Genomic DNA, 115343 nt, shown 5'->3' with positions numbered 1-115343 from the left:
CATAGTTCAACCCGAGCTGGGATTGAAGAGCGGTGATCCGATCGGGACTGGCGCCGAGAAGGAGTTCCATCCAGTCGAGGTAAGAAAGCAGATGCAGCGTCGCAAATCTTGCGAGAGCGCTACCCTTGTCCGACGAAAACCGCAGCAACATCTTGTCGAAGATTCCGGAATCAAAGGCCACAAACGCGGCGCCCGCGAGCAATGAGACAAGGCACATGGCCGCGATGATACCGAGCAGTGACATCTGCTCCCCAAAGCCGAAGCGAAGGCCTTTCCAGCCGACAAGGCATGCCATTACGACGAGCGTCGTCATCAAGGCCGTCCTGCCGCCGAATACCATCAACGACACGAAACAGAACGCCATGATCGGCAATCTAAGAATCGCAGGAAGGATCGCAGGCCGCACCACCAGCGCCATGACGTAAGCAGCGATCAAGCCGGACGCAGTCAGAGGATGACCGAGCAGGGCGGATGAACGCCATTCACCGAGCACCAGGATATTGCCGACCGTCAGCGGAAACAGCCGATGACCGGAAAAATATTCATAATATCCGAGCGCGACATTGAGCAGAATGCCGGCATGAAACACCCAGGCTAGCACGCGCCGCTGTGAACTCGTCAGTTGCCAGACGACGAGACAGATCATCGGCGGCAACAGGAAGGAATCGATAATTGTCGTAAAGGGCCGCTTCAGAATGACGATCTGAAAGAACAGCGCAATCCAGCATAGAAACAGAACGATCGTCAGACGGGCATTCGCAAGGCTCGACAACAGGTTACTGATCGGATTGCCGTGGCGGATCAGACAGAGAAAGAAAGCCGCAAAAACACAATAGCTCGCGACATGGACCTTCTCCAGAAAAATGCCGCCGCTGGTGACATAGTGCACCTTCAGGTTGGTCAGCATGGATGACGAAAGACAAAGCAGCGCCACCACAGCCAGCAGCATCAGTCCAACGATCGCGACCTCGATCAACGCGTGGACCGTGGACGACTGATCGACTCCCGGCCTGCTTAATCCGGGATGCGCAGAGCGAGGAAGGGCGACTGCACTCACTTGATCACATTGCGCAAATACTGTGGGACGCGGCTTCAATGCGCGGCCCCACCTGCCGCGGCCACAGAAGCTACATAGGGCTTCAAATAAGCCGAACTGCGATAGTAGTCGTAAAAGCGCAGGCGGCTGAGATCGACCTGCGTGAGAACCGTGCCGAGGATCCGGTCCGATACCGGCTCGAGCAGTTCCATCATATGAAGCAGGACTTCCTTCGGCGTCTGGTCCCACGCCAGTGCGAGCACGATACGATCAGCCAACTCCGCAAGCGCGCGTCCATCCACGAGCGGGATCAGCGGTGGCGAATCGATGATGATGAGTTCGTAGTGAACACGCAACCGATCAAGAACGGTTGCGATCTCTTCGGAAAACATCAGCTCGGTGATGGTGTTGTCATTGTCGCAAACAGTAGCCGGCAAAATCGACAGGCCCGAACTGCGGTCGAACAGAATCGCCCGCTCAAGCGGAATCTCTCCGGTCGCGACTTGCATCAGGCCGGCACTTGCGCGTGGGCTAACCGCGCGCGTCAGCCCCGGATTGCGCAAGTCACCATCGATCAGAAGCGTTTTGACACCAAGTGAGGCGAACGACAGCGCCAGGTTGGAGGCGAACGTCGTTTTTCCCTCGCTGTCGAGCGCGGATGTCACGAGCACGACTTTCGCGGATTGTGTCCGCAGCACGCGCTGAATGGACAGCCGCGCCGCACGGACTGCTTCGGCAAAAAAGGTGCCGGGCTCCTCGAGGGCATAGCGCATCAAGGGCGGCTGCAGGGATGGCGGCAGCAGCCGCATGATGGCGGGATCATAGCCCTTGAGATCGAAACGCCCGCGCTTCGCACGGCTGGCAAGTTCACGCGCGCCGATCCGGGGAATGGCGGCAAGCGCCGGCACGCCGGAAATCGCTTCGGCCTGTTCCAGCGTCTTGATGCGGCTGTCGAGATAATCGAGCAGCAATGCCAGAACCACCCCGCCTCCGCCACCGAGAACGATGGCAAGCCCCAGGATCAGCAGCGTCTTGGGGGAGGAGGGCTTGAGAGGAATGGAGGCCTTCGTGACGATGCGCGAATCCGGCATCTCCAGGCTTTCCTGCGAAGACGTCTCCTTGGCACGCGCCAGGTAGGATTCATAAAGCGTGCGATTGGCTTCAGCCTCACGCTGCAATTCATGGAGGCGGACCTGAGCTTGCCCGGATTCGCTCGAAACGTTCTGCAACTGGTCCAGACTGTCCTGCAGCGATTTCTCGCGCGATTTCGCCACGTCGTAATCGTGTGCCGTGCTTTGCAGGATTCGCTTGATCTCCTGATCAATCAACCGCTGCGTATCCTTGAGCTGCGCGTGCACGCTGGCCACCAGCGGATGACGGGGGCCATATTTGCTCGTCAGGTCCGCCTCATTCTTGGCGATGTCCGCATATTGTGTCCGCAGCTTGGTGATGATGTCGGAAGAAATAGCCGCATTGATGCCGCCGGGATCGTTGCCGGATTTGGAGAGTTGCTGCACCTGCTCGAACTTGGCGCGCGCTTCGGCCGTTTCGGAGCGTGCCGAGATCAGCTTGTTGTTCAGATCGGTGATCTGCTGGTCATTAAGGGTAACGCCCTGGGAGACGGCAAGGTTGTTGGCCGCGCGGAAATCCTCGACCGCTTTTTCGGAAGCCACAACGCGGGCTTTCAATGAATCCAGTTGCCCGTTCAGCCATTTTGCAGCGGTGCGCGTCACGTCGAACTTCGCGCGAACCTGCTCTTCCAGATAGGCATCCGCAATCGCATTCGCGATCAGTGCGGCCTTGCGGGGCGACTTTGAGCTGACATTGATATCTACCAGAAAGGTCGTTCCCTGACGGACGACCTTGAGCCGCTTTTGCAGCAAATCAACGGAACGGGTCTGCGCGGCATTGTCCGGCGCCGCCTCATTGCTTTCGCTGCTGAACAGGCTGCCAATAACGCGCTTGATCGGATCAAGAAACCCGGGCTCGGGAGAGAATTCTTCATCTTCAGTCAGTTTAAGTTTGTCGACCACGCGCTGAAGCGTGGCAACCGACTGGATAAGCAGGGCCTGACTCTCGATGGTCGCATCATCGGTTCCGTAACTCGAAAGAACAGGCTGCGTTGTATCAGTGACATTCGCATGCCGCGGATCGATAACGACCGTCGATGTTGCGGTATAACGCGTGGTGGCCAGCAATACGTAGAGCAGGGCGATACCGACAAGCGAGGCCGCCAGATAGGCGATGACTCCCCCGCGCCGGCGAAGAATGCGCCCGATCTCGCGAAGATCAACGGCCGGACCCGCCGCGTCTTCGACACCCATGCCGATTTGTTCCACCCGGGGAGCGGCGAGTTCATCAGAATTGCGCTGTAACATTGATCCCCACCAGATGTTTTTCGTAGCTGAATGCCGGAATGTCGCTCTTACGGTCGGTGTAGCGGTGATAGACCGAGACCGAGGCGAAGCGATTAAGCATGTATTTGATGCGCGCGTCGGTCGACGTGACCGTGTCTTTTCTTGTCTGCCCGAAGAACTTATCGTTCTCATATCCGCCGCTCAGCGAAATCACGACGTTGCGCAGCAACTCGTAATCTGCCCCCACCTGAAACGCGTTGGCGAGCACACCGCTGGAACTAGTGTCGGATGTTTCCGTCACAAGCTGCTCAGCCTTGGCGTGAATGTCGAGCAAGCGGGTCGGACGCCACAACAGGCTTGCATGATATGATGGACCCGAGATCGTGCCGATGGTGGGATCGTCAAAGCGCTGGCTGACATAGCCGCCGCCGATTTCGCCGCTCAGCAAATTCGCGCGTCCGAGCGTTATGCCGGAGAGAGCACGGTAACCGTCGGAATCTAGCGTATGACCCGGCGTGCCGCGAATCTGTCGCTCGTTGCCCTCAAGCGCCGCAAACCAGCCAAGAAATGGAGAGAAGGCATAATCGAGCCGGCCGTGAACGGTATAGATCTGGCCGTCGCGCCCATCCTGATTGATGGTGCTGCCGTCCTGTGCGCGCGTCGACTGATAGTCGTAGGATTTGACACCCATACCGACGGAAGCTGCCAGCCGATTGAATTCCTTGCGAACGGCGACATCGCTCGAATACAAATTATACGGCGTCGGCGCGACTGCATTGACCGGCGAACTGAGCGTTCCGACACCCTCATTCAGATGGGCAACCTGAAAGCTTCCCAGCACCTTGAGGTCGCGGGCAACGTCATACCAGCCACTCCCTTTCAGGCTGATGTTGTTCTGATTCAGGCTCGAGAACTGGCCGTAGATCATCGATTGCGCATCGAGCTTCAGATCGATGCCATGCCGTTCCCACAGCGTGTGTGCTCGTAGCGTCGGCTCAACGACGGCCGCAAAATCCGAATTCTTTGTCGTGTTCGAGGAAAAGACATTGCTGTCGAAGAACCCGCCGCTGGTGAGCGCGGGATTGATCATCCATGAACCATAACGAATGCCGACAGGCTCGTAGCCGGGCTGCTGTCTCTTTTTCACCGGCATATCCTCCGGCGGAATCGGATCGGTGCTGTTCGGATCGCGAAAATCCGGAAGCGGTGACGCCTCGAACACCTGAAGGGCGTTCCAAGGTGGCGCCACCGTGTCAAAGTTGAGCGGGACGGCCTGAGCATGAACATGCGAAACGAACAGCAGGAAGAATGTTGCTGTCGTCGCAACGAAGCAGACAGTGCAATCTTCCGAGATCGCCAACAATGCGCGGATAACAGGAGCATTGGAAACCGAACCTGCTCGAATACATTTCATTACTCAGCCCTTGCGGGGAACACGCTACACATCGCCGTCCACGTTTATGGACGGCGTTACGCCATCATGCAGTAACTGGTGAAGCGCTTGTGTCAGACGTCTCATTTGCCATGAGATGATTCCTCGCTGACAAATCTCGTTCTTAACGCACCACGCCAGAGAAAGTTTTCGCGGTGCGGAAGAAGATTACGGCAAAGGGACGAGAGTATGGCCACACGAGGAAACTCGCGTGACAATGTAAGATGCGCGCACGCGCATTAGAAATATCGCTCCGGGATACGAATATTATCGCCGGGATAAACAAGAACAGGCGCGTTAAGCGTATATTCTTCCTCTCTGCCGACGCCTGCGCGGCGCAAATATACTTTGTGTTCGTTGGCGCGATAGGTGAAACCACCTGCAGCGGCAACAGCGTCCATGATGGTGAGGCCTACCTTGTAGGGATACTCGCCGCTGTTCTTCACTTCGCCCAATATGTAGTAGGGACGATAGGTCGCGACATCGACATTGACACGAGGGTCGCGCACGATGCCTTTCGCAAGAGCGGCACGTATAGCGCCTTCAAGTTGTTTGGTGGTTTTTCCGACAGCTTGAACACGCCCTGCCAACGGAATTGACACGCTGCCGTTGCTATCAACTTCGTATTCGCCGGTGATGTCCGGCTCGCCATACACCTTGACGCGGACTTTATCGTTGGGACCCAGAAGGTAAGGGCCGGAAGGCGAGAAGGATTTTTCCGCTTGCACGGCATTCAACGCAAAAAGAGAAAGAACAAATGCCGCGAAAACGAACAACGTCATTCGGGGCAAAGAGATGCGGAACTTCATCATTTGTCTCCGAGCATTGGGAAATGAACGGCGACAGTTACCGGGCAAATTTTGGCAAAACCATGTGAAGCACGGTTCCCCGCTACAACACCACGATCTTCGATCCCTCGATGGCAATGCAGGTAAGAATACCGGACATCCACGCGCCGGTATCGATATTTATTCTGTTCGGCAACAACTCGGGATGACGAACCGGTGTGTGCCCATGCACGACAAGCGGCCCATGGCTTTGTTTGAAGCTCAGGAATTCATCACGAATCCAGAGAAGGTCATGCAGGGATTGCTGCGCTAGCGGAACGCCGGGACGAAGTCCCGCATGAACAAACAGGAAATCTCCGCAAGAAAAACTGCTGTGGAGACAATCGAGGAAGAGGCGATGAGCTTTTGGGAAAAGGCCAAGGAGACGGCGGCGGATTTGGAACTCTGAGGCACTCATGTCTGTTTGCGACAACCCGTAGGATTCCAGTGTCTGCCAGCCCCCAACATGCAGCCATGCATGAAGCCCGGCGGGATCCGCGAGAAATGTTTCCAGTAGCGCCTCATGATTACCGCGCAGGCATATTGCACGCCTTTGAACAACTCGCCATGCAAGCGCTTCGATCACGTCCTTCGATTGAGGTCCGCGATCGATATAATCGCCAACATAAACCTCAAACACATGAGCGATAGGACGGCGGGCAATATCTTCCTCGATCCGCCCGATAACGTCATTCAGGAGGTCTGCGCGGCCGTGAATATCGCCAACGGCATAAATCCGTGTGTCAGGCGGAAGAGCGGGATTCGAAAACCTTGGCTCGACCAGTTCGTGCTGACGAATCACTGACGAGTTCCAATGCGCACAAGGAATGGGCAGATCGTCTGCCGACGATAAACGGCAGCTAGAAAAAGAAATAGCGAACCGCAAAAGCAATCACAATCCAGGCCACGATGTTCGCCAAGATTAGTTGATTTCGTAATTTTCGGTCGCGCCCTTCACTCAAAGGCGGCCCATCCATCTCATGAGAAAGCATCACAGGCTCTCGTACTGTCGATGGAAACGAAAGCGACTCGTCCGCTTCTTTCTCTCTTGGAAGTCCTGTCATCGCTTTTGCCGCCGCTTTCAAGGCTTGACACTCACATTCTATAATAAACAGCGCTCATTAGCTTTCAGTGAACGAGAATTATCGACGTCGAGCCTTTCGGCTCGAACATAAGATGCTGCATGAGGCGCCACTCCCTTAAAATGCTTCCAGCATCACGCTGAGCGCATGACCGGTGCTGCAATTTCGCAACGGAACGATTCTGTGTTTCGCGTAACGCGCTCTCCTCAAACCAAAATTTTCGCAGTGCACGATATCGCCCATGTCGCGACGCAACGATGTCACGATCAATTACATCGCTCGCCGTAATTTACTCAAGAAGTTACGAAAACTTTTAATCCAAGTTGATGTTTCGAATTGATCGCGCCGCCTTCACTTCGCAGTTGCGAGCATCTCACAGAGAATCACGGAGATCCTGAGCGATGGTTTCGACCGCTACGGCCCGTTTTGACGATCAGGACAGCAACGTCGCCTCCTTATGGAAGAACAGGCGTTACATCTCCGCGCGCCCCGTCGAATATGTCGGCCACGGCACTTACAGAGCAAAACACTCAAGAAGGCTGTCCCGGCGAGAACCTGCCGCAGCGCTGTCCAAGCGCGCCTTCGACATCACAGTGGCAAGCCTGACGCTGTTGTTCTTCGCGCCGATGCTGATCGTCATTTCGATCGCCATCAAGGTGAGCTCGCCGGGGCCAATCCTGTTTCATCAATATCGCTACGGATACCGGAACCGGCGCTTCAGGATTTACAAATTCCGCTCGATGCGCACGGATTTGGGCGACCGCACAGGCGTGAGGCAAACCGTGCAGGGTGATCCGCGTATCACGCGGGTAGGGCGAATCCTGCGAAAGACCAGCCTCGATGAAATCCCGCAACTCATTAATGTTATCCGGGGCGATATGTCGCTTGTCGGTCCGCGCCCGCATGTACCGGGCATGCTGGCTGCCGACGTCCTCTATGAGGATCTGGTGCCTTATTACTTCCAGCGGCATATCGCGCGTCCCGGCATCACCGGTTTGGCGCAAGTGAGTGGCTGCCGCGGCAGCACGGCGGAAGCCAACAACGCGATTTCGCGGATCGATTACGACCTCGAATACATCGAAAAATGGTCCTTACGCATGGATGTCGCCATCATCCTGCGCACGGTGCGCCGCGAGTTCATCTCCGGCAGCGGCTACTGATCGAACCTTTCACATTCTCGGTTGCAGCAAAGAGGGGGCGGATGATGACGCCAACAGACAAACTTATCGTGCCTGTACTTCTGTCCGGGGGCACCGGCTCACGGTTGTGGCCACTTTCCCGGGAGGCCTATCCCAAGCAGCTTCTGTCCCTTCTCGGCGAGAAGACGCTGCTTCAACAGACGGCGATGCGAACTGCCGATAAAACCATGTTCGCAAGCCCGATGGTGGTAGCCAATGCCGAGCACCGCTTTGTCATTGGCGAGCAGTTGCGTGAAGCGGGCATCGACGATGCCAAAATCATTCTTGAGCCGCTGGGACGGAATACCGCTCCAGCCGTGGCTGTCGCGGCGTTGATCGCGATGGAAAGCAGCCCTGACGCCATCATCCTGGCGACGCCGGTCGATCACTGGATTGGCAATCGCGCAGCATTCCTCCAAGCGATCGAGCAGGGATTGCAAGCCGCGCAATCCGGCAAATTGGTGCTGTTCGGCATGCGCCCGACCCATCCGGCGACCGGGTTCGGATACATCCGCGCAGGCGAGGAGTTCACAAAGGACTCTCACATCCATGCAGTCTCGGGATTTGTCGAAAAGCCTGACGCGGCGACGGCCGAGGCCTATCTGTCGGATGGCAGATATCTGTGGAACAGCGGCATCTTCCTCCTGCCAGCGCGGCAATTAATTGAAGAATTGCAGGCGTATGCGCCGGAGGTTCTGGATGCCGCCCGCAGCGCGATCGCCGATGCAACAACGGATCTCGATTTTCTTCGCCTCGACGAGACGTCATTTGCCCGCGCGCCATCGATCTCGATAGATTATGCGGTGATGGAACACACGAAACACGGTGCCGTCGTCGCCGCGGATTTCGAGTGGAACGACATCGGAAGCTGGTCGGCGCTCTGGAGCGTCGCCGCCAAAAATCCTGCCGAGAATGTCGAGATCGGCGATGTCGTCGCGGAGGATTCCACGGGATGTTATCTGCGCGGGGAGGGGCCGCTCGTGGCCGCGCTCGGCGTTGAGAACCTCGTTGTCACCGCAACGCCGGATGTCGTGCTGGTCACCACGCGCGGCCGCGATCAGGATGTCGGCAAGCTCGTCCAGCGCCTCAAGGCGAATGGGCATCAATCCGCAACACAGACGCCGAACGTCCATCGCCCATGGGGTTATTATCAATCGATCCACGCTGGCGAGCGTTTTCAGGTAAAACGCATCACCGTCAATCCGGGCGCCAAACTCTCGTTGCAGAAACACTATCATCGCGCCGAGCACTGGGTCGTCGTCAATGGCACGGCAATCGTAACCCGCGACGACGAGGAAATTCTGTTGCGGGAAAACGAATCGATCTTCGTTCCGCTCGGTTGCATGCACCGGCTCGAAAATCCGGGAAAGGTTCCCCTTAATCTCATCGAGGTGCAGTCCGGCGCCTATCTCGGCGAGGACGACATCGTACGTGTTCAGGACATCTACGCCCGCGTCTGAGGCAGCGAAGAGAATTGAATATGCAACTCACTCAAGCAACCAAGCGGGCCGTCAAGGAAACATTCCCTGAACTGTGGCTGCGCTGGCATTTCTCGCGGCGGCCGAAATCGGCCGAACGCGAGCTTCTTTATTTGCACAAGATGATTGCTCCGGGCTCGATCACAGTCGATGTCGGCGCAAATTGCGGGCTTTACACGCGCGAACTCACCAAGCTCTCTAACCGAGTCCATGCCTTCGAGCCTTCTCATGAAATGGCTTCGCTGCTGCGGCGGACTTCGGCGCCAAATACGGTCGTGCACGAAATGGCATGCTCGGACCGGGCAGGGCATACGGCGCTCTTCATTCCAAATGGAAATGATGGGCCGGTCTACGGCCTTGCCTCGCTCGAGCGGCATGACGATACGGACTCGCAGAAGGCCTCGTTTCATTCGATGCCTGTCAGAACCGCGCGCCTCGATTCCGTGGTCGAGGACAATATAGCGTTCGTGAAGGTCGATGTCGAAGGCCATGAGTTGCATGTACTTTATGGCGCATCGGGGCTGATCGACCGCTGCCAGCCAATCTTCCTTGTCGAAGCGGAAGACCGGCATCGCGATCGAGCCACCAGTTCCGTCTTCGCGTTCTTCAAGGAGCGCGCGTATCACGGCTTCTATCTCGAAGATGATCGCGTGCATCCCGTCGAAGAATTCGATCCCGTCCTGCTTCAGAACCCTTCGGCGCTGCAGTCCGATGGAGGCCGGAAGGCAGGGCGCTCCTACATCAATAACTTCTTCTTCTTTCCCTCCTGCATGAACGGCCAGGCCGTCCTGCAAAACGCCATCCGTTAACCCAGCACTAGAGCCGCCGCTCATGCGGCGGCAACCACATCGGGGCAATTCTCAATGCGTATAGCAATGATCGGAGCCGGCTATGTCGGCTTGGTATCCGGCGCGTGTTTTTCCGACTTCGGCCATCAGGTTGTATGCGTCGATACCGATACGGCCAAGGTCGATGCACTTAATAACGGTGAAATTCCTATTTTTGAGCCGGGCCTCGATGAACTTGTCGAGCAGAACAGGAAGCAGGGCCGTCTGAGGTTCGTCAGCGATATTGCGCTGGCCGCGAAGGATGCGGATGTCATCTTCATCGCCGTCGGCACACCTTCGCGCCGCGGTGACGGCCATGCGGACCTGAGCTACGTCTATGCGGCAGCCAAGGACATCGCGGCGGCGCTCACCAAGTTCACCGTGATCGTGACGAAATCGACGGTGCCGGTTGGGACCGGCGACGAGGTCGAGACGATCATCCGCGAGGCACGACCCGACGCGGAATTCGCCGTGGTCTCCAACCCGGAATTCCTGCGGGAAGGGGCTGCCATCCGCGATTTCAAGCACCCGGACCGCATCGTCATCGGTACCAGCGATGAGCGCGCCCGGAAGACCATGGGCGAGGTCTATCGCCCGCTTCACCTCAATGCCTCGCCGATCCTTTATACCGACCGGCGCACCGCCGAACTGACCAAATATGCGGCCAATTCCTTCCTCGCCACCAAGGTCACTTTCATTAATGAAATCGCTGACCTGGCAGAGAAAGTTGGAGCCAATGTTCAAGACGTCGCGCGCGGAATAGGGCTCGACAACCGCATCGGCATGAAATTCCTGCACGCCGGTCCGGGTTTCGGTGGGTCGTGCTTTCCGAAGGACACCATGGCGCTGATCAAGACCGCGCAGGACAACGAGGCGCCGGTCCGCATCATCGAGACGGTCGTGGCCGTTAACGATCAGCGCAAGCGCGCAATGGCCCGCAAGGTCGCCAATGCGTTCGGCGGTAATCTGCGCGGCAAGGCCGTCGCCGTGCTTGGCGTTACGTTCAAGCCGAACACCGACGACATGCGCGACGCGCCGTCGATTCCCTTGATCACGGCCTTGCAGGACATGGGCGCCGAGATTCGCGTCTACGATCCGGTCGGCATGGATCAGGCCCGGAAGGTGTTCGAGAACGTCACGTTCTGTGACAGCCCATATGAGTGCGCGAAGGCATCACATGCGCTCGTCATCGTGACGGAATGGGAGCAGTTCCGGGCGCTCGATCTGAAAGCGCTGTCCGCCACGATGGCGACGCCAATCGTGGTCGATCTGCGCAACATCTATTCGCCGGACGAAGTGACCAAGAATGGGCTTTTGTACTGTGGCGTCGGGCGGCCGCAGCCGGTGGCGTATTAGGAACACAGAGGCAGCAAGGCCGGCGGAGAACCTCGACAAGGCAGCGGAACGGGTGGCCTTGGCTCGATCTGCTGCCCCATATCCATAATTCGCATAAGGTATATTATGGAATATATTTATATGATCGGATTTGCAGCTAATTCAAAGGATTGGACCAAATAGCTCACACCAACCGAAAGCTACGGCGCCAGTTGGAGCCGCATTCCGTCATAGCCCGGCACCACACCGGCGGGCAGCTTGCTGCGCAGTTCTTCGTAATCGAGATCCGCGTGCATGTTGGTGATGATAGCGCGGCGCGGCTTGAAACGATCGATCCAAGCTAGCGCTTCATCAACGCAGAAATGGCTCGGATGTGGCGTGTAGCGTAGCCCGTCGATGACCCACAGATCGAGGTTTTCGAGCGTCGAAAAGCTCTCTGGCGGAATGCCGTTCAGGTCGGGCGTGTAGGCGGCATTGCCGATGCGATAGCCGAGAGCCGGGATGCTGCCATGCTCGACCCAGAAAGCGGTCAGGGTGACCGGACCGCCCTTCCCGTCGATCATCTCGCTTTCGCCGGCCTCGATGGAGCGACGCTCCAGGATCGGCGGATAGCTGCTGCCGGGCGGCGACTCGAAGCAATAAGAGAAACGCTGGTTGATATCGTTGGCGGTGGATTGGTTAAGGTAGGTCGGAATCCGCCGTTTCTGGTGCATCACCACGGAGCGCAGATCGTCCATGCCATGGGTCTGGTCGGCATGCTCATGAGTCAGGAACACCGCATCGATGTGATCGACATTGGCGTCAATGAGCTGCTCGCGCAGGTCTGGCGAGGTATCGATCACCACGCGCGTGATTCCATTGGCGCCAATGCGCTCGACCATCGCCGAACAGCGGCGACGGCGGTTCTTCGGGTTCAAGGGATTGCACGCACCCCACCCAAGCGCAGGACGCGGCACACCGGCCGACGATCCGCAGCCGAGAATGGTTAGAACAAGGCTCATGCGATGGCGCTGTCCGGACGCGGAACCTTGTCGAAAAACCGGAAGAAATTTTCCGTGGTCTGGCGGGAGATTTCCTCGAACGACACGCCGCGCAACTCTGCCAGCGCCTTTGCCGTCTCGGTGACGAAGGACGGCTCGTTGCGCTTGCCGCGATATTTGCCGGGGGCAAGGAAGGGCGCGTCGGTCTCCACCATGATGCGGTCGAGCGGAATCTCGGCCGCGACATCGCGCACGTTCTGAGAATTTTTGAAGGTCAGAATGCCGGTGAACGACACATAGAGGCCGTGCGCGACGGCTTTCATCGCAAGCTCACGGCCACCGGTGTAGCAATGCAGAACGGCGCGGAAGGGCCCCTTCTCCATTTCTTCGTCGAGAATACGCCCACAATCGTCATCCGCCTCGCGAGTGTGGATCACGAGCGGCAGTCCGGTTTCACGTGCCGCCGCGATATGGGCACGGAAACCGCGCGCCTGCGCCTCAGGCGAGGAGTTCTTGTAAAAATAATCGAGGCCTGCTTCGCCGAATGCCACAGCCTTTGGATGGTGCGACAACGAGATCAACTCTTCGGCCGGAATCCCGTCTTCCTCGTCAGCTTGATGCGGATGCGTGCCGACCGAGAAATAGACATTCGGGAAACGCTCGGCGATATCGCGTAATCCAGCGACGCGCCTTACGCGGGTCGAGATCGTGATGATGCGTCCAACCCCCGCCGCCTCGGCGCGCGCAACGATGCCGTCGAGATCGTCGGCAAAGTCCGGAAAGTCGAGATGGCAGTGGCTGTCGACAAGCATCAGCTTTTGGCCGCAGGATCGGTGGGATCAACGTAACGTGGGAAAACCGGCGTGGGCGGAGGAAGTTGCGTTCCGGGCGCAATCCGGTTAGCGAGCGCTGCAAAATCGCGTGCCTCCGCCGGAACGGCCAGAATATCGAGCATCTTCGTCATCGCTTCCGGCATCGCCGGTTGCGCCAGAATAGCGATCTGACGAACCACTTCGGCGGTAACGTAAAGTACCGTCTTCTGTCGCGCGGGATCGGTCTTCGCCAGCGCCCATGGCGCTTCGCCTGCAAAATAACGGTTGGCTTCGGCCACCACGGCCCAGATCGCGTTCAGCGCGACATGAATCTGCTGTGTCGCCATCGCGTCACGGGCCTGCGCCAGCATGGCGTCGGCCTGCGCCAGGATCGCCTTGTCGTTATCGCTGAAAGTCCCCGGCTCCGGCACGATGCCGCCATGCTGCTTGCCGATCATCGACAATGAGCGCTGCGCAAGATTGCCGAGATCGTTGGCGAGATCGGCATTGGTGCGCGCGACGATAGCCTCGTGATTGTAGTTGCCATCCTGCCCGAACGGTACCTCGCGCAGGAAAAAATAGCGCATCTGGTCGACGCCGTATTGATCCGCCAATACAAACGGATCGACCACGTTGCCGACGGACTTGGACATCTTCTCGCCGCGATTGAACAGGAAGCCGTGCGCATAAACACGCTTTGGCACCGGAATGCCCGCCGCCATCAGGAACGCCGGCCAGTACACAGCGTGGAAGCGGATGATGTCCTTGCCGATGATGTGCACGTCGGCGGGCCAATACTTCCAGTTGGCGGCCTTCTCGTCGGGAAAGCCGATGCCGGTGATGTAATTGGTCAGCGCATCGACCCACACATACATGACGTGCTCGGGATCGTTAGGCACCTTCACGCCCCAATCGAAGGTGGTGCGCGAGATTGACAGATCCTTGAGGCCACCGTTGACAAAGCTGACAATCTCGTTGCGCCGCGAATCCGGCCCGATAAAATCCGGTTGGCTCTCGTAAAGCTTCAGCAGCTTGTCCTGATAGGCGGAGAGCTTGAAGAAATAGCTTTTCTCCTCCACCCACTCCACCGGCGTGCCCTGCGGACCGCGACGCACCTTGTCTTCACCGACGATGGTTTCGTCTTCGGCGTAATAGGCCTCGTCGCGCACCGAGTACCAGCCCGCATAGCTGTCGAGATAGATATCGCCGCTCGCCGCCATCCGCCGCCAGATTTCCTGTGTTGAGGCGTGATGCGCGGGCTCGGACGTGCGAATGAATCGGTCAAAGGAAATCTTCAGCCGCTGGTCCATCTCCTTGAACCGCCCCGCATTACGCGTGGCGAGTTCGTGCGGTGTCATGTTCTCCTTCTGCGCGGTTTGAATCATCTTCAGCCCGTGCTCGTCGGTGCCGGTCAGGAAGAACACATCCTTGCCATCGAGCCGCTGGAATCGTGCAAGCGCGTCGGTCGCAATCGCCTCATAGGCATGGCCGATGTGCGGAGCGCCATTCGGATAGGCAATCGCGGTCGTGATGTAGAAGCGAGAGCGGGATGAAGTCTCTGCATTCGCCATGCGTGCGAAGGCCTTTCATTGATATCGGTCGGGTGATCCGGCGGGCTCAGGCGGACGCTTCGGCGAGCCATCCAAATACCGAAAACACCAGCGGTTTTCGTTCCAGATTGAATGATTCCGTTTCGCGGGCGGCCTTACCGATCTTTTCCCATACCTCGGCAAACCGTGCAAGACGCGGCAAATTCGACTGCAATTCGTCGGCGCGGAGCCGCGCGGAGAGCCAGCGCTCGACCGTTTCCACGAAAGTCCGCAGTGCGACCCGATCATTAAGCGGCAATGCGTCCCCGAGCGCGTGCAGCGCGCGATGGTCGAGCCGCGGCAGCATGTCGAGCAGGGCCGCCGTGCGCTGTTGCAGGCCAAGCGCCTCGCCGCCTATCAGCATCAACGCATGTGCCACGCTGCCGTCGGCTGCTTCCGCCGCCTCGCGCAATTGCGGATCGGCCGCATCGGACTGCATGGCCTCTGCCCCCGCAGCTATAACCTCATCAACGGACAACGGCCGCAGCGACAGTTTGCGGCAGCGCGACTGGATCGTTGCGAGCACCCGCGACGGCATGTTGCTGACGAGCAGGAACAGCGAGCGTGACGGCGGCTCCTCCAGAATCTTGAGAAGCGCATTGGAGGCGTTGGCGTTCAGCTCATCGACCGTATCGACAATACACACCCGCCATCCCGCAACCGCGGCCGTAGAGCCAAAGAACGAAATGGTCTCGCGTGATTCATCGACGGTGATGACGCTGCGCATCACGCCCTTGTCATTCGCGCTGCGCTCCAGCGTCAGCAGCCCGCCATGGCTTCCTGCCGCTATCTGCCGCGCCACCGGATGCGGAGCATCGACTTGCAAGGTCCCGGCCTGCTGCACATCCTGTGACGAAGGATCGGGATGCGCGAGCACGAAGCGGGCCATGCGATAGGCCAACGTCGCCTTGCCGATGCCCTGCCCGCCGCCAATCAGCCAGGCATGCGGAATCTGCCCGCTCTTGTAGGCGGTCAGCAGGGAGGCTTCCGCCGCTGCGTGACCATGCAGGGAAGTCGTCTCGCGCGGATGCGGGACAGAAGGCATATCTGCCTGCGTGCTTCGCGCACTCATGCGCCAGCTCCCACCGATGAGGGAGCCGGAAGACGGCTTTGCAGCGCTTCGCGGATACGTTCCGCCACCTTCGCCGGTTCGGCATTTGCATCGATCACGACACAACGCGCGGGATTATCCGCTGCGATCCGGCGGTAGGCTTCGCGAAGGCTCTCATGGAACGCGAGACTCTCTCCTTCGAACCTGTCAGCCGCCGTCCTACCGCGCCGCTTGATTGCCCGCTGCAGGCCGACGGCAACAGGCACGTCGAGAATGAACGTCAGATCCGGCTCGAGCCTGCCGATGGTCGCATGCGTCAACGCCTGGATGAATGCCGGATCAACCTTCCCCGCCGCCCCCTGATAGGCTGCCGTGGAATCGGTGAAGCGGTCGCACAGCACCCATGTTCCTTTGTCCAGCGCAGGTCTGATGACCTGATGAACATGATCGTCGCGCGCGGCAGCGAACAGCAGGGTTTCGGCATCCGCTCCCAGCAGCTTGCCGACGCCCGACAGCAAAAGGTGGCGAACGATCTCCGCGCCTGGCGAACCGCCCGGCTCGCGCGTCACCAGAGTCTCGATGCCCTGGGACTTCAAGTGATCCGACAGCATCTGAATCTGCGTGGACTTGCCTGACCCTTCACCACCTTCAAAGGTGATGAAGCGGCCTATGGCGTGATCTTGGCAAGGCGTGGATTTCTCGGCGCGTTTCGCCATGCGTCACAGCTTCTGGATGCCGGAGCGGAACAGACCGATCGCAAGCTCGCTGACGCCATCAAGCGCGCGGCTTGTCATCGAGCCGATACCAATAGATTGGCCGGCATGCACCGGCACCTCCAATGCGAGATTTCCATTGCGCCAGAGCCTCAGCATGCCGACCTGCTGGCCGCTTTGCACCGGCGCATGAATAGGGCCGGTATAGACAATCCGTGCAAGCAGCTTGTCGTTGCCGTTCTTCTGAACCATCACGCTCACGGGTTCGTCGGCATGAAGCTCGACTGAACCGCTATCGCCGCCGAACACCTTGCCATAGGCAATCGTCTGGCCGGCATCAAACAGCGTACGGGATTCGAAATTCTTGAAGCCCCACTCCAGAAGCTTCTTGGCGGCTGCGGCGCGATCGCCGGAATCCTCAAGGCCATTGACGACGACAATGAGCCGCGTACCGTTCTGCACGGCCGAGCCGACCATGCCGTAGCCACCCTCTTTGGTGTAGCCGGTCTTCAATCCATCCGCGCCGTCGAGCGAACCCAGCAACGGATTGCGGTTCATCTGACGAATCTTGTTCCAGGTGAATTCACGCTCGCCGAACAGCTTGTAGAAATCCGGATAGGTCAAAATGATATGGCGCGCGAGATGAGCCAGTTCGCGCACGGACATCTTGTTGTCCGGGTTCGGCAAGCCGTTGGTGTTGCCGAAAGTGGAGCGCGTGAGGCCGAGCTCCTTCGCGCGCGCCTGCATCCTGTTGACGAAAGCATCCTCGCTGCCGGTATAACCTTCCGCTAACGCAATGCATGAATCGTTGCCGCTCTGAATCACAAGACCATGCAGAAGATCGTCGATGCTGACCTGGCTGTGGATCGCGGCGAACATGGTCGACGAGCCCGACGGCGCGCCGCCCTTGCGCCATGCGTTCTCACTAATACGATATTCATCGGTCAGCTTGATCTCGCCCTTTGCCAGTGCATGGAAAATGACTTCGGCGGTCATCAGCTTCATCATGCTCGACGGCGCACGCAGCTCGTCGGCATTCTTCTCGAACAGCACGCTGCCGGTCTTTGCGTCGATCAGGATCGCGGTCGGTGCATCGGTGTCGATGCCGCCCTCTTCTTTTTTCACTGCGCCCTGAACGCTGTGATTGGCGGCATGAACCGGGGCCACCACGAGTCCGGCAGCCAGCAGGAGCGCGCCCAAAACGCGCGTCCCCCAGGCCGCAAAACGGCCCATTTGTCCTGTGATTCCCACAATTTCGGATCGAGACGCCATGGCCCGGCTTGTATCAGGAGAGGCCCGGTCAAACAACGGAGGTCCGGGAACCGCCCCCAGCCAGCAACCTCAAAAGGCGATCAATAAAGGCCGCGGCCTGCCCCGGGATCGCTGTTCGAAGTTGCATAACCCGCCGCCTGATAGCTCGACCGCAGCTCGGCGCTGTCGGCGACATCGGTTGTCCCAAGGGTATAAGGCCGTTCGGCCGGCAGCGGCACGTCTGCCCGGACGACGCCTTGCGGGGAGGCTGGCATCTGCGGGACGAACGCCGCCGCCGAAGCCAGCCGGATGCTGGATGGCGCAGGAGCCGGTTCGTTGGTCCGCAGCGTCGCGACCAGCATCGCGTCGTCGGATCCCTCCAGCGGGGCCCGGCCGACATACTCCACCCTCACCCGCGCAACGCCATTGCCCTGAAAACCGAGCAGCGTCGCGGCCCGGTGCGAGACGTCGATGATCCGGTTGCCATGATAAGGGCCGCGGTCGTTGACGCGGACGATCAGGGACTTGCCGTTGGCGGTATTGGTGACGCGGACGTAACACGGCATCGGCAGGGTCGGATGAGCGGCAGTGATCGATGTCATGTCGAACACTTCGCCGTTGGCCGTAAGGCGTCCGTGGAAGTCATCGCCATACCAGGAGGCCAGCCCCTCGGCGCGATAATGGGTGTTTTCTTCGGGAACGTAGGTGCGGCCCGCGACCTGATAGGGCTTGCCGACGCGGTAGGTTCCCCCGCCCTTCGGCACTGGCTGGTCGAAATCGACCACGCGCGGGCTGGAGGAGACTCCGTATTTGGGATCGAATCGGTTGGCGAATTTGCCGGGCGCGCAATTGGCGAGCAGCAGGCACGCACCCGCACCCAGCAAAAGCTGGCATGCACGGCGTGCCGCGTGTTGATTGATCATCCCCATAGACGTCCGTAACTTTGTGGCGCCCCCGCCCGGCACCATCGGCTGCAACGCAGCATAAACCATAGCATGCTCAAGCGAAACGGGGGCTATTGCGTGTGGTAAATTGATCGTTGCCGCCCTTGACTCTGCGATCCCTGAATCTGCGCCTTTCCCGGCGACACTTGAGCTACCTCAAACCCGGGCGCATGCTGGGATATTAGCGTTACGAGCCATGACCATGTCCCCTCTCTCCGCGTCCATCGCCACCGTAATCGGCCCTGACAGCCAGGCGATCCAGTCGCTGTTTGAAGCGCAAGCTGAGGAGTGGCGCAGCAAGGGCGTGAAAGTCGTCGGCCTTGTCGCCGAAGCGCATGCCCTGCCCGATCGGAGCTGCGCGGCGGGTTTTCTGCGCGATCTCACAAGCGAGGCGCGGTTTGCGATGTATCTGGAGACGCCGCCCAGCAACACCTCATGCCACCTCGACGGCAGCGGCGTCGATGCCGCCTGTATGGCGCTGCTCGGCCAGATCGAGACGAGCGATGTCGTGGTGCTGAGCAAGTTTGGCAAGCTCGAAGGAATGGGCGGCGGGCTGCGCCCCGCCTTTGAAGCCGCAGCGGCCGCAGGCAAGCCGATCCTGACCACGGTGTCGGAGAAACACCGCGATGCGTGGGCGGAATTCACCGGGGGCACGACCATGATCCCCGACAACCTTGCTGCCATCCGCAACTGGTGGGCAGGCCTGAAGGCGGGCAAGTCCGTCGCGGTGTGAAAGGCCGGTCATTGGCGGAAGGGGTGGGATTCGAACCCACGGTACCCTTGCAGGCACGCCGGTTTTCAAGACCGGTTCCTTAAACCACTCGGACACCCTTCCTGTCTGGACCGCGTCTGTTTAGGGCACCTGCCAAGGCGGCGTCAACGCGCACGGGCCGCCCCAATCCACTCAAGCATATTTGTTTTCGTGTCCGGAACGCCATCTCTGGCCGGTTATTGGCTTGCCGCCTTCAACTGGAGACATGAATATGAAGAAGCTTTTGATTGCGGCCACCCTGTTATCATTGGCGCCGGCCAGCGCATTCGCCCAGGCCGGAACACCCCAGGGCGATACGATCGTTCCAAACCCGCCGCCCTCCGCATCGTCGAATGACATGTCACGGTCGCCGGGTGCGGGCATGCCAAATGCGAATACGGACAACAGAAGCATGACGACCGGCGCGGCGACCGGCAAGCACGCGAAGAAGCATAAAAAGAAAAGCAAGACGCCCGCGAAAGGCATGTGAGCGCTGCGTTTCAAGCTTTCCGCGGCTGGATCGATTTTACAATCGATCCAGCCGCGCATTAGCTCATGCAAGCCACAACAGCCGCTCGACCGGGACCGTCACATCGACCGCATCGCCGATCTCCATCAGCGACAAGCCGGAGCGGAACGGCGCATCGATCCAGATATGGCTCGACCCTGCCTTTACGCCGTAGCGGATCGTGCTGCCGAGGAATTCCCGCTCGACGATCTCGCCCGGCATCGACGGATTGCCCGCGCCGGATTGCCCCTTTGACGTCAGCGTTGTGTCCTGCGGACGAAAAACCGGTTTCGCATTCGGCCTCACATCCACACCGTTCGGCAACGGCAGCAGAATGCCGAGGTCCGATTCAAAACCCGCGCTCGTCATCCTGCCCTCGACGACATTCGCCGTGCCGAGAAACTGAGCGACAAACAGATTGGCCGGATGCTCGTACAATTCCGTCGGCGTGCCGACCTGCTGAACCTTGCCTTCATTCATGACCGCGACGCGATCACAGATCGTGTTGGCCTCCTCCTGATCGTGCGTCACGATCACGGTAGTCAGCCCCAGTGATTTCTGCAGCGCGCGCAATTCACGGCGCACCTGTACACGCAGCTTGGCATCGAGATTCGACAGCGGTTCGTCGAGCAAAAGGATTTTTGGCTCGATCGCGATCGTGCGCGCCAGAGCCACGCGCTGTTGCTGGCCGCCAGAGAGTTGCGACGGGCGACGGTCTATCTGGCTTGTCAGGCCCACAAAACTCAGCGCCGCTTCCACGCGCCGCTTGATCTCGGCCCGCGGCAGACGCCGCTCGCGAAGGCCGAACGCGACGTTATCGCCGACAGTCATATGCGGCCACAGCGCATAGGACTGGAACACCATGCCGACATCGCGCTTCCACGGCGGAAGATTCGAAATCTCCTTGCCACCGACCACAATCCGGCCATGCCGTGCATCGGCAAATCCCGCGATCAGCCGCAACAGCGTGGTCTTGCCGCAACCGGAGGGACCGAGAAGTGCGAACAATTCCCCCGGCTGAATATCGAGATTGATGCCGTCGAGAACAACGTTATCGCCATAGGCCGCGCTGATGTCGTCGATCTTCAGATCGAGTGCCTTGACCGCCAATCCGGGGTGCTGGGTGTTCGTATCTGTCAAAGGTGCCCCCCTATTCATTTAGCGTGCTGCCGGCCTTGGTGCGGCGCTCGCGCTCAATTACATACTGGGATGCGACGGTGCTAAGTGCGACAATCACCACGGCGATAACGCCGAGTGCCGCACCGGGTCCGCGGCCTGCAGCCGACTGCATGAAAACGTAAAGCCCATAGGCAAGAGGCGCATCCTGGTTGGCTTGAACCAGCATCAGCGTGGCGGACAATTCGACCGCTGCGGTCGCAAAGCTCGTGATAAAACCCGCGACGAGACCACCCGTCATCAGCGGCACCACGATGCGCCGCACGGTACTTGCCTTGGTGGCCCCCAGATTTTCCGCGGCCTCCTCAAGCGAAGCCGAAATCTGCTGGAGCGCCGCGTAGCAAGCACGAAGCGCATAAGGCAGACGCCGGATCGCCAGCGCGATCACGATAACGATCCAGAGCGACGCCAGCGGCGTTCCATCCCATAGGGGGATGCCATAGAACGCGCGCAGATAACCGATGCCAAGCACGACGCCGGGGATCGCCAGCGCGGCAGTCGCCAGAAGATCGAGGCCGCGTACCCCAATCAGTTTCGTCCGCAACACGAGATAGGAGATCGCCGTTCCGATCACGATATCGATCAGGCCAGCCAGCGAAGCATAGAGCAGCGTATTCTTGATGTAGATCGAGCTTTCGCCGAACACGCGCGCATAGTGCGCCACGGTGTAGCCATCCGGCAGCGGCGAGAACGACCAGATGGTCGCAAACGACAGCAGCAACAAACCGAAATGCGGCGCCAGCACCAGCAGGATGATGAGCGTGAGCACGACATAAACGAATGCCATCTCCCACGGCCGCAGCTTACGCTTGGCGATGCCGCCGCCGCCGCGCTGGGTCGTGGCATAATCGATGTTGCGCGTGGCGAGAGAGGAGACCCACATCGAGGCGACCGAGGCCACGATCAGAACCACGGAAATCACATACCCCATGGGATCGGCGATGCCGATCGAGGTGACGCGCAGGTAAGCCTGCGGCGCGAGCATGTCCTTGACGTTCAGCAGGAGTGGCGTCGCCAGATCGTCAAACACCTTGACGAAGACGAGAGAAGCGCCCGCGACATAGCCGGGCAGCGCGAGCGGAAACACGATACGCCGGAACAGGCGGAATCCGTACGATCCCAGATTTTGCGCCGCCTCCTCCATCGAGCGGTCGACGTTGCGCAACGCCGCAGACAGATTGATGAGGATGAAGGGAAAATAGTGGATCGACTGGACGAAGATGACCCCGTTCAGGCCCTCCATGAAACCCAGCTTGAAGCCGAACCAGTCGTCGAGCAGCAGATTGACCGTGCCGTTACGGCCGAAAAACAGTTGCAGCGCTACTGCACCGACAAACGGCGGCATGATGAGCGGAAGAAACCCCAGTATCTGGATCAGCCCCGTGCCGCGAAAGGCAAATCGTGATGTGAAGTAAGCCAGCGGCATCGCCAGGATCGAGGCACCGACCACGGCCATCGCCGAGACGTAGAACGAATTCCAGAACGACCGGATGAACAGGTCTGTTCTGAAGAAATCGATGAAGTTCGCGAACGTGAAAAGACCGCTGCCTTTTTCCGTGAAAGCCACCCAGACGACGGTCGCAACCGGCCAGACCAGGAAAGCAAGCAGAAAGGCCAGGATCAGCAAGGAAACGCTGACCTGACCCCATGTCGCGCCATTGAGGACGCGGGATACGAATGTCCCGCGCCGGTTGTTATGGAGGCCAATCGCCGTCATGCGTGTGCGACGATTACTTGGCGAGCTTCAGCGCTTCGTCGGCCTTGGCGCGAGCCTTCGCATTGTGGTCCTTCGCAAAGGACGCCCACTGCTGCTCGAGTTCGGCCTGGCGCGCACCCTTCTCCTTTTTCTTGCCGCCAGAGAAGGCACCGACGATCTCGGGAGACGACGCCTGCTCCTCGGTCAGCGGCACAGCCTCCATCAGGCCCCGTGCCTCCTTCAAAGCCGCCTCGGCCTTGGGATTCGGCTTTTTCGCCACAGCCGCTGCCGCCGTATCGATCGCCTTCTTGGTCTGCTTCAAATCCGCCAACTGGAAGGTCACGGTCTGGTCGTACAGCGCATCGACCACATCGTTACGTCCTTCCGACTTTTTGACGTCGAACTTCACCATCGAGTTCAGGCGCGGGTCCTTGAACGGATTCGGGTAGCCAGCCGGTGCCTTGTCGTACACCGAAGGGTTGACCGGCAGACGACGAATGCCCGGATCGAACAAAAGGTTCTGTCCGGCCGGTGACAACAGGAATTCGATGAAAGCCTGGGCACCTGCCTTGTTCGGCGCATTTGCCACGATAGCGATGTTCGCCGGCACGATCGCCGTTACGCTCGGATAGACGAACTTCACAGGAAAGCCCGTCGCCTGCGAGGAGAAAGCGAAGAAATCGATGACGATGCCGTAGCCGACCTGACCGGAGTTGACTGCATCCGGCACGCCGAACGAACGCTCGGTGACCTCGCGGAAATTGCCGGAAACGTCACGGAGGGTCGCCCAACCCTTGGCCCAGCCTTCGCCCTGCAAAATGGTTTCGATGGTCAGGTGCGTGGTGCCGGAGCGCGAGGGGGCCGCCATGGAGACGTGATCGTAATAGGCTGGCGCCGCGAGATCCTGCCACTCCTTCGGCTCAGGCAGCTTGTTTGCCTTCACGTAGCGTTCGTTCCACATGATGCCGTAGCCGGAAGCCGCGAAACCGAAGTAATAGCCATCCGGATCGTTGATCGGAAACTGCCCGATCTTTTCCGGAATGCCGGTGGCTTTCGGCTTGTATGCTTGCAGCAGCGACTTAGCCTTCAGCGCCTCAAAGGCATCCGGCGCGGACGCCCAGAACAGATCGACCTGATTGTTGGACTTGGTTTCTTCCAGGAATTTGACGCCAGCATGCGTGTTGCGGTTCTGCGCATCGAGCGTAACGCCCGGATTGGCCGCCTCGAAGGCCTTTTTGATCGGGTCAGTCAGATCCTTTGCATAGGACGTGACGACGCTCACCTTTCCCGAAACTGCTTGTGCACTGGAGGCCGCCGGCCATCCAAGCACCAAAGCAGCCGCGAGAACCTTAGCTAGCTGGATGCGTTTCACTCTCATTCCTCCCCTGAAAACATTGGCCTTCTAGGACCTTGTCACAAAACTGTAATATTAGCAGGATCGAATGAACAGTAGGCCTTTCTATTATTGCACCGCAATGAACAACCTATGGCCTCTGCCGAGAACCGACAGTTTTGTATCGTCTCACTGAAGAGGATTGCAGCACCTACTGATGAGGTTGAGGTGACGACATCGCGACAGGTTCGGATGCCTTCGCTTCATCCTGCGCATCGTCTGCGGACTTTGAAAACAATCCCTGAATGAAGACGAAGAAGACCGGCACCATCAACAGCGCAAGAATGGCCACGGCAATCATGCCACCCATCACGCCGGTCCCGAGCGCCTGCTGGCTGAGACTGCCCGCTCCTTGCGCCACCACCATCGGTAGCACGCCACACACAAAGGCGAAGCCGGTCATCAGGATCGGGCGGAAACGCAGGCTGCAGGCCTCCATCGTCGCGGCAAGCAAGGATCTGCCCTGCTCGCGAAGATCCTTGGCAAACTCGATGATCAGGATCGCGTCCTTTGCCGCAAGACCGATGATCGTGATGAGGCCGACAGTGAAGTACACGCCGTTCGGCAGCCCTCGCATCGACGAGGCGAGCACCGATCCGAATACGCCGAGCGGAATGGTGAGGAGCACCGCTACCGGAATGGTCCAGCTCTCATAGAGCGCAGCAAGACACAGGAAGACCACCAGGATCGACAACGCCAGCAGCAGCGGCGCCTGCGAGCCAGAGAGCTTTTCCTGAAGCGACTGGCCGCTCCACTCGTAACCAAAGCCGCGCGGAAGAAGCCCGGCCAGCCGCTCCATCTCGGCGATGGCATCGCCGCTGGTGTAGCCTGCGCGCGCCTCACCGCTGATACGGACTGACGGATAGTAATTGAAGCCGACGATCTGCGAAGGCCCCCTGCCCCATTCGATGGTGGCGAATGAGGACAGCGGCACCAGATCGCCGCGGCTGTTCTTCACGTTGTATTTGAGGATATCGGCAGGATTCATGCGATCCATCGCATCCGCCTGCACGATCACACGCTGCATCCGCCCCTTGTTGGGGAAGTTGTTGATGTAAGCTGAACCAAGATTGGTCGAAATCGTGTTGTTGACCTCGGCGAAGGAAACTCCGAAAGCGCTGGCTTTCTCGCGATCAACCACGAGATTGACGATCGGCCCCTCGGGCAAACCCTCAATATAGACCTTCTGCAGGATATGGCTTGCATTGGCGTCAGCGACAAGTTTCCGCGCTGCTGCCAACAGTCCGGCATATCCCTTCTGCCCGCGATCCTGCAGACGGAAACTGAAGCCGCTGGAATTGCCGAGATTGTCGATCGGTGGCGGTTGCTGCGCCGTGATCTTGGCGTCGCGTACACCCGCCATCGCCGCATTGATGTCGTTGACGATCGCCGCCGCGGAATCCCCCGCACCACGCTCCGACCAGTCCTTCAGCGTAATGAAGGCCTGCGCGGTGTTGATGCCCTGCCCCAGAAAGCTGAACCCGGTCAGGAATGTGACGTCCTGGATACCCGAGCGGGTCTCCAGATATTTCTCGACGCGCTCAACGGCAGCCTTGGTGCGGGCGAATGATGAGTCGGACGGCGTCTGCACGTCCACGGTGATGAAGCCCTGATCGTCGACGGGAAGAAAACCGCCCGGCATTCGCGTGAACGCAAACGCCACGCCGCCCACCAGAGCCAGATAGACCAACATCACGCGGCCCTTGCGCGCAAGTGACCAACTCACGGTCTTGACGTAGTGGCCGCGCGACGCATCGAGCGTGTTATTGAACCAGCGGAAGATGCCTTTCTTCGCAGCACCATGACCGCCCTTCGCGGGCTTCAGTAGCGTCGCGCACAGTGCGGGCGTCAGCGTCAGCGCCATTAGGGCGGAAAACCCGATTGCCGCGACCATCGTGATCGAGAACTGCCGGTAGATGATGCCGACCGATCCGGGGAAGAACGCCATCGGCACGAATACCGCCATCAGCACCAGCGTGATGCCGACGATAGCGCCGGTAATCTGCGTCATCGCCTTGCGGGTTGCTTCCTTCGGCGGAAGCCCCTCTTCAGTCATGATGCGCTCGACGTTCTCAACGACAACGATGGCATCATCCACCAGAATGCCGATCGCCATCACCATGGCAAACAGCGTCAGCATGTTGATCGAATAGCCAGCCAATAGAAGCGTGGCACAGGCCCCCAGCAGCGCGACGGGCACGACGATGGTCGGAATGAGCGTGTAGCGGATGTTCTGCAGGAACAGAAACATTACGAAGAACACCAGCACCACGGCCTCGACCAGCGTGTGCAACACCTTCTCTATGGCTGCCTTGACCACGGGCGTGATGTCATAGGGAATGTCGTAGGCGACGTTGGCCGGGAAAAACTTCGAGAGTTCTTCCATCTTCGATTTCACCGCCGCCGCCGTGGCCAGCGCGTTGCCGCTCGGCGCCAGCATCACGGACAGGCCCGCCGTCGGCTTGCCGTTCAGGCGGGTCGTAAACTGATAGCCCATACCGCCGATTTCGATGCGGGCAACGTCGCGCAGCCGCACGACCGAGCCATCGGCATTCGCGTGAAGAACAATGGAGCCGAACTCATCCGGTGTACTGAGCTGTCCCTTGACCAGAACAAGCGCCGATACTTTCTGGCCGGGTACGCTCGGCTCGGCGCCAAGGCTGCCGGAAGCCACCTGCGCATTTTGCGCTGTGATAGCCTTGGTGACATCCTCGGTCGTGAGATTGAAACCAATCAGTTTTTCCGGATCGACCCAGATGCGCAGCGACTGTTCGGTCGAATACAAGGTCGCGCGGCCGACGCCGGGAATGCGGCGGATTTCACCGACAATGTTGCGCACCATGAAGTCGCCGAGGCCAACCTCGTCGAGGCTGCCGTCCGTCGAACGCAATGTGATGATCTGAAGTACCGCGCTTGAGGCTTCCTCAACGAGGATGCCTTGCTGGATCACGGCCGGCGGCAACCGCGCCTCGACGCGCTTGATGCGGTTCTGAACGTCCACGGAGGCTGTCGTGGTGTCCGTACCCGGCTGGAAATTGGCGATGATCTCCACCTGCCCCAGTGAGTCGCTGGTGGATTCGAAATTCAGGATGCCGGATGCGCCGTTGAGTTCCTCCTCAATCGGTCGCGTGACACTGTTGTAAAGCTCCTCCGGCGAGGCGCCCGGATAGCTCGTGCTAATCGAAATGGATGGCGGCGCGATGATCGGGTACTGCGCGACCGCAAGCAAAGGAATGGAGATCGCGCCGATCAAGCAGATGAAAAGCGCGACCACCCATGCGAAGATCGGGCGTTCGATGAAAAAAGCTGGCATCGGGCGTTAATTCAAGGAGGGCTGCGCAGTCGCGTCCGCGCTCAGCTTCGTGCCGTCGACCGAAATCAGCGAAACGAGATCGCCAGCGACGAACTTCTGGAAGCCTTCGACCACGACATGGTCGCCCGGCTTCAGACCTTCGCTCACCAGCCACTTGCCGTCCTGAAGATCACTGGTGCGAATGGACTGCTTCGCAACGTGGCCATCAGGCTTCACAATATAGACTTCGCTGCTTCCGTTCGGGCCGCGCTGAACGGCCTGTTCGGGGATCGCAATCGCGTCCGTGTCGACGCCCTGTTCGATCATGACGCGCACATACATGCCCGGCAGCAATTCACCGTTTGGGTTGGGGAATTCACCGCGCAGCGTGACCTGCCCGGTGCTGGCATCCACCTTGGCTTCGGAGAACAGAAGCCGGCCATCGAGTGGATACTTCCGGCCATCGACGATCAGCCTGACCTTGGCGGCCCCCTTGCTCACCTCTTCGAGATCGCCGCGTTCGAGCGCGTCACGCAGCTTGATCAGATCGGCCGCCGACTGGGTGAAGTCCGCGTAGATCGGATCAAGCTGACGGATGGTCGCGAGATTGGTGGTGTCGTTCGCGGTGACGAGCGAACCTTCGCTCACCAGCGCAGCACCGATCCTGCCCTTGATCGGCGCGCGGATCGTTGCGTAATCAAGATTAAGTCTGGCGCGCGCGACCTCGGCCTTTCGTGCGGCAAGATCTGCTTCCGCCTGGCGCTTGGCTGCAGTCGCCTTTTCGTTCTCGGCTTCGGACGCGACATGCTGCGAGGTTAGCGTCGCAATGCGATGCGCCTGCTTGGTTGCCTGGTCCAGCACAGCCTCAGCCTTGGCCTGGGCAGCTTCCTGCGCCATGACCTCAACCTCGAACGGCCGAGGATCTATTTTATAAAGTACGTCGCCCGCTTCGACATCACTGCCCTGCTGGAACCATCGCTCCATAATGATTCCCGAAACGCGCGAGCGCACCTCCGCGACACGCACTGAAGCGATGCGGCCAGGAAGTTCGCGGACGACCGTGAACGGCTCCGATTTCACGCGCACAACAGAAACTTCGGGCGGAGCGGCTTTCGCTACGGCAGGCGCTGGATCATCGCAACCACCTAAGAAAGCACTTCCAACGATCAGACACGCGATTGCGACGATTCGATTCGTCATGGCTCCGGCAGGTCCCCAAGATTTCAAATTCACAAGTGGTGCGGTCAGGGGTGAAATTGCAATGCAGCATCTTTGTGGCAATGCGATAAAACGCCGCCTTATCCGCTGCGACATATGGAATCAGCCGCGGGTTAAGCGAAGATAAAGTGCCCGTGCGATCGCAGATTAAATACGCGACAGATTCCTTGCGTCTGATGCAGCGATTTGCCGATCATTGAAGACAAACCAAACATGCGAGAGCGATTCCGAATACAGCAAGGCCAGATCATTGCGCAGGAAACGGGTCTGCTTGCCGAATATTGTGTTCAAGCCTGCGAATGATTGGCGTCAGCAAACATCCGCGTTGATCGGTCGCAGTTGTTCCCGTAAGCACGCAAGAACAAATCCGCGTGGTTCCATGGGCACACCCCTCAAATTAGCAGCCAGCAGCATCGCAGTCGGCTGTCTCGTGCTGGCGTTGAAATACGTCGCCTATCTCCTCACCGGCAGCGTGGCGCTTTATTCTGACGCCTTAGAGAGCGTCATCAACGTGGCAACTGCGGTGGCGGCGTTCATCGCCGTGCGGGTCAGCGCGGCGCCGCCCGACGCCAATCATCCCTACGGTCACCAGAAGGCCGAATATTTTTCCGCCATTGTCGAAGGCGTGCTGATTCTCATCGCAGCAGTAGCAATTTTCTATGCAGCCTATCATGGAATCCTGAAGCCACGCCCGCTCGAAGCGCCTGCCAAGGGTTTGCTGATCAATGCGGCCGCGAGCGGCATCAACGCTGCATGGTATTTCGTTCTGCTCAAATCCGGACGGCGGCATCGCTCGCCGGCCCTGATCGCCGACGCCGAACATCTGTGGACCGACGTCGTCACCTCAATCGGTGTCCTGATCGGCGTCGCGCTGGTGTGGCTGACCGATCAACCGATACTCGACCCGGTCATCGCCGCACTGGTCGCGGTCAACATCCTCTGGACCGGTTGGAAACTGATGCGCTCCTCGATCGGAGGATTGATGGACGAAGTCGTGCCAGAGGAAACGCTCACCAAGATTCGCGAAATCATTTCCTCCCATGCCGAAGGCGCGCTAGAGGCGCATGATCTCCGCACGCGTCAGGCCGGCCGGGCGATCTTCATCGATTTTCATCTTGTCGTGTCCGGCAGCATGACGGTGTCTGAATCGCACGAATTGTGCGACCGGATCGAAACCGCGCTGCGGAAGGAGATTTACGACATCATGATTTCGATTCACGTCGAGCCCGAGGAGAAAGCCAAACACCCGGGCGGCGTGCCGGTCGTCGGGTAACCCGGCGCCTGTTATTCGAAATTCATGTCCACGCACTTGAGAACCGGCGAGGAAATCCCGGTCGCAAGTTCGATACAGGCCCTGACCTTGCGCGTCGAAACATCAGCCGCCCAGATCGCCGTGCCGCCGCTACCGAAGAACGCGTTTGTGTTTGGCGGCTCGGTTTCGACCGCATCGAAATCATAGTTGGAATTTTCGGAAAACACCTTCGTCCTGAGCCGGCAAGTGCCGCTTTCATCCGTTCCAATAATCTTCGAGATATCGCGCGTCACCGACACTTGTGCCTCACAGCGATAGAATTCCGAGGTCACCGTGTTGAACAGGTATGCGTAGGACTTGCATGCGATCACCTGCCGTTTTCCCGGCATCAAAATCTTGCTGCAGGAAATGCGATGATTGTGACTGAGTCTGAACGTGGCATCCGCATGTGCCGCCGCCGGTAGTGTCAGCGCGCCCGCGACGGCAGCGGCTGCAAGTATCCTCGCTCCATACGACATCATCGACGCTCCGGAATGGTGTGACATGGCGCTACGCCGTTTGGAGTTGCAAAGGTTGAGACGCTATCAGGCGATCAATCTGACCTTGCAGCACCATCGGCTCGGGACGATCAGCCGCAGCGTGTAAAACGACTCGCAATGCCGCCGCAAGATCGATCGGCGCAATGGCCCCGTCGCAGACTGGTTTGACGAGACAATCCACAATCACATTCCAGTTTGCGATACCTCGATGGTAGTCCGCTCCCGATCCGCTGATGATATCCGCGGTCTGCACCATCCCCATCACGGCTTCCGGCTGGGAAGCCCGAACGCGGTCAATCATGTGCAACCATCGTTCGACCCATGCGTTTTCAGTCTTCGCGCGGCGCGAATAGGTTCGCGCATATCGAAGCAACGCCCAGGCCTCGGTCCAGTGCCGTTTCCATCCGGCCTGAGATGAGAACTTCAATACAACCGCCCGCTGCGAAAGACGCAGATAGGCCATCACTTGAAGCGCCGTATCGGCAGCATTTGGCGGCAGCATTCCGGCAAAATCGCAAAGGCAGAATGACACGCGGCGGGTTGGGGATACACTACCTTCCCCGCCATCCGCCAAAGCTGCCTGCGCGATGCTGGGTGGATCGGCATAGCGCATCCGCTCCTCCATGCGGGAAGCGACAGATGCGAGAAATGCACACGGCGCCTTGTCCGATCCGGCATACCGGCCAACCCGGTTGAGATACACAAGCGCGTAGTCGGGATCCTGATAAGCCATCAGTGAAGTGACTGCGTGCCGGACTATCTCTTTGGTGTCCGGCGGCAAAAATGGAGCAAGCTCGGCCAAACGCTTTTCCGCAACCCATGGCTTGCGGGACGCTTCGCCGAGATAGCGTTCTTTCAGCAGCCTGAAATCGACAGGCAGTTTCATGACGCCGATTTTCCGCTCAATGCTGCGACCTGCGCCTCAAGCTTGCCGACATTCTGAAACAGTCGCGCGCTCACCAGCCGCAGGAAATAAAACCCGAATTCGGGATTCTGGACGTAAAGTTCTTCCACCTTTTGATAGGTGACACTGAGAACGAGGCCCTTCTCCACGCACTCCAGTGTCTGCGTGCGCTCGTTGTCCGGGGACAGCATCCCGAATTCGCCGACGATGGAGCCCACCGGCAATTCGATGCCGGATTCCACGAGCCGGAACCGGCCGCTGACGATGTAGAACATCTCCGTCGCCCGCTCGTGCTTGTAGAACAGCACCTCGCCCGGCTGGCAGTGCCGCTCCGTCATGAACGGTTTCAGCCAGTTCATCGACAGATTTCCACTCACCGAGCGCTTCACGTTGCGAACCAGCACCAGCATTTCGCGCAAACGATAGACATTCAACGGCAGCAAGATCATGTGCAGCGCAACGATCGGATAGTTTCGATGCGACATGGCATAGATAATGAACACCACGTTCGTGATGATCCCGACGACGCGCAGCGGGATCATCGTGCGCATGGTGTAACCGGCGACAACGAATGCCGATGCGATCAGGCCGCCTGCACCGGAGGCTAGTCCTGACATGTCTGAAGCGACACCTGATATATCCATGAGCCACCCAGCCCTTTGTCTTCGACAACGCGCGATCGGTTCGAAGCCGATCTCACCAAACTAAGCCAATTCCAATCCCGGCCGGATCAGACCTCACAGTCCGATCGACTGACCTTCCCGCACGACCACCGTTCCAGGCCGCACGCGCGACGCCTCGGCGGCGATCCGGTCGAGAGTATCGTCATCATGCTCGGGGGCGTGGTGAAACAGGCACAGCGTCTTCACCCCGGCGGCATCGGCGAATGCGGCGTTCTGCTGCCAGCTTGCATGACCCCAGCCCGCATATTTCGCCAGCTCGCTGTCGGTATAGGTGGCGTCCATGACAAGACAATCGGCGCCCTTCGCCAGCGCAAGCATCGCAGGCGCGACCTCGGCATCCATAGCCGTATCCGTCATGTAGCAGAACGAGCGCCCCCCAAACTCCAGCCGATAGCCGGTCGCGCCACCCGGATGATCGAGCGCGGCCGTGCGAAGAACGATGCCCGGACGGGGCGTCAGCACGTCGCCACGCGCGAAATCATGAAACCCTATCTCAGCCTGAAATTGATCGAGGCCGATCGGAAACAGCGGAAAGCTCATATACCTGTCGAGCGCGGCGCGAAGTCCACCCACCTCTTTCAAACCTGCCGCCCATAACCGAAGACGATTGCCTTTCTCGAACGCCGGCAGAAAAAACGGCAACCCGATCAGATGATCGATATGCAGATGACTGAAAAACAGGTCGCTCTCACCGGACTGCCCCAGGAGCGCCTCACCAAGCCCGCGAAGGCCGGAGCCGGCATCGAAGATCAACCGGTTCTCGCCGCAAAGGACTTCGACACACGACGTATTGCCGCCATAACGCACCGTGTCTGGCCCCGGGCAGGCGACGCTGCCGCGAACACCCCAGAATTTGATCGTGATTGAATCTGACATCATCAACAGGCTCGAACGAAAGAATGGATCATATCGAAACGGTGCCGCATGGGCTCGCGGTTTCTGGGTCTATTTCATTGTCATTGCATAAACGCCATTCCAATCGGGCGGCGGCGGTGCCGTCCTGAAAGCACCGATCCGCCCGGCATAGAGGGCGAACAACGTCTTTAAACGGTTGTCATCGTCAAGCGCCCGCGCCTTTTCCATCGCATTCAACGCGCCATCCCAGTCTCGGCTGCGATAGCGCCAGATCATATCGATGGTGTGATTGCGCAACCTCTGAAAGCGCTCCGAATTGGCGAGATCGGCCCGGCCGAGAATGGCGTAGATCACCTCCGGCTCCTGTTTACCCTTCACGGTGACAAGATCCATCTCGAGGATCGCCAGTCTCTCTTGCGCGGCCACCGCGGTCTTCGAGCCAACAATGATCGGCACGCCATAGGTCGCCGACTGGCTTTCCAGCCGCGAGGCAAGGTTCACGCTGTCGCCGAGCACCGAATAGTCAAACCGCAGGCTGGACCCCATATTACCGACCACGCAGAGGCCGGTATTGAGACCGATACCGACATTCAGCGGCATGAACGGCTTGCCCTGCTCAGCAGCCTCCTTCGCACGCCTTGCATTCAGATCGTCCACCTCGTTCAGCATGTCGAGCGCCGCCTCGCAGGCATTGATGGCATGCTCCCCATCGTCGAGCGGCGCGTTCCAGAACGCCATGATGGCATCGCCCATATACTTGTCGATGGTGCCCTTGCGCTCAATGATGGCATCGGTCAGCGGCGTCAGCAGGCGGTTCATCAGCGATGTCAGCCCTTGCGGATCGTGCCGAAAAGATTCCGAGATCGTCGTGAAGCCGCGCACATCGCTGAACATCACCGTCATCTCGCGCTCCTCGCCGCCGAGCACCAGCCGCTCCGGCGCCTGCGCCAATTGCTCCACCAGAGCCGGCGACAGATATTGCCCGAAGGCCGAGCGAATGCGGCGACGCTGCGCCTGTTCGCGCACGTAACCGTTGAACACCAGCGTCAGATAGACGGCCATGCTCGCAAGCAATGGGAAGGTGAAATCGACCAGCAGCCTCTCGCGCACGAACAGGTACCAGGACGTGCCCGCGAGCAAGGCCGCAACCGCGCCACCCAACAGCAGCAGCGAGACAGGGGTGAGCACCGGCGCCAGCCAGACGATCAGAAGCCCGAACAGAATGGCGGCAACGATTTCCGCGCCGAACGCATAGTTTGGCTGCGACAGGACGGAATCCGTCAATACGTTTTCCAGCACCTGCGCATGAATTTCGACACCGGGCATGACGCGATCCAGCGGCGTCGTCTTGGTATCGAGCAGCCCTATGGCTGAAGTGCCGATAATCACCAGCTTGCGCGAGAACACGTCGCTGCCCGCCTTGCCGTCGAGAACATCTGTCGCAGAGACATAACGGGCCGGATCGTGCCTGCCAAAATAGACCCAGAGCTGGCCGTTGCGGTCGGTCGGAATCTCAAATCCCGGTACGCCCACACTTTTCACACCAGCCTCGTCCGACTTCACGAGGAGCGTGTCCGCCTTCACCGCCACCCGCAACATGTCGAAGGTCAGCGAAGGCATCAGGTCACCCTGCGCCATCATAATAAGAGGGATGCGCCGGACGATGCCGTCGCGTTCGGTGCGAATTGTGAAAAGCCCGCGCCCCGGGGCCGCCTGCTCCAGAACCGGGATATTGCGCAACCGTCCCGGGAAGTTCAGCAGATAGGGCGAAGGATCGCCGCCGAGCGTGGCAAGACCGAGCGGCGGCGGATCGGCGGCGGGTACCGGTGTCAGGTACGGCAATCCGGATTCGCCAAGCACCACGGGCGAGCGGCGCAGCACTTCAGCAAAAATCTGATCATTATCCGGCAAGCTCTTGAGTTGTGTGCGTATCGCTTCGTCGAGACCGCGGAAGCTGTCCACCGCACGAGATGGCGACAGCCGGTCGGGCTCCGCGAATACGATATCGAAGGCGATCACGGCCGCGCCCGCCTCCGTCAGCCGCGACACCAGATCGGCCACGCGGGTGCGCGGCCATGGCCACTGGCCAAACCGCGCAAGGCTCGCCTCATCGAGATCGACGATCACGACAGGCCGCTCGACGGCCTTCCGTGGCTTAAGGATTTGGTAGAGGTCAAAAACTCTTAGCCGTAGTTCTTCAAGCGGCACGGGATCGATCGCGCGAAGGCCGACGAGAGCTGCCAGCAGACCGAGGCACAAAATCCGGGCGTAACCAAACCGGCGGGCGAGCCAAAAGGGACGCCGGAGGAGGCTTCTTGAAAGGGACATGGCGGCGAACGTCAGGTTCCCGGTTGCTGAAAGCCCGCCGGCTGGCGCGCAACCTGATATTGTCCGGTTCCCGCGACGAAATCCACCGGCCCGGTGCCACACGGCACGCCAAAACCTCGCTTCCAAGACCCGGAAGCCGGTCGATCACTCAAGGTCCAGACGCTACCTCAGGCCTTCGACATATTGCGGACCATTTCGATCGCGATAGCGATACCGGCGGCGATCAGAACCCAATGGGGGTTATCGCAAAGTATCGTGCCCTGCCGGCAGACCTCATATGACCAGGTCCAGCCCGAATTCTGCGTAGCGCCCGCGAAATAAAACAGGCCGCTTGCACCTAACAAACCGAGAATCAGCACAAACATCGGGAATCTCCGTGTTGTTGCCGGTAGTCTCAGTGCCGAGACGTAAATCAAGGCTTGCGGTGATCTCCGAAACAAAGGGGCATCCTGGATTTTAACGATCCCGGTTCCGGAACAGAACCCGCCCGGCCCCGTTCCCTTCCGGGGAGATGACCATGGCAACCCGTGCACAACGCTTGGCAGAATTCGGCGAGCAAGGCACGCCGCCTGCGGGCGCGCCGGTACAGGTCCTGTGCGAAGACAAAAGCGGGACTTACCAGCTTCCTTTCACCTGCCGCTGGATCGGAAGCGGCTGGGAAAACTGCGAATCCGGCGACCCGGTCGAGGCCCGCGTCGTGGGATGGCGCTGGCCGGCGGACACCGGCAAACGCCACAATTGAAGGCCGATTTTAGGGCTTACTTCTGCGTCTTCTTCCATGCCTCATAACGCGCCTTGGTATCCGCGTTCATCGGGTACAGCCCCGGCAGCGACGCACCCTGCTGGACCTCGTTCACGATCCACGCCTCGACCCGCTCCTGCTCCTCGCCCTGCTCCAGGATCAATGGAAGGAACGCTTGCGGAATCACCACCGCACCATCCTCATCGGCCACGATGATGTCGTCGGGGAACACCGCAACGCCGCCGCAGCCGATCGGTTCGCCCCAATTCACAAAGGTGAGACCAGCAACCGAAGGCGGCGCGGCCGCGCCGTCACACCAGACCGGAAGCCCGGTGCCCAGAACGCCCTCGACATCTCGCATCACGCCGTCGGTGACGAGCGCGGTGACGCCCCGCTTCGCCATGCGCATACACAGGATGTCGCCGAAGATACCGGCATCGGTGACGCCCATTGCATCGACCACCGCAATGCAGCCTTCCGGCATCGCCTCGATGGCGGTGCGGGTGGAAATCGGTTTCGACCACGATTCCGGCGTCGCAAGATCCTCCCGCGCAGGAACAAAGCGCAGAGTGAAGGCAGGGCCGACCAACCGCTTCTGCCCTGGCCGCAACGGGCGCGTGCCCCGCATCCAGACATTCCGCAGACCCTTCTTCAGGAGCACGGTGGTGATGGTGGCGGTGGAAATACGTTGCAACAGTTGAACGGTCTCGGCTGGCAGCGACATCGGCTGGAAATCCTTTGCAAGAAGAGGCGACATGTTGCGGAGCGATCCGCTTGCGTCAAGCAGGCCTCTCGACGAATGCTTGGGCGAATCTTCTCTCGCGAATAAAGCTCTGGACGCCATCAGCCCGTCCCGGCATCGTTTGTCCATGAACAGCCAGCCGTCCAAGCCATCAAAACCGCGTGTTCTCGCCTGTGGCGACACCGCACTCGCCGTGGAGTTCGGCACCAACATGGAGGCCGACAGCAACCGCCGGGTTTTTGCACTGGATCGCGCGCTGAAAAATATGCCGGTCGAGGGCATTACCGAAACGGTGCCGACCTATCGCTCGCTCCTCATTCATTACGACCCACTCAGGCTGGGCTTTTCCGAATTGAGCGACCGCCTTTTGGCTCTTCTCGACCGGCCGGACACGACGGAACGCCCATCCCGGCACTGGCGTGTGCCGGTGGCCTATGGCGGTGCATACGGCCTGGATCTTGATGCGGTGGCGAAAGCGCATGGCATGTCGCCTGACGAACTGATCCGGCGCCACAGCGCCCCGCGGTACGAGGTGGCGATGATCGGCTTCACACCGGGTTTCTCCTATCTCCGCGGTCTTGATTCCGCGATTGCCACGCCGCGCCGGCCACAGCCGCGTATGTCCACCCCTGCGGGCACGATCTCGATCGGCGGCGTTCAGGCGGCGTTGCAATGCCTTGCCGGGCCAAGCGGCTGGCATCTTCTCGGCCGCACGCCGGTGCGCACCTTCGATCCGCGCCGCGATCCGGTCTTCCTGATCGAGCCCGGCGACACCGTGACCTTCACGCAAATCGGTCCGGTCGAGTTCGAACGTCTTGAGCGTCTCGCGGAACGTGGCGAGGCGGTCGCGGAGTTGACGACGTGAGCGTGCTCGAAGTCATCGCTGCGGGGCCACTGACGTCCGTGCAGGATATCGGCCGCTTCGGCGCGCAGCGTTATGGCCTGACGCCGAGCGGCGCGATGGACCGTCTGTCGCTGACCGCAGCCAATGCGCTGGTGGGACATCCACTCTCCGCGCCAGCCATCGAGATCGGGCCAATAAAGGCTGTCTTTGTCGCCCGGGGTGGCCCGCTGTGCGCGGCGCTCACCGGCGCGTTGCGGTTTGCACGGATCGGTGACAAGCCCTGCCCGCTCTATCGCACATTCATGCTTCGCGACGGTGAGACGCTAACCCTCGATGCGGCGCGCAAGGGCATGTTCAGCTATCTTGCCATCGCAGGTGAGTTGAAAGGCGAAGCAATGTTCGGCAGCTTTTCGGTCAATGCCCGCGCCGGACTTGGGGGCCCCTATCCCCGGCCACTTCAAAGCGGCGACCGGCTGACATACGGAAACGTGGCATCGTTGCCAGACCGCACCATGCCTCCTCCCGTCTTCGGCGAAGGCGCGATCCGCGTTGTGCCGGGACCTCAATATGATGAATTCGGAAAATCCACCGAGCTGTTCTTCAATTCACCATGGCAGATTTCGCCCGCCAGCGACCGCATGGGCTATCGCCTCGAAGGGCCATCTCTCACCCATGCCGGAAATTTCAATATCGTCTCGGATGGCACCGTGGATGGCAGCATTCAGGTTGCGGGCGGCCAGCCGATTGTGCTGATGAAGGATCGCGGCACAACCGGCGGATACCCCAAGATCGCAACCATCATATCCGCCGATCTCGGCCGCTTTGCGCAAACCCGCCCACGGCATACACTCCGCTTTACGGAAATCGACGTGGCTGCCGCGCAGCAAGAGGCGCGCGCTTTCCACGCGTTGCTGCAATCCCTGCCCGGCAGGATACGGAATAACGCATAACCATGCAGGTCGACATCAACTCCGACATCGGCGAAAGCATCGGAAACGACGAGGCGATGCTGGCTGTCGCCACCAGCGTCAACATCGCCTGCGGGTTTCATGCGGGCGATCCAGATACCATGCGAAAGATCGCATTAGAGGCTCTGAAGCGCGGCGTCGGCATCGGCGCGCACCCCAGCTATCGCGATCTTGCAGGATTCGGGCGTCAGCCCATGCCCGGGCTCAGCGCCAGCGAGATCGAGAACCTTGTCGCCTACCAGACCGGGGCACTATGCGCGGTTGCTTCCCTCGCGGGCCACAAGGTCACGCATGTGAAGGCGCATGGCGCACTCTCGAACGCCGCCTGCGCCGACGCCATGATCGCTAACGCCATCGTAGCGGCCGTCAAGGCCGTCGATCCCGGCCTCGCCTTCATGGTGCTGCCGCATACCGAACTGGCTCGCGCGGCGGATCGCGCAGGCTTACGGCCGATCCACGAAATCTACGCCGACCGCGCCTATCAGGACGACGCGCAGCTTCTTCCCCGCAGCCAGAACGGTGCGGTGCTGCACGATGCCGGTGAGATCGCGCAGCGCGTTCTGCGGATGGTGCGGGGGCAATCCATCATTGCAGCCTCGGGAAAAACGATCGCGACGCCCGTCGATAGCGTCTGCGTTCATGGCGATACACCCGGCGCTGTTGACATCGCAAAAGCCGTTCGCTCCACGCTGGAGCAAGGCGGCGTGACAATCTCACCCTTCAGTTCTCGGCCATAACCATCTCACGGTGAGCGGCCTGTTCCGTATCAGGCATCGTTTCCGCAACCAAGCGGCGTAATTCCGGAATGCACGAGCCGCAATTGGTGCCTGCCTTGAGCTGCGCACCAAGGTCGAGATGCGAGCGCGCCGCGCCGGACTTCAACGCATCGCAGATCGTGTTGCGGCCAACACCGAAACAGGCACAGATAATGGGCCCGGTGTTCGCAGTTGCATCCGCTGCCTTTCCGGACAGCAGCAGCCTGCGCTGGTCGGCCGAAAGCGTTTCTTCCGCAAACAGGTCCTTTGTTGCATCCCACTCGGTCAGGCGACCTGCTGGTTCGACAAACAGACAGCTCATTAGCCTGTCGCCATCGAATGACGCCGCCCGATAAACACGCCCGACTGCATCGACATAATCCGCAACGTCCTGTCCTATGGAACGGTCATCAAACCAGGCCCGCCACGGCACGCCGTGCTTTGCGGCGAACAGATATTCATAGCCTCCAGTCACCGCGACCCGCGTCCACCATGCGCCCGCAGGGAACGACAGCCTTTCACGTGACAGGACAAAGCCCTGTTGCGGATAATCGCAGGGAAACAGATTGGCAGGCGTGGCCTTGTTTTCCGGCTGGCCCGAATAGGGATCGGCATGAGGTGCGACCAGCGCGCCCACTCGCGCAGAAGACGACGTCTCATCGCTCCAATGAATCGGCGCGAACAACATGCCCGGCTGCTGGCGATCCGTCACGGTCACCTTGAGCACGCATTGGCCGTGGTCTGTTTCCACTCTGGCAAATCCGCCGTCCGTGACACCCGCCATCTGTGCATCGCGTGGATGAATTTCAACAAACGGAAACCGCAGATGCTGTCCAAGGCGCGGGCTGAGGCCTGTCCGCGTCATGGTATGCCACTGGTCACGAATACGGCCGGTGTTCAGCAACATCGGGCGTGCTGCGGATTTCTCGCCGCGCAGCACCGGAATTTCGGTCACGACGAAACGCGCGCGCTTGTCGTTGGTGTAAAATCCGCCATCAGCAAAGAAGCGCTCCGACATGCTCGCATCCGCGCGCGCCGGCCACAGCGCTGGCGTAATTTGATCGAAGTCGCTTTCGGTGATCTCGGAAAACGCTCCAAGGTCGAAATCGCGAGTACCTTTATTCTCGAATGCAGAGAGGCGGCAGTGCTCGCGGAAAATCTCCGCCGAGGATTGATACGAGAATGCCCGCTCATAGCCGAGCCGCTTGGCGATTTCGCTGACGATCCACCAGTCCGGCTTGGCATCGCCTGCGGGAGCCATGAATGAACGCTGGCGCGATACCCGGCGCTCCGAATTAGTCACCGTGCCGGATCGCTCGCCCCATGCCTGCGCCGGCAGCAGCACATGCGCGCCCGAATTGACGCTATCGTTCGAGCGCACGTTATCCGAAATCACGAGCAGATCGAGCTTCTGCATCGCAAGCCGCACGGCATCGGCGTTCGGCAGCGACACCGCCGGGTTCGTACCCATCACCCATAGCGCCTTGATCTCACCGCGCCCGATGGCCTCGAACATCTGAACGGCCTTGAGCCCCTCATGGGTCGCAATGCGCGGCGCCTGCCAGAACCGCCTCACCCGGTCGATGTCCGGCGGCGTAAAGTTCATGTGCGCAGCCAACTGGTTTGCGAGCCCGCCCACCTCACGGCCACCCATCGCATTTGGCTGGCCCGTCAGCGAGAACGGGCCCATGCCGGGCTTGCCGATCCGTCCCATCGCAAGATGGCAGTTGATGATAGCGTTGACCTTATCGGTGCCTTGCGCCGACTGGTTGACGCCCTGGGAATACAACGTCACCACCTTTTCCGTCGAAGCGAACAGCCGAAAGAACTTCTCGACATCGGCTTCGCTCAGTCCAGTCGCAAGCGCGGTCGCCGCGATATTGGCGGCAATCCTGCGGGCCTGCGCCAACGCCTCCGCGAATCCCGAGGTATGATCTTCGATAAAACCATTATCGAGCGCGCTTTGTGCCGCAAGATAGACCAGCAGACCGCTGAACAGCGCAGTGTCCGTCCCCGGCTTCAACCCCAGAAAAAGATCGGCGTCGCTGGTGGTATCCGTTCGGCGCGGATCGATGACGACAATCTTCGCACCCCGTTTCTGCTTGTTCGCCAGCATGCGCTGATACAGGATTGGATGACACCACGCCGCGTTCGAGCCGACCAGAACGAGAAGGTCGGCCTCGTCGAGATCGCGATAATTCCCCGGTACGGTGTCCGAACCGAAGGCGCGCTTGTGGCCTGCGACGGCAGACGACATGCACAGCCGCGAATTGGTATCGACATTGGCGCTACCAATGAATCCCTTCATCAGCTTGTTGGCGACGTAATAATCCTCCGTCAGCAATTGCCCCGAGAGATAGAATGCAACCGAGTGGCGCCCATGCTTGGCGATGATGTGATGGAGCCGCTGCGCCACATGATCGAGCGCATCGTCCCATGCGACAGCCTCCATCTGGTTGTTCGAGCAGCGCACCATCGGATGCAGCAGCCGCTCGTGAATGCCTAGCGTCTCCCCAAGGGCCGAACCCTTGGAGCAGAGGCGGCCATAATTGGCGGGATGATCCGGGTCTCCCTTGATGATTGCTCCGCCCTTGCCGTCGGGCGTCGCCAGCACACCGCAACCGACACCGCAATAAGGACATGTGGTCCTTACGGTCGCCGGAGAAATTTCCATCGCACTCATCAACGGCCTTCGCTCAATAGACGTCCTGCTGGTAGCGACCCTTCTTCTTCAGGTCGGCTACGAATGCGACAGCTTCATCGGTCGAGCGCGCGCCGAACTGAGCCGCGATATCCACCAGCGCGCGTTCGACATCCTTGGCCATCCGCTTGGCATCGCCGCAGACATAGACGTGTGCGCCTTCCGCCAGCCACGACCACAGCTCGCGGCCGACCTCGCGCATGCGGTCCTGCACGTAGAATTTCTCCTCGCGATCCCGCGACCACGCCAGCGACAGCCGTGTGAGATGGCCGGATGACTTCATTGCGTTGAATTCGTCGGTATAGAAGAAGTCGCACTCGCTGCGCTGATGGCCGAAGAAAAGCCAGTTGCGACCCGGCGCGCCGGTCGCCTGCCGGTCGTGCAGGAAGGCACGGAATGGCGCCACGCCGGTGCCGGGACCGATCATGATAACCGGCGTGTTCGGGTCCTGCGGCAGCCCGAAACCATGCGCCTTCTGAACATAGACTTTTAGCGTATCGCCCGGATTGATCCGCTCGGCGAGGAATGTGGATGCAACACCTATACGCTTGCGCTTGCCGATTGTGTAACGGACGGTATCGACCGTCAGCGACAAGCGGCCCGGCGTCGCGTTGTGCGACGACGAGATGGAGTATAATCGCGGCTGCAACGGCTCCAGCGCCTCGATGAAGGCTTCCGGGTGCGGCCGGACGCCCGCGAACTTCTGCAGCGCCGCCATCACGTCGAGATGTGCGGCGTCACCATCCGGGTCATCGCCTGAAGCAAGCGCCCGCGCCTTTTCGCGGGCCGCGCCGCCGGTGATGAAGGAAATCAACTCGAACAACGAATCCGGCGCAGGCGACAGCGACACATCTTCGTGCAGCACGTCGCGCAGCTTCTTGCCATTGATCATCGTCTCGTGCGAAACGCCAAGCAGCGCGATGATCTGATCGACCATGCCAAGATCGTTGCTGGCGAACACGCCGAAGGAATCGCCGACGACATAATCGAGGCCAGGCCCCGATAGATCGAACTCGATGTGCCAGGTTTCCTTTTCCGATCCCGGCTTGTTTAAAAGGCGCCGCGACAGGAAGACCGCCTCAACTGGATTGTCGCGCGAGCGGCCCGACTCGCCGACGGTTTTGGCAACAGGCTCCGCCAGATTCGCCTCGGGCGCCGGCGATGGCGAGGATGACGGCGCGCTCTCCAATTCCTCATACAGCGTCTTCAGCATCCGGGCGGTTTCCTTGCCACCCGGTACGCACAGGTTCAGGCGCGCCTCCTTCTTGCCGGCAATTGCCTCGGAATAATCGTGGCAATTGTAACCGCACTGGCCGCAATCCTGCTGCGCCATCGCCGCCATCATCCGGCGGCGCAGTGGGCGGCCCTCAGCAAGCTTCATGCGCTCGGCAATCGGAAGCGTCTGGTCGTGCCACGGAGCCTCACCGTCATCGTTGTCCCCCGCACCCTTCATGACCGCCGCGCCCTGCTCGGGCGACAATGGCGTGACCGCATTATCGAGCGATACCAGCCCAGCGAAGAAGCCGTTCAGCCACGACCGCTGTTCATGCGAGAACGGTGCCGTTTCCGGAATGATCTCGAGCTGGCTCGGCGGTGTTCTCTGGTTCATCAGGCCGGCTCCATTTCAGTCATGCGCTTGAGAGCGTCGATCTCGGTCCGCTTGGCAAAATCGAGGAAGGTCTCGTCTTCCGATGCCCGGTTGGTGACGTAGGCTTTCAGCACGCGCTCCACGGTGCGCGGTGCATCCTCGGCTTTGACGTTCTGAAACAGTTCGCGCGCGATTGTGGCATCAGTTCCAAATCCGCCGCCGACCAGAAGGTGATAGCCATCGACCGTATCGCCATCGTCGTTGACCGGAACGCGCGCGCCGATCAAACCGATGTCGCCGATATAGTGCTGGGCACAGGAATGATGGCATCCAGTGAGGTGGATGTTCACCGGCGCATTGAGCGGCACGCGCTCGTCGCACCAAGCTGCGATCTCCTCGGCATTCTCCTTGGTATGCGCGGCGGCGAAACGACACCCCGTCGCGCCTGTGCAGGCGATCAACCCGGCGCGCAACGCGGAAGCCGTCACCGCAAGGCCGAGCGCCTGGATCGCGGCAGTCACGGTGGCTACATCGGTATCGGCAATGCCGGAGATCAGCAGATTCTGCCAGACGGTAAGGCGAATGTCGCCATCGCCATAATCCGCAGCGATCCTCGCAAGCCCGCGCATCTGGTCAGGCGACAGCCGGCCAAGCTTCAATGCGACACCGATCCAGTTCAGTCCAGACTGCTTCTGCGCATGAACCCCGATATGCGCGAGCCGATCATAGGCCGGGCGCGGCGCGATGGCATCCGCAGGCACGCGCACCAGCTTGCGGTTAAGCTTCTCCTCGACCGCTGCGAGAAACTTGTCGAACCCCCAGGCATCGAGCACGTACTTCAATCGCGCCTTGTTGCGGTTGGTTCGGTCGCCATTCTCGATGAAAACCCGCAGGATCGCGTCGGCAACACCAATGGCCTCCTGCGGCTGCAGGATCACGCCAGTATCGCGGGCAAAATCCTTGTGGCCGGTAATGCCGCCAAGGCCCAGCCGAAAGTAGATGCCGGGATCGACGCTAAAACCTTCGCGCACTTCGACAGCCTGAAATGCAATATCGTTGGTTTCTTCCAGCGTGGCAATGCGCCCTGCGCCGTCGAACGCGACGTTGAACTTGCGCGGCAGACCATACAGCGAGCGGTCGTTAAGAATGTGGAAGTGCCAGGCCTTCGCGTAAGGGCGGGTATCGAGCAATTCCTGCGAATCGATGCCGGCGGTCGAGGTCCCGGTGACGTTGCGAATATTGTCCGCACCGGAGCCGCGCGAGCACAGCCCCAGATCCTGCAATCCTTCGATGACGTTGATTGCGTTCTTCGGCTCGATCTCGCGAAGCTGGAGATTGGCACGCGTGGTCACGTGGGCATACGGACCACCGAAATTCTCCGCGAGATCGGCCACGCCGGCAAATTGCCAATGCTTGAGGATACCGTTCGGAATCCGCAGGCGACACATGTAGGACGACTGCGTGGGTGCGACATAGAAGATGCCGTAATAACGCCAGCGGAAATTATCTGGCGGCTTCGGCGCTTCGTTCAACTCGGCCTGCTTCACAAGACGCGGATAGGCATCGAACGGATGCTCTTCCCGCTTAAACTTCTCCTGATCGTTGAGCTTGCCGCCTGCCGCGACGACACGATCCTGCGCCTTGATGTGAATGGCATCGGGGCCGACCGGCTCGCTCTTTGCGGGCGCGTTGCTGCGCGCAACCCGCGATGCGCTGAGCCCCGAAACGAAGCCTTCGAGATAGCGCTTCTGGTCTGGAGAGAAATCGCTGGACATGACTTAAGCTGCCTTTAGTTGAGCAAGCGCGCGACCGAACATCATGTCGCCGCGAATTGTTTCGATGGGAGCCATTGTCCGGATAAGATCGAGATACCAAAGCGCGTCCTGGGTATCGCCCACGAGCACCGCGCCGGTAAGACGCCCCTCCGCGACAACCAGCTTCTTGTAGGTGCCGCGCCGCTCATCGTTGAACACCAGCGTTTCGCCGCCTTCGGCTGCGAGAAAATCACCGGCGGAAAAGACGCTCACGCCCGAAACTTTCAGATTAGTGGCAACAACACTGCCGACGTAATCCGTCGGATTACCGGCCAAATGAGCGGCCAGCACCTTTGCCTGCTCATAGGCTGGCTCCACGAGCCCGTAGCAGGTGCCGCGATGCTCCGCGCATTCACCGAGCGCGTAGACATTCTCGACGCCGGTGCAAATCCGATCGTCCACGACGATGCCGCGATTGACCGGCACGCCCGCCTCTTTCGCAAGCGCCACGTTGGGCCGGATGCCCGCCGCGAACACGACAGCGTCCGCCACGATGCTGCGGCCATTCGCCAGATCGACGCCTTCGACGTGATCGGTCCCGATGATCCGGCTTGTGTCGGCATCCAGCACAATCTCGATGCCCTTGCTCTCGACCAGCCGCTTCAGGAGCACTGCCGCCGGGGCATCAAGCTGCCGCTCCATCAGCTGATCCATGAGGTGCAAGAGCGTCACCTTCGATCCGGCCTTCGCCAATCCGTAGGCCGCTTCAAGGCCGAGCAAGCCGCCGCCGACCACGACGACACGCCGCTTGGCACCAGCAAGCGCGAGTAACTGATCTACGTCGCGGGTGTCGCGAAACGTATGCACGCCAGGGAGGTCCGCCCCCGGCACCGCGAGACGCAGTGGCGTCGAGCCTGTCGCAAATACCAGCTTCGAGAACGGAACGTCGGTGCCGTTGGCGAGATGCACCTTGCGCACGGCCAGATCGACCGAACTCGCAGCGCAGCCGTAGGTAACGGTAACGCCGCGATCCCGCCACCACACGGCTGACCTTAGCTCAATCTCCTGCGATGTAGCCTCACCTGCAAGCACCGAGGACAGCAGCACGCGGTTATAGGCCAAGCGCGGCTCGTCGCCGATCACGGCAATCGCGTAACGCCCCAATGCCCGCTTCGCCAATTCCTCGACGAGCCGAGCGGCGGCCATACCGTTTCCGACAATGACGAGAGGCTCGCTCATGCTCCGCTCCCTTATGCCGCCTCGACGAAGCGATGACGCTCGTACAGGAATTCAAGCACGCGCTGCCGGCACTTGAGGTAGACCGGGTTGGCCGCCAGCTCGAGCCGCTTGCGCGGATGTGGCAACGGCACGTCCAGAACCTCACCGATGCGCGCGCTCGGACCGTTCGTCATCATCACGATGCGATCGGAAAGCAATACGGCCTCATCGACATCGTGGGTGATCATCATCACCGTGTTGTCGAGCTTCTGGTGCAGGGCCATCACGGTATCCTGCAGATGAGCACGCGTCAGTGCGTCCAGCGCGCCGAACGGCTCATCCAGAAGCAGAACCTTCGGCTCCATCGCCAGCGCACGGGCAATGCCGACGCGCTGCTTCATGCCACCCGATATTTCAGACGGGCGTTTGTCCTTGGCATGGGCCATCTGCACAAGGTTGAGATTGTGCATCACCCATTCGTCGCGTTCGACACGGGTCTTGGTCTTGCCGAACACCTTGTCCACACCAAGCCGCACGTTATTGTAGACCGTGAGCCAAGGCAGCAGGCTGTGGTTCTGGAACACAACGGCGCGATCCGGTCCTGGCGCATTCACCTCGCGCCCCTCCAGTAGCACGCCGCCCTGCGTCGCGCCGGTCAGTCCCGCCACGATGTTGAGCAGCGTGGACTTGCCGCAACCGGAATGGCCGATGATGGAGACGTACTCGCCGCGCGCGACCGTCAGGTTGATGTCCTTCAGCACCTCCGTCGCAGCGCTGCCGCGCGTGAAGACCTTGTCCATATGATCGAGCTTCAGATAATCCTGCATGGCGATCTCCTTAGGCAACCGACGTGCCGCGCGTGAAAAACGCACCGATCGTCGCGATCATGCGATCGAGAATGAAGCCGACGATTCCGACGTAGACCAGCGCGAGAATGATTTCGCTGATGTGCGAGGAATTCCACGCATCCCAAATAAAGAAGCCGATGCCGACACCGCCGATCAGCATTTCGGCGGCGATAATTGCAAGCCACGACAAGCCGATGCCGATCCGCAGGCCCGTAAAGATATAGGGCGCGGCCGACGGGATCATAATCTTCCAGAAAAACTCGAATGGGTTGAGCCGGACCACCGCCGCCATGTTGCGATAGTCCTGCGGAATGTTGCGGATGCCGACAGCGGTGTTGATGATGATTGGCCAGATCGAGGTGATGAAGATCACGAAGATCGCCGAGGGTTGGCCGTCGCGAAACGCGGCAAGCGACAACGGCAGCCACGCCAGCGGTGGAATAGTCCGCAGCACCTGGAAGATCGGATCGAGGCCACGCATCGCCCAGATCGACTGTCCCACCAGTGTCCCGAGCGCGATGCCTGCAATCGCCGCGAGCGAATAACCCAGCGCAACGCGCTGCAAGCTTGCCGACAGATGCCAGAACAAACCCTTGTCGATGCCGCCATTGTCGAAGAACGGATCGAAGATGAGATCCTTGGTATCCCTGAACACCTTCAGCGGCGGCGGCAGCGTCGCGCCCGCCTTGCTGCACAGCAATTCCCAGACCACGAGAAACAGCGCGAGGACGATGAGAGGCGGCACAATCCGCGCAGCCGCAGATTGCGCAAGCTTCCATGCTTTATCGCTTCTTGGCCGACGCTTGATCTCCATCTTGAATACGGGCGCTGACTCAGAAGGTCCGGAGACCTTTACCGCAACTTCAGATTTAACCGCGGGCATATTCATTACGTGTCGTCTCCCGGAATATTAGATGAACCGCCTACGCACGGGCGGCTCGCGGTCATCACGCATCCACGCGCTTAATGCTTAGCGACTTGAGATACACGGCCGGATTTTCGGGATCGAAAACTTTGCCGTCGAAGAACGTCTCCCTGCCACGCGAGGTCGACGCCGGAATGTCAGCAGCCGCCACGCCAAGGGTTTTCGCTGCGTCCCGCCAGAGATCTTCTCGGTTCACCTTCGCGATCAGCGCCTTGGTGTCCGTGCTCGCCGGCATTTTTCCCCAGCGGATATTCTCAGTCAGAAACCAGAGATCGTGGCTCTGAAAAGGATAAGAGGCGTGATCGCGCCAGAACTTCATCAACAACGGACTGTTCCTCTCCACGCGGCCGGTGCCGTAATCGAAATTGCCCTTGATCCGCTCATCGATGTCGCCGACAGGTACATTCATCCACTGACGCTTGGCGCTAATCGCAGCCAGTTCGTCCTTGTTGGAATCCTTGTCGCACCACTGCAGGGCTTCCATCACCGCCATCAGCAGTGCCTTGGCGGCGCGCGGATTCTTCTCGACCCACGCCGCGCGCATGCCGAGAACCTTTTCCGGATGATCCTTCCAGATCTCGCCCGTCGTCAGTGCCGAGTATCCAGCCTTCTGGTGGATCAACTGCTCGTTCCATGGTTCGCCGACACACAAGCAATCCATGGTGCCGACCTTCATGTTCGCCACCATTTGCGGCGGCGGCACCACGATGGTCTCGACATCCTTGTCGGGATCGATGCCGCCCGCTGCCATCCAGTAACGAATCCACAGATCATGCGTGCCGCCGGGGAACGTCATCGCCGCCTTGATCGACTTGCCGGCAGCCCTCTTCTTCTCGAACGCCGCCGCCAGCGGCTTCGCATCGAGCCCGACTTTCAAATCGGCATATTCATTGGCGACTGAAATACCCTGACAGTTCAGATCGAGCCGCGCGAGAATGTGCATCGGCGTCGGCACGTTATTCTGTGTCACCGTTCCGGCCGATATCTGGTAGGGCATCGGCGTCAGGATGTGCGCACCGTCGATGCCGTTGCCTTCGGAGCCGAGCACGAGATTGTCGCGGGTGGTGCCCCATGAGGCCTGCTTCTCAACCGTGACGTCCGGCATTCCATGCTTGGCGAAGAAACCTTTTTCCTTGGCGACGAACAGCGGTGCAGCATCCGTCAGCGCGATGAAGCCGAGTCTGGCCTTGGTTGTCTCCGGACCGGCCGTTTGGGCGAACGCACCGCCTGGAAAATTCAGGCGGGCCGCCGCCATGAGCGCAACCGCCCCTGCTCCTGCTTTCAGGACCGCGCGGCGGCTTGTGGATTTTCCGATGACGTTAGTGCTGGATTTGCTCATGTCGCTGCCTTCTGAAATCGCTCTTCGTCAGGCATCGGTACGCTGGATGGGAGGCCCGGCCGTTCCTGACCACCTCTAATAATCAACTTCCATGCCAACCACTGGCACGATAAATTATCATTATATTTCAGTATTTTAATTCAGCTTTGGATGCGCCGTGCGACTTCCCGGAAAACGCAGCGCTGCTCATCATTTCAACGGAACTGCTCACAATTTGCGCACTGCACAAATGTTCAGCGAGTCGCATGCAGCATGGCCAGCAGCGTCACGACGGCGATCGCCAGAAGCGCCGACACGCACTGCCAGACCAGCACCGGATTTCGCTCCAGCAGTGGCACCGCAGATGCATCGCGGAAGGCAGGGTTGGGATGGCGAAGGTCGAACACGAAAGCCGACAGCGCGTCATATCGGGCCGCCGGATCGGGCTGGACAGCTTTTCGCAGCGCGCCGTCGACCCACAACGGAATGCCACGCTCCTCATTGACCGCAGATCGGTATCTGAGCTTGCGCTGCAAGGCGCGGGTCCGCGCCCGTCCCGCCGCCGGACCGAATGGCAATCGCCCTGTCAGCATCTGATAGGCGATCACACCCAGAGAATAGAGATCGGACTGTGGCGAGCCTGCCGCGCCGAGAAAATATTCGGGCGCGGTATATTGGACCGTTCCGAGGATTTCACCATCCAGTTCGGGCATCGTTTCGGCAACGCCAGCGACGCGGGTTGAACCGAAATCGATGATCCTGACCGTGCCGGCGGCATCGATCATGATGTTGTCGGGCCGCAGATCCTGATGCAGCATTTCCTTTTGGTGGAAAGCGCCAAGGCCTTTCGCAATCTGCTCAACGATCTTGCGGACGGTTTCAAGATCAGGCCGTGGGTTATCTATCATCCATTGCACAAGACTCCTCCCCTCAACAAACTCCATGACGACATAGAGATAGTTGCGGGCTCTTGTCTGCGCCTGCGGTTTCAAGACGTGCGGGCTGTCGATACGCCGGGCAATCCATTCTTCCATCGCAAAACGCCTGCGATAGCCCAGGTCTTCACCAAGATCGATCGAGGGCGTTTTTAAGGCGACGAGGCGATCTGCCGCTACATCCGTCGCAAGATAGATGTGGCTGCGGGCGCTGGCATGAATTTCGCGAATGATCCGATAACCGTCAAACTCCGCCCTCGCCTCCAGTAACGGCGGCAGCGGCAGTTCGGAGAAACCAAGAAACTCATCGGCCTGCATTTTCGGCAGCTGATCGACACGAATGATCTGTATCGTGAGATTGTCGGAGCTACCGCGATCGAATGCTGCTCGACCGATGATGCGCGCGGCAGCATCGAGATCATCGGCGTTGGCTGTAATGGTATCGACGACAAAGCGCGGCGGCACGTATTCGTAGATACCATCCGTCGCCAGTACAAAGACATCACCGACCGCGAGCGGGACGGTGCGGTAGTCGATTTCGATCTGCGGATTCACCCCAAGCGCTCGCCCGAGATAGCTTTCGACCGACGACAGTGTGACGCGGTGATCCTCCGTCAATTGCTCCAGTGTATTCCCGGCCACACGATAGATGCGGCAATCGCCGATATGAAACAAGTGCGCCGTAGCCGATTTGAACACGACTGCGCTGAATGTGCAGACGTACCCTTTGTCACTGTCGTAAGGATTCAGCCCCCGCCGCGTCTGCGCATGAAGCCAGGAATTTGTTGCGGCGATCACCCGCTGGGCGGATGTCTTCACCGACCAGGATTCGGACGTGCAGTAATAGTCGGTCAGAAAGCTCTTGACCGCGGACTCGCTGGCGATCCGGCTGACATCGCTGCTGCTGATTCCATCAGTCAGGACCGCCGCAATGCCCTTCATCGACAGCAGCGGCTCGTCCGGAATCAGGACACCATGAAAGTCCTGGTTGGAATCTTTGCGCCCCTTGTCGGAATACTGGCCGATGGACAGGCTGAGCGTGGACATGGACGGTCACATCAAAGGGGCCTCACCTTAAGCAGGTGAGGCTCCTTCGTCCAATCGCGATCAGGCGACAGCGCGCAGGTCACGCTTCGGCGCGGTCTTCACGTGGGTCGCATACAGCGTCAGGCCAGTGAAGGACAGGCCGCCCACGAGGTTGCCGAGCGCCGTCGGAATCTCGTTCCAGATCAGATAGTCCATGACCGAGAACGGGGCATGCAGCATTAGGCCTGCGGGAAACAGGAACATGTTCACAACCGAATGCTCGAACACCATGTAGAAGAACAGCATGATCGGCATCCACATCGCGATCACCTTGCCGCTGACGGTCGTCGAGACCATCGCGCCCACCACGCCGGTCGAGACCATCCAATTGCAGAGCATGCCGCGCATGAACAGCGTGATCATGCCCATCGCGCCGTGTGAAGCATAACCGAGCGTGCGCGCCTCGCCGACATTGCCGATCACCGCACCAACCTTGTCGGGCGCCTGGGTGAAGCCGTAAGTCGTGACGAACGCCATCATGAACGCAACCGTCAGCGCACCGCCGAAGTTACCGACGAACACCAAACCCCAGTTGCGCAACACACCGCCGAGCGTGCAGCCCGGCCGCTTGTTCAGCCACGCGAGCGGTGCCAGCACGAACACGCCCGTCAGCAAATCGAATCCGAGCAGGTAGAGCATGCAGAAGCCGACCGGAAACAGGATGGCGCCTGCGAGCGGCTGTCCGGTATTAACGTTGATGGTTACTGCGAACCACGCGGCAAGCGCGAGAATGGCTCCTGCCATGTAGGCACGGATCAAGGTATCCCGTGTCGACATGAAGATTTTGGATTCCCCTGCGTCCACCATCTTGGTGACGAATTCCGAAGGTGCGAGATAAGACATCGAAGCTCCTCTGTGGTTCATCGCTGGAACCGGCGCGGCCCAGCAGCAAGCCTCAGCCGAGGGGCATCGGCTCGCTGACAGGTCTCGATTGACCCATCCCTTGCAGAGCAATCACCGTGCCAAATGCTTCAAGACGGCGCAGATCGCGAAATTGTGGGCGTCGTATTGGTCAATGGCGCACGCTCATGGCCGTCTGACGTTTGGAGATGCACGATGTCGAAGCATTCGCCCATGCTTTGGGCACGACACTTCCGGAGCAGAGGGCTGAAATACGAAAAATGCCTATTTCGTAGGGAGATAGTGCCTTGAAATGACCCACGATCAAGGATAGCCATCCGCTTTCAACGGACCCCCTGATCATGACCACGGCCAGCGCGCCCAAAATCAGCTTCGTCTCTCTGGGATGCCCCAAGGCTTTGGTGGATTCCGAGCGCATCATCACCCGCCTCCGCGCGGAAGGCTACGAACTCGCCCGCAAGCACGACGGCGCGGACATCGTCATCGTCAACACCTGCGGCTTTCTCGACAGCGCCAAACAAGAATCGCTCGGCGCGATCGGTGAGGCCATGGCCGAGAATGGCAAGGTCATCGTCACCGGCTGCATGGGCGCTGAACCCGAGCAGATCGAAAAGGAATATCCCAACGTCCTGTCGATCACCGGCCCGCAGCAATATGAGAGCGTGCTCGACGCCGTGCACCGCGCCCTGCCGCCGCTGCACAACCCGCATCTCGACCTGCTGCCGCCGCAGGGCATCAAGCTGACGCCGCGGCACTACGCCTATCTGAAAATTTCCGAGGGCTGCAACAACCGCTGCACCTTCTGCATCATCCCGAAGCTGCGCGGCGATCTCGTCTCACGCCCGGCGAACGACGTGCTGCGTGAAGCCGAGAAGCTCGTCGCCGCCGGTGTCAAGGAATTGCTCGTCGTCTCGCAGGATACTTCAGCTTACGGCATCGACATTAAATACGAGTCGAGTCCGTGGAAGGATCGCGAGGTCCGCGCGCGCTTTCTCGATCTGACGCGTGAACTCGGTGAACTCGGCGCGTGGGTCCGTCTGCAATATGTCTACCCCTATCCGCATGTGGACGATGTCATTCCGCTGATGGGCGGCAACATCCTTCCCTATCTCGATATCCCCTTCCAGCACGCCAACCCAGAAGTGCTCAAGCGCATGCGCCGCCCGGCCGCGCAGGACAAGACGCTCGCGCGCATCCACAAGTGGCGCGAGCAATGTCCCGACCTCACTTTGCGCTCGACCTTCATCGTCGGTTTCCCGGGCGAGACTGAATCCGAATTCCAGGATCTACTCGACTGGCTGGACGAGGCGCAGATCGACCGCCTCGGTTGCTTCAAGTATGAGCCCGTCGCGGGCGCGACCTCGAACGCGCTGGACAATCCCGTGCCGGACGAGATCAAGACCGCGCGCTGGAACGCGTTGATGGCACGGCAGCAGAAGATTTCCGCGCAGCGGTTGAAGCGCAAGGTCGGCACGCGCCAGCAGGTCATCATTGATGAAATCGGGCCCAGCGTCGCGAAGGGCCGCTCGAAAGCCGACGCGCCGCAGATCGACGGCTCGGTTTACGTCTCAAGCCGCCGTCCACTGAAGGTCGGCGACATCGTCACCGCGAAGATCGAACGCGCAGACGAGTACGATCTCCACGGCACCGTGGCGGGATTCTGAAACAGTCTTACGGCTTGAGCACCGACGCACCGGTCGTGACACGGCTTTCAAGATCGATGTGCGCCTTGGCGGCATCCTTCAGCGCATAGGCGCGATTGATCGGCACATGAAGCGTACCGTCGATTACGGCGGCAAACAGCGCGTCCGCACCCTCGATCAATTCCTTGCGCGTGCCGATGTGGTCGGCAAGCTTGGGGCGCGTGATGAACAGCGACCCATGCGTGTTCAATTCATTGACCGAAAACGGCGGCACCGCGCCGGACGCATTGCCGAAGCTGACCATCAGGCCGCGCTTTTTCAGTGAACGCAAAGAACCCTGGAACGTATCCTTGCCGACGCCGTCATAGACCACGTCGCACAATTCTCCGCGGCTGATCTGCTTCACACGCTCGGCGAAATCCTCCTCCTTGTAGAGGATGACGTGGTCGCAGCCATTCGCCAGCGCGAGATCGGCCTTTTCCTTTGAACCGGCGGTGCCGATCACGGTCGCACCAAGCGCCTTGGCCCATTGGGACGCGAGAAGCCCGATACCGCCCGCCGCTGCGTGGATCAGCACACGGTTGCCGGGCTGAACATGAAACGTCTTATGCAAAAGATACCAGACCGTCAGACCTTTCAGCATCAGCACGGCGCCCTGCTCGTAGGTGATGTGATCGGGCAGTTTCACCAGCCGGTCGGCGGGCGCGTTGCGTTCCGTCGCATACGCGCCAAGGTTGAGGTAATAAGCCACCCTGTCGCCGGGATGGAAATTCGTCACCCCTGGCCCAACCGCCGTGATTTCACCCGCGCCTTCGTGGCCGACCGTGAACGGCAGGCTCGGCGCTTTGTACAGCCCGGTGCGGAAATAGCAGTCGATAAAATTGATACCGATCGCATGATGGCGAATTCGGACCTCACCCTGGCCGGGCGGAGGCAGTTCGACGTCCTCATAGGTCAGGACATCCGGTCCCCCGAGTTTGTGCACCCGCACAGCCTTGATCATCATTTTCTCCCTGCACTACTTGCGGAGACGGAAATGCATCGGGCGGCAAATGTCAACGTGGAGGATCGGCAGCCTGCCGGAACGGCTTATGCTTACGCCGGTTGCGCTTCGCCAGCACGTTGAATGTCTCCACGGCTCCGGAGAACACGATCGCAGTGTATATGTAGGCGCGCGGGATGTGGAAGCTCAGGCCGTCAGCGACGAGCGCGACGCCGATCAGTACCAGGAACGCCAGCGCCAACATCTTGGTCGTGGGATACTCCGCGACGAAGGCCGCGACCGGCCCCGATGACAGATACATCACCGCGCAGGCGATGATGACGGCGGCAATCATAATCCGTAGATCCTGCGCCATGCCGATCGCCGTAATGACGGAATCCAGCGAGAAAATGATATCGATCACAACGATCTGGACGATCACCCAGGCGAACGCGTTCGTCGAGCGCGACGCGACCACCTCGCCGTCAGTCGGCCCTTCGACCTCCGCATGAATTTCATGCGTGGCCTTGGCGATCAGGAACAGGCCGCCGCCAATCAGGATCAGGTCGCGCCACGACAGATCAATGCCCATCACGGTAAGCACCGGCGCGGTCAATCCGATCAGCCATACCAGCATCGACAGCAGCAGGATACGGAAGACCAGCGCCAGCGCGAGACCGATTCGGCGGGCACTTTTCGCCTGCGCCGCAGGAATTCGCGACACAATCACCGACAGGAAGATCACGTTGTCGATGCCAAGAACAATTTCGAGAGCAGTCAGCGTCAGCAGCGCGGCCCATGCTTCCGGGCTCGTCAACAAATCCATCATGGTCTGATCCGGGTGTAGGTTTGCACGACAAGATCGGAGAACAGGACGTATCCAGCGATTCCACACAGCGCGATCTTCACTAGGGTCGGCACGTTGAAGTCCACCACGACCGTGAAAATCGTCAGCACCGCCCAGATGCCGATCAGGGCCAATGTCAGCGGCCGCCAGCGCAACGTGCGCAGCGGATGTAGAGTGTGAAACGGCACGAATGTTAAACCTACGAAGACAGTCAACACGATGGTCCCAAGAACGGGAGATGGCTTGAGCAGTTGGAGATAGAACGCCGCCGCATTCCACAGCGCGGGAAAGCCGCGGAAGTGGTTGTCGTCGGTCTTCATGCGCCGGTCGGCGAAATAGAGCGCCCCCGAGATGACAATGGCGACCCCAATCAAGGGCGCCGCCACAGGCAACAGCAATTTGCTCGCCATAATCGCATAGGCCGGGACGAACACATAAGTCAGAAAATCGATCACGAGATCCAGCGTATCGCCCGACCAGTCAGGCAACACATCGGCAACGTTGAAGCGGCGCGCGATCGGTCCGTCGATGCCATCGACGAAAAGTGCCAGCCCAAGCCAGACGAACATCATCGACCAGTGTTCGCGAACGGCCTCCAGCAGGGCCAGCAAGGCCAGCGCCGCTCCAGAAGCTGTCAACAGATGAACCGCGAACGCGCGCGCCCGCGTGGACGCGTCAGGGCTCCGGGATGGGGCATGCGAGTCGGTCATCCACCCCCATGACTAACAGGATTGTGTTGAGCTTGCACTGCAACTCTTGCGCTCGGAAGCCGCCGTTCCCAACATCGACCCGTGCCGAAAAAGCTGTTATCGCACCCTCATGGACACTCCCGGTTCCCCTCATTTTGCCGTTGCCATCGTCGGTGGCGGCCCTGTCGGCCTCGCCGCCGCCATCGGACTTGCGCAGAACGGCGTTCCCACCACGCTGGTCGCCCGCAAGGTCGTCTATAGCGACAACCGCACCACTGCCCTGCTCGGCGGCTCGATCGATTTCCTGAGGTCGCTGGAGGTCTGGCCCCGCTGCGAACAGCAAGCGGCCGCGCTGCGGGTGATGCGGCTGATCGACGATACCGGACGGCTGGTGCGCGCGCCCGAGGTCCGGCTGTCGGCTCACGAGATCGGCGAGGAGGCGTTCGGCTACAACATCGAGAACCGAATCCTCGTTGCGGCACTTGAGGCGCGCGCCTCCGAATTGCCGGAGCTCGTTCGCTACGATGATGACGCCAGCGCGATCCATGGCGGCGACACCAGCGCAGACATCGAGACGAAGACCGGCACTCATCTCAGCGCCTCAATCGTCGGCGGCGCCGACGGGCGTAATTCGTTGGCGCGCCGGAGCGCGGGCATCGAACTGCGCACGCACGCCCTCGATCAGACCGCCGTCACCTTCAACACGGCGCACACCCGGCCTCACGACAACATCTCGACCGAATTTCATACGCCGCATGGCCCGCGCGTCTTTGTGCCGCTGCCGGGCCTACGATCGAGCATCGTCTGGGTCACGACGCCGGATGAGGCCGCGACCTTGCGATCGCTGTCCGACGATGAGCTCGGCTTGCGCGCCGAGCGTCAGGCGCATTCGATTCTCGGCAAGATGCGCGCGGAGGGAGAGCGTCACGTTTTCCCGCTGACGATGCGAAACCCTGCCATGCTTGCCACGCGCCGTATCGCCCTGCTTGGCGAAGCTGCCCATGTCTTTCCGCCAATCGGCGCGCAAGGGCTCAATCTCGGATTGCGCGATGCTGCCGATTTCGTGCAGGTCGTCACGGCTGCCCATCAGGCCGGCACAGACCCCGGCTCGGATGACGTGATGTCGCAATACTCACGGAGCCGCCGCGCCGATATCGCCAGCCGCACGGCAGTGATCGACGTCGCCAATCGCTCGCTGCTCAGCGATTTCCTGCCCGTGCAGATGATGCGGGCGGCAGGCCTTCATCTTCTCAATATCGCCGATCCGATACGCCGTTTCGCCATGCGCGAGGGGCTCGCCCCTTGGTGGCGACGCTCAGCCTGACCGGGGTCAGGCGCCCAGATTTGTGATATTTCTCCAAGCAACAGCCACAATTTCGATCTACCGCAGACTCACGATGAAAGCACGAACCGCTAAATTCCAGATCGGCCAGGTTGTCCGTCACCGCTCCTTTTCATTCCGGGGCGTGATCTTCGACATCGATCCTGAATTCAACAACACCGAAGAATGGTGGCTCTCGATTCCCGAGGAGATGCGTCCGCACAAGGACCAGCCGTTCTACCATCTGCTGGCCGAGAACTCGGACTCCGAATACATCGCCTATGTCTCGGAGCAGAACCTGCTGCCGGATGAGACTGGTGATCCGGTTCGCCACTCGCAGGTGTCGGAAATCTTCATCAAGGACAAGGCGGGCGGATATCGCCAGCGCAACCTGTCGCTGAACTAACCGACGCCCTGTTCTCATTGAGCCAATAAAAAAGCGCACATTCCTGCGCGCTTTTTCTTGATTGCCTTCGCGGCCGTTACTTGTTGGCCGGCGGGGCGTTGGTCTGGCTCTCGAGCCGCTGGCGGGCTTCCGCCGCGCGCTTCTGCAACTCGTCCTGAAGCTTCTTCTGGTTCTCCTCGAACACCTTCGGGTCGGTCGGAGGACCGTCATAGGCCTTGGCGAACTCGGCCAGCGGCAGCGGCAACGTCAGCGGCGCGCCGTTGGAGTTGATCGCCTGCACGACGAGGTTCTGGCCCTTCTTCATGTGGTTCAGAAGATCGGGGGTGACTTCGTAATCGGACATGCAGCCATTGGCGAAGCAGATCACATAGGGGCTCTGCAGCGGCGGGTTGCTGTCGACGACGATACGGGTGCCGTAGGCGAGTTGCATACCGAGCGGCAGCGTCACGCGCAGGATCTTCTTCGGCTCGCCTTCCGGCTCGATGATGACGGCTGCAATGACGGGCTGGCCGGACTCAATGCGGCCGTCCTTGCCGGTGAAGCAGACCTGCTTGGCGTTGGCATCCTGACCCTTGAGACAGAACTTGGTCCACTGGCCGTAAATAAGCTGAACCTGCTGCTCAGGCTGCTGCTGGCCCTGCGCGGGCTGCTGAGGCTGGGCGGGTGCCGCCTTCGGAGCCGCTTTCGGCGCAGCCTTGCCCTTGGCGGCTGGCTGGGCCTGAGCGCTCGCATCGGCCACCGGCAGGGCGATCATGGCCGCGGCGGCCAGAAATGCTGCGGCGAACCTCCGTCCACGCGGCGCGGCCTGCGCGGCCAAGTTCCGGAAATTCATAGTGAAAACCCTTTCTGACTAAGCGCTGCCACCCTTATGGAGAGCGTCGCCGATGAGGCGCTGTCTCGGAGCCAAATAAGGCGGATGCGTGACAACACACGCGACTGATCGGAATCGCCCGCCTTCATACAACGGCAGGCGGAAAGATCAATGCCAACAATGATTTTTTGGGTTTTTGTCCTCTTGCCGGAAACCGTCCGGATACCTCGTGATAGCGTTCTCCATTGCCCTGCGAATCGCAAGGAACACGGGACCGAATGAAAGCCCTCGCGCTCCGATGCCTCCTGCTGCCGCTTGTCGCCCTCCTCGGCGCAGCGCTTGTCGGCGCATGGGCGCAGGCTGAGCCGCTCCCCTCGATTGCCATGCATGGCAAACCGGCGCTGCCAAATGACTTTAAGAATTTCGCCTATACCAATCCAAACGCTCCGAAAGGTGGCCGCCTGACCTGGGGCCTGCTCGGCACGTTCGACAGCCTGAATCCCTTCATCGTGAGGGGCATCGCGGTGCAGCAAATCCGCGGCTACGTGGTCGAGAGTTTGATGGCTCGCAACAACGACGAGCCGTTTTCGCTCTACGGCCTGCTCGCCGACCGCATCGATACCGACGACGCCCGCAGCTATGTCGCCTTCCACATCAACCCGGCGGCACGGTTCTCGGACGGCACCCCCGTTACCGCGCAGGATGTGCTGTTCTCCTGGCAGTTGATGCGCGACCACGGCCGTCCCAACCACCGGCTCTACTATTCCAAGGTGAAAAACGCTCGCGCGCTCGACACGCAGACCGTCCGTTTTGATTTCGGCGGCGAGGCCGACCGCGAGCTGCCCCTGATCCTCGGCCTGATGCCGGTGTTCTCACAAAGAGCCGTCAATGTGGACACCTTCGAGGATACCTCGATGACCGCTCCACTCGGGTCGGGTCCCTACCGCGTCACGGACGTCCGGCCCGGCGCGAGCGTCACCCTGACGCGCAATCCGGACTATTGGGGCCGCGACCTGCCGGTGAACCGGGGCCTGTGGAATTTCGATGAGGTGCGGCTCGACTTCTATCGCGAGGCCAATGGCGCCTTCGAAGCGTTCAAGCGGGGACTGTACGATTTCCGCAATGAGAACGAGCCACTGCGCTGGCACGAGGGCTACGACTTCCCGGCCGCCCGCTCAGGTCAAGTGATCCGCGATACCATCAAGACCGGCACCCCGCGCCCATCGGAATTTCTGGTGTTCAATACCCGCCATCCGGTCTTTGCCGATATCCGGGTCCGGCAGGCTCTGACACTGCTGTTCGATTTCGAATGGATCAACCGTAATTACTTCTTCGGCCTGTACAGCCGCTCGCCAAGCTATTTCGCGGGGTCGGAGCTATCTGCCGAAGGCCGTTCCGCCTCCGCCCACGAAAGGCAGTTGCTCGCGCCCTATACCGCGAGCGTGCGGCCCGACGTCATGGACGGCAGCTACCGTTTGCCGGTAAGTGACGGCTCCGGCCGGGACCGGAAGGCATTGGGAACCGCGCTCACACTGCTCGAACAAGCCGGGTACGCGTTCAAGGGCACTCACCTACGCAATCGCAAAACCGGCGAACCGCTGAGTTTTGAAATTCTCGTCAAAACCCGCGATCAGGAGCGGATCGCACTGGCCTATTCGCGCGACCTCAAGCGCGCGGGCATCGAGGTATCCGTACGGGTGGTTGATGCAGTGCAGTTCGACCAGCGCCGCCTCGCCTACGATTTCGACATGATCCAGAACCGCTGGGACCAGTCGCTGTCCCCCGGCAACGAGCAGGCGTTCTACTGGGGCTCGCAGGCCGCCGAAACCCCCGGCACCCGCAACTACATGGGCGCCCACGACCCCGCGATCGACGCGGCGATCAACGCCATGCTGGAGGCAAGGGAACGGCCGGACTTCGTCGATGCGGTCCGCGCCCTCGACCGCGTCCTGATGTCCGGGGCCTACGCAATTCCCTTGTACAACCCGCCGGCGCAATGGATCGCGCGCTGGAATCGTATAAAATCTCCTTCCCGTGCTGCGCTTTCCGGCTATCTTCCGGAAACGTGGTGGTTCAACTCGCAGAAACAGACTCCGTGACCGACGCGACGGACACTCCCGACACCAGCGTATCGATGCCGGACAGGTCCCCGACGCTGTACGACCTGTTCTCGCGCACGGCTGAACGCACGCCTGATGCGCTCGCTTTGTCTGATCCGCCGAACAAGCGTCGCATCACTGGCGAAGAACCCGTCGAGCTGACCTACGCGCAGGCCGAAACCGCGGTCGCCTCGCTGTCCTCGCAATTCATCCGCGCGGGCCTTCCGGCGGGCTCCATCGTCGCGGTGCAACTGCCCAACACCGTCGAATTTCCGCTGACGCTGCTCGCGGCATGGCGCGCGGGCCTCGTGGTGGCGCTGCTGCCGCAGCTCTGGCGGCAGGCCGAACTGGCCGAGGCGCTCAACCGCGTCGGCGCACGCGCCATCATCACCTCCGGACGGATCGAGCTGATCGACCATGCCGACCTTGCCATGAATGCCGCCGCCGAGGCGTTCTCGATCCGGCATGTGATGGGCTTCGGCGAGGCGCTACCCGACGGCATGACGCCGCTCGACTGGCGGCAGCGGGAATCCTTTGCGCCCAATCTATCCATCAACGCACGCAAGGCCGCCGTCGCCTCGTTCGACATCACCCGGAACGGGATGGTCGCGGTGCCGCGCAGCCATGTGAACCTGATCGCGGGAGGGCTTGCCATCTACATGGAAAGCGCCCTTCCCTCCGCCGCACAGATCGTCTCAACGGCGCTGCTCTCCTCGTTTGCAGGACTCACGTCATCCATCGTGCTGTGGCTGTTGAGCGGCGGCTCGTTGCGGCTGCATCATCCGTTCGACCCGCAGGTGCTGGCCGACCAGATCCGCGCAGGCAATTGCGACACGCTGATCGCACCCGCCGAACTCGCATTGCGGATGTCGGAATCCGCCGCCATCGACGCACAGCCATCACTGCGTCATGTCATCGGGCTGTGGCGAACGCCGGAGCGTGTGTCGGCCAGCCCGGACTGGAAGGCGAAGTCGGCAGCACTCACCGATGTCTATCTGTTCGGAGAAATGGGCCTGTTCGCGCTCAACCGCCTCGACGACGGCGCGGCCGCGCCGGTGACGCTGACCCACCACGACGCAGCCCGCGCGGGTGAATTGTTGCTGACACCGAAAGGCACGCTGGGTCTGCGAGGGCCGATGGTGACGCTCGCGGCCTATCGCCCGCCGCCAAAGGCCGACACCTCCCTGATGAGAACTGAGCCCAGCGTCGACTATGTCGACACCGGCTATCCCGCCAAGCGCGCGGGCCAGGACGGTCACATCACACTGACCGGCACGCCAGCCGGCATCGCCAATGTCGGCGGCTACCGGTTCCGCGAAGACGATCTCGAGCAATGGGCGCGCCGGCTCTCGCCCGGCACGGTGATGATGGCCCTGCCCGATCCCATCAACGGCTTCCGTCTCGCCGGGCGTTCGAATGAGAATGCCCGGGCACGCGGCGCGCTCGCGGAACTGGGGCTCAATCCGCTGATGACGGAAGCTTTCCGTCAGCGTGAGCGTCAAGCGTAAGTATTCATTACATTTTCGGGATTCGTGGCAACTGGCGTTGACGGCGCATTAAGGCCGCATCCGGTAGGATGATGGCTGTTTTTGTGACCTGAGTAAAAGATGTCCCAGTCCGGCCCCATCGTCGTCGTCTCCAACGGAACATACGCCCCGCTCTACAAGGCGCTGTCGGCCGCGAAGATATTTCCCGCCGTGGACAGCACATGGCAGGAGGCGGAAGCCGCAATCGCGCGCGTGAAACCATGCGCAGTGATCGTTGCGGGAGCGCATGAGCCTGCCGCCATCGAAGACATCGCCCGCCGCGTCGAAACCTTAAGTCCCTACGTGCCGCTGATCGCACTCGATCCTGGAAGTATGCCTCTACCCCACAATGCGCTCCCGCTGACGGAGATCGGCGGCCGTGGCGCGCACCGGCTGGCCGCGCGCCTGAACGCCGCGCTGCGGCTGCGCGCCATGCACGCGACCGTCCTGCGGCGGGCACGCGATACCAGGCTCACCGAATTGCAGATGCCGGCCGATGATCCATTGCAGGACGCAACCGTGCTGCTCGCCGGACGCGGGGGCTCGTTTCCCGCGTTGTCCGTTGCGCTGGGTGAACGGATGGGTATCGTCGGCGCACTCAGCATCGAACAGGCGGCCAAGCATCTCAATGCACGCACGCTCGATGGCATCGTCATCGGCGGCGGATTCACGCAGCGCGTCGTCGAGGCATTCCTGCAAGTGCTGTCGGAGGACTCACGCCACCGCAATCTGCCGGTGATCGTCTCGGGCGTGCCGGTGTCGCTTCATCCTTATGACCTCCCCAACCTTGAATCCGGCGGCGCGGATGCTGCAGGCACAGTCGCCATCGCAGTTCCGCTGATCCGGCAAAAAGCTTTCGAGGCACGACTGGAGCGGGCTTCGCGCTCGATCGAAGCCGGCGGCCTGCTCGATCCGCGTACCGGACTTCTGACCGAAGCCGCCTTCAGCCGCGATCTTTCACGCTCGATCGAGGACGCTCACGCACAGGGCGCAGGCCTGTCGGTCGCAAGCTTTAGCCTCTCCACTCACAACGATCGTTCGCGCTTCGACGCCGCTCGCATCATCGGCCAACTGATGCGGCGGATGGACTTCGGAACATTGCAGAGCGATGGAACCATCGTTGTCGCGTTCGCCGGAACGAGCATCGTTGATGCACGTTCCATCGCACGGCGCCTATCCAGCGTTCTCAAGCAGACTGTCGTCGGACCGAAACCGAACGGCAAGCTCACATCCGATGTCGCAGTCACTTCGCTTCTGCCGAATGATTCCGAGGCATTGTTGCTTGCGCGCCTGCGTCTGGCCGACGCACAGGCCGCATCATAACGGCGCGGATTGGGCGCGGAACGAACACAACTCCTCTGCATTGGGCTCTCGTCAATCCAATTGAGGAGGTTGTCCATGAAGAAAACTGTATTGCTCGGTCTCACCGCCGCATTGATCGCCGCACCGGCTTTCGCCCAGTCGACGATGAGTCCATCGACGTCTTCGTCCGCACCCGCCGCGACGACCGGCAGCGCGCCATCCTCGGCGCCAACCTTCGCGCGCGTTTCCAGCGACGAGATGTTTACTTCCAAGCTGAAGGGCCTGAACGTCTACAACCAGAACAATGAATCGATCGGCGAGATTTCCGATATCGCCATCACCAAGGACAATCAGGTGCAGGCGCTGATCCTGTCGGTCGGCGGCTTTCTCGGCATGGGCGAGCACTATGTCGCCGTAGCACCTGCTTCAGTGCATGTGAGCTACGATCAGTCCAGCAAGAAGTGGAAGGCCACGATGAACACCACGAAGGAAGCGCTCAAGGCCGCGCCCGAGTTCAAGTACCCGACCACGGGCTAAACCAGTTCATCACATCGGGGCGGCTGTCGCGAGGCAGCCGCCCCTTCTTGTGAGTTTCACGCCGCCTTGCGCCCTTCCGCGAGATCGGCCAACTGACGAAGGATCTCGGTGACGCCTTCCATGCGATCCTCGGGTGTCGCCCATTCCTGCAAGAACACCACCTTCATGTCGGGCCGTACCTTCGCGGCCTGTCCATACTGCCGGATGAAATAAACCAGCCGTTCAGGTTCTGCGAAGCTGTTGTTGCGGAAGCTGATGGACGCGCCCTTCGGGCCTGCATCGAGCTTCTCGATATTGGCACGGCGGCAGTAGTTCTTGATCGAAGCGAGCTTGAACAGGAAACGCACCTCGTCCGGCAGCGGACCGAACCGGTCGCGCATTTCCGCGCCGAAGTCGGCGATCTCGTCGTCGGTCTCGAGATCGGCCAGACGCCGGTAGAGCGATAGCCGCACGGCGAGGTCCGCAACATAGTCTTCCGGAATGAGCACTGGCATGCCAAGCGTGATCTGCGGTGACCAGCGGTCTTCGACGGGCGCGGAAATACCGGCCTTGAGGTTGAGGATCTCCTCCTCCAGCATCTGCTGATAAAGCTCGAAGCCAACTTCCTTGATGTGACCGGACTGCTCCTCGCCAAGCAGATTGCCCGAGCCGCGAATGTCGAGATCGTGCGAAGCCAACTGGAATCCTGCGCCGAGATTTTCCAGCGACTGCAAAACCTTCAGCCGTCGTTCCGCTTGCGCGGTGATCTGACGTTGCGCGGGCAGCGTGAACAGCGCGTAGGCGCGCAGCTTCGAACGCCCGACCCGGCCACGCAACTGATAGAGCTGCGCAAGACCAAACATGTCGGCGCGATGGACAATGAGCGTATTGGCGTTCGGAATGTCGAGGCCGGATTCGACAATTGTCGTCGAAAGCAGGATATCGAACTTACCATCATAGAAGGCCGACATGATGTCCTCGATCGCGCTCGGCGGCATCTGGCCGTGCGCGACCGCGACCTTCATCTCCGGCACGTTCTTGTCGAGGAAGTCCTTGGCCTCCGCGAGATCCTCGATGCGCGGGCAGACATAGAACGCCTGTCCGCCGCGATAACGCTCGCGCAGCAGCGCCTCGCGGATCATCAAGGGATCGAAGGGCGCCACAAAGGTGCGTACTGCGAGACGATCCACCGGCGGCGAGGCGATGATCGACAGATCGCGCACGCCGGTCAGCGCCAGTTGCAACGTGCGCGGAATCGGCGTCGCCGACAGCGTCAGCACATGCACCTCGGCGCGCAACTGCTTCAGCCGCTCCTTGTGCGAAACGCCGAAATGCTGCTCCTCGTCCACGATGATGAGGCCGAGGTTCTTGAACTTGATGCTCTTGCCAAGCAGCGCATGGGTGCCGACGACAATATCGACGCTACCGTCCTCCATCCCCTTCTTGGTCTCGCGCAACTCCTTGGCGGTAACAAGCCGCGAAGCCTGCGCGACCTTGACCGGGAAGCCACGGAAGCGCTCGGTGAAATTTTTCGCATGCTGGCGCGCGAGCAGCGTGGTCGGCACCACCACAGCAACCTGCCGCCCTTCCAGCGCCACGGCGAATGCCGCGCGCAACGCCACCTCGGTCTTGCCGAAACCGACATCGCCGCAGACAAGGCGATCCATCGGCTTGCCCGCGTTAAGATCGTCGAGCGATGCATTGATCGCGCCGAGCTGGTCTTCCGTCTCATCATGCGGAAAGCGCGCGCAGAACTCGTCGTACAGCCCCTGATGCACCGGGAATTTCGGCGCCTCGTGCAACTGCCGCTCGGCCGCAACCTTGATGAGGTCGCCAGCGATCTCGCGGATGCGGTTCTTCAGCTTGGCCTTGCGGGCCTGCCATCCGCCGCCGCCAAGCCGGTCCAACTCAACGCCGCCCTGCTCGGAGCCGTAGCGAGACAATAGTTCAATGTTCTCGACCGGCAGATAGAGCTTGGCGTTGTTGGCGTAGTGCAACTCTAAACAGTCGTGCGGCGCGCCGGAGACTTCCAGCGTCTGCAACCCGATATAGCGACCGATGCCGTGCTCGACATGAACGACGAGATCGCCAGTCGCGAGCGACGTCACCTCGGAAATGAAGTTCTCGACCTTGCGGCTCGACTTGCGTGCGCGCACGAGGCGGTCGCCGAGGATGTCCTGCTCGGTGATGACCGCGATGCTTTCGGTCTCGAAACCGGAATCGAGGCCAACCACCGCGAGCATGGTCTCGTTGCGCGGCGTCGCCTGCACCATGCGCCAGGTGTTGACGTTGGTGAGTGCGACCAGCTTGTGGTCCTTGAGCATGCTCGCCATGCGCTCACGCGAGCCTTCGCTCCACAGCGCGACGACGACCTTCTTGCGCTCGACATGCAGGCTGTTGACGTGGGCGACCACGGACTCGAACACGTTGACGGTCGCATCCGCGCGCTCCGGCGCGAAATCCCGCCCCTGCCGCGCGCCGATGTCGATGACGGCCCCACCTTCCGGCATCGCGAACGGCGTCATGCGCGCCAGCGCCTGTGCGGCGAGCTTCTCGTTCCATTCGCTCTCGGCCAGATACAATTTATCGGGCGGCAGCGGCTTGTAGATCGCGCCGCCGCCGGGGTGCTCCATCGCCTCGCGCCGCGCCTCGTAATAATCGCCGATCTGCTTGTAGCGCTCGCGCACCGCATCCTCGGCCTGCGGCTCGACCGCGAACGGCGTGCCGTCGAGATAGTCGAACAGCGTGTCCATCTTCTCGACGAACAGCGGCTGCCAGTGCTCCATGCCGGGATGGCGGCGGCCTTCGCTCACCGCTTCATAGAGTTGATCGTCACGGTCGGGCGCGCCGAACTGCGCGACATAGCCCATGCGGAAGCGGCGGATGGTTTCCGTTGTCAACTGGAATTCTGATACCGGCACAAGATCGAGCGCGCGCATGTCGAGCAACGTGCGCTGTGTCTCCGCATCGAACGTGCGGATCGATTCCAGCGTGTCGCCGAAGAAGTCGAACCGCACGGGCTGGTCGAGGCCTGCCGGAAACAGATCAAGGATGCCGCCGCGCACGGCATATTCGCCGGGCTCGCGCACCGTCGAGGTGCGGCTGTATCCGTTATGTTCGAGCCAAGCCGTAATCGAATCCATCGGCACGCGATGGCCCGGCGCGACCGAGAGCGCCTGCGCCGCCATGGCATCGCGCGCGGGCACGCGCTGCACGACGGCGTTGACGCTGGTGAGTACGACGAGCGGTTTGTCGCCGCCACCCGCGAGACGCGACAGCCGCGCCAGCGTGGTCAGGCGCTGCGCCAGAATGCCGCCGTGCGGCGAGACGCGATCATATGGCTGGCAATCCCAACCGGGAAACTGCATCACATCGACATCGGGTGCGAAGAATTCGAGCGCGCGGGCCAGTTGTGCCATCCGCGCACCATCGCGGCACAGCACCGCGAGGCTGACGGCCGGCGCGTCCTTGCGCGCGGCCACAGCCCGCGCGAGGTCGGAGACGATCAGTCCTTCCGCGCCCTCGGCGGTATTGGCAAGAGTCAAAGCACGGCCGGGCGCAAGCAGCGCGGCCGGCGAGCGGACGGGCGACTTCATGCGGACGATCCAGCGTCGGTGAAGGCTTTGATGCGCCGGAAAATCCCCTCGGCATAGGCAGGCTCAAGCGGCGTCTTGTCGTTGAAGGCGTTGTAGAGGTCGGGATCTGGCAGATCGATCAGCCGCTCGAAATCGGCGACCTCCTCTTCGCTGAGATCGGCAATATGCGCGTCCGCAAAACGCCCAAAGATGTAATCCATCTCCTTGGTACCCCGGTGCCAGCAGCGGAACAGGAGCCGCTTGCGCCGATCGTCGAGGCCATCGCTGGACCGGGTGGAAGCGGACATTTTCTGCCTTTCGTGAACGCCAAAAGCCCGGACGTGCCGGGCGAGGTTGATATAGCGATTGGATTGGGCGCTGTCAGTAACTTCGCAGGGGTTGCTGTCATACCCGAACCTCATGGCATCACGCCAAAAAGACGTGGATGCTCGGCATAAAGCCGGGCATGACGGATCAAACAGCCATAGATTCGTGCCGTCATGCGCCCCAACGTTCTCAATCCTCTGTTCTCGCCGGTGACGAGCCTTGCTGGCGTCGGGCCGAAGCAGGACAAACTGTTCCGTTATCTGCTCGACCGCAGCGAGACGCCCCGCATCGTCGATCTGCTGCTGCATCTGCCGTCCAACGTGATCGACCGCCGCGCCCAGCCGGACATCCGCGACACCGTGCCGGGCACGGTGGTGACACTGAAAGTGACGGTGGACCGGCATCGTGCGCCGCCGCCCGGCCGCTCACGCGCGCCCTACACGGTGTTCGCCAGCGACGACACCGGCACCGTGATGCTGACCTACTTCCGTCCGCAGGGCGGCTATCTCGACAAGCTCTTGCCGGTTGGCGAGGTGCGTTATGTCTCTGGCACCGTCCAGATGTTCGACGGCACCCTGCAGATGGTGCACCCCGACCGCGTGGTCGATGAGGAAGGCTTTGCCAAACTTTCCGGCATCGATCCGGTCTATCCGCTGACCGAAGGGCTCGCGATCGGCTCGGTGCGGCGCGCGGTGGCGCAGGCGCTGACCAAGCTGCCGCAACTGCCGGAATGGATCAGCCCCGAGGTGGTGCGGCGCTGTTCCTTCCCCGATTTTTCCACAGCACTTCATCGCATCCACCAGCCGGAGGAAATTACCGACATTCTGCCGGACGGTCCGTTCTGGTCGCGGCTGGCATTCGATGAACTGCTCGCCAACCAGCTCGCGCTGGCTCTGGTGCGCGCGCAGTTGCGCCGTCCCGCAGGCACACGCCATGCCGGTGACGGGCACTTGCGCGCGAAAATCATCGATGCGCTGCCCTTCGCGCTCACGCCATCTCAGCGGGACGCCGCGCGCGCCATCGCTGAGGATCTCGGCAAGCCGCTCCGCATGTTGCGGCTGCTCCAGGGCGATGTCGGTTCGGGCAAGACGGTGGTGGCGCTGCTTGCCGCTGCCGCCGTCGTGGAAGAAGGCCGCCAGTCGGCGCTGATGGCACCCACCGAAATCCTCGCGCGCCAGCATATCGCGACCATCACGCCGCTCGCCGAGCGCGCGGGCCTGCGCGTCGCCATTCTCACCGGCCGCGACAAGGGCAAGGAACGCCGCGACATTCTCGAGCGGCTGGCGAACGGCGAGATCGACCTTCTGGTCGGCACCCATGCGCTGATTCAGGACGAGGTGATCTTCAAGTCGCTGGCGCTCGCCATCGTCGACGAACAACACCGCTTCGGGGTGCGCGAACGGCTGCTGCTCACCGGCAAGGGTGAAGCGGTCGACATGCTGGTGCTGAGCGCGACACCAATCCCGCGTACGCTGGTGATGACCTATTTCGGCGACATGGACATCTCCGAATTGCGCGAAAAACCGGCCGGGCGCCAGCCGATCGACACCCGTGTGGTGCCCAACAGCCGCCTCGGCGAGATCATCGACGCGCTCGGGCGCGCGCTCGATGCAGGCAAGCGCATCTACTGGATCTGTCCGCTGGTTGAGGAATCCGACGCCGAGACCGCCCTTCCCCTTGTCGATGCCACCCAGCGGTTCGAGAGCCTGCAGAAGAAATTCGGCGGCATGGTCGGGCTGGTCCACGGCCAGATGAAGCCGAAGGACAAGGATGCCGCGATGGCGCGCTTCGCGTCCGGCGAAACGCAACTGCTTGTTGCCACCACAGTGGTGGAAGTTGGTGTCGACGTGCCCGAGGCCACCATCATGGTGATCGAGAACGCCGAGCGGTTTGGCCTGTCGCAACTGCATCAGCTGCGCGGACGCATCGGGCGCGGCCATGAAGCCTCGACCTGTATCCTGCTCTATCATGAGCCTGCGGGAGAAATCGCCACCGCGCGGTTGCGCGTCATTCGCGAAACCACCGACGGCTTCCGCATCGCCGAGGAGGATTTACGCCTACGCGGCGAAGGCGACGTGCTCGGCACACGCCAAAGCGGCCTGCCCGGCTTCCGCATCGCTCGGCCGGAAATTCACGGCGGCCTCGTCGCACAGGCCCGCGACGAGGCGCTGCGCATCATGCAGGAGGATGCAAAGCTCGACGGCGAGCGCGGTGAAGCGCTGCGCTGCCTCCTTTATCTGTTCGAACGCGATGAGGCGATCCCGCTGATCGGCGCGGGATAGTGAGTCTTTTAAGTCGACAGGCGCGCGAGAAAAACCCGCCCCACCGTCCAGAGCGCGCTCGGAACGGTCGGCGCGCCGATGAATGACATGGTGATGACGCTCACCCCGACATTCGCGATCCACCACATCTGCTGCGGTGTCCGGAACCCCAGCCCCGAACATGCAATGTTCAGAAAGAATGCCGCGTAGGCCATGACGGTCGACAACCACAGGCTGCCATGGCCGGCAATCCGAAGTTCAGTCACAATCGTTACGGCAATGCTGACAAGGACAACCGTCCAGACAAGCTGCGGCGTGGTTGCAACTGTGCTTTGCTTCGGTTGTTCGCTGCGAGAAGTCGCCGCCTTTTTATCCTTGCGAGGCAATTACTCGACCTTCGCCGGGCTGGAGACGGGCGTCGAATTCGCAACATTCGCCGCCTTCATGACCTCGCCGAGCGCCGCGATTTTCTTCTGCGCCTCACTACCGCCCGGCTGCACCACGCCCGCTGACATGATAAGGGTAGCCGCATCTTCGGCGCTGATGTCGATTTCGAAGATCTTGCTCTTGGGCACGTAGAAGAAAAAGCCGGTGGTCGGGTTCGGCGCACATGGCAGGAACACCGCCACGTGCTCCTCCTCCCCGGGGAGCGCATTCGACATCTGCTCATTCGGCGCGTGTGAAATCAGCACCACCGACCACATGCCGGGCGAGGGAAACTCCACAAGCCCGACCTTGCGCAGGCCTGAGCCGTTGCTGGAAAAGATCGTCTCGAACACCTGCTTCAGGCCACGATAGATCGCGCGCACCACCGGCATATGACCAAGGATGGTTTCGCCGAGCGTGACAAGCTGACGCCCAATCAGGTTTGCGGCGAAAAAGCCGAGCAACGTCAGCGCGACCACGGCGACAATCAGGCCGGAGCCGGGAATTCCCCACGGCAGATAGGTTTCGGGGCGATAATCGACCGGCACGAAGGGGCGGACCATATTGTCCACCCAGGTGACGAACCACCACGTCAGGTAAAAGGTGATCGCGATCGGGCCGGCGACAATCAGACCGGTGAGGAAATAATTGCGCAGGCGCGCCATCAGACCGCGCGGAGCATCTGGCCCGGCCGTGAGGTCACCCGGAAGTTTCGGCGTATTCTCTGTCATAACCTATCCGTATCGCTCCGACCGCGCGGCATGCAAGGGCCAGCCTGAAAAAGGCGCCGAGACCATGGTTGCAGAAGACTTAAAATCCCCGCTCCGTCTGCGTCAGTTTGTCATTCGACTGTGACGGATTTTGCCAGGTTCCGTGGCTGATCGACGTCGGTGCCCATGATGACGGCCGTATGATAGGCTAGAAGTTGGACCGGCACCGCATAGACAAGCGGCGTCACGGTCGCGGGCATATCGGGTAATACGATGGTTTCGAGGGACTCCACCGTCGCCTCCCGTTGACCCTGCGCATCGGTCATCAGCACGATGCGTCCCCCACGCGCAGCAACCTCCTGCATGTTGGAGACGGTCTTCTCAAAAACACGGTCGTGAGGAGCGATCACCACCACCGGCATTTTCTCGTCGATCAGCGCGATCGGGCCATGCTTGAGTTCGCCCGCGGCATAGCCTTCGGCGTGAATGTAGGAAATCTCCTTCAGCTTCAGCGCGCCTTCCAGCGCCAGCGGATAGCTCGTGCCGCGCCCGAGATAGAGCACGTCCTGCGCCTTGGCGATGTCGCGTGCGAGCTTCTCGATTTGCGGTTCCAGCGAAAGCGCGGCGCTCATCAGGCGCGGCACTTCGACCAGCGCGTGAACGAGCCTGCCTTCATCCTCAGCGGTGAGCTCGCCCCGCGCCTTGCCGGCCGCAACCGCGAGCGCCGCGAGCACCATCAATTGGCAGGTGAACGCCTTGGTGGAGGCCACGCCGATCTCGGGGCCCGCCAATGTTGGCAGCACCGTTTCGCTTTCGCGCGCAATCGTCGAAGTGGTGACGTTGACGACGGAGATCGTATGCAGACCTTGCGCCTTGGCATAGCGCAGCGCCGCAAGTGTGTCGGCCGTCTCGCCCGACTGCGAAATGAAGATTGCCAGATCGCCCTTGCGCAGCGGCGCTTCGCGGTAGCGAAATTCCGACGCCACATCGAGTTCGACCGGCAGACGCGCAAACCGTTCGAACCAATATTTGGCGACAAATCCTGCATAGCTCGCGGTGCCGCAGGCGCTGATGGAGATGCGGCCGATTTTAGAGAAATCGAACGGGAGTTTCACCGGAAGCGAAACCTGATCCGTCGCCATGTCGACATAACGCGCCAGCGTATGGCCGACGACTTCCGGCTGTTCATGGATTTCCTTGGCCATGAAGTGGCGATAGTTGGCCTTGTCCACCATGAAGGTCGATGCGCCGGACTTGAGCACGTCGCGCTTCACCGGCTCATTTTTCTCGTTGAACACACTTGCGCCTTCGCGCGTCAGCACGGCCCAGTCGCCATCTTCGAGATAGCTGATGTCATCGGTGAACGGCGCCAGCGCGATCGCGTCGGAGCCGAGATACATTTCGCCATCGCCGTAGCCGATCGCGAGCGGCGAGCCCTTGCGCGCACCGATCATCAGATTGTCGTGGCCTTCAAACACGAAGCCGAGCGCAAATGCGCCGCGCAGTTTCGGCAGCGCCTCTTTCACCGCGTCCTGCGGTGAGAATCCCTTGGCGAGATACGAATTCACCAAGTGCGCGACGACCTCGGTGTCGGTTTCGCTGTCGAACTTGGCGCCGTCGCGCTCCAGTTCGGCGCGCAACTCGCGGAAATTCTCGATGATGCCGTTGTGAACCACCGCAACCTTGCCGCTGGCGTGCGGATGCGCGTTGTTCTCGGTCGGTTTGCCGTGCGTCGCCCAGCGGGTGTGCCCGATACCGACACGCCCGAGCAGTGGCGAGGATTTCAGCCGAGCTTCCAGATTCTTTAGCTTACCCTCAGCGCGGCGGCGCTCGATATGCGCGCCTTCCAGCGTGGCAACACCCGCGGAATCATAACCGCGATATTCGAGCCGCTTCAGCGCGTCCACCAGAAGATCTGCCACGGGCTGGCGGCCCAGAATTCCGACAATGCCGCACATGCGGTTTTAAGCCCTTTGACGATCGAAAAGAGGAAATCTCATAACCAAGTATCGCACGAACCGCGGCTCAAGAATTGTTGCGAATTCCCACATCCGATTCATGATTAACGCCCATCAGCCGGGCGTTTGATGAAAAAGCCGTCATGTCTTGGTCTTCCTGGCCTCCGCCTTGCGCTCGCGGTAGCGCTTGGCCCAGCCCGGCCGAGTCACCTGCTCGTTGCGCTCGACCACCAGCGCATCCTCCGGCACTTCGCGGGTGATGACGGAGCCAGAGCCGATATAGGAGCCTGCGCCGATCTTCACAGGTGCCACCAGCGAGGAATTCGAGCCGACGAATGCGCCAGCACCCACCTCGGTGCGGTGTTTGTCGAAGCCGTCGTAGTTGCACATGATCGTGCCCGCGCCGATGTTGGCATTGGTGCCGACATGCGCATCGCCGACATAGGACAGATGGTTGACCTTGACGCCGCTTTCCAGCACCGCCGCTTTCGTCTCGACGAAATTGCCGATCCGTACACCTTCGCCAAGCGACGTGCCGGGACGGATGCGCGCGTAAGGCCCGACCGAGACCTTCTTGCCGATCGAGGATTGCGTTACATGCGAGAACGAATGGATCACCGCGCCGTCAGCGATGCTGACGCCGGGGCCGATCACGACGAACGGCTCGATCACGACGTCGCGGCCGAAGGTGGTGTCGCTTGACAAAAACACCGTCTCCGGCGCGACCAGCGTGACCCCCGCCTCCATCGCCTCGCGCCGCAGTCGCTGCTGCATCACGTTTTCGGCTTCCGCCAATTGAGTCTTGGTGTTGATGCCGCGCACTTCGTCCTCATGGGTTTCGATCACGGTCGCGCGCAATCCCATCTCACGCGCGATACCGACCGCGTCTGTCAGATAGTATTCGCCCTTGCTGTTTGCATTGCCGATCCGGTCGAAAATCTGCAGCGCGGTCTTGCCCGCGAACGCCATCATCCCGGCATTGCAAAGATCGACCCTCCGCTCGGCCTCATTGGCGTCGGCCTGTTCGCGAATGGCAACCAACTGATCGCCTTCGACCAGCAGGCGGCCGTAGCCGGTCGGGTCCTTGGCGCGGAAACCGAGCACCGCCATCGCGACATTCCCCGCGAGCGCCGCACGCAGACGGGCAAACGTCTCGGCGGTCACAAGCGGCGTATCGCCGAACACGACCAGCAAATCGTCCGCGCCTTCCGCTATGGCCGTGCGCGCCGCCAGCACCGCATGCGCCGTGCCCTTGCGCTCGCTCTGGACGAACACCTGCGCCTGCGGCCGCAACTTGCGCGCCTCATCCGACACCGCCTGATGATCGGGACCGACGACGACCGCAAGACGATCCTGCTTGCCTGCGGGGGCCGCCAGCAGCACATTGGCCAGCAATGAGCGTCCCGCAACCTCGTGCAGCACCTTGGGCAGCGTGGAGCGCATCCGCGTTCCTTCGCCGGCTGCAAGGACAAGAGTGAGGCTGGAGCGGTCGGTCATGGGCGTCCTGGGATCACGATAAGGAGCCGCTCCCGGATTCGGAACGGCACAGTGCGGTTGTCATAGAGCCTTTCCGGGCGGGATGGAATTCACCGGCGGGGTACAAATCAGGCTGAATCAAGGAGTAGCGCGCATCCAGCAGATGTTCCTGTTAAAATTGTAAGGCTGATTCGTGGGGGAATCTCGGGGGCCGTTACCTGACCATGCGGAATGATCGCGCCAAGCTCGATCAGATCGACGATGACGCCGATTCCGGCGGCTGGCTGTCTCGTCTTTTCGCGGATGAGGAAGAGTTCGACCGCCGCGCGGCGTGGCGCCTCGGGTCATGGGGCGCGGCTTCCGTTTGCGCCGTCGCCGCCGCGATGATGGTGGTGCATTATTCCAGCGGCCGCGAGCACGAACGCATGGCCGAGGTCTCCCGCCAAAGCCAGCAATTGCAGGCGGTCGAACGGGAGACAAAAACCGAAAACCGCCGTCTTGCAGCCGCTATCGACACGCTCAACAACGATCGCGACCGCCTGTTCGCGCGCGTCACCGTGGTCGAACAGAGTCTCGATTCCGTCACCGGCGCGCTTGCAATGCCGTCATCCGCCTCCTCGTGGCCTAAATCGGGCGCGGCTCCGATCATCGGCACACCCGCAATCGTGGCGAGCGCCGCACCAATCCTCGCCGCACCTGCCTCAACCGCCCCGCCTGCGCTGCCCGAAGTCAAACTGCCGGTGACGGCAGCTGCCAAATTGCCGCCTCTGCCCACCACAAAAATCGAACCTGCGCCGGAGCCGGAAGCAAAGCCGAAAGCTCCCGACGCCCCTGCTCCGCTGCCGCACGAAGAAGGCGAGTTCGGCCCCCTCACGGTCGCCTCGCTCACACCGCCAAAGCCTGAGCCTGCCGAAGCGGCCCCAGAGAAGATCGTCCGTCCGGTCGAGTTCGGCGTCGATCTGGGGTCGGCCAACTCGGTCGAAGGATTGCGAGCGGTCTGGCGTAACGCCCTCAAAAAGGTCCCCGACCTCGTGGGATCGCTTCAGCCGTTGATCGTCGTCCGTGAGGGCCAGAACGGACTCGGCCTTCGCCTTCACCTCGTCGCCGGCCCATTGAACGACGCAGCCGCCGCAGCGAAACTCTGCGCCGGCCTGATTGCCAACCGGCACCGTTGCGAAACGGCCCTGTTCGACGGGCAGCGGCTTGCGCTGGAGTCCCCTCTGGGAGCCCGGGTTCCGCGTGAGAAACCGCGCCGCCAAGCTCGCAGTCACGTCGAAAAGCGGGTAGAAGAACCCCCACCACCGCAGCAGCAACCGCAGCCCCAGCCAGCCCCGGAACCGGCTGCGAGCCGCGGTTTCTCGTTCTTCAATGGTTGATCCGCAGGCCCAGCCCGCGATCCTGAGACCTTTCTTGAGAGACCTCATGGCCGATCCCCTTCCGCCCGGCGACCCGACCCAGCTTCGCGAGATCGAAAAGAAGCGCCCATTCCGCCCGAGCCCGGTGCAGGTGCAGTGGCTGCTGGTCGTCGGCTTTCTCAGCATCGGCTATGCGCTGTATCTGCGCTATTTGGCCATCGAGTACTCACCGGTGGCGCTTGCCTGCGATGGCGGCCTGCCGACCATGCTCTGCAAGACGCGGCTGATGATCACCTATCTGTTCAAGAACGACGTGTTCGGCCTTGCCGCGCTCATCATCGCGGTTCTGCACGTCATCCGGCCCTCGGTGGTCACACTGACGGCCGGCCTCGTCGCCGCCGGGTTCGGCATCGTGCTTTACAATATCGGATTATCGGGCGTCGCTATCGCGTTGATGATTTTGGGGTTCGCGCGACCCGCGCCAGCGACAGCGTGAACGCCAGCAGCGCATAGGCCCCGCAGGTCCACAGTGACTGCCAGTTCGCCGACCCTTCGTTGAAGCCGATGTAAACCACGCTCAACGCCAGCAGCACGGCAAAGGTCGTTTCCGCGATCGGCCGCCGGCCATTGAGCGGCGGACCATTGAGAAGCATCAGCAGCAATGCTGGCACGGCCGCGATCGTCAGCGCCACGAACGGGAAATCGCGGTAGCGCGGATCGAATACGAACCCCAGCGCCGTCTCCGTCGCGAGCACCACCACCACCGCCAGTGCAAAGCCCAGCGCACGCAGCGTCTTGGAATCCGTGCGTTCCTCACGCGGGCCGATCAACTCGATGAAGGTCGGCAGGCAGCGGCCCGTCACCATCGCCATCGCGGAAAGGATGGCCACCGCAAGAGCCCCGGCGAGCAACGCGCTGTTGGCGACCCAGCCACCGATGCCGAAACTCTCGACCTGGACCTTTTCCACGCCCCAGCCCGCAAAGACGCCGCCGATAGTGGCGCTCACCCCCACGAACAGCCACGAGGACAAACGGGGCGACCATGGCCTGCGCCGCAATGCCGCGAACGCCACGACATACATCAGGATGCAGAAGGCAAGCCCGCCGCCCATCTGATATTTCCACATCGGATGGTTGGTGATCGGCTGGCCCGGCACATATTTCGGCTGCCGGGTTTCGTTGCTGAACAAGCCCCAATAGCCGCCGACGGTGCCCTCGAGCTGGCGCTTCCAGGGCTGGTCATAGGCCTCGATCAGGTTGACGCGGAATTTCTCCGCTTTCGCCAGAGCGAGAATCTGCGACACCACGAATGCCTGATTGGCAAGCGAGGGGAGCGCGCCGTCGCGCATGCGGCCGGCGCTTGGCCAGCCGGTTTCGCCGATCAGGATTTCCTTGTTGGGAAACGCCACCGCCACGCGTTTGCGAATCTGGTCGACATGGCCCGCCGCGTATTTCGCGCGCACCGGAAAATCTTCCCAGTACGGCAGGATGTGAATGGTGACGAAATCGACCGCATTATAAATCTCGCGGTTGCGCAGCCAGAATTCCCACACGTCCGCGTAGGTGACCGGCATGTTTTCAACGCGGGATTTAACGTAGCGAATCGTCGCAACCAGATCGGCTGCGGTCATCTCGCCGCGCAGCAACACCTCGTTGCCGACCACCAGCGCCTCGATCGTTCCGGGATAACGCTTCGCCAGCGCCACGGCGGTGTCGATCTGCAGGCTGTTCCTGAAACGGTTGCTGCCGAGCCAGATGCCCTGAATGACCTTCAGCCCGACTTTCGCCGCCTCGCCCGGCACCTGGTCGAGGCCGCTGTCCACCGAATAGGTGCGGATGCAATTGGTGATCTTGGCGAGTTGGGCAAGATCCTGCGCGATCTGCTGAACCGGCACGTGCAGCGACGGATCGAGCGGGCTCTGCGCGCCACGGAACGGCGTGTAGGACACGCATTCCAGCTTCTGCGCGGGATCGAGCGGCGCGCGCGCGCGCGGCACCGGCTCGCCGAGCCAGATCCATGTCCCGGCAATCACGCAAAGCGAGAGGACCAGAAGCGCTAGCGGCGTTCGCAACGAAATGTGTTCACCCTCCGAAGCTGTCGATTAGCCGCTTGGACCTGCGCTGCCAAGAGCCACCGCCCCTTGCCCACCAACTTTGATGGTATTCCAGCCTTGCCGGGCAGGTTTTCCGCGACGCGCTGGACAAAATCGCGATTGTGTTTCATGGGAATCTGGGCCGGAAATGACCGCCGCATTGGGGGCTCATTTGCGCGTCAACAGGTGGTCTCGCCTTCGGCGGGGAGCCTCCTTCCAACACAAGGGCTCGCACGAACGGGTTCGATCGGGGAAATCATGGGTCATCACTTCGCTGTCCTCAAGACTATGCCGTTTCGTGGCGCGGCCATCTCGGCACTATTGCTTGCCGCAAGCCTTGGTCTCGCAAGCGCCGCCAGCGCCCAGACCAACGAAAAGGGTCAGGATCAGAGCAAAGCAGCCCCCGCCGCCACAGCCCAGGACAACCGCGAAGCACAGAAGCGCACCGACGAGTTCGCCGAGGCAGCCAAGGCCATCAACGGCCCCGCAGGCAACCCGGAATGCGTCTGGCTCGGCCGCCGCGTGGTCAACCTGATGTGGCGCGACGATCTCGACACCGCCTTCCGCCACCTCGACCTCTATGATCGCTTCGGCTGCCCCGGCGGGCATGTGCAGGCGACCTTCCGCTGCCTCGTTCGCTTCGGTGCGACCATCGACAACAAGATTCCTGATACGCTGAACACCCGCATCCAAGCGTGCTGGATCAACCCGTCCGCCCAACCGCAAAACAGCAACTTCCCGCCGCCAACGCCGCCCGCCGCGCCCCCCGCGAAACCCGCGGCACCGGCCAAGTAGTCCGCTGCGGCACGGAATCGCCTCATAGTGGTCCGCGCCCATAAAAACGCCACGACGCCATACCAGATGTTAAAGCGCGTCATGTAAAAGCGTGATTGTATAGGCGTCTGTCTTCGCCACGGCCGGACCTGGGACCGATCCGGTGTCTTGTCATGTCGGTTCAAGGGTTTGCGATGCGCGCGGTAATCGCCGTTCTGATTTGTGTGGCCGCGGCTCATGCCGCCCTCTGGGGTCTGCTCGAAAAGAAGGAAACGGCGCCCGACTTCCGCGGCATGCTGCCGAGCGTGTCCTATGCCCCGTTTGAGGGAAGCGCCCATCCCGGCGTCGATAACATCCCGAGCGTCGAGAAAATCCGCGACGACCTACGCAAGCTATCAAAGATCACCAAAGCGATCCGCCTTTACTCGTCCACCGGTGGCGTCGAATTGGTTCCACCGATTGCAGCCGAATTCGGACTGAAGGTCACGGTCGGCGCCTGGCTCGATAAGCATCTCGACCGCAACGAGCGCGAGATCGCCGCTGCCATTGACCTTGCCAAACACAACAGCAACGTCATCGCTGTCGTCGTCGGCAACGAAACGCTCTACCGCGCCGATTTGAAGGTTGACGAACTGATCGACTACATCCAGCGCGTGAAGCGTCAGGTCAATGTTCCCGTCACGACGGGCGAAATCTGGAGCATGTGGCGCGACGAGCCGAGACTCTCCTCGTCCGTAGATTTCATCGCCGCGCACATCCTGCCTTACTGGAACAATATTCCCGCAGGATCTGCCGTCGATTACGCCATGACGATCTCCAAGCTGCTGCGGGACAGCTTTCCCGGCAAGCGGGTGGTAGTCGCGGAGTTCGGCTGGCCGAGCCAGGGCTACAACCTGAAGAGCGCCGAACCCGGCCCGTTCGAACAGGCCTCGATCCTGCGCAATTTCGTCACCAGAGCCGAGTCGATCGGGCTCGACTACAACATCGTCGAAGCTATCGACCAGCCATGGAAGTTTTTCGAAGGCGGCGTCGGCCCTTACTGGGGCATTCTGAACGCATCGCGTGAACCTAAATTCCCATGGACCGGCCCGATCGTCGACCCGGATTACTGGAAGGTCGCGGCGATCGCGGTGCTGGTCGGCATCCTGATGTCGTTGCCGATCTTCCGCCTGGTGCATCCGACGATCCTGCAGGTCTTTGTCCTGACCGTCGCCGCCAATGGCGTCGGCGCCTGGATGGCCACCGTGTTCTCCTACTGGAACACGCATTACTTCGTGTTCGGCTCCGCTTTCGCGCTGACGCTCGGCATGATCCTGCTGGTGCCGCTCATTCTGATTGCGATGGCGCGCATCGAGGAGATTGCCACCGTCGCCTTCGGCCGCCGCCCGCAACGGCTGATCGACAGGCCCCTGCCCGCACCCGCCGACGGCAAATTCCCGAAAGTCTCGATTCATATCCCGGCCTATTTCGAGCCGCCGGAGATGCTCAAGCAGACGCTCGATGCCGTGGCCCGGCTCGACTACCCGAATTTTGAGTGCGTGGTCATCATCAACAACACGCCAGATCCGGCCTTCTGGCAACCGATCCAGGACCATTGCCGCACGCTCGGCGAGCGTTTCATCTTCATCAATGCAGAGAAGGTGATCGGCTTCAAGGCCGGCGCGCTGCGCATCGCGATGGAACGCACGGCTGCCGACGCGGAGATCATCGGCATCATTGACGCCGACTATGTGGTAACGCCGAACTGGCTCAAGGATCTCGTGCCCGCCTTCGCCGACCCGCATGTGGGCCTTGTGCAGGCCCCGCAGGATCATCGCGACGGCAACCAGTCGCTGATGCACTACGCCATGAACGGCGAATATGCCGGGTTCTTCGACATCGGCATGGTTCAGCGTAACGAACAAGACGCCATCATCGTCCACGGCACGATGTGCCTGATCCGCCGCGCCGCGATGGAAATGGCGGGCGGCTGGGCAGGCGACACCATCTGCGAGGACACAGACCTTGGCCTCGCCATCATCGAGCATGGCTGGAGCACGCATTACACCAATACGCGCTACGGCTTCGGCCTGCTCCCCGACACTTATGAGGCGTTCCGCAAGCAGCGCCACCGCTGGGCCTATGGCGGCTTCCAGATCGTCAAGAAGCATTGGCGGCGCTTCCTGCCCGGCGCGAGCCGCCTGTCTCCCGGCCAGAAACGCGAATTCACCCTTGGCTGGCTGAACTGGCTCGGCGCGGAAAGCCTCGGCGTCGTGGTCGCGATTCTCAATCTGATCTGGGTGCCGGTGGTCTCGTTCGCCGACATCGCCATCCCCGACAAAATCCTGACGCTGCCGATCATTGCCGCGTTCGTGGTCTCGCTCGTGCATTTCGTCGCGCTCTACCGGCTCCGCGTCAAAGTCACACTCGGCCAGTTGCTCGGCGCGATGATCGCGGCGATGTCGGTGCAATGGACCGTTTCGCGCGCCGTCGCCAACGGTCTGATCACCGAGCATTTGCCGTTCGCACGTACCTCCAAGGGCGGCCTCTCGCGGATGTCGGTAGAATTCCAGGCCTTCTGGGAAGCGGTGATCGGCGCGCTGCTGCTGGTGGGCGCAGTGGTGCTCGTTGCCTTCAACCAGAAAGACGTTCGTGAAATCTACATCTTCGCCGCGGTACTGGTCCTCGAAAGCCTGCCGTTCCTCTCGGCGGTTGGGATCGCGATTCTGGAGACCTCCCGCGCCAACCAGTTCGGCTTCTGGAAGCAATCGGCCATTCGCGCGGCTGAACTGATCGGTCTGCGCCGCGAGGCAATGCCGATGGTCGGCGCCCCGTCTTCTGTGCGCTCGGACCTGACGCCGAAGGGGTGATGAGTTAGACCCCATCACTCATATGCGGCGATCCGACACATACACTGCGACAATCAGTCATCACGACTTCTTGTAGATTTCCTGAATTTAATTTTTTGTCATAATTTCCATCAAACCTGATTTAGCTCAAAATCATCTCATAAGTTATTGCTTCATATAGCAATTATTATTCCGCCACGACGCAGCGGTTGCCGACACAATGTTGCGGCGCACTATTGAGAATTGGAATATTATATACCAGAGTTTTCGCCTGCGAACGGGGCTGCGAGCCCGACAACAGTTCACGGCAGGAGGAAACATGACAACGAATTCGGTGAAAGCTCAGTCAGAGGCTGAGGCGCAAGGCATCTATCGCTGGGTGCAGCTCGCGATGGGCCTCGGCTGCATGGCGATGGTCGCCAACCTTCAATATGGGTGGACACTCTTCGTCGACCCCATCGACCAGAAATATCATTGGGGCCGCGCGGCAATCCAGCTCGCCTTCACCTTCTTCGTCGTGACCGAAACCTGGCTTGTGCCGATTGAGGCCTGGTTCGTCGACCGCTTCGGACCGCGCATCGTCATCATGTTCGGCGGCTGCATGGCGGCGCTGGCGTGGGTCGTCAATTCCTACGCGAGTTCGGTGGAGATGCTGTACCTCGCAGCCGTCATGGGCGGCATCGGAGCAGGATCGGTTTACGGCACCTGCGTCGGCAACGCCCTGAAGTGGTTCCCCGATCATCGCGGCGTCGCTGCGGGCGCAACCGCTGCCGGCTTCGGCGCAGGCGCAGCGCTGACCGTTGTGCCGATCGCCCACATGATCGGCTCCAGCGGCTATCAGACCGCCTTCTTCGATTTCGGTCTCGGTCAGGGCCTCGTCGTCCTGATCCTCGGCTTCTTCATCACCAAGCCGACGTTCGACATTCCGATCACCAAGAAGAAGCTCAACCTGCCGCAGACGGTCTATGGCTTCAAGCCGAGCGAAACTCTGCGCAGCCCGATCTTCTGGGTGCTCTATGTGACCTTTGTGCTGGTCGCCTCGGGTGGCCTGATGGCGGCGGCGCAGATCGCACCGATCGCGCACGACTACAAGATCGCCGGTGAGCCGGTCAGCCTGTTCGGCTTCCAGATGGCGGCCCTAACGATGGCGATCTCGCTGGACCGTATCTTCGACGGCTTCGGACGCCCGATCTTCGGTTTTGTGTCCGACACCATTGGTCGTGAATACACGATGTTCATCGCCTTCGGCACCGGTGCACTGATGCTGCTGACACTGTCGCTCTACGGACACTCGGCGATCGTGTTCGTTCTGGCGACCGCGGTGTATTTCGGCGTATTCGGCGAAATCTACAGCCTGTTCCCGGCCACCGCCGGCGACACCTTCGGCGCGAAGTATGCCACCACCAACAACGGCATGCTGTACACCGCCAAGGGTACCGCCGCGTTGCTGGTGCCCTTCGGCAGTATTCTCGCCAAGAACTATGGCTGGCAGTCGGTGTTCATGGTGGCCGTGGCTTGCAACTCGATCGCCGCCCTGCTCGCGGTCTTCGTGATCAAGCCGATGCGCCGCGCGCACATCGAGCGCAGCAACGAATTGGCGGCTAGCGGCCTTAATGCATCGGCGCCCCTCTCGGTGCAGAACGCCAACGCATAATTATTCCCCCCAAGGGACCAACCTTGAGACCAGGCGGTTTCCGCCTGGTCTTTTTTTTAGGTGGGCGGCTGATCTGTGGCGCGCCGTCAAGGCGACAAATAGCCTCAAATTGCTTGTAGGTTTTATATCGCGTGGTAGCCTGTTACTTTCAGAGCGGGCGGGGTTCCATGCATCAACCGATCGACAGGCACCATAACAATACTTTCCGGCACTCAAGGAAGGGCCAGCTCACCGCCCTGTTTCTGGGGTGTATCGTTAGCATCAGCGCACTGGTCAATTTCATCAGCGCATTTCGGAGCAGGCAGGTCCTGTACGGCGGCCGGCTCACCCCGACCGGCTGGATCTCGTATCAGGCCCACCCGGCCTTGTTCATGTGGGTTCTGGCCATTGAGGCCTGTGCCGTGCTGATTTGCATCGGTGCCATCTACGCCGTCTTCTTCAAAGACATCGATCAGACTTAAGCTTCACGGCTCGACTGCAAGGCTCGCGGCCGCGCGACTCGACCGAGGCATGAACGCCGTGCTGTGTCCGGCCTGATCGCGATAGCTTGCCGCCAACATCGATGAGCGCGGATGGACTCCGCCGCGCATCACACCATTTCATCCGGGTCGGCTGCTTCTTCCGCTTCCTTCCGAAAAAGAACATACAAGGCGGGAAGCACGAGCAGCGTCAGGACAGTTGACGATATGATGCCGCCAATGACGACTGTCGCCAGTGGCCGCTGCACCTCGGCACCGGCTCCAGTCGCGATCGCCATCGGCACGAAGCCCAGCGAAGCCACGAGCGCCGTCATCAACACCGGACGCAATCTGGTCATTGCACCTTCGCGGACGGCATCCTGCACCGATCGTCCTTCCCGCCGAAGTCGCTCAATAAACGCAATAATGACGAGGCCATTGAGAACAGCGACGCCAGAGAGCGCGATAAATCCGACACCCGCGCTGATCGAGAGTGGAATCCCGCGCAACAGCAACGCCACGATGCCGCCGGTCAGAGCCAATGGCACGCCGCTGAAGACCAACAGCGCATCTGCAGCCGAACCGAGGCTCATGAACAAAAGCAGCAGCACCAACGCGAGCGCCACCGGCACCACGATTGTGAGCCGCTTTGCCGCGGAGACGAGTTGCTCAAATTGTCCGCCCCACCCGATCCAGTAACCGGCCGGAAGCTTTACCTTCTGGGCCACGGCTTCCTGCGCCTCCGCGACGAACGATCCGAGGTCACGTTCGCGGACATTGACGGTCACCACGATACGCCGCTTGCCATTCTCACGACTAATCTGGTTCGGACCCGGCGCTGCTTCGACAGTCGCGACGGACGATAGGGGCACGTAGCGAGGTTGCCCGGTTGCCGTACCCGACAAGGCCGTGCGCAGAACTGGAGGTGTCCCCGACTCTCCCGCAGGCAACGGTATCGGAATTGCTCGGATTGCCTCGATATTCTCCCTCAGCCGCTCCGGCAGCCGAACCACGATGTCGAAACGCCGGTCGCCTTCGAACAGTTTGCCGACGCTCTTGCCGCCTATGGCGATTTCAACGACATCCTGAACTTCGCTCACGCTTAAACCGTAGCGTGACAACGCCTGCCGATCGAGCCTGACCGTGAGAATCGGAAGACCTGCGACTTGCTCGATCTTCACGTCAGTCGCACCACGGATGCTTTTGACCACAGCCTCTACCCGGGACGCCTCTCCTTGCAGGATATCGAGATCGTCGCCAAAGATTTTAATGCCGACGTCGCTTCGGACGCCTGAGATCAGTTCATTGACGCGCAACTGGATCGGCTGGCTCACTTCGTAATTGCTGCCCGGCACGTCGTTGGCCGCTTTCTCGATTTCCTCGACCAATTGCGTTTTCGGCTTGGCCGGATCCGGCCAATCGCCGCGCGGCTTCAACATGATGTAGCCATCCGACATGGATGGGGCCATAGGATCGGTTGCAACTTCCGCCGTACCGGTTCGCGTGAAGAATTCTTTCACTTCCGGCAATTGCCCGATCCGTTTTTCGAGCGCTTTCTGCAAATCGAGCGATTGAGTGAGACTCGTTCCCGGAATCCGGGTCGCCGCCAAGGCAACATCGCCTTCATCGAGATTCGGGATGAATTCGCCTCCCATTCGCGTTGCTGCAAATCCGCTGATCACGACGATCACGGCCGCGGCAATGGCAACACCCCGGCGAGACATGATGGCGCGATCGAGCAACGGCATGTAAATGCGCTTGGCGCCGCGCATAAAAGCGTTCTCTTCCTCAGACACTTTGCCCGTTACGACAATGGCAACCGCAGCCGGAACAAAAGTGATGGAGAACAAAGCAGCCGCTGCGAGCGCCATCAGCACCGTGAGCGCCATCGGCGTGAACATCTTGCCTTCCACGCCCGTGAGCGTGAGTACCGGCAGATACACAACGCCGATGATCAGTGTTCCGAACAGACTCGGTTTGATCACTTCGGCTGAGCCACGAAGGATCGTATCCATTCTCTCCCGAAGGTTCAGCAAGCGCCCACGCCGATGCTGGGCTTCGGCGAGAAGTCGCAGACAGTTTTCCACGATGATAACCGCGCCATCGACGATAATGCCGAAATCGATGGCTCCCAAGCTCATCAGATTGGCGCTCACCTTGTTCTCGACCATGCCGGTGATCGTCATCGTCATGGAGAGCGGGATCACACAGGCCGTTACCAGAGCGGCCCGGATGTTGCCGAGGATCAAAAACAACACCACGATGACGAGGATTGCACCCTCGACCAGATTTTTCTGAACAGTCCTGATTGTGGCATCGACAAGGTCCGTTCGATCGTAAACGGTTCTGGCGACGACTCCATCCGGAAGTGATTTGGCGATCTCGCTTAGCTTTGCCGCGACACGCTGCGCAACCGCGCGGCTATTTTCCCCTATCAGCAGCAAGGCCGTGCCGAGCACGGTTTCCTGTCCGCCCAGCGTCGCGGCTCCGGTCCGAAGGTCTTTGCCTTCGATCACCTGTGCCACATCCTTCACCCGAACGGGTACGCCGCTTCGGGCGCCTATCACGATATCCTGGAGCTCGGCAATGTTGGCGACCTGCCCGGGAGTTCGAACCAGATACTGCTCGCCGTTGCGCTCAATATAACCCGCGCCGACGTTGGCATTGTTGGCAGCCAGCGCCGTCATCACATCGCGGAAGCTGATTTTATATGCCATCAGCTTGCCGGGGTCGGGCAGGACATGAAACTGGCGCTCGAAACCGCCGATAGTGTTCACTTCGACGACGCCGGGAACATTCCGTAACTGCGGTTTGATGATCCAGTCCTGAATCGCGCGAAGCTCGCTTGGCGTATAGTCGCTGCCACCCGGTGCCTTGGCGCCCTCTTTGGCTTCGACCGTGTACATGAAGATTTCGCCAAGGCCGGTTGCTACCGGGCCCATCGCGACTTCGATGCCCGCAGGAATCTGATCCTTCACCTGCTGGATACGCTCGTTGACCAATTGCCTCGCGAAATAGATGTCGGTGCCATCAAGGAAAACCACGGTCACCTGGCTCAACCCGTAGCGGGACAACGACCGCGTATAGTCAAGCTTAGGCAAACCGGCCATCGCCGTTTCAACCGGAAAGGTGATGCGCTGCTCGGTCTCAAGCGGCGAATAACCGGGCGCCCTGACGTTGATTTGCACCTGGACATTGGTGATGTCGGGAACGGCATCGATCGGAAGCCGCATAAAATTCCAGGTGCCGAAGGCTGCCAGCCCCCAGGCGAACAGCATGACGAACCATCGCTGACGGATTGAGAAACGGAGAATGGCCTCAATCATGTTCGGCATCTCCCTTGCCCATTTCCGCCTTCACGACGAAGGAGTTAGTGGCGACGTATTTCTCCCCCGGCATTATGCCCGCGCGAACCTCCACGAATTTTCCATCCGTGTCTCCGAGCTGGACAGGGCGCGCCTCAAGCTTGTCCTCCTCCTCTCGCACGAAAACGACGGTCTTGTTATCCAGGGTCTGTATCGCGCCGGCGTTCACAGCCACGGGCACATGCCGTTCCGCAAGAACCAGACGCGCGGTCACAAAGAGGCCGGGCCGAAGGCGACCAACAGGATTTTGGAGAACGACGCGCGCAAGCGCTGTTTGCGTATCGCTTGCTCCAACCGGCGCAAGGTAGGATATCGCACCCTTGATCTCGCCAATTCCGTCTTCCGGATCGATCAATATTTCATTGCCGATCTGAACCCGCCGCAGATCTTGCCGATAGATCGACAGGTCCACCCAGATCGTCGACAGATCAGCGATAACGAAGGATGGCTTTTGCTCGGATGCGTACTCGCCCAGAGATATTTGCCGGTCGATGACCGTCCCGCCGATTGGAGCTTTCAGGTCGTAGACAGTCAGACTTTGATTGCTCTCGATCGAAGCCAGTAGATCGTCCTTTACAACGATGTCGCCTATGCGCTTACGGATGGCTCGCGCAATCCCGGGAAACCTCGGCGTCACCTGAACGACTGTCTCCTGGTTCGCCCGCAGGATACCGTTGAAACTCAGCGTCTCGTTCAGAGTCGCAGGACCAGCCTCGGCGAAGGTCGCACCGGCCGCTGCCAGCTTTACATCGCCAATGCGGATGCGGTCGCCACCATGCTCATCATGCGCAACATGCTCGTTGCCTGATTTCTCTTGCTTGACGCCACGCTCACTATGTTGGTGCGGTGCTTTTGGCGTCAACGCCCGATAGCTTGTCGCGCCCGCAATGGCGGCAAGGATGGCGATGACAATGGTCGTAGAGGTTTTCATCGCGCATTCCCCCGCGCAAGAGCAAACGGATTCCCCACAAGGCCTTCAATCGTGGCTACGGCAATATGGAAATTTTGCAGCGCCTCCTGCTCGCGCAGGCGGGCTTGGGTCAGACTGGATTGCGCATCGAGCACCTCAAGCAGCGAGAACCGCCCTTGCCCGTAGCCGTCGGATATGGCGTCCGAGGCCTGTCGCGCTTTTGGAATTGCCGTCTCCCGCAACACAGCGAGTTCGCGGAGCGAGCCTTGCAGCGAGTCATAGGCCCGCCCCGCGACGACGATGAGCGTATTGCGGTTGGCTTCCCGCTCAGCCCGAACCTTGGCAAGATTCTCCTGCGCGGAAAGGATATTTCCCTGATTCTGATCGAACAGCGGGATCGGCACCGAGAGCGTGAGCCTCACCGCATCGTCCCTGGTGTCGTTAAAATGACGCCACCCCGCGGACAGCCGCACGTCGGGATACGGCTTTAACCTCGCAAGTAACAATTCGGCGTTGCGTTGCGCATAGAGAGCTGTCCAGCGCACGAGCTGTGGGTTGGCGTCGATGGCGGCAACGACCGACTGAAAGGTCGGCGGTCGGCCCGTGACATCGAGCTGCCCCGACACGGCAGAGAATTTCGGCGCGGTATCTCCCATCAGAACAGCAAGCTCGCGGCGCGCGCTCGCGAGCACCGCCTTGGCACGCTCGCGGTCGGCCTTCACAAGCGAGGATGCGACATCGGCCCGCCCCGTCTCTGCAACCGAGGATGCACCCGCCTCCACACGCCGTTGGAGAAGGGGCGTGATCTTGTCGATCGCCACGACTTGTTGATCGAGAATGTGAATGCGGCGTTGAAGACCGACAACGTTGACGAAAGCGATCGCGGTCTCTGAAAGAATCTCCAGCCGCGTCGCCTTGCGCTGGATGGTCGCGACATCGACACCTGCGAGGCCTGCCGAAATACGCGCCTCCCGCTTTCCGAAGAGTTCGAATAGCTGGCTTATTTGCAGCGTCGTCTCGGCAGATCGCGTTCCGCGATAAACACCTGAGCCAAACGAATTGTCCTGCTCATAGGACAGTTCGGGATTGGGGAGAGCACCAGCCTGGATATGCTGACCGGTTGCTATCCCGACGTCCCGTTCGGCCGCCGTAAGGCGCGGACTGGAAACGAGCGCGCGTTGCAGCGCTGCTCTCAGGGTGAGAGTCTGCGAATGCGACATCGCCATCAGCCATGGGCTGACCAGCAATGCCGCCGCGCACGCAAAGCGCGCGGCAATCTTGAAAAACATATGGAATGACCTGACGAGCGACATGGTGGGAACGCGAAGCGTTCCGGCGGCAGCGTTCAGGCAAAGAATTTTGGTGGAGGCGGGTCGAGGCCGAGCGGCAATCCCCGGAGAAGGATGCTGCTTGCTACGGAGACTTTATGCGTTGGGCTAACAACGAGCGAGGTAGTTATCGGCGCTGGAATCGTTACCGAGAAGCAGCCATGACAGTGGTGGTCGGAGATAACGCCTTTCTCGGATTGACCAAGGTCGTTCTTGATCGACGCGACGATCGATGTGCCGGAGTTATTGGCAACATCCAGATCGCAGAACCCGTGCAGCGCTCCCGCCAAAAGGTACATCGTCAACACAAATGCCGCGAAGAACCTGCGCGGAAGGCGCAGCAGCGGCAGGCGTTGAAGATGAAAGCATGAAATCACTGCGATGCCTTTCGGATCGGCCCAAGCCCCCGCTAACACGCGACCGGCTCAATGTCGACGCGCCGGGAAAAGAAAAAATGGCTGGTTTGTCGCAGTAACGGCTAATCGCTTGTCGGAATGGAAAATCCCACTTCCGCTAAGCCCTTGAAATATTGGTGAGCGCGGAGGGACTCGAACCCTCGACCCCATGATTAAAAGGCGCACTTTGGCATGGTGCAGGCTGTTTTAGCCTGTTCAAAACGACCAATTTTTCCCGCCCATAAGTTAAAATAGTTGATATAATACAGTAACTTACGTGGTGCGCGCTGTTGCGGCGTGGTGCAGCGTGAGGAAGCCGGGTGTTGCACCCATTTTGCACCTTTTGTGGGGCGCGTTGATGCCCGAAGCAGCCGAGCCCGCCGGGGGCAAATCCGAGCGAAAGCCGCCCAAGCCCGAAAAGCTGACCGAGCCGAAAGTCGCCGCCAAAAAGTTCGAGGGCAAGCGCTACGACGTTTACGACGCAGACGAGCGACGGCTGGTACTGCGCGTCGGCAAGTACACCAAGACCTGGCGCGTGCTTTATCGCGATGCCAAAGGCAAACGCTGCGGCACGCTGCTCGGCAACTGGCCTGCGGTCTCCGTCAAGGAAGCTCGCGAAAAGGCAGCCCGGGCAAAAATCGCCGCCAAAGACCGTGTTGAAAACCCGCCCGCCCCGCCGGAGCCGACATATCGCGAAATCGCGGAGAACTACTATCAGCGCGTTGCGCTTGCTGAGGGCTTGCGATCAGCGCCGCAAATCAAAAGCTACCTCGATAAAGTCATCCTGCCCGCATGGGGCGACAAGCCATTTGTCAGTGTCCGGCGCGGCGACGTGACAAAGCTGCTCGACCAGGTCGCGGACGAACGCGGCCCACGGGCAGCCGACATGGTGCTGGCCTTCGTGCGGCGTATCGGTAATTGGCATCAAAGCCGAACCGAGGACTACATATGCCCGGTCGTTAAGGGCATGGCTCGAACCCGCCCCGCGTCTCGCCGTCGAAAGCGCATCCTCAATGACGAGGAAATTCGCGTCATGTGGCATTGCTGCGAGAAGCTGGTGACAGCGGGCGCATTCATTCGCTGCTTGCTGCTGCTTTGCCAGCGGCGCACAGCCACAGCGACCATGCGCTGGTCGGAAATCAAGGACGGGGTTTGGAAGCCTTCGCGACCGCCACGTGCCAAGGGTGTGATTGAGCAGATCAAGCTGCCTCGACTGGCGCGCCAAATAATCGAGAACCAGCCCGTCATCGTCGGCAACGACTACGTGTTCACAGCATCGCGTGAGGGTCGACGCAACGGCCCGGGCGAAGCGTTTGGGTCTTTCAGTGCCTTCGGGCAAGCCAAAGCCGAACTGGATGCGCTTATGGGTGCCGAGCTACCCGACATCCCGCCATGGACGCTCCACGACTTGCGTCGAACTGGGCGCAGCTTGCTCGCCCGTGCGGGTGTGCCGGAAGAACGAGCCGAAAAGATATTGGCTCATTCACCACGCGACCCCCTTGTGGCCGTCTATAACGTTTTCGCCTACACCGACGAAATCAACGAAGACCTTGCCACGCTCGACGCGCTGATCACGCGGATCGTGTTTCCGCCAGCTCCGAATGTCGTGACGCTGCCCAAGCGTCGCAAACAGGGCCATCGCCAATCGGCCAAAAACGCGGATGGGGAGCGTTTCACGAAATTGCCAGCATCGCCCTAGGCGAATGCTCAAAGGCTCCCGTACCGGCTCGCTGGCAGTGTCGTCGCGTGTTGCATTCCCGGTGCGGCTTCGCTAAATTCCCAATCGGCCAAGCGCTGTTGATGAACGCTTGGTGGAAGTTGGGAAGGCGCTGGTGACCCAGAGAGCCCCAACCCCATGCCGATCCAGCACACGAATGCCCGCGCGGATCCTCATCGTGAAACGTTTGCCGAAAGGCGAGCGCGACCCGTGAGCATGGCATGTCAAACACCGAGTCTAAATCACCTACGACCTCTGTACGGACCGACGTTGCGCCGGTCTATTGCAGCCTTGCCTATGCGCAATCGCTGACAGTACCGCCGAAGTCCCGCCATTTCTGGTGGCGGCAGGAAAAGCGCGGCCACATCAAAGCAATCCGATTAAGCAACGCCCCCAACGGTCCGAAACACTATCGGCTTGCCGACGTGATGGCCGTTCTTGAGGGCGAGCGCAATGAAGCATGAAAAAAGCCCGTCCTCGGCAAAGGGCGGGCTTTTTTCATATGAGCAAGAACGAACGACCCAACGATCAAGAAAGGCGCGCCCGTTATGCGCAACATATCGCCATGTCCAACGTGGATCAATCTCGTCAGCTTTATCGTCCCCTACATCGACACCGCCGAAATGCATTTTAGACGCTTGCCACAGGGCATGATTGCGAAATTGCGTCAAACGCACGGGCGATGGGTATGGCGCGATAAATGCTTCGACAAGCATGGCCAGCGTCAAGGCTGGCGCATCTCTGTTCAGCAGCCCGCGCTCGCCGTCCTACGGCTGCTTGAAAGCTATGGCGGCGTGTGGTGCCGCTTCGATGTGGCATATGACATTTCGGCCAAGCCCGGTGTTGATCAGGCCGAGCTAGACCGCTTGATCCGCCAGCAGACGATGCTGCGATGGTGTCCACGCGGCCCGATACTCAATATCGACGATACGAGCTACGCCGTTGAGCAGCGAAGCCGCAACAAGCGATCAAACCGCGATTTGACGATCTACAACGACAAGCCGAGCAAAGTCACCGGCGAATGCGGCGTACCTCATATTGAACTTCGCATCATGAATGCCGGAAGCGTAAAGGCGCAGAACATCGCCAGCGTTGATGATCTGATCGAACTAGACCCCAAAGCATTGTTCGCAAAACACATCAAGGTCGTCGCCTACGACGCCGACAAAGCCCGTCAGCGATTTATCCGTAAAGGAATTGTACAGAACAGGCGAACACGTAGGCATGGCTCGAACCGATCAGCAATAGCGCAGGCATTCATTGACGCACATCAGGCACGACTGCCTCGGCAATTAGCGCAGCTATTCGACAGGGGCCAGCGCGATCGTGTGCAGATATTCAGCCAGTACTATCCAAAACGTGTTGAACGCATGAAGGCTGGCGACGTGCAGTCACTCGACATTGAGCAACGGCTATCGTGGGTAGCAATGAGCATGATTGAAATGACAAGGAAATTAAAACAAAGGGGGGCATGTTGATGTGTTGTCATGACGACGACGTAAAAGACCCGTATCACGACAAGATGGACTGGACTGCATGGCGCTACGGTCTCCGAGCAGTGCCCGAACCCGAACCCAAAAAGCCAACAAAGAAACGATGGCGAAAGCGAAGACCGCGAAATTACATCACACCGACCACGCGCAGATACCGTATCAAAGATATGATCTTCAATAATGCTGCAATCAGCGTCGATGAAATGATGACTGCACTAGGCGAAACGTCAAAGACGGCCAGGTTCAACATTTCGCAGCTTGCGTCCGAACATCGGCACACACTGAAATTTCTGGCACGACAAGGCGCGACGGGGTTGCACGCTAGCAAGGTTAGTAAGCGTATTCGCCGGGTCTGAATGCTGGAGAATGCTAAAACGGCGAGGCTTAAAAAGCCCGTCACGCAAGCAAACCCCTGCCCCTTTATTTTGTTCGTCAAGCAACGTGGCGGCCTCGAAAATGCCGAGTGAAGCAAGAAACGTGATCTTAGATCATGGGGTGACGGCCATCTAAGTGCTCTGCCAGTGGAAGCCAGTACCAATGGATTGACAGAGGGGTGCAAGGAATGTGCATTCAGCCCTCGAAAATATTGCCAAAGTATTCGAGGCGAATACATGCACGGCACAAGGTGGACTGAAACATCGATCAAGAAGGGCAGAAGCCGCGTCACGAATGGCCGCGTCATGCCCAAGGGCATCGACCAGCGTTCGGTGTGGGTACGCAGGTTCAAGGACATCGTAGCTTTACACACGGCAGATCGCGGCGGCGTTGATCGCATGTCGCAAGCCGAGCAATCGCTCGTGCGATGCATCGCCACGCTGACCGTCGAACTAGAGCAGATGGAAGTCCGCTTTGCCGAGTCTGAAACAGGCGCAACAGCAGACCAGCTTGATCGGTACCAGCGCGCCTCGAATACCCTGCGACGGCATTGCCAGACTATCGGGCTTAAGCGCAGCGCCCGTGACGTGACACCAGACTTGCAGACCTATCTGCGCAATCGATCAAGCCAACGCGTGACATTGGAGCATGACGGCTAGGCAACGCATACGCCTTTCACGCCCTCGCGTTCGCATAGCGCCTACCCCCTCCACACCCACACTACTAGACTGCATCGCCGATCCGCATCTGTTTGCGCCGTGGTTCAAAGACCCCGCCACATGGCAGGCGTGGTTTGCGTTCATTGCGGCCTTGTTCGCTTTGCCGATGACGGCAGACCAACTTGCGATCTATCGCGAACACACTGGCCGCGACGATCCCCCAGACACCGCCGCATCAGAGGCTTGGCTGATTTGTGGTCGTCGTGCGGGCAAGTCGTTCGTGCTGGCATTGATCGCTGTGTTCCTCGCCTGCTTCCACGAGTACCGGCAGTACCTGGCCCCCGGCGAACGCGGCACGGTCTTTATCATTGCCACCGACCGCAAGCAGGCACGCATCATTTTGCGATATGTGCGCGCGCTATTGACGAACGTGCCGATGCTGGCTCGCATGGTCGAGCGGGAATGGGCCGAAGGCTTCGATCTATCAAACTTCGTCACGATTGAAGTGGCCACGGCTTCGTTTCGTTCGGTCAGAGGCTTCACACTCGTTGCCGTGCTGCTCGACGAGATTGCGTTTTGGCCGACCGACGACACAGCCACACCCGATTACGAGGTCTTGAACGCCCTGCGGCCCGGCATGGCCACGATCCCCAATGCTCTGCTTTTGGCGGCTAGCTCGCCGTACGCCCGCAAGGGCGCGCTGTGGGATGCGTACAAACGGCACTATGCCAAGCCCGGCGATCCCATAACCGTCTGGCAGGCTCCCACAATAGCAATGAATGGCACCGTAGCGCAGGCCGTCATTGACGCTGCCTATGAGGCCGATCCTGCCAACGCTGCCGCCGAATACGGGGCGCAGTTCAGATCGGACATTGAGGCCTTTATTGCCCGCGAGGCTATTGAGGCTTGCGTTACGCCCGGTGTGCGCGAGCGTGAGCGCGTGCCCGGCCTGAAGTACTCAGCCTTCCTCGATCCGGCAGGCGGCAGCGGCAAGGACTCGTTCACGCTGGCTATAGGCCACAAGCAGGACGGCTTCGCAGTACTGGACGTCATTCGCGAGCGTAAACCGCCGTTCTCGCCCGAAGCCGTCGTGACAGACTACGCTGCCCTGCTGAAAAGCTATGGCATCAATCGCGTGCTCGGTGACCGCTTCGCTGGCGAATGGGTACGCGAGCCATTCAAGGCGCACGGCATCACATACGAACCGGCAGCTAAGCCCAAGTCCGACCTATATCGCGACTGCTTGCCGCTGATCAATTGCGCAAGTGCGAACTACTCGACGACGCCAAGCTGATGGCGCAGTTCGTCGGTCTCGAACGCAGAACAGCCCGCTCGGGCAGAGACTCCATTGACCATGCGCCAAACGGTCACGACGACCTATGCAACGTCGTCGCCGGTGTTCTCGTGAACACAAGTGGCAAACGCTACGCCTACGACAGCAGCCTAGCTTGGGTCGGTGATCCCACTCCGCAAGAAGCCCGAATGATCGGGCTTCGTAACTACGTCATGTCAGGAGGACTACTGCGATGAAAATTATTGATGGAAAGCAGGTCGCCGAAGATGGCGAGACAATCAAGGTGGCGCGCGACGACCACGCGGTGCGCGTGCCGCTGATGTTGATGGATCATCGGCCCGAGCCGATCGCCATTGCACACAAGCCCGGCTTTCTGCCGACAAATGCCGCCGACCGCGCCGCGCTCGACGTGGCTCAGGTCGTGCGTGAAAAGAAGCTGTCAGACGCTTGGCGTAACCCGCCGCCGCTCGATGTTCCTGCGGCACCTTCACCCCGAGCACCCATCACGCCGACCGCGCTGACAAGCGACCAGCGCTACGCCGCGCGCGATAAGCGGCTTGAAGACGCGTGGAGGCAAGCATGATCAACACAATGAACCTTCCCTTGGCCGCAAGAACGCGGCTGGCCGAGATTGAGGATGCGAGTGACCTTGCCGCGCAAACCTATCATTCGGCATCGGCTCGCATCAGCGAACTCAGAAAGGCACTGAGCAACAATCCGACCGGCGAACATGCCGAAGGGTTTGAGTTTGAAATATCGCGGATGCAGGGTGTTCATGCGCAGCAACGCGAAGCCATGATGAACGCAGCCAACCTCGCGCGCATCGTCAAGGAATGGCTGTCACGGCAGCCCGAAGATCGCGAGTTTGAGGAAGAACGACTGCCTCTGCCCAAGCTTCGCAAAGGCGAAACGCCCTTGCGAGCGGTTCAACGGCTTCGCGGCGAGATCGCAACCCGTGTGATCGAGCGCAAACTAATCGCAGAAGCCGCGCCCCCAATTTCTGAATTGAAAGCACAGGCCAGTGAGTTTGTGGCTGAACTCGTTAAAAGCGGCACGCCCACGCTCAAGACGGATGCTGGCGTTTTGACGGCAAGCATTGAGAGCAAGGCATGGGGTCCAAGCAGGTCGATGATTTTGGCCTGCGTGGCGTGGCTCGACCCGAAGAAGTTCACGGATCGATTGCATCGCCAGATCGATGAAATGGACAAGACGTGCGAGCTACGCCTGACGGCTCAACAGAAGGCCGAGAAGCTGCGCGACATCGCCGCCGATGTAAGGAAGCTCGGCTGCGAGGAAGAAGCCATCATTCGGGATGCGGCTTTGCAAGGCCAGTCAATCGCGCGCCGGTTCGACGTTGATGCACAGATCGTATTGGGGGTACGCAGAGCAAGGGCGAAGGCGGTTGCGTGAATTCCGACCCTTATCGCTGTAACTCCCAGCGATAAGCGTCCTTGGCTGTTCATGGGTGCAGCGCGAAGGGCATCGACCTCGACGGCCTTATCCTTTGGGTCGTCGGGTGCTCGCTGGCCGTCCTCCCGGCCATTGCCAGCGAGCGGTGCCGGTCTGTGTTGCCAACTAGCACAGACCGGCATTACTCTATGCACATGATTGGGTGGCTCAAGCGATTTTGGAAAGGTATCCCGCTCAACGCGCCCGAGCCGGTGACGCCGCTAGTTTTGCCCGGCTACGATAACGATCTGGACGAACTGCAGGCGCACCTAGAAAGCAATGATGCCGGTGTTGAGCGGTTAGCGCGGATGGCAGAGCTTTTTCAGAAGCCTTTGCGTTAACACGTGCGATGCTCCCGAGAAGGGCGACTAGCGCATAACCACGACGCTCGCTAGCTCTTTTCCAAACTGCCCATCTTCGGGAATTCCCATAATCGTGACATTGCATTCTGGGGTCTGAAGACCGTTTAGACATTCCTTCAGAAACCAACGATGCGTCTCGCTATCTATCCGTTTGAGCGTAAACAAGACATTCGCACTTTTAAACGCAACGCTCGTGTCCGACGGATTAAAGGCACGCCCACGAATTATCACCGGTCGACCGCGCCATTTCTTCCAGTCGATGACTAAGTCAGCCGTTGAGAGGACCACCGCGCCATCAACTATCATGCCAGCCTTGAAGTCTTTGACCAAGGGTTTGGCCGAAATCTGCGGAATGGTAGCGGCAGACTGCGTTCCTGCCGCTACGTGGGCCATTGCACGGCTTTCGTTCAACCGTACGAACAGCAGCGTCGCACACAGTACGAACGAAGCAGCCAATAACATCCACGGCCAATGCCTCGCCATAGTATTATCCTCATTGTTATTTTTGGGATGTTAAAGCGTACGCCTTGCGATCGGGTTACCGCGGAAGGTAACGGCGCAACTAGTGCATCGAATAAAATTTAAGCTATCAATCTGGATTGAACTATTCGCTAAAGCGCGGCGAGATCGTCCGGCACCTGACCGAACGCCCGTATTACATTTGCTTCATCAAAACGTCCTTCGGACAAATCGCCACTACGGCTGAATGCCAGCGCACCTACGTTACCCTCTTTGCGCGATAGGGCCTCTGCACGCATAACGGCGATATTAGCGCTCTGACATTCCTCAGCTTCGCCGGGCACCGGCCCTTCCTCGCTGTCCGTGAACGGCAAGGCAACAAACCACGTCACGTCACCCATAGCTGCCTCCTAGTCGTACCAGTCAGGGATGTTGTCGAGGTCGATATCCTCGGTCGATTCCTCTTTCGCCTCGGGCTTGGGCGGCTCTCGCCACACCTCGCCCCGCGTATAGCCTCGCGAAACTGCCGCATAGACCTCGCTCAATTCCATTTCGAGATATTCATTCGCCAAGATCAGCGACCGGATGGCGCTGCGCATGTCGCCGTCCGCCATGGCAATGGCTTGATCAGCAGCCACGTTTAAGCGGTCCGCATCCGTTTGTGGATCGGGCTTCGGTAATGCCGACACTGGGCTGTTCCACCTTGAATTCGTTCCTGTTATGTTCTTATGGTTCTGGGATGGAGTCAAGTGAGCAGAAGCGCCGTTTTCCCCCGCCATGGCAGGTCGAAAGACCTAACGCGGACCTGTACGTCGTGAAAGATGCCAACGGCATTCCGCTGGTCCAGGTGCCCTGCCGTGACGACCTCAAGGGCGTGCCGTTCTATCACTCGTCGTTGACATCGGACGAAGCCCGGCGCATTGCCAATGCTGTCGCGCGACTGCCTGAATTTTTAATGCAACGACATGGCTTTCATCCGCGCGGCGCATCACCGAAGCGCTACTCGCCGTTGCGGCCATATCACGTCGCGCTGAAAGACGATTACATCCGCGAGAATTGGGAATGGATCAACGCGACATGCAAGCTCAATCGCATTCCTTTCGACGACACAGGTGAACGCATCCAGCGCGACGGCACATGGGTCGTCCACGAGTTTGCAGTGCAACTTGAAGCTATTCAATTCTGGGATCAGTTCGAAGGACGCTGGTTACGTGCCGAGGAATTCGTCTATCCCGATCGACCAGCTAATTTGCCAATGATGAAGATGTCGTTAGGAAAACCCAGGTCTTCTCGATGAGAACCGGCGAGCAATAGCAATATGCGAGGCTTGTAGAAGATTGCACTCTTGACGATTGCACTGTTAGCGGATCGACTAAATAGATACGGGGGGATTCATGGCCGAAGTTATTAATAAAACCGGAGATGTGTTTGGCGTCAGCCGCGATATTCCGCTCACTTACATTTCTCGCGCACATGTCGATAGCAAGCTGATTGATAATCTGTCACGAGATAAGCACGTGATTATTTTTGGCAGTTCTAAGCAAGGTAAAACTTGCCTTCGACGCTATTGCCTATCCGACGATGACTACGTTTTGGTCCAGTGCCAAAATACTTGGGACCTATCCAAATTAGACGAAGCCATTTTGAAAGCTGCCGGCTGTGAGGTTGAGGTTTCGAATTCAAGGACGGTTGAAGGAAAAGCAAAGCTTCAAGTCAAAGCCACAAGTGGATTTAATCTATTCGGCCTTGGCAAAGTTGAGGGCGAAGCTGGTGGCGAAGGTGAGAAAACTAAAAAACAAGAACGAACGACTGAGCCATTTGACCTTGATCCCAACGATCCAAATGATTTAGTTCGCGCCTTGAAAGGCATCGAGTTCACCAAGTTTATCGTCTTAGAAGATTTTCACTATTTGCCACAGGAAACTCAGGAGCAATTTGCGTTTGCCTTAAAGACGGTCCACGAGACGTCCAAAATAACATTTATCATCGTGGCCGTCTGGCGCGAAGAAAATCGGTTGATTGTTTACAACGGAGATCTCGCCGGTCGTGTCGTTTCGATTGACGCCGATGAATGGCCACGGGATGACTTGCTCAAAGTCATTGAGGCAGGGGAAAACCTTTTAAACGTTAGCTTCCCTACGCAGTTTAAAGAAAGCCTCATAGTTCAAGCCTTGCATAGCGTCTATATCGTGCAAGATTGTTGCTATAAGGCATGCATGGAAAACGACATCGTCGAAACTCGAACTTCGCTGGCTACGCTTCCAACCACGATCGATGTCGGAAGGTTGGTTAAGTCGGTGATCGCCGAGCAAGGCGCGCGATACTCATCATTTCTTACAAATTTCGCTGCGGGCTTCGGCACGACGCAGCTCGAAATGTACAAGTGGCTTTTGTACCCGGTACTCACCGCGGAACTGGCGGAACTCGAAAAAGGACTGACTTATCGAACCATTCGGCAAAAAATCCAAAGCGCTCACCCGCAAGAGAATTTGAACCCCGGCAACCTAACCCAAGCACTAATTTCAGTCCCTGCGCTCCAAGCAAAGAAAAATGTCAAGCCGTTCATTCTCGACTATGATCGAAGCAATCTCAGATTGAGCGTTGTCGATAAAGGCTTCCTGATATGGCTCGCGGTTCAAGACCGTCACCAACTGCTCCAAACACTCGACCTGCCCTCATCAAGCTCCGAGAATTCGGAAACCACGCTGTTTTAAGACGTGGCTCCGAGATCGCATGAAGCCAACAAGCCATCATTGGCCTGTTGGCCCGTTGGGCAATTTCCACCACCATACATCGTCTGAGCGCTGGCTAGTGATGCCCAATTCCTTTTTTGCGGCTTTGAATGTATTCCACGAAATGTCCATCTGATCGGCGCGCAGCTCTATCTCGGTTGTTTGCATGGGCCCATCCATCAAGAGCTTGCGAAGCTCAAGGCAAGCAAGCTGCTGTTTCGTGATGTGCATGCTGCGACCGGACATCACCTCGTTGATGTCAACATCGGCGTACTCAGCTTCAAATTCGACGACGGGCTGTCCGTTATTAGACTTCACGGCAAATGCTACTGCCCGCTTCTCGCGCCACCAATTGGCCTTCTCCATCATGAGGTAGCGGCGCTGTTCGACTTTGCCCACCATCAAGACCGAGCGCGAAATGTTGACGAGTCCCACACTGCCGAGAATGCGCTGGCGCGGCGGTTTACGGGCGTCCTTGATGAGATGCAGCACGTTGATGAGGGCGAAGTCGTATTTTGCCGCAAGCTGGCTTAGCGGCGTTAGCAGCTTGCGCACCTGATCTTCACGATAGAGGTTGAGCTGGCCTGCGAAGTCCGTGATGGGGTCGATGATCACAGCCCGCACATCGCCAACGCGGGCGATCACGTCCGCAATTGACTGCAAGGTGTCGTCGAGCCTGTCGATCACCACATCGTCCTCATCGCGGTCTCGCGCACGACGCTTTCCCGCGACTACCATATGGACTTTCGATAGGTCGGCATCCGCTGCCTGAAGCCTTGGCTTCAAAAACCCCGGCTCGTCCTCTTTCGTCAAAAGGATGACGGAGCCCTGATCGGTAGGGGCCTGCTTGTCGTCGCCAATCTGCGGCATCCGCTGGCCGGTCGTTATGCGCGCAACGAGCAAATAAAGCAGCGTCGACTTTCCAGCCTCGCCCTCGCCTGCAAGCGTTGTAATGGTGCCGTACGGGATGAACGGCTTCCACAACCAATCGACTTTTTTGGCTTGAAAAGACTTCAGCGGCTTTGCCGCCCACCACTGATCGTTCATTGTATTGCCTCGTGTCTTACCTTGATGCACTTCGGCATGAACGCGCGGACAAGTCCAATGAGCGGCATGGTGCGCCGTGGTGCATGCTGGAGCACCGTGAGGCTCGACTAAAAATTTATTTTCGAGATCGTCGGTTTATAGCGCGCCTCACGGCTGCAAACGGGCATCGTTCCTTGCAAATTCGTTTGGGCAGCGGGCGGCTCTTGTCAAACAGCCTCACACATCCGTTGCAGGAGCTTTTGAGCGGTTTCGAGCAAGCCTGGGGCTGTGCGGGCTGGCGCATCGGGGGACTCCCTAATCGAGCGCCCCTTGAGGTGCGCCGACGATTTTAGGAGACCTCGCAGGCTGGTCACAGACCGAGGTGATCGTTCGCCGTCGGTGCACCCAACTTGCACCCATCAGCCCCTTGGCCGAGGCAAAACTTAGCTAAGCGCTTGAAATATTGGTGAGCGCGGAGGGACTCGAACCCTCGACCCCATGATTAAAAGTCACGTGCTCTACCACCTGAGCTACGCGCTCACTCGTCGCGGTGTGTAGGGGTCTCATTCCCACGGGTCAAGCCATGAGCGCCGAAAACCGACGCATTGGCGGCCTCCCTCAACGGCTTTTTTGCCAGTGAGTTCAATATTCTAGGCTCTACGGCCCCGATCAGGACTGACGGAAGCCGATCCGGAAGCATCCCCAGTGGCGGCCGCGAATGCGGATCGGCGCCGACGCATCCTTGAGCAGCACGAAATTGCCGTTGCCCATGTCGCGGCGATAGGTCTGCAGCAGGAATGGCGCCGTGCTGTTCGCCACCTTCTCGGCGGCGCGATCCCTGAAAATGCGCCGGTTCCGGCAATTGGCCGCGTTCCAGACCGGATCGTCGCCCTGCGGGTGCCGGTAATTCGGGTTATGGGTCGGAAGGTAGCCGTCGCGTGCCCACGCCACGCTGAACATCACGCGCGGGTCCATCTTCTGCACGGGATCCTGGATCGGCGGCAGTATCCGGTCGGTCAGTTCGACATAGCTCGACAGATATTGCTTGGGGTTGGTGCCCTCGATTTCCCGATAGTTTGGCTCGAAGAACTGCTGCTCCGTGATTTCGCCACGCTCGATCGCGGCCTCGAACGCCTTGCCGACCTTGGCGGCCATTTCGACCGCCGCCTGAATGAAAGGCGTATCCGATGTTTCGACACCGCTTTCGGCAATGGCCTTGATGAGCGTCTCGGAGGCGCCGAGCAGCCCCTCGACGCGATCATCGGCATGTTTCAGATCGCTGGACGACAGATCGACACCCTTGGCGAGATCGCCTAGTTCGGCGAGCACCACGTCGCAGTGTTCCATGTTGGTCGCGGCAGCGGCCGCAATCGCGCTGATGTCGCGCTCCACGGTGGCAAAACCTTCATGGACGCGATTGATCGTACCCTGGATATGATTGGCGCCCTCGCCCGCCTCTCTGGCGAAACGGGTCGCAACACCGCTATCCTCGATCAAATGCCCGATCTCGCCATCGAGATTCTGTACTGTCTGGCTGATCTGCAACGTCGCCTGTCGTGTCGCCTCCGCAAGACTCTTCACTTCGTTGGCGACGACCGCAAAGCCCCGCCCGGCATCACCGGCGCGCGCAGCTTCGATGGTGGCATTGAGCGCGAGAAGATTGGTCTGCTTGGCGATGGTTTCAATGGTGCCTGACACCTTGCCGACCTGCGACAGGACCTGGCTGATCGCCGCAAGTCTGTCCTCGATCCGGCTCACGGCGGTCACGAGCTCGGTAATGTTTCCGACTGCGCTGGTCACGACCTCGCGCGACTGCGTAATCTCGGCAGCCGCATTGGCTGTGAATGATTGGACCGTCCGCGCCGCGCCGTCGATGTTGCGATTGGCCGCAACCATCGTGTCCGCGGTTTCCTGCAAATGGCCGAACTGCTCGGATTGCCGCGAGACGCGACTTGCAACGTCGTGCAGATTGCCCAGCACATCTGCGAGCTCGACACCAAGATTGCCGAGGCCATTGCCCAATTCATCGACCAGTCTCTCCGAGACGGTCGGTATCTGTGCACTCTCCGGGGTGGTCAGGACTTGCGCATGAAGCAGCTGCGGATTTGTCATCTCGGATCAGATCCCATCAAGACATTCGACGGTCGTGAAAATACGAAGACACAGAAACGCAGACCCCGAATCTCTGACGACATCAGAGGCCTGTGGAACTGTATGCTAGACTGAAACGGTAAACATCTACTTGGCATGCATTTTAGCCCAATGGCCGATGCCCGCGGCCAACCGTCTGCTCAGGACCTCGCCTCACGGGCGGTCTCGCGGTGTTTAAGCACCGCGAGACCGCCAAAAGACGGTCAATGGAGCACAAGGGGGCCTTCGCTAAATCCCTTCGAACAGCACCGTCGAAAGATAGCGCTCCGCGAAAGAGGGAATCACGGTGAGAATCATCTTGCCTGCGTTTTCCGGCCGCTTGCCGAGTTCAAGCGCAGCCGCAACCGCCGCGCCCGAGGAGATTCCCCCCGCGATCCCTTCCATGCGCGCGAGCGAGCGCGACATTTCGATCGCCGCCGTGCTGTTCACGGTCACGACTTCATCGATCACCGAGCGGTCGAGGATGTCCGGCACGAAACCCGCACCGAGCCCTTGAATCTTGTGGGGCGAATGCTTGCCGCCCGACAGCACCGGGCTTTCCGCAGGCTCGACCGCGACGATCCGCAGCGATGGTTTGCGCGGCTTCAGCACCTGACCGACGCCGGTGATCGTGCCGCCGGTGCCGACACCGGCCACGAAAATATCGAGGTTACCCGCGGTGTCATTCCAGATTTCCTCTGCGGTCGTCTGACGATGCACGGCGGGGTTGGCAGGATTCTTGAACTGCTGCGGCATCACGGCGTTGGGCGTGGTGCGCACCAGTTCCTCGGCGGTCGCAATCGCACCGTTCATGCCCTGCGCCGCCGGGGTGAGCACAATCTCCGCGCCGAGAAAGGCCAGCATCTTGCGTCGCTCAATCGACATCGAATCCGGCATCACGAGCTTGAGGCGATAACCGCGCGAGGCCGCGACGAAGGCAAGCGCGATGCCGGTGTTGCCGGATGTCGGTTCGATCAGCACCGTGTCCTTGTTGATGGCCCCGGCCTCTTCCATGGCCTTCACCATCGCTGCGCCAATACGGTCCTTCACGCTGGCCGCCGGATTGAAATACTCAAGTTTGGCTAAAATCGTGGCTTTGACGCCGTGCTGCTCCGGCAGCCGCCGCAATCGCACGATCGGCGTGCAACCCGCTGCATCGACGATGCTGTCATAGATGCCGCCCCGCCCGATATGGCACTGGGAAGCGGTCTTGTCCGGCGGCGAATTCATGGCGCACTCCTAGCGAAATGAGTTTCAGAACAGGCGATCATTAAATCTGTCTTTTCGTGTTACGCAAAGAGCCTGAACACGTGGATGTGTGCGTTGCGACAGAAGAAATCGCAAAACCAACGCATTTGTGTTGTGCCTTCTTCAAAGTGCGGATGTAGGTTTTCCCGGTACCGCCAATTGACGACGCCAACCTGAGGGAGGTCACGATGACGGCAACCGCTGAAATCCGCCCGACGCTCGCGCCGTTCTTTCCGCGCGGAGCCGAGCGCATGATTTGCGCAATCTGCTCCGACACCATGGTGGCGGCTGAAGCCTCGGCCTTTTCCGACAACGTCGTGAGCTATCTGTGGACCTGCGATACCTGCGGCCACGGTTTCGTGACCAAGCACACGCTGAGGGATTGTCCGGACGCCCCACGGCAAGGCGACTTCTGAGCCAGGGTGATGTCTACCGCGGCGGCAGGTCGCCTGCCGCCCAGCCTGCTTTCGTTGCAGCGCGAAAATCCGCAAACGTGCCCGCCGCAATCGCTTCGCGAATGCCACTCATCAAGGTCTGAAAATAGGCAATGTTGATCTCGGACAGCAGCATCGCACCGAGAGCCTCGCCCGCCTTCACGAGATGATGCAGATAGGCGCGCGAATAGCTGCGCGCGGGCGGCCACGGGCTTTCCTCATCCAGCGGGCGCGGGTCGTCGGCATGGCGCGCATTACGCAGGTTGATGACGCCGCGTCGCGTGAACGCATGACCATGTCGGCCGTTGCGGGTTGGCAGCACACAGTCGAACATATCGATGCCGCGCGCCACCGCTTCGATCATGTCGTCCGGCGTGCCGACGCCCATAAGGTAACGCGGCCGGTCCTGCGGCAGTAGCGGCGCAGTCTCCTCGATCATCGCCAGCATCACCTCCTGCGGTTCGCCGACCGCAAGCCCGCCCACCGCGAAGCCGTGAAAATCGATCTGACCGAGCGCAACGGCGCTTTGCCGGCGAAGCTCCGCGATATCGCCGCCTTGCACGATTCCGAACAGCATGTGACCGGACGGCGCGCCTTCGAAAGCCCGCTTGGAACGTTCGGCCCAGCGCAGCGACAATTGCATCGCGCGCTCGACCTCTGCGCGCGTCGCCGGCAACCGCACGCACTCATCGAGTTGCATGGCGATGTCCGAGCCAAACAGCCGCTGCACTTCGATGGCGCGCTCCGGCGTCAGGTCCAGCACCGCACCGTCGATGTGTGACTTGAAGCGGACGCCCTGCTCCGTGACCTTGCGCAGTTTCGACAGCGACATCACCTGAAAACCGCCGGAATCCGTCAGCATCGGTCCGTTCCAGCCGGTAAACTTTTGCAGGCCGCCAAGCGCCGCGATGCGTTCCGCCGTCGGGCGCAGCATCAGATGGTAGGTGTTGCCAAGCACGATGTCGGCGCCGGTCTCGCGGATCTCGCGCCAGTGGATGCCCTTCATCGCGCCCGCGGTGCCGACCGGCATGAAGGCCGGCGTGCGCACCGCGCCATGCGGTGTCGTCAGCACCCCGGTGCGCGCTTCGCCGTCGCTGCCCAACAACCGGAAATGATTGGCCACGCTCATGCAGCGTGGCCCGTATCAGCGAACAGCAGGCAGGCATCGCCATAGGAATAGAAGCGATAGCCTTTCTCGATGGCATGTGCGTAGGCCGCCTGCATTGTCTCCAAACCGGAGAAAGCCGAGACCAGCATGAAAAGCGTCGAGCGCGGCAGATGAAAATTCGTCATCATCACGTCGACAGCACGAAAGCGATAGCCCGGCGTGATGAAGATTGCCGTCTCGCCCGTGAACGGCTGGATGGTGCCGTTCTCATCCGCGGCGCTTTCCAGAAGCCGCATCGCCGTCGAGCCGACCGCGACGATGCGCCCACCCTTGGCACGCGCCTCATTCAGCGTGCGTGCCGTCTCCGCCGAAATGGTGCCCCACTCCGCATGCATCTTGTGGTCGGCGGTGTCATCGGTCTTCACCGGCAGAAACGTGCCCGCACCGACATGGAGCGTCAGACGCTGCACGCCGATGCCGCGTGCTTGCAACGCAGCCTCGAGCGCGGGCGTGAAGTGCAAACCCGCCGTGGGGGCCGCGACTGCGCCTTCGTGTTTGGCGAACATGGTCTGGTAGTCGTCGACATCCTTTTCGTCGGGCGCGCGGCGCGAGGCGATATAGGGTGGCAGCGGCGGCGCGCCGAGATCGGCAATGGCCTGATCGAGCACCGGCCCATGAAACGCAAACGACAGTGTGATTTCCCCCGCCTCGCCCTTGGCCTCGACGGTGGCATCGAGATTGCCAAGCAGGCATACCCGTCCCTCGTTGCCGAAGCGCACGACATCGCCTTCTGCGAGCTTGCGCGCGGGCCGCACCAGCGCCTGCCAGCGCGAGCCATCGACACGCTTGATGAGCGTCACGTCGATACGAGGCTCCGTGGCCCCGCCGACCCTGCGTCCCGCCAGTTGCGCCGCGATCACCTTGGTGTCGTTGACGACAAGCTGGTCACCTGCGCGCAGCAAATCCGGCAGATCGCGCACCGTATAGTCATCAAGGCCGTCGCCGGGCCGCACCACCAGAAGCCGGGCGCTCTCGCGCGGCTCGACGGGCCGTAACGCAATGCTTTCAGGGGGAAGATCGAAATCGAATAGGTCGGTACGCATGGTGGCCCGTTATGGCCTCCCAGCCCCGGCCGGGCAACGGCTATGTTGGGGCGTTCCAGAAACAATCATGCCCGGCACAAGGCCGGGCACGAGGCACGCAAAATCGCTGAGCAGCGCCGTTATGCGGCGTCGGCCGCCATGTGCGCCTTGATGATCTTGTCCGGGTTCTGCACCGGCTCGCCGCGCTTGATTTTGTCGACGTTCTCCATGCCGGAGGTCACCTTGCCCCAGACGGTGTACTGATTGTCGAGGAAGCGAGCATCGTCGAAGCAGATGAAGAACTGGCTGTCGCCGGAATCCGGGTTGGCGGCGCGCGCCATCGACACCGTGCCGCGCACATGCGGTTCCGCATTGAATTCGGCCTTCAGCTTCTGGCCGGAGCCGCCGGTGCCGGTGCCGTGCGGACAGCCGGTCTGCGCCATGAAGCCATCGATCACGCGATGGAAAACGATGCCGTCGTAGAAGCCTTCACGCACCAATTCCTTGATGCGCGCGACATGGCCCGGCGCGAGGTCGGGGCGCATTTCGATGATCACCTCGCCCTGCGTGGTGTCGAGGATGAGAGTGTTGTCGTTGTCTGCCATGATTTTTCTTTCCTTTTGAATGGATGAAGGCGCAGCGCGCAATTCAGGGGGCGATTACTTGATGTCGGAGGCGACCTGCACCTTGAGCATCTTATCGGGGTTCTGCACCGGCTCGCCGCGCTTGAGCTTGTCCACGACATCCATGCCCGACACGACATTGCCGATCACGGTGTATTTGCCGTTCAGCGAAGGATAGTCGTTGAACATGATGAAGAACTGCGAGTTCGCCGAATTCGGATCGGACGCGCGCGCCATGCCGACGACACCGCGGGTAAATGGCACGTTGGAGAATTCGGCCTTCAGGTTCGGATATTTAGAACCGCCAGTACCATTGAAGTTCTTGCCATCGCCGGTCTGCGCCATGAAGCCGTCGATGACGCGGTGGAAGGGCACGTTGTTATAGTAGCCATCGCGCGCAAGCTGCTTGATGCGCTCGGCATGGTTCGGCGCAAGATCGGTGCGCAACTGCACCACGACGCGGCCCTTGGTGGTGTCGATGACGATAGCGTTGGCCTTGTCGAGGTTGGCGGGCAGCTTTTGGGCGAAGGCCGGCGCCGCCAGCATCAGGGCTCCGAGGACGGCAAGCAGTCTGATCATGAAAACTCCGTTGGCATTGGAAAGGTTGAATACGTCGCGCGAGGGTGCGCCGATGAAGGAAGCGGCAGCCGCGACGGGCTACTGTGAGAATTTTGCCTTGAGACGGGTTGCAACCGCTTTCGGTACGAAAGCCGAAACATCGCCGCCCATGCTGGCAATCTGGCGCACAAGCGTGGCGGTGATCGGGCGAACCGTGGGGGATGCCGGAATAAAGATGGTCTGCACGTCCGGCACCAGGGTCTGGTTCATGCCGGCGATCTGCATTTCATAATCCAGATCGGTGCCGTCACGCAGCCCGCGGATCAGGATCGAGGCACCGGCCTTCTGGGCCGCCGCAACAGTCAGATTGTCGAAAGTCACGCATTCGATGCCGCAGCCCGAGGCGGCAGCGAACGGCGCAAACACTTCCACGATCATGGCGCGGCGCTCATCAATCGAGAACAGCGGCGCCTTGCCGGGATGCACGCCAATGGCCACGATCAGCCGATCGACCAGGGTGCACGCCTGGCGCACCACGTCGACGTGGCCGTTGGTGACGGGATCGAACGACCCCGGATAAAGCGCGACACGAGCCATTCCTCCTCCTAACCTGCCCTGCGAGAGGCCGCAAGCGAGCCGGTTCCCTTACGGTTACCGATATTTTTCCGCCCTCCGCCCGGAATTCCGGCGAACCATTCCGGCCCAGCCGCGTCATTTCCGAAAGCGCTTGAGGGCGCCGGAGGCAAAACATGATGCTGGAAGCGAAATTGGCGGATCCGCCGAAGATTCTGGGCGCGGTGGCGGCCATAGCCGCGTTTGCCGGTGTTGCGCTGATCCTTCTGCCGAGTTTAGCGCCTCAGGTTGAGGCCAGTGAGCCTGGGGCTCTCGCCCGGGGCGATAAACTGGCCGTGGCGGGCGTCGATTGTGCCCAGCAGGACTGGCCGAACATTTCCGCCGTCTGCCTGCGACGAGGGGATGCAACCCCTCGCCCCGTGCTGACCCATATCCGGATGGTGACGCCGCGCTAGAGCCTAGCCTTCGCCAGATTGCTCGCCTTCGTCAGTGAGGTGCTCGACCGACACCACGCGCTCGTCATCAGAAGTGTTGAAGACAGTGACCCCCTGCGTCGAACGGCCAGCAATACGGATGTCCTCGACCGGGCAGCGGATGAGCTGGCCCTTGTCGGTCACCAGCATGATCTGGTCGCTGTCCTCGACCGGGAATGAGGCCACGAGCTTGCCGTTGCGGCCGTTGACCGACATCGCGACTATGCCCTTTCCGCCGCGTCCCGTAGTCCGGTACTCATAGGACGAGGTGCGCTTGCCATAGCCGTTCTCGCTGATGGTCAGCACGAACTGCTCATTTGCGGACATTTCGACATAGCGTTGCTCGCCGAGTTCGATCGCGCCCGTCGCCTCCTCGCTGTCGGTGCCTGCCTCGTCTTCGACGCCACCACGGCGCACCGCATTGGCGCGGCGCAGATAGGCGGCGCGTTCGTCGGCGTTGACGTCCATGTGACGCAGGATGGTGAGCGAGATCAGCTTGTCGCCGTCGCCGAGGTTGATGCCGCGCACGCCCATCGAGGTGCGCCCCTGAAACACGCGCACGTCGGTGACTGGGAAACGGATGCACTGGCCGCCGGCAGCGGTGAGCAGCACGTCATCGTTTTCCTTGGCGATCTGCACATCGACGATCGACTCGCCCTCATCGAGCTTCATCGCGATGATCCCTGAGCGGCGGACATCGACGAAATCCGACAGCTTATTGCGCCGGACATTGCCGCCGGTGGTAGCGAACATCACATCGAGTTCGCTCCACGAGGATTCATCCTCCGGCAACGGCATGATCGTGGTGATGCGCTCGCCCTGCTCCATCGGCAGGATGTTGATGAGCGCCTTGCCACGCGCGTTCGGCGCCGCCATCGGCAGCCGCCAGACCTTTTCCTTGTAGACTTGGCCGCGCGAGGAGAAGAACAGCACCGGCGTATGCGTCGAGGCGACGAACAGCCGCGAGACGAAATCCTCGTCGCGCGTCTGCATGCCGGAACGGCCCTTGCCGCCGCGCTTCTGCGCGCGATAGGTCGAAAGTGGCACGCGCTTGACGTAACCCGCGTGCGAGACGGTGACGACCATGTCCTCGCGCTGGATCAGGTCTTCGTCCTCGACCTCGCCTTCCTGATCGACGATCACGGTGCGGCGTGGCGTGGCGAATTCATTCTTTACCGCCGTCAATTCATCACGAACGATGCCCTGCACGCGCGCGCGCGAACGCAGGATGTCGAGATAGTCCGCGATCTCGACCGCGAGCTTGTCGAGTTCGTCGGAGATTTCGTCGCGGCCCAGCGCGGTGAGGCGTTGCAGACGCAGATCGAGAATGGCCTTGGCCTGCTCCATCGACAGCCGTGCGGTGCCATCCGCGGAAATGCGATGACGCGGATCGTCGATCAGCATCATCATCGTCTCGACATCCTTCGCCGGCCAATCGCGCAACATCAAGGTATCGCGCGCCGTAGCCGGATCTGGCGAGGTGCGGATGACGCGAATGATCTCGTCAATATTAGCGACCGCAATGGCAAGACCGACCAAGATGTGCGCGCGGTCGCGCGCCTTGTTGAGCAAGAATTTCGTGCGCCGCGAGACGACGTTCTCACGAAACGCGACGAACACCGTCAGCAGGTCCTTGAGATTCATCACCTGCGGACGGCCGCCGTCGAGCGCCACCATGTTGGCGCCAAAGCTCGTCTGCAGCGGCGTGAATTTGTAGAGCTGGTTCAGCACCACGTCCGGCACCGCATCGCGCTTCAATTCGACGACGACGCGGTAGCCATCGCGATCGGATTCGTCGCGCAGGTCGGAAATACCCTCGATCTTCTTGTCGCGAACGAGTTCGGCGATGCGCTCCACCATCGTCGCCTTGTTCACCTGATAGGGAATTTCGGAAACGATGATCGCTTCGCGATCCTTGCGGATAGTCTCGATGGACACCTTGCCGCGCATTACAATGGAGCCGCGGCCGAGATGATAGGCCGAGCGAATACCCTGTTTGCCGAGGATGATGCCGCCGGTCGGGAAATCCGGTCCCGGCACGATGTTGATGAGATCGTCGATGCCTAAACCGGGATTGTCGATAAGCGCGATGCAGGCGTCGATCACTTCGCCGAGATTGTGCGGCGGGATGTTGGTCGCCATACCGACCGCGATGCCGCCCGCACCGTTGACCAGAAGGTTCGGAAATTTCGCCGGCAGAACCTTCGGCTCGCGCTCGGAGGAATCATAGTTCGGCTGGAAGTCGACGGTGTCCTTGTCAATGTCGTCGAGCAGCGAGTGGGCGATCTTCTGCAGACGGGATTCGGTGTAGCGCATCGCCGCAGGCATATCGCCGTCAACCGAACCGAAATTGCCCTGGCCGTCGATCAGCGGCACGCGCATGGAGAAATCCTGCGCCATGCGCACCAACGCGTCGTAAACCGACTGGTCACCGTGCGGATGATATTTACCGATGACGTCGCCGACCGTGCGCGCAGACTTGCGGTACGGCTTGTTCCACTCGAAACCGTTCTCGTACATGCCGTAGAGAATGCGCCGATGCACCGGCTTCAGGCCGTCGCGCGCATCAGGCAGCGCGCGCGACACGATCACGCTCATGGCGTAATCGAGATACGAACGCTTCATCTCATCAGAGATCGAAACAGGCTTGATGTCGGCGGGACCGGAGCTGTCGTCCGCCGGATCTTTCGGGTCGGTCAAGGGAGCGAATCCTGAGGTACGAAATGTCCTGCCTATATAGGCTGAATCGCAGATTTTAGCCAACCTATTCGGGTCGGAAGACGCTCGAAATAATCAAATATTTTCAGATATTTGCAGGGTGATTTTATGCCCTTTCCGGCACTTGCGTCCCGACCTGCCGCAAGGGTTTTCCAAAGTTGTTTTCAACGTCCAGAATCCGCCCGCGAACTGGCAAAAAAAACGGACCAGCCAATCCGGGTGCGCGTTAGGCTAAACTCGTAAAACGATGGCACCGCTGCCAGCCTGCGGAGTGCTCATGCTTGCCGAATACGCGCTCAATGCGTTTGTGACGTTGTTCGTCGTGGTCGATCCGATCGGGATCACGCCGGCATTCCTGTCGGTCACGCATGGACTGCCCGCCGCCGTCCGCCGAAGCGTCGGCTATCGCGCGGCGGTAATCGCTGCAGCGATCCTGATCGGTACCGCGCTGATCGGAAACTGGCTCCTGACGCGGCTCGGTATCGGTCTGCCTGCTTTCCGGATATCCGGCGGTATCCTCTTGTTTGTCATCGCCGGTGAAATGGTGCTCGGCATTCGCCCCGCCCGCGAGGCGCGGCAGGCCGAACGGGCCATCGAGGAGCATGCACGCAACATCGCCGCGTTTCCGCTGGCCATTCCGCTGATCGCAGGCCCCGGTGCGATCACCGCCACGCTGCTGCTGGCCGGACAGACCAAAGAGGACCCGGCCTCTTTGTTGACGCTCGTCGGCATCGTCGTCGTGATCGCCGCCGTCTGCGCGATGGCATTCGTCTTTGCAGGCCGCGTTGCGCAGCTGCTCGGCGTCACCGGCAACGTCGTGATGTCACGACTGCTCGGCGTGGTGCTTGCTGCCCTCGCCGTGCAGTTCGTCATCGACGGCGGACGCGCCGCCTTTGGATGATGTGATTAGAACGGAATATCGTCGTTCATGTCGTCGCGGCCACCAGAGGCCGGAACAGAACGGCGCTGGGACGGCCCGCCCGAACTGAAGGAGCCACCGCCTTCATCACTGGCGAACGAACCGCCGCCGCCACGGCCATCGAGCATGGTCAGCGTCGAGTTGAAGCCCTGCAGAACGACCTCGGTCGAGTACTTGTCCTTGCCGTCCTTGTCCTGCCACTTCCGGGTCTGGAGCGCGCCCTCGATGTAAACCTTGGCGCCCTTCTTCAGATACTGCTCCGCGACCTTGCAAAGCCCCTCATTGAAAATGACGACGCGATGCCACTCGGTCTTTTCCTTGCGTTCGCCGGTGTTCTTGTCACGCCAGGTCTCGGACGTCGCGATGCTGAGATTGGCGATCGGCCGCCCGTCCTGGGTGCGCCGGATATCGGGATCGGCCCCGAGATTGCCCACCAGAATGACCTTGTTGACGCTGCCTGCCATGACTTCAATCTCCACCAGAGCGCTTACCATGCGCCCGCCCGGCACCTAAGCCTACTCGCGGTCGCATCGAAACGCCGCGATGGAGCTTCCCTGCTCCGAAGAGGCGCTTATCCACACCAATGCGGTGGGTGCTCTCGTCAGCATTTATACGTACTCGTTTTGTTCCTTACAAGTCCTTGGGCCAAAATGGCTTTCGACGCGGCGCAATAACTCACCATTTTGTGATCAAAATCGATGGAACAAAAGCGCGTGAATAATTAGCGTTTACAGATGCTTAAATGGAACTTTGGAACTCCAAACATCGCGTCTGACTGTGATATTTGCGACACGGCTTTTTCGAAGAATCCGAGTTATAGGTTGGGGCAACGGAATTCATCATTCCACCTGCGTAGCGCTAACCCCAGCGGACGCAATCTGGACACATCGCGCTCTTGGGACGGATCCTGGGACACGGTTTTTGGAGAAGAAAAATGAAAAAGATCCTTCTTGCAGCCACTGTCGCGGCTCTGAGCTCGACCGCCGCGTTCGCTGCCGACCTTCCGGCCCGCACCTATACGAAGGCACCGGCTTACGTTGCTCCGATCTACAACTGGACCGGTTTCTACATCGGTGCCCAGGTTGGCGGCGCTTTCCAGGGTTC

100 protein-coding genes, 2 tRNA genes and 1 pseudogene (1 of these 103 running past the window's edge) are annotated in these 115343 nt (G+C 60.3%); 38 read left to right on the top strand and 65 right to left on the bottom strand.

Annotated features, from left to right (window positions below; all coding sequences use genetic code 11):
• The 6 genes from AC1RNA_RS12175 to AC1RNA_RS12150 all read right to left on the bottom strand — a co-directional run.
• A protein-coding gene (locus AC1RNA_RS12175) for a VpsF family polysaccharide biosynthesis protein (RefSeq protein WP_492951283.1) crosses the window boundary here: on the bottom strand, window positions 1-976 show its 5' portion. It extends 311 nt beyond the left edge of the window; 976 of the gene's 1287 nt are visible here — the first part of the coding sequence; its start codon is at window positions 974-976; its stop codon lies off the left edge, out of view.
• 116 nt (window positions 977-1092) lie between these two features.
• The gene (locus tag AC1RNA_RS12170; protein ID WP_492951282.1) at window positions 1093-3360 is read right to left on the bottom strand and encodes a GumC family protein; all 2268 of its coding nucleotides are present in this window, start codon (window positions 3358-3360) and stop codon (window positions 1093-1095) included.
• A gap of 34 nt (window positions 3361-3394) precedes the next feature.
• On the bottom strand, window positions 3395-4807 hold the full coding sequence (locus AC1RNA_RS12165) for an outer membrane beta-barrel protein (protein ID WP_492951281.1): 1413 nt from the start codon (window positions 4805-4807) through the stop codon (window positions 3395-3397).
• 257 nt (window positions 4808-5064) lie between these two features.
• Window positions 5065-5634, bottom strand: a complete 570-nt coding sequence (locus tag AC1RNA_RS12160) for a polysaccharide biosynthesis/export family protein (protein ID WP_009339466.1) — start codon at window positions 5632-5634, stop codon at window positions 5065-5067.
• An 82-nt stretch (window positions 5635-5716) separates the two neighbouring features.
• Window positions 5717-6454: a metallophosphoesterase family protein gene (locus AC1RNA_RS12155; RefSeq protein ID WP_492951280.1), complete on the bottom strand. Its 738-nt coding sequence runs from the start codon at window positions 6452-6454 to the stop codon at window positions 5717-5719.
• A gap of 58 nt (window positions 6455-6512) precedes the next feature.
• Complete coding sequence (locus AC1RNA_RS12150) at window positions 6513-6737, bottom strand: hypothetical protein (RefSeq protein WP_040298291.1); 225 nt, start codon at window positions 6735-6737, stop codon at window positions 6513-6515.
• A 398-nt stretch (window positions 6738-7135) separates the two neighbouring features.
• Between AC1RNA_RS12150 and AC1RNA_RS12145 the strand changes: the two genes are divergently transcribed.
• From AC1RNA_RS12145 to AC1RNA_RS12130, 4 genes are read left to right on the top strand one after another with little or no spacing between them, the layout of a single operon-like run.
• Entirely contained in the window at window positions 7136-7894 is a 759-nt protein-coding gene (locus AC1RNA_RS12145; RefSeq protein ID WP_492951279.1) for a sugar transferase, read from the top strand.
• A gap of 44 nt (window positions 7895-7938) precedes the next feature.
• The gene (locus AC1RNA_RS12140) at window positions 7939-9372 is read left to right on the top strand and encodes a mannose-1-phosphate guanylyltransferase/mannose-6-phosphate isomerase (protein WP_492951545.1); all 1434 of its coding nucleotides are present in this window, start codon (window positions 7939-7941) and stop codon (window positions 9370-9372) included.
• A 20-nt stretch (window positions 9373-9392) separates the two neighbouring features.
• Window positions 9393-10199, top strand: coding sequence for an FkbM family methyltransferase (locus AC1RNA_RS12135; RefSeq protein WP_492951278.1), 807 nt, complete (start codon window positions 9393-9395; stop codon window positions 10197-10199).
• 54 nt (window positions 10200-10253) lie between these two features.
• Window positions 10254-11573: a UDP-glucose dehydrogenase family protein gene (locus AC1RNA_RS12130; RefSeq protein ID WP_492951277.1), complete on the top strand. Its 1320-nt coding sequence runs from the start codon at window positions 10254-10256 to the stop codon at window positions 11571-11573.
• A gap of 179 nt (window positions 11574-11752) precedes the next feature.
• Here AC1RNA_RS12130 and AC1RNA_RS12125 read toward each other — a convergent pair whose 3' ends face one another.
• The 7 genes from AC1RNA_RS12125 to AC1RNA_RS12095 form a co-directional block, all read right to left on the bottom strand.
• Window positions 11753-12553: an MBL fold metallo-hydrolase gene (locus AC1RNA_RS12125; RefSeq protein ID WP_009339474.1), complete on the bottom strand. Its 801-nt coding sequence runs from the start codon at window positions 12551-12553 to the stop codon at window positions 11753-11755.
• On the bottom strand, window positions 12550-13344 hold the full coding sequence (locus AC1RNA_RS12120) for a TatD family hydrolase (protein ID WP_009339475.1): 795 nt from the start codon (window positions 13342-13344) through the stop codon (window positions 12550-12552). Before AC1RNA_RS12120 ends, AC1RNA_RS12125 begins: the two co-directional genes overlap by 4 nt.
• Window positions 13344-14915 (bottom strand): methionine--tRNA ligase, encoded by a 1572-nt coding sequence (gene metG / locus AC1RNA_RS12115; RefSeq protein WP_492951276.1) that lies wholly within the window; start codon window positions 14913-14915, stop codon window positions 13344-13346. The genes AC1RNA_RS12120 and metG overlap by 1 nt, the downstream gene beginning before the upstream one ends.
• A gap of 46 nt (window positions 14916-14961) precedes the next feature.
• The gene (locus tag AC1RNA_RS12110; protein WP_492951275.1) at window positions 14962-16005 is read right to left on the bottom strand and encodes a DNA polymerase III subunit delta'; all 1044 of its coding nucleotides are present in this window, start codon (window positions 16003-16005) and stop codon (window positions 14962-14964) included.
• Entirely contained in the window at window positions 16002-16700 is a 699-nt protein-coding gene (tmk, locus tag AC1RNA_RS12105) for a dTMP kinase (RefSeq protein ID WP_492951274.1), read from the bottom strand. Before tmk ends, AC1RNA_RS12110 begins: the two co-directional genes overlap by 4 nt.
• Before the next feature lie 3 nt (window positions 16701-16703).
• Window positions 16704-17930: a D-alanyl-D-alanine carboxypeptidase family protein gene (locus AC1RNA_RS12100; protein WP_492951273.1), complete on the bottom strand. Its 1227-nt coding sequence runs from the start codon at window positions 17928-17930 to the stop codon at window positions 16704-16706.
• Between the two features lie 119 nt (window positions 17931-18049).
• Window positions 18050-18871, bottom strand: a complete 822-nt coding sequence (locus AC1RNA_RS12095) for a septal ring lytic transglycosylase RlpA family protein (RefSeq protein ID WP_492951272.1) — start codon at window positions 18869-18871, stop codon at window positions 18050-18052.
• A 223-nt stretch (window positions 18872-19094) separates the two neighbouring features.
• Here AC1RNA_RS12095 and AC1RNA_RS12090 point away from each other — a divergent pair, with 223 nt between their 5' ends.
• Window positions 19095-19625 carry a DUF2478 domain-containing protein gene (locus AC1RNA_RS12090; RefSeq protein ID WP_009339484.1) on the top strand — a complete coding sequence of 177 codons (531 nt, stop codon included), beginning with the start codon at window positions 19095-19097 and terminating at the stop codon, window positions 19623-19625.
• A gap of 12 nt (window positions 19626-19637) precedes the next feature.
• On the opposite strand, the gene AC1RNA_RS12085 is transcribed toward AC1RNA_RS12090, so the two are convergent.
• The 7 genes from AC1RNA_RS12085 to AC1RNA_RS12055 all read right to left on the bottom strand — a co-directional run bounded on the left by AC1RNA_RS12085 (window position 19638) and on the right by AC1RNA_RS12055 (window position 28908).
• Window positions 19638-19727: transfer RNA gene (locus tag AC1RNA_RS12085), tRNA-Ser, on the bottom strand.
• 69 nt (window positions 19728-19796) lie between these two features.
• Window positions 19797-20192: a hypothetical protein gene (locus tag AC1RNA_RS12080; RefSeq protein ID WP_048756084.1), complete on the bottom strand. Its 396-nt coding sequence runs from the start codon at window positions 20190-20192 to the stop codon at window positions 19797-19799.
• A 4-nt stretch (window positions 20193-20196) separates the two neighbouring features.
• Entirely contained in the window at window positions 20197-21309 is a 1113-nt protein-coding gene (locus AC1RNA_RS12075; protein ID WP_492951271.1) for an ABC transporter ATP-binding protein, read from the bottom strand.
• The gene (locus tag AC1RNA_RS12070) at window positions 21302-23044 is read right to left on the bottom strand and encodes an ABC transporter permease (RefSeq protein WP_492951270.1); all 1743 of its coding nucleotides are present in this window, start codon (window positions 23042-23044) and stop codon (window positions 21302-21304) included. Before AC1RNA_RS12070 ends, AC1RNA_RS12075 begins: the two co-directional genes overlap by 8 nt.
• Window positions 23045-23057: 13 nt before the next feature.
• Window positions 23058-24401, bottom strand: a complete 1344-nt coding sequence (locus tag AC1RNA_RS12065) for an ABC transporter substrate-binding protein (protein ID WP_492951269.1) — start codon at window positions 24399-24401, stop codon at window positions 23058-23060.
• Between the two features lie 166 nt (window positions 24402-24567).
• Window positions 24568-27729, bottom strand: coding sequence for a multidrug efflux RND transporter permease subunit (locus tag AC1RNA_RS12060; RefSeq protein ID WP_492951268.1), 3162 nt, complete (start codon window positions 27727-27729; stop codon window positions 24568-24570).
• 6 nt (window positions 27730-27735) lie between these two features.
• A complete protein-coding gene (locus tag AC1RNA_RS12055) occupies window positions 27736-28908 on the bottom strand; it encodes an efflux RND transporter periplasmic adaptor subunit (RefSeq protein WP_492951267.1) in 1173 nt (390 codons plus the stop codon).
• Between the two features lie 397 nt (window positions 28909-29305).
• On the opposite strand from AC1RNA_RS12055, the gene AC1RNA_RS12050 reads away from it, so the two are divergent.
• Complete coding sequence (locus tag AC1RNA_RS12050; RefSeq protein WP_009339491.1) at window positions 29306-30199, top strand: cation diffusion facilitator family transporter; 894 nt, start codon at window positions 29306-29308, stop codon at window positions 30197-30199.
• An 11-nt stretch (window positions 30200-30210) separates the two neighbouring features.
• On the opposite strand, the gene AC1RNA_RS12045 is transcribed toward AC1RNA_RS12050, so the two are convergent.
• The 6 genes from AC1RNA_RS12045 to AC1RNA_RS12020 form a co-directional block, all read right to left on the bottom strand.
• Window positions 30211-30699 carry a hypothetical protein gene (locus AC1RNA_RS12045; protein WP_040298294.1) on the bottom strand — a complete coding sequence of 163 codons (489 nt, stop codon included), beginning with the start codon at window positions 30697-30699 and terminating at the stop codon, window positions 30211-30213.
• Window positions 30700-30727: 28 nt separating this feature from the next.
• A complete protein-coding gene (locus AC1RNA_RS12040; RefSeq protein ID WP_492951266.1) occupies window positions 30728-31603 on the bottom strand; it encodes a DUF6537 domain-containing protein in 876 nt (291 codons plus the stop codon).
• Window positions 31600-32265, bottom strand: coding sequence for a Crp/Fnr family transcriptional regulator (locus tag AC1RNA_RS12035; protein WP_009339494.1), 666 nt, complete (start codon window positions 32263-32265; stop codon window positions 31600-31602). Before AC1RNA_RS12035 ends, AC1RNA_RS12040 begins: the two co-directional genes overlap by 4 nt.
• A gap of 93 nt (window positions 32266-32358) precedes the next feature.
• Window positions 32359-33183: an MBL fold metallo-hydrolase gene (locus tag AC1RNA_RS12030; RefSeq protein ID WP_492951265.1), complete on the bottom strand. Its 825-nt coding sequence runs from the start codon at window positions 33181-33183 to the stop codon at window positions 32359-32361.
• Between the two features lie 66 nt (window positions 33184-33249).
• Window positions 33250-35487 carry a CHASE2 domain-containing protein gene (locus AC1RNA_RS12025; protein ID WP_492951264.1) on the bottom strand — a complete coding sequence of 746 codons (2238 nt, stop codon included), beginning with the start codon at window positions 35485-35487 and terminating at the stop codon, window positions 33250-33252.
• Between the two features lie 167 nt (window positions 35488-35654).
• A complete protein-coding gene (locus AC1RNA_RS12020) occupies window positions 35655-35852 on the bottom strand; it encodes a hypothetical protein (RefSeq protein ID WP_009339497.1) in 198 nt (65 codons plus the stop codon).
• A gap of 152 nt (window positions 35853-36004) precedes the next feature.
• On the opposite strand from AC1RNA_RS12020, the gene AC1RNA_RS12015 reads away from it, so the two are divergent.
• Entirely contained in the window at window positions 36005-36229 is a 225-nt protein-coding gene (locus AC1RNA_RS12015) for a hypothetical protein (RefSeq protein WP_009339498.1), read from the top strand.
• Between the two features lie 16 nt (window positions 36230-36245).
• Here the strand turns inward: AC1RNA_RS12015 and AC1RNA_RS12010 are convergent, their stop codons facing one another.
• Window positions 36246-36953, bottom strand: coding sequence for a ribonuclease activity regulator RraA (locus AC1RNA_RS12010; protein WP_009339499.1), 708 nt, complete (start codon window positions 36951-36953; stop codon window positions 36246-36248).
• Window positions 36954-37098: 145 nt separating this feature from the next.
• Between AC1RNA_RS12010 and pxpB the strand changes: the two genes are divergently transcribed.
• Genes pxpB through AC1RNA_RS11995 form a run of 3 tightly spaced genes read left to right on the top strand, consistent with a single transcriptional unit; the run spans window position 37099 to window position 39520 of the window.
• A complete protein-coding gene (pxpB, locus tag AC1RNA_RS12005) occupies window positions 37099-37836 on the top strand; it encodes a 5-oxoprolinase subunit PxpB (RefSeq protein ID WP_492951263.1) in 738 nt (245 codons plus the stop codon).
• Window positions 37833-38765 (top strand): 5-oxoprolinase subunit C family protein, encoded by a 933-nt coding sequence (locus tag AC1RNA_RS12000; RefSeq protein WP_492951262.1) that lies wholly within the window; start codon window positions 37833-37835, stop codon window positions 38763-38765. Before pxpB ends, AC1RNA_RS12000 begins: the two co-directional genes overlap by 4 nt.
• 2 nt (window positions 38766-38767) lie before the next feature.
• Window positions 38768-39520, top strand: coding sequence for a LamB/YcsF family protein (locus tag AC1RNA_RS11995; RefSeq protein ID WP_492951261.1), 753 nt, complete (start codon window positions 38768-38770; stop codon window positions 39518-39520).
• Here the strand turns inward: AC1RNA_RS11995 and AC1RNA_RS11990 are convergent.
• The 9 genes from AC1RNA_RS11990 to AC1RNA_RS11950 form a co-directional block, all read right to left on the bottom strand.
• Window positions 39504-42221 (bottom strand): molybdopterin-dependent oxidoreductase, encoded by a 2718-nt coding sequence (locus tag AC1RNA_RS11990; RefSeq protein WP_492951260.1) that lies wholly within the window; start codon window positions 42219-42221, stop codon window positions 39504-39506. The genes AC1RNA_RS11995 and AC1RNA_RS11990 overlap by 17 nt on opposite strands.
• Window positions 42222-42234: 13 nt before the next feature.
• The gene (locus AC1RNA_RS11985) at window positions 42235-43848 is read right to left on the bottom strand and encodes a sulfite reductase subunit alpha (RefSeq protein WP_492951259.1); all 1614 of its coding nucleotides are present in this window, start codon (window positions 43846-43848) and stop codon (window positions 42235-42237) included.
• Window positions 43848-45602: a NirA family protein gene (locus tag AC1RNA_RS11980; RefSeq protein WP_009339505.1), complete on the bottom strand. Its 1755-nt coding sequence runs from the start codon at window positions 45600-45602 to the stop codon at window positions 43848-43850. Before AC1RNA_RS11980 ends, AC1RNA_RS11985 begins: the two co-directional genes overlap by 1 nt.
• 3 nt (window positions 45603-45605) lie before the next feature.
• Window positions 45606-46820, bottom strand: a complete 1215-nt coding sequence (locus AC1RNA_RS11975) for an NAD(P)/FAD-dependent oxidoreductase (protein ID WP_492951258.1) — start codon at window positions 46818-46820, stop codon at window positions 45606-45608.
• 11 nt (window positions 46821-46831) lie between these two features.
• Window positions 46832-47626, bottom strand: coding sequence for an ABC transporter ATP-binding protein (locus tag AC1RNA_RS11970; RefSeq protein ID WP_492951257.1), 795 nt, complete (start codon window positions 47624-47626; stop codon window positions 46832-46834).
• 10 nt (window positions 47627-47636) lie between these two features.
• Entirely contained in the window at window positions 47637-48536 is a 900-nt protein-coding gene (gene ntrB / locus AC1RNA_RS11965; RefSeq protein WP_492951256.1) for a nitrate ABC transporter permease, read from the bottom strand.
• A 58-nt stretch (window positions 48537-48594) separates the two neighbouring features.
• Window positions 48595-49911 carry a CmpA/NrtA family ABC transporter substrate-binding protein gene (locus AC1RNA_RS11960; RefSeq protein WP_492951255.1) on the bottom strand — a complete coding sequence of 439 codons (1317 nt, stop codon included), beginning with the start codon at window positions 49909-49911 and terminating at the stop codon, window positions 48595-48597.
• A gap of 233 nt (window positions 49912-50144) precedes the next feature.
• Window positions 50145-51872 (bottom strand): bifunctional protein-serine/threonine kinase/phosphatase, encoded by a 1728-nt coding sequence (locus AC1RNA_RS11955; RefSeq protein ID WP_492951254.1) that lies wholly within the window; start codon window positions 51870-51872, stop codon window positions 50145-50147.
• Window positions 51873-51932: 60 nt separating this feature from the next.
• Window positions 51933-52754, bottom strand: a complete 822-nt coding sequence (locus AC1RNA_RS11950) for a formate/nitrite transporter family protein (protein WP_009339511.1) — start codon at window positions 52752-52754, stop codon at window positions 51933-51935.
• Window positions 52755-53113: 359 nt separating this feature from the next.
• On the opposite strand from AC1RNA_RS11950, the gene rimO reads away from it, so the two are divergent.
• The gene (rimO, locus tag AC1RNA_RS11945; protein ID WP_492951253.1) at window positions 53114-54436 is read left to right on the top strand and encodes a 30S ribosomal protein S12 methylthiotransferase RimO; all 1323 of its coding nucleotides are present in this window, start codon (window positions 53114-53116) and stop codon (window positions 54434-54436) included.
• Window positions 54437-54443: 7 nt separating this feature from the next.
• Here rimO and AC1RNA_RS11940 read toward each other — a convergent pair whose 3' ends face one another.
• Genes AC1RNA_RS11940 through pcsA form a run of 3 tightly spaced genes read right to left on the bottom strand, consistent with a single transcriptional unit; the run spans window position 54444 to window position 56954 of the window.
• Window positions 54444-55418 carry a quinone oxidoreductase family protein gene (locus AC1RNA_RS11940; RefSeq protein WP_009339513.1) on the bottom strand — a complete coding sequence of 325 codons (975 nt, stop codon included), beginning with the start codon at window positions 55416-55418 and terminating at the stop codon, window positions 54444-54446.
• A 52-nt stretch (window positions 55419-55470) separates the two neighbouring features.
• The gene (locus AC1RNA_RS11935; RefSeq protein WP_009339514.1) at window positions 55471-56226 is read right to left on the bottom strand and encodes a TerC family protein; all 756 of its coding nucleotides are present in this window, start codon (window positions 56224-56226) and stop codon (window positions 55471-55473) included.
• Window positions 56223-56954: a phosphatidylcholine synthase gene (gene pcsA, locus AC1RNA_RS11930; protein WP_492951252.1), complete on the bottom strand. Its 732-nt coding sequence runs from the start codon at window positions 56952-56954 to the stop codon at window positions 56223-56225. Before pcsA ends, AC1RNA_RS11935 begins: the two co-directional genes overlap by 4 nt.
• Window positions 56955-57063: 109 nt before the next feature.
• Between pcsA and AC1RNA_RS11925 the strand changes: the two genes are divergently transcribed.
• Window positions 57064-58257 carry a UbiH/UbiF family hydroxylase gene (locus AC1RNA_RS11925; protein WP_492951251.1) on the top strand — a complete coding sequence of 398 codons (1194 nt, stop codon included), beginning with the start codon at window positions 57064-57066 and terminating at the stop codon, window positions 58255-58257.
• A 73-nt stretch (window positions 58258-58330) separates the two neighbouring features.
• The gene (gene hspQ, locus AC1RNA_RS11920; protein ID WP_009339517.1) at window positions 58331-58660 is read left to right on the top strand and encodes a heat shock protein HspQ; all 330 of its coding nucleotides are present in this window, start codon (window positions 58331-58333) and stop codon (window positions 58658-58660) included.
• A 76-nt stretch (window positions 58661-58736) separates the two neighbouring features.
• On the opposite strand, the gene AC1RNA_RS11915 is transcribed toward hspQ, so the two are convergent.
• On the bottom strand, window positions 58737-59492 hold the full coding sequence (locus AC1RNA_RS11915) for an invasion associated locus B family protein (RefSeq protein ID WP_009339518.1): 756 nt from the start codon (window positions 59490-59492) through the stop codon (window positions 58737-58739).
• 257 nt (window positions 59493-59749) lie between these two features.
• On the opposite strand from AC1RNA_RS11915, the gene AC1RNA_RS11910 reads away from it, so the two are divergent.
• The 4 genes from AC1RNA_RS11910 to AC1RNA_RS11895 all read left to right on the top strand — a co-directional run bounded on the left by AC1RNA_RS11910 (window position 59750) and on the right by AC1RNA_RS11895 (window position 64935).
• Window positions 59750-61570, top strand: a complete 1821-nt coding sequence (locus AC1RNA_RS11910; protein ID WP_492951250.1) for an extracellular solute-binding protein — start codon at window positions 59750-59752, stop codon at window positions 61568-61570.
• Window positions 61571-61605: 35 nt separating this feature from the next.
• Window positions 61606-63078, top strand: a complete 1473-nt coding sequence (locus AC1RNA_RS11905; protein ID WP_492951544.1) for an AMP-binding protein — start codon at window positions 61606-61608, stop codon at window positions 63076-63078.
• Window positions 63079-63177: 99 nt separating this feature from the next.
• Window positions 63178-64419: a GGDEF domain-containing protein gene (locus tag AC1RNA_RS11900; protein ID WP_492951249.1), complete on the top strand. Its 1242-nt coding sequence runs from the start codon at window positions 63178-63180 to the stop codon at window positions 64417-64419.
• A gap of 75 nt (window positions 64420-64494) precedes the next feature.
• Window positions 64495-64935, top strand: a complete 441-nt coding sequence (locus tag AC1RNA_RS11895; RefSeq protein WP_048756055.1) for a PRC-barrel domain-containing protein — start codon at window positions 64495-64497, stop codon at window positions 64933-64935.
• A 56-nt stretch (window positions 64936-64991) separates the two neighbouring features.
• On the opposite strand, the gene mfd is transcribed toward AC1RNA_RS11895, so the two are convergent.
• Complete coding sequence (gene mfd / locus AC1RNA_RS11890; RefSeq protein ID WP_492951248.1) at window positions 64992-68510, bottom strand: transcription-repair coupling factor; 3519 nt, start codon at window positions 68508-68510, stop codon at window positions 64992-64994.
• Window positions 68507-68797: an FAD assembly factor SdhE gene (locus AC1RNA_RS11885; protein ID WP_040298296.1), complete on the bottom strand. Its 291-nt coding sequence runs from the start codon at window positions 68795-68797 to the stop codon at window positions 68507-68509. The genes mfd and AC1RNA_RS11885 overlap by 4 nt, the downstream gene beginning before the upstream one ends.
• A 192-nt stretch (window positions 68798-68989) precedes the next feature.
• On the opposite strand from AC1RNA_RS11885, the gene recG reads away from it, so the two are divergent.
• Complete coding sequence (gene recG, locus AC1RNA_RS11880) at window positions 68990-71098, top strand: ATP-dependent DNA helicase RecG (protein WP_492951247.1); 2109 nt, start codon at window positions 68990-68992, stop codon at window positions 71096-71098.
• Between the two features lie 8 nt (window positions 71099-71106).
• Here recG and AC1RNA_RS11875 read toward each other — a convergent pair whose 3' ends face one another.
• The 4 genes from AC1RNA_RS11875 to glmU form a co-directional block, all read right to left on the bottom strand.
• Window positions 71107-71463 carry a hypothetical protein gene (locus AC1RNA_RS11875; protein ID WP_492951246.1) on the bottom strand — a complete coding sequence of 119 codons (357 nt, stop codon included), beginning with the start codon at window positions 71461-71463 and terminating at the stop codon, window positions 71107-71109.
• Window positions 71464-72234 carry a DUF502 domain-containing protein gene (locus AC1RNA_RS11870; RefSeq protein ID WP_492951245.1) on the bottom strand — a complete coding sequence of 257 codons (771 nt, stop codon included), beginning with the start codon at window positions 72232-72234 and terminating at the stop codon, window positions 71464-71466.
• A 110-nt stretch (window positions 72235-72344) separates the two neighbouring features.
• Window positions 72345-74171 carry a glutamine--fructose-6-phosphate transaminase (isomerizing) gene (glmS, locus tag AC1RNA_RS11865; protein WP_492951244.1) on the bottom strand — a complete coding sequence of 609 codons (1827 nt, stop codon included), beginning with the start codon at window positions 74169-74171 and terminating at the stop codon, window positions 72345-72347.
• A 141-nt stretch (window positions 74172-74312) separates the two neighbouring features.
• The gene (glmU, locus tag AC1RNA_RS11860; protein WP_048756047.1) at window positions 74313-75668 is read right to left on the bottom strand and encodes a bifunctional UDP-N-acetylglucosamine diphosphorylase/glucosamine-1-phosphate N-acetyltransferase GlmU; all 1356 of its coding nucleotides are present in this window, start codon (window positions 75666-75668) and stop codon (window positions 74313-74315) included.
• Window positions 75669-75871: 203 nt separating this feature from the next.
• On the opposite strand from glmU, the gene AC1RNA_RS11855 reads away from it, so the two are divergent.
• Entirely contained in the window at window positions 75872-77023 is a 1152-nt protein-coding gene (locus AC1RNA_RS11855) for a hypothetical protein (RefSeq protein ID WP_492951243.1), read from the top strand.
• A gap of 46 nt (window positions 77024-77069) precedes the next feature.
• Window positions 77070-77498, top strand: a complete 429-nt coding sequence (locus tag AC1RNA_RS11850) for a hypothetical protein (protein WP_009339531.1) — start codon at window positions 77070-77072, stop codon at window positions 77496-77498.
• Here the strand turns inward: AC1RNA_RS11850 and AC1RNA_RS11845 are convergent.
• On the bottom strand, window positions 77446-79074 hold the full coding sequence (locus AC1RNA_RS11845; RefSeq protein WP_009339532.1) for a glycoside hydrolase family 17 protein: 1629 nt from the start codon (window positions 79072-79074) through the stop codon (window positions 77446-77448). The two genes, AC1RNA_RS11850 and AC1RNA_RS11845, sit on opposite strands and share 53 nt — an antisense overlap.
• Window positions 79075-79353: 279 nt before the next feature.
• Here AC1RNA_RS11845 and AC1RNA_RS11840 point away from each other — a divergent pair, with 279 nt between their 5' ends.
• From AC1RNA_RS11840 to AC1RNA_RS11825, 4 genes are all read left to right on the top strand, one after another.
• The gene (locus AC1RNA_RS11840; RefSeq protein WP_048756041.1) at window positions 79354-79890 is read left to right on the top strand and encodes a hypothetical protein; all 537 of its coding nucleotides are present in this window, start codon (window positions 79354-79356) and stop codon (window positions 79888-79890) included.
• A gap of 173 nt (window positions 79891-80063) precedes the next feature.
• A complete protein-coding gene (locus AC1RNA_RS11835; protein ID WP_492951543.1) occupies window positions 80064-82718 on the top strand; it encodes a glycosyltransferase in 2655 nt (884 codons plus the stop codon).
• Window positions 82719-83016: 298 nt separating this feature from the next.
• Window positions 83017-84351: an oxalate/formate MFS antiporter gene (oxlT, locus tag AC1RNA_RS11830; protein WP_492951242.1), complete on the top strand. Its 1335-nt coding sequence runs from the start codon at window positions 83017-83019 to the stop codon at window positions 84349-84351.
• A 167-nt stretch (window positions 84352-84518) separates the two neighbouring features.
• Window positions 84519-84812, top strand: coding sequence for a hypothetical protein (locus AC1RNA_RS11825; RefSeq protein ID WP_009339536.1), 294 nt, complete (start codon window positions 84519-84521; stop codon window positions 84810-84812).
• Window positions 84813-84940: 128 nt separating this feature from the next.
• Here AC1RNA_RS11825 and AC1RNA_RS11820 read toward each other — a convergent pair whose 3' ends face one another.
• Genes AC1RNA_RS11820 through AC1RNA_RS11805 form a run of 4 tightly spaced genes read right to left on the bottom strand, consistent with a single transcriptional unit; the run spans window position 84941 to window position 90828 of the window.
• Window positions 84941-88135, bottom strand: coding sequence for an efflux RND transporter permease subunit (locus AC1RNA_RS11820; protein WP_492951241.1), 3195 nt, complete (start codon window positions 88133-88135; stop codon window positions 84941-84943).
• Window positions 88128-89105: a divalent metal ion exporter adaptor subunit IhpB gene (gene ihpB / locus AC1RNA_RS11815; RefSeq protein WP_492951240.1), complete on the bottom strand. Its 978-nt coding sequence runs from the start codon at window positions 89103-89105 to the stop codon at window positions 88128-88130. The genes AC1RNA_RS11820 and ihpB overlap by 8 nt, the downstream gene beginning before the upstream one ends.
• The gene (gene ihpA / locus AC1RNA_RS11810) at window positions 89102-90373 is read right to left on the bottom strand and encodes a divalent metal ion exporter subunit IhpA (RefSeq protein WP_492951239.1); all 1272 of its coding nucleotides are present in this window, start codon (window positions 90371-90373) and stop codon (window positions 89102-89104) included. The genes ihpB and ihpA overlap by 4 nt, the downstream gene beginning before the upstream one ends.
• Before the next feature lie 56 nt (window positions 90374-90429).
• Window positions 90430-90828: a hypothetical protein gene (locus tag AC1RNA_RS11805; protein WP_244469072.1), complete on the bottom strand. Its 399-nt coding sequence runs from the start codon at window positions 90826-90828 to the stop codon at window positions 90430-90432.
• Window positions 90829-91165: 337 nt separating this feature from the next.
• Between AC1RNA_RS11805 and AC1RNA_RS11800 the strand changes: the two genes are divergently transcribed.
• The 8 genes from AC1RNA_RS11800 (at window position 91166) to AC1RNA_RS11765 (ending at window position 98135) form a co-directional block, all read left to right on the top strand.
• On the top strand, window positions 91166-92506 hold the full coding sequence (locus tag AC1RNA_RS11800; RefSeq protein ID WP_492951238.1) for a tyrosine-type recombinase/integrase: 1341 nt from the start codon (window positions 91166-91168) through the stop codon (window positions 92504-92506).
• A gap of 239 nt (window positions 92507-92745) precedes the next feature.
• Window positions 92746-92988 (top strand): hypothetical protein, encoded by a 243-nt coding sequence (locus tag AC1RNA_RS11795; RefSeq protein WP_492951237.1) that lies wholly within the window; start codon window positions 92746-92748, stop codon window positions 92986-92988.
• An 84-nt stretch (window positions 92989-93072) separates the two neighbouring features.
• Entirely contained in the window at window positions 93073-94002 is a 930-nt protein-coding gene (locus AC1RNA_RS11790) for a hypothetical protein (protein WP_492951236.1), read from the top strand.
• Window positions 94003-94697: 695 nt separating this feature from the next.
• Window positions 94698-95051: a hypothetical protein gene (locus AC1RNA_RS11785; RefSeq protein ID WP_492951235.1), complete on the top strand. Its 354-nt coding sequence runs from the start codon at window positions 94698-94700 to the stop codon at window positions 95049-95051.
• 166 nt (window positions 95052-95217) lie between these two features.
• Window positions 95218-96345 (top strand): terminase large subunit domain-containing protein, encoded by a 1128-nt coding sequence (locus tag AC1RNA_RS11780; protein WP_492951234.1) that lies wholly within the window; start codon window positions 95218-95220, stop codon window positions 96343-96345.
• Between the two features lie 232 nt (window positions 96346-96577).
• A complete protein-coding gene (locus tag AC1RNA_RS11775) occupies window positions 96578-96928 on the top strand; it encodes a hypothetical protein (protein WP_492951233.1) in 351 nt (116 codons plus the stop codon).
• A complete protein-coding gene (locus AC1RNA_RS11770) occupies window positions 96925-97755 on the top strand; it encodes a hypothetical protein (RefSeq protein WP_492951232.1) in 831 nt (276 codons plus the stop codon). Before AC1RNA_RS11775 ends, AC1RNA_RS11770 begins: the two co-directional genes overlap by 4 nt.
• Before the next feature lie 194 nt (window positions 97756-97949).
• Window positions 97950-98135, top strand: coding sequence for a hypothetical protein (locus tag AC1RNA_RS11765; RefSeq protein WP_492951231.1), 186 nt, complete (start codon window positions 97950-97952; stop codon window positions 98133-98135).
• Window positions 98136-98162: 27 nt separating this feature from the next.
• On the opposite strand, the gene AC1RNA_RS11760 is transcribed toward AC1RNA_RS11765, so the two are convergent.
• From AC1RNA_RS11760 to AC1RNA_RS11750, 3 genes are all read right to left on the bottom strand, one after another.
• On the bottom strand, window positions 98163-98639 hold the full coding sequence (locus tag AC1RNA_RS11760) for a hypothetical protein (protein ID WP_492951230.1): 477 nt from the start codon (window positions 98637-98639) through the stop codon (window positions 98163-98165).
• Window positions 98640-98767: 128 nt separating this feature from the next.
• Window positions 98768-99016 carry a hypothetical protein gene (locus tag AC1RNA_RS11755; RefSeq protein WP_492951229.1) on the bottom strand — a complete coding sequence of 83 codons (249 nt, stop codon included), beginning with the start codon at window positions 99014-99016 and terminating at the stop codon, window positions 98768-98770.
• Window positions 99017-99025: 9 nt separating this feature from the next.
• The gene (locus tag AC1RNA_RS11750; RefSeq protein ID WP_492951228.1) at window positions 99026-99253 is read right to left on the bottom strand and encodes a hypothetical protein; all 228 of its coding nucleotides are present in this window, start codon (window positions 99251-99253) and stop codon (window positions 99026-99028) included.
• A 176-nt stretch (window positions 99254-99429) separates the two neighbouring features.
• On the opposite strand from AC1RNA_RS11750, the gene AC1RNA_RS11745 reads away from it, so the two are divergent.
• Together AC1RNA_RS11745 and AC1RNA_RS11740 are read left to right on the top strand one after the other, a co-directional pair.
• Entirely contained in the window at window positions 99430-99912 is a 483-nt protein-coding gene (locus AC1RNA_RS11745; RefSeq protein ID WP_492951227.1) for a hypothetical protein, read from the top strand.
• A 97-nt stretch (window positions 99913-100009) separates the two neighbouring features.
• Window positions 100010-101329, top strand: coding sequence for a hypothetical protein (locus tag AC1RNA_RS11740; RefSeq protein ID WP_492951226.1), 1320 nt, complete (start codon window positions 100010-100012; stop codon window positions 101327-101329).
• A gap of 36 nt (window positions 101330-101365) precedes the next feature.
• Here the strand turns inward: AC1RNA_RS11740 and AC1RNA_RS11735 are convergent, their stop codons facing one another.
• The 4 genes from AC1RNA_RS11735 to cysK all read right to left on the bottom strand — a co-directional run bounded on the left by AC1RNA_RS11735 (window position 101366) and on the right by cysK (window position 105733).
• Window positions 101366-102394 (bottom strand): AAA family ATPase, encoded by a 1029-nt coding sequence (locus AC1RNA_RS11735; RefSeq protein WP_492951225.1) that lies wholly within the window; start codon window positions 102392-102394, stop codon window positions 101366-101368.
• A gap of 443 nt (window positions 102395-102837) precedes the next feature.
• Window positions 102838-102913, bottom strand: a tRNA-Lys gene (locus AC1RNA_RS11730).
• Between the two features lie 129 nt (window positions 102914-103042).
• Window positions 103043-104485, bottom strand: coding sequence for a methyl-accepting chemotaxis protein (locus AC1RNA_RS11725; RefSeq protein ID WP_492951224.1), 1443 nt, complete (start codon window positions 104483-104485; stop codon window positions 103043-103045).
• 267 nt (window positions 104486-104752) lie between these two features.
• Entirely contained in the window at window positions 104753-105733 is a 981-nt protein-coding gene (gene cysK, locus AC1RNA_RS11720; RefSeq protein WP_009339558.1) for a cysteine synthase A, read from the bottom strand.
• A 206-nt stretch (window positions 105734-105939) separates the two neighbouring features.
• Between cysK and AC1RNA_RS11715 the strand changes: the two genes are divergently transcribed.
• Window positions 105940-106167: a hypothetical protein gene (locus AC1RNA_RS11715; protein WP_492951223.1), complete on the top strand. Its 228-nt coding sequence runs from the start codon at window positions 105940-105942 to the stop codon at window positions 106165-106167.
• A 13-nt stretch (window positions 106168-106180) separates the two neighbouring features.
• Here the strand turns inward: AC1RNA_RS11715 and tgt are convergent, their stop codons facing one another.
• The 5 genes from tgt to coaD form a co-directional block, all read right to left on the bottom strand.
• Window positions 106181-107314 carry a tRNA guanosine(34) transglycosylase Tgt gene (tgt, locus tag AC1RNA_RS11710; RefSeq protein ID WP_492951222.1) on the bottom strand — a complete coding sequence of 378 codons (1134 nt, stop codon included), beginning with the start codon at window positions 107312-107314 and terminating at the stop codon, window positions 106181-106183.
• Window positions 107311-108396: a tRNA preQ1(34) S-adenosylmethionine ribosyltransferase-isomerase QueA gene (gene queA / locus AC1RNA_RS11705; protein ID WP_492951221.1), complete on the bottom strand. Its 1086-nt coding sequence runs from the start codon at window positions 108394-108396 to the stop codon at window positions 107311-107313. The genes tgt and queA overlap by 4 nt, the downstream gene beginning before the upstream one ends.
• Before the next feature lie 119 nt (window positions 108397-108515).
• Window positions 108516-108980 (bottom strand): peptidylprolyl isomerase, encoded by a 465-nt coding sequence (locus AC1RNA_RS11700; protein ID WP_009339562.1) that lies wholly within the window; start codon window positions 108978-108980, stop codon window positions 108516-108518.
• Between the two features lie 54 nt (window positions 108981-109034).
• Window positions 109035-109577, bottom strand: coding sequence for a peptidylprolyl isomerase (locus AC1RNA_RS11695; protein WP_009339563.1), 543 nt, complete (start codon window positions 109575-109577; stop codon window positions 109035-109037).
• Between the two features lie 78 nt (window positions 109578-109655).
• Window positions 109656-110153 carry a pantetheine-phosphate adenylyltransferase gene (gene coaD / locus AC1RNA_RS11690; protein WP_009339564.1) on the bottom strand — a complete coding sequence of 166 codons (498 nt, stop codon included), beginning with the start codon at window positions 110151-110153 and terminating at the stop codon, window positions 109656-109658.
• Window positions 110154-110305: 152 nt separating this feature from the next.
• Here coaD and AC1RNA_RS11685 point away from each other — a divergent pair, with 152 nt between their 5' ends.
• Entirely contained in the window at window positions 110306-110584 is a 279-nt protein-coding gene (locus tag AC1RNA_RS11685; protein WP_492951220.1) for a hypothetical protein, read from the top strand.
• Window positions 110585-110587: 3 nt separating this feature from the next.
• Here the strand turns inward: AC1RNA_RS11685 and gyrA are convergent, their stop codons facing one another.
• The gene (gene gyrA / locus AC1RNA_RS11680) at window positions 110588-113302 is read right to left on the bottom strand and encodes a DNA gyrase subunit A (protein ID WP_492951219.1); all 2715 of its coding nucleotides are present in this window, start codon (window positions 113300-113302) and stop codon (window positions 110588-110590) included.
• Window positions 113303-113597: 295 nt separating this feature from the next.
• Between gyrA and AC1RNA_RS11675 the strand changes: the two genes are divergently transcribed.
• Complete coding sequence (locus AC1RNA_RS11675; protein WP_492951218.1) at window positions 113598-114221, top strand: MarC family protein; 624 nt, start codon at window positions 113598-113600, stop codon at window positions 114219-114221.
• Between the two features lie 5 nt (window positions 114222-114226).
• Here AC1RNA_RS11675 and AC1RNA_RS11670 read toward each other — a convergent pair whose 3' ends face one another.
• The gene (locus AC1RNA_RS11670) at window positions 114227-114703 is read right to left on the bottom strand and encodes a single-stranded DNA-binding protein (protein WP_492951542.1); all 477 of its coding nucleotides are present in this window, start codon (window positions 114701-114703) and stop codon (window positions 114227-114229) included.
• A gap of 470 nt (window positions 114704-115173) precedes the next feature.
• On the opposite strand from AC1RNA_RS11670, the pseudogene AC1RNA_RS11665 reads away from it, so the two are divergent.
• A pseudogene (locus AC1RNA_RS11665) lies at window positions 115174-115343 on the top strand (outer membrane protein); the annotation flags it as partial.

It is taken from the genome of Afipia sp. GW821-FHT14H12, assembly GCF_058803465.1.
This window is presented reverse-complemented; position numbering and strand designations above follow the sequence as displayed.

Coding starts and splice junctions, on each gene's coding strand:
- AC1RNA_RS12170 (WP_492951282.1), bottom strand. CDS start 3,360: ATGGGTGTCGAAGACGCGGCGGGTCCGGCCGTTGATCTTCGCGAGATC.
- AC1RNA_RS12165 (WP_492951281.1), bottom strand. CDS start 4,807: ATGAAATGTATTCGAGCAGGTTCGGTTTCCAATGCTCCTGTTATCCGC.
- AC1RNA_RS12160 (WP_009339466.1), bottom strand. CDS start 5,634: ATGAAGTTCCGCATCTCTTTGCCCCGAATGACGTTGTTCGTTTTCGCG.
- AC1RNA_RS12145 (WP_492951279.1), top strand. CDS start 7,136: ATGGTTTCGACCGCTACGGCCCGTTTTGACGATCAGGACAGCAACGTC.
- AC1RNA_RS12140 (WP_492951545.1), top strand. CDS start 7,939: ATGACGCCAACAGACAAACTTATCGTGCCTGTACTTCTGTCCGGGGGC.
- AC1RNA_RS12135 (WP_492951278.1), top strand. CDS start 9,393: ATGCAACTCACTCAAGCAACCAAGCGGGCCGTCAAGGAAACATTCCCT.
- AC1RNA_RS12130 (WP_492951277.1), top strand. CDS start 10,254: ATGCGTATAGCAATGATCGGAGCCGGCTATGTCGGCTTGGTATCCGGC.
- AC1RNA_RS12125 (WP_009339474.1), bottom strand. CDS start 12,553: ATGAGCCTTGTTCTAACCATTCTCGGCTGCGGATCGTCGGCCGGTGTG.
- AC1RNA_RS12120 (WP_009339475.1), bottom strand. CDS start 13,344: ATGCTTGTCGACAGCCACTGCCATCTCGACTTTCCGGACTTTGCCGAC.
- metG (WP_492951276.1), bottom strand. CDS start 14,915: ATGGCGAATGCAGAGACTTCATCCCGCTCTCGCTTCTACATCACGACC.
- AC1RNA_RS12110 (WP_492951275.1), bottom strand. CDS start 16,005: ATGAGTGCGCGAAGCACGCAGGCAGATATGCCTTCTGTCCCGCATCCG.
- tmk (WP_492951274.1), bottom strand. CDS start 16,700: ATGGCGAAACGCGCCGAGAAATCCACGCCTTGCCAAGATCACGCCATA.
- AC1RNA_RS12100 (WP_492951273.1), bottom strand. CDS start 17,930: ATGGGCCGTTTTGCGGCCTGGGGGACGCGCGTTTTGGGCGCGCTCCTG.
- AC1RNA_RS12095 (WP_492951272.1), bottom strand. CDS start 18,871: ATGATCAATCAACACGCGGCACGCCGTGCATGCCAGCTTTTGCTGGGT.
- AC1RNA_RS12090 (WP_009339484.1), top strand. CDS start 19,095: ATGTCCCCTCTCTCCGCGTCCATCGCCACCGTAATCGGCCCTGACAGC.
- AC1RNA_RS12080 (WP_048756084.1), bottom strand. CDS start 20,192: ATGCGCGGCTGGATCGATTGTAAAATCGATCCAGCCGCGGAAAGCTTG.
- AC1RNA_RS12075 (WP_492951271.1), bottom strand. CDS start 21,309: ATGAATAGGGGGGCACCTTTGACAGATACGAACACCCAGCACCCCGGA.
- AC1RNA_RS12070 (WP_492951270.1), bottom strand. CDS start 23,044: ATGACGGCGATTGGCCTCCATAACAACCGGCGCGGGACATTCGTATCC.
- AC1RNA_RS12065 (WP_492951269.1), bottom strand. CDS start 24,401: ATGAGAGTGAAACGCATCCAGCTAGCTAAGGTTCTCGCGGCTGCTTTG.
- AC1RNA_RS12060 (WP_492951268.1), bottom strand. CDS start 27,729: ATGCCAGCTTTTTTCATCGAACGCCCGATCTTCGCATGGGTGGTCGCG.
- AC1RNA_RS12055 (WP_492951267.1), bottom strand. CDS start 28,908: ATGACGAATCGAATCGTCGCAATCGCGTGTCTGATCGTTGGAAGTGCT.
- AC1RNA_RS12050 (WP_009339491.1), top strand. CDS start 29,306: ATGGGCACACCCCTCAAATTAGCAGCCAGCAGCATCGCAGTCGGCTGT.
- AC1RNA_RS12045 (WP_040298294.1), bottom strand. CDS start 30,699: ATGATGTCGTATGGAGCGAGGATACTTGCAGCCGCTGCCGTCGCGGGC.
- AC1RNA_RS12040 (WP_492951266.1), bottom strand. CDS start 31,603: ATGAAACTGCCTGTCGATTTCAGGCTGCTGAAAGAACGCTATCTCGGC.
- AC1RNA_RS12035 (WP_009339494.1), bottom strand. CDS start 32,265: ATGGATATATCAGGTGTCGCTTCAGACATGTCAGGACTAGCCTCCGGT.
- AC1RNA_RS12030 (WP_492951265.1), bottom strand. CDS start 33,183: ATGATGTCAGATTCAATCACGATCAAATTCTGGGGTGTTCGCGGCAGC.
- AC1RNA_RS12025 (WP_492951264.1), bottom strand. CDS start 35,487: ATGTCCCTTTCAAGAAGCCTCCTCCGGCGTCCCTTTTGGCTCGCCCGC.
- AC1RNA_RS12020 (WP_009339497.1), bottom strand. CDS start 35,852: ATGTTTGTGCTGATTCTCGGTTTGTTAGGTGCAAGCGGCCTGTTTTAT.
- AC1RNA_RS12015 (WP_009339498.1), top strand. CDS start 36,005: ATGGCAACCCGTGCACAACGCTTGGCAGAATTCGGCGAGCAAGGCACG.
- AC1RNA_RS12010 (WP_009339499.1), bottom strand. CDS start 36,953: ATGTCGCTGCCAGCCGAGACCGTTCAACTGTTGCAACGTATTTCCACC.
- pxpB (WP_492951263.1), top strand. CDS start 37,099: ATGAACAGCCAGCCGTCCAAGCCATCAAAACCGCGTGTTCTCGCCTGT.
- AC1RNA_RS11995 (WP_492951261.1), top strand. CDS start 38,768: ATGCAGGTCGACATCAACTCCGACATCGGCGAAAGCATCGGAAACGAC.
- AC1RNA_RS11990 (WP_492951260.1), bottom strand. CDS start 42,221: ATGAGTGCGATGGAAATTTCTCCGGCGACCGTAAGGACCACATGTCCT.
- AC1RNA_RS11985 (WP_492951259.1), bottom strand. CDS start 43,848: ATGAACCAGAGAACACCGCCGAGCCAGCTCGAGATCATTCCGGAAACG.
- AC1RNA_RS11980 (WP_009339505.1), bottom strand. CDS start 45,602: ATGTCCAGCGATTTCTCTCCAGACCAGAAGCGCTATCTCGAAGGCTTC.
- AC1RNA_RS11975 (WP_492951258.1), bottom strand. CDS start 46,820: ATGAGCGAGCCTCTCGTCATTGTCGGAAACGGTATGGCCGCCGCTCGG.
- AC1RNA_RS11970 (WP_492951257.1), bottom strand. CDS start 47,626: ATGCAGGATTATCTGAAGCTCGATCATATGGACAAGGTCTTCACGCGC.
- ntrB (WP_492951256.1), bottom strand. CDS start 48,536: ATGAATATGCCCGCGGTTAAATCTGAAGTTGCGGTAAAGGTCTCCGGA.
- AC1RNA_RS11960 (WP_492951255.1), bottom strand. CDS start 49,911: ATGAGCAAATCCAGCACTAACGTCATCGGAAAATCCACAAGCCGCCGC.
- AC1RNA_RS11955 (WP_492951254.1), bottom strand. CDS start 51,872: ATGTCCACGCTCAGCCTGTCCATCGGCCAGTATTCCGACAAGGGGCGC.
- AC1RNA_RS11950 (WP_009339511.1), bottom strand. CDS start 52,754: ATGTCTTATCTCGCACCTTCGGAATTCGTCACCAAGATGGTGGACGCA.
- rimO (WP_492951253.1), top strand. CDS start 53,114: ATGACCACGGCCAGCGCGCCCAAAATCAGCTTCGTCTCTCTGGGATGC.
- AC1RNA_RS11940 (WP_009339513.1), bottom strand. CDS start 55,418: ATGATCAAGGCTGTGCGGGTGCACAAACTCGGGGGACCGGATGTCCTG.
- AC1RNA_RS11935 (WP_009339514.1), bottom strand. CDS start 56,226: ATGATGGATTTGTTGACGAGCCCGGAAGCATGGGCCGCGCTGCTGACG.
- pcsA (WP_492951252.1), bottom strand. CDS start 56,954: ATGACCGACTCGCATGCCCCATCCCGGAGCCCTGACGCGTCCACGCGG.
- AC1RNA_RS11925 (WP_492951251.1), top strand. CDS start 57,064: ATGGACACTCCCGGTTCCCCTCATTTTGCCGTTGCCATCGTCGGTGGC.
- hspQ (WP_009339517.1), top strand. CDS start 58,331: ATGAAAGCACGAACCGCTAAATTCCAGATCGGCCAGGTTGTCCGTCAC.
- AC1RNA_RS11915 (WP_009339518.1), bottom strand. CDS start 59,492: ATGAATTTCCGGAACTTGGCCGCGCAGGCCGCGCCGCGTGGACGGAGG.
- AC1RNA_RS11910 (WP_492951250.1), top strand. CDS start 59,750: ATGAAAGCCCTCGCGCTCCGATGCCTCCTGCTGCCGCTTGTCGCCCTC.
- AC1RNA_RS11905 (WP_492951544.1), top strand. CDS start 61,606: ATGCCGGACAGGTCCCCGACGCTGTACGACCTGTTCTCGCGCACGGCT.
- AC1RNA_RS11900 (WP_492951249.1), top strand. CDS start 63,178: ATGTCCCAGTCCGGCCCCATCGTCGTCGTCTCCAACGGAACATACGCC.
- AC1RNA_RS11895 (WP_048756055.1), top strand. CDS start 64,495: ATGAAGAAAACTGTATTGCTCGGTCTCACCGCCGCATTGATCGCCGCA.
- mfd (WP_492951248.1), bottom strand. CDS start 68,510: ATGAAGTCGCCCGTCCGCTCGCCGGCCGCGCTGCTTGCGCCCGGCCGT.
- AC1RNA_RS11885 (WP_040298296.1), bottom strand. CDS start 68,797: ATGTCCGCTTCCACCCGGTCCAGCGATGGCCTCGACGATCGGCGCAAG.
- recG (WP_492951247.1), top strand. CDS start 68,990: ATGCGCCCCAACGTTCTCAATCCTCTGTTCTCGCCGGTGACGAGCCTT.
- AC1RNA_RS11870 (WP_492951245.1), bottom strand. CDS start 72,234: ATGACAGAGAATACGCCGAAACTTCCGGGTGACCTCACGGCCGGGCCA.
- glmS (WP_492951244.1), bottom strand. CDS start 74,171: ATGTGCGGCATTGTCGGAATTCTGGGCCGCCAGCCCGTGGCAGATCTT.
- glmU (WP_048756047.1), bottom strand. CDS start 75,668: ATGACCGACCGCTCCAGCCTCACTCTTGTCCTTGCAGCCGGCGAAGGA.
- AC1RNA_RS11855 (WP_492951243.1), top strand. CDS start 75,872: ATGCGGAATGATCGCGCCAAGCTCGATCAGATCGACGATGACGCCGAT.
- AC1RNA_RS11850 (WP_009339531.1), top strand. CDS start 77,070: ATGGCCGATCCCCTTCCGCCCGGCGACCCGACCCAGCTTCGCGAGATC.
- AC1RNA_RS11840 (WP_048756041.1), top strand. CDS start 79,354: ATGGGTCATCACTTCGCTGTCCTCAAGACTATGCCGTTTCGTGGCGCG.
- AC1RNA_RS11835 (WP_492951543.1), top strand. CDS start 80,064: ATGCGCGCGGTAATCGCCGTTCTGATTTGTGTGGCCGCGGCTCATGCC.
- oxlT (WP_492951242.1), top strand. CDS start 83,017: ATGACAACGAATTCGGTGAAAGCTCAGTCAGAGGCTGAGGCGCAAGGC.
- AC1RNA_RS11825 (WP_009339536.1), top strand. CDS start 84,519: ATGCATCAACCGATCGACAGGCACCATAACAATACTTTCCGGCACTCA.
- AC1RNA_RS11820 (WP_492951241.1), bottom strand. CDS start 88,135: ATGATTGAGGCCATTCTCCGTTTCTCAATCCGTCAGCGATGGTTCGTC.
- ihpB (WP_492951240.1), bottom strand. CDS start 89,105: ATGAAAACCTCTACGACCATTGTCATCGCCATCCTTGCCGCCATTGCG.
- ihpA (WP_492951239.1), bottom strand. CDS start 90,373: ATGTTTTTCAAGATTGCCGCGCGCTTTGCGTGCGCGGCGGCATTGCTG.
- AC1RNA_RS11800 (WP_492951238.1), top strand. CDS start 91,166: ATGCCCGAAGCAGCCGAGCCCGCCGGGGGCAAATCCGAGCGAAAGCCG.
- AC1RNA_RS11795 (WP_492951237.1), top strand. CDS start 92,746: ATGTCAAACACCGAGTCTAAATCACCTACGACCTCTGTACGGACCGAC.
- AC1RNA_RS11790 (WP_492951236.1), top strand. CDS start 93,073: ATGCGCAACATATCGCCATGTCCAACGTGGATCAATCTCGTCAGCTTT.
- AC1RNA_RS11785 (WP_492951235.1), top strand. CDS start 94,698: ATGCCCAAGGGCATCGACCAGCGTTCGGTGTGGGTACGCAGGTTCAAG.
- AC1RNA_RS11780 (WP_492951234.1), top strand. CDS start 95,218: ATGACGGCAGACCAACTTGCGATCTATCGCGAACACACTGGCCGCGAC.
- AC1RNA_RS11775 (WP_492951233.1), top strand. CDS start 96,578: ATGAAAATTATTGATGGAAAGCAGGTCGCCGAAGATGGCGAGACAATC.
- AC1RNA_RS11770 (WP_492951232.1), top strand. CDS start 96,925: ATGATCAACACAATGAACCTTCCCTTGGCCGCAAGAACGCGGCTGGCC.
- AC1RNA_RS11765 (WP_492951231.1), top strand. CDS start 97,950: ATGATTGGGTGGCTCAAGCGATTTTGGAAAGGTATCCCGCTCAACGCG.
- AC1RNA_RS11760 (WP_492951230.1), bottom strand. CDS start 98,639: ATGGCGAGGCATTGGCCGTGGATGTTATTGGCTGCTTCGTTCGTACTG.
- AC1RNA_RS11755 (WP_492951229.1), bottom strand. CDS start 99,016: ATGGGTGACGTGACGTGGTTTGTTGCCTTGCCGTTCACGGACAGCGAG.
- AC1RNA_RS11740 (WP_492951226.1), top strand. CDS start 100,010: ATGGCCGAAGTTATTAATAAAACCGGAGATGTGTTTGGCGTCAGCCGC.
- AC1RNA_RS11735 (WP_492951225.1), bottom strand. CDS start 102,394: ATGAACGATCAGTGGTGGGCGGCAAAGCCGCTGAAGTCTTTTCAAGCC.
- AC1RNA_RS11725 (WP_492951224.1), bottom strand. CDS start 104,485: ATGACAAATCCGCAGCTGCTTCATGCGCAAGTCCTGACCACCCCGGAG.
- cysK (WP_009339558.1), bottom strand. CDS start 105,733: ATGAATTCGCCGCCGGACAAGACCGCTTCCCAGTGCCATATCGGGCGG.
- AC1RNA_RS11715 (WP_492951223.1), top strand. CDS start 105,940: ATGACGGCAACCGCTGAAATCCGCCCGACGCTCGCGCCGTTCTTTCCG.
- tgt (WP_492951222.1), bottom strand. CDS start 107,314: ATGAGCGTGGCCAATCATTTCCGGTTGTTGGGCAGCGACGGCGAAGCG.
- queA (WP_492951221.1), bottom strand. CDS start 108,396: ATGCGTACCGACCTATTCGATTTCGATCTTCCCCCTGAAAGCATTGCG.
- AC1RNA_RS11700 (WP_009339562.1), bottom strand. CDS start 108,980: ATGGCAGACAACGACAACACTCTCATCCTCGACACCACGCAGGGCGAG.
- AC1RNA_RS11695 (WP_009339563.1), bottom strand. CDS start 109,577: ATGATCAGACTGCTTGCCGTCCTCGGAGCCCTGATGCTGGCGGCGCCG.
- coaD (WP_009339564.1), bottom strand. CDS start 110,153: ATGGCTCGTGTCGCGCTTTATCCGGGGTCGTTCGATCCCGTCACCAAC.
- AC1RNA_RS11685 (WP_492951220.1), top strand. CDS start 110,306: ATGATGCTGGAAGCGAAATTGGCGGATCCGCCGAAGATTCTGGGCGCG.
- AC1RNA_RS11675 (WP_492951218.1), top strand. CDS start 113,598: ATGCTTGCCGAATACGCGCTCAATGCGTTTGTGACGTTGTTCGTCGTG.
- AC1RNA_RS11670 (WP_492951542.1), bottom strand. CDS start 114,703: ATGGCAGGCAGCGTCAACAAGGTCATTCTGGTGGGCAATCTCGGGGCC.